Genomic DNA, 114,297 nt, shown 5'->3' with positions numbered 1-114,297 from the left:
GAGCGCCGGTTGCCCTTGATCGGGGCCTGGTCGACGACGACCACCCCGTCGCGGTCGGGCAGGCTGCCGTGGATGAGCGAGGACTTCCCCGACCCCGCGACCCCCGTGACGACGGTGAGGATACCGAGCGGGATGTCGACGTCCACGCCCCGGAGGTTGTGGCGCGTGGCCCCGCGGATCTCGATCGCGCCGGAGGGGGTTCGGACGGTGTCCTTCACCCGGGCACGGTCGTCGAGATGGCGCCCGGTGACCGTCCCCGAGGCGCGGAGCCCGGCCACGTCGCCGACGTACTGGACCTCGCCGCCCGCGCGCCCGGCGCCCGGGCCCAGGTCGACGATGTGATCGGCGATCTCGATGACCTCGGGCTTGTGCTCGACGACCAGCACCGTGTTGCCCTTGTCGCGCAGCTGGGTCAGAAGCCGGTTCATGCGGGCGATGTCGTGCGGATGCAGGCCCGCGGTGGGCTCGTCGAAGACGTAGGTGACGTCGGTGAGGGCCGAGCCCAAATGCCGGATCATCTTCGTCCGCTGCGACTCGCCGCCCGAGAGCGTCCCCGCCGAGCGGTCGAGGGAGAGGTAGCCGAGACCGATGTCGATGAACGACGCGATGGTGCGCCGCAGGGTCGCGAGGAGCGGGGCCACGGCGGGGTCGTCGATCGTGTCGAGCCACGCCGCGAGGTCGGTGATCTGCATGGCAGCGGCATCGGCGATGTTGACGTCGCCGATCTTCGAGGAGCGCGCGCCGTCGTTGAGGCGGGTGCCGCCGCAGTCGGGGCACGGCTGGAACTTCACGGCGCGGTCGACGAACGCGCGGATGTGCGGCTGCAACGCCTCCCGGTCCTTCTGCAGCATGCTCTTGGTGATCTTCGGGACGATGCCCTCGTAGGTCATCGACATGTTCTGCACCTTGACCTTCACCGGCTCCTTGTAGAAGAAGTCGTGGTGCTCGCTCTCGGTGAAGTCCTTCACGGGCTTGTGGGGATCGATGAAGCCGGATTCGGTGAAGATGCGTACGAGCCACCCGTCGACGCTGTAGCCGGGGATCGTGATCGCACCGTCGGCGAGCGACTTCTCGCGGTCGACCAGCTCGTCGAGGTCGATGTCGCTGACCTCGCCGAGACCTTCGCAGCGCGGGCACATCCCCCCGGTGATCTCGAACGACCGGCGTTCCTTGACGGTCTCCCCGTTCTTCTCGCGCGTCATCGCGCCGGCACCGGAGACGGAGGGGATGTTGAACGAGAAGGCCTGCGGCGATCCGACGTGCGGCTGCCCGAGGCGGCTGAACAGCATCCGGAGCATCGCGTGGGCATCGGTCGCGGTGCCCACGGTCGACCGGGCGTTCGCCCCCATGCGCTCCTGGTCGACGATGATCGCGGGGCTCACGTTCTCGAGACCGTCGACGTCGGGTCTGTTCAGCTGCGCCATGAACTGCTGGACGAAGGTCGGGTAAGTCTCGTTGATGAGGCGCTGGGACTCGCTCGCGATCGTGCCGAAGACGAGCGAGGACTTCCCCGACCCGCTGACTCCGGTGAACACCGTCAGCCGGCGTTTGGGGATCTCCACGTCGACGTTCTTCAGGTTGTTCTCGCGCGCCCCGATGACGCGGATCACGTCGTGCGCGTCGGCGATGTGCGTTCCGGTGTAGTCACTCATCGTGGGTCCCTCCGTCGATCGTCGACCGGCCCGGCCGCGGCGTCTAGGGGATGGCGAAGACGACCTCCGCGCCCGAGGGTACCGCCGCGGTGACGATCCGGGTATCGAACGTCGCGAGCCTCGCCTCGTACGACGCGGCCAGGTGCAGCAGATAGGTGTCGGTGACCTGCGAGCTCGCCAGCAGGCGCTCGGTGTGCACCGATGCGTCCAGCAGACTGACCGAGTCGGGGAGGAACTCGTGATCCGGCTGCGCGGCGAGGCTCGCGAGGCTCGCGATCACCGTGGGCGCGGGCTGGGTGTTCGGGTACTTCGGGTGGCTGACGACGCGGACGACACCATTCTGCACCGTCGGGCTGGTGCACCACGGCGCGTCGCGGGTGGCGAACCACGCGTGCGCTCGTTCGTGATGAACGTGCAGGGGATCGATCAGGGCGATGACGACGTTGACGTCGAGCAGATGACGCGTCACGCGAGGTCGTCTCGGAGGGCGTTGACGTCGTCGAGGCCGGCGCTCCCCGACGAGGCCTGGGTGGGCAGGAGCACGACGCCGTTGCGCGTACCGAATCGGCGCCGCTCGGTGAGCGTCGCGCGGGCGAGCTGCGAGATGGCTTCGCCGAGGGTGATGCCGCGGACGTCGGCGAACTGCTTCGCGGCGGCGAGGACGTCGTCATCGATCGTGAGGGTCGTGCGCATGCATCAAGCATCATGCATCACGCATCACTCGTCAACGGCTCGCCAGCACGCGACGACGTGGTCGTCGACCATGCCCGCCGACTGCATGAGGGCGTACATGGTCGTGGGCCCCACGAAGCGGAAGCCGCGTCTGCGGAGGGCCTTGCTCATCGCCTCGGACTCCGCCGTCACCGCCGGCACGTCCGCGAGGGTCGTCGGGCGCACCCCGGATGTCGGGGCGAACGACCACAGCAGGGCCTCGAACTCCCCCGGTTCCATCTGCGCGACCAGGTCCGCGTTGGAGATCGTGGCGAGGATCTTTGCGCGGTTGCGGATGATGCCGGCATCCGTCATCAGGCGCTCGACGTCCGCGTCGTCGAACGCCGCCACGACCTCCGGTTCGAAACCGGCGAAGACCTCGCGGAAACGCGGGCGCTTGCGGAGGATCGTGATCCACGACAGGCCCGCTTGAAAGCCCTCGAGGCTCACCTTCTCGAACAGCGCGCGATCACCGCGGAGCTCATGCCCCCACTCCTCATCGTGGTACCGCGCGTACTCGGCATCCGCCCCCACCCACGCGCACCGGCTGCGTCCGTCGTCGCCGACCACGACATCCCCGATCATCGCGCCAGCATAGGAGCCGCCACCGACGCGCGCACGCGGATGATGCCACGTCGCCGCGCGGTGTCAACCCCGCGCACGCCGGCACGCACCCTGCCTACCGTGAGGGCATGACAGATCTCACCGGAAAGCGCGTCGCCTTCCTCGCGACGGACGGATTCGAAGACAGCGAACTCACCTCCCCCTGGGAGGCGGTCACGGCCGCCGGAGCCACCGCGGTCATGGTCGCCCCCGCCGCCGGCTCCATCACCGGCAAGAACGGCCACTCCCAGAGCGTCGACATCGTGTCGTCGGATGCGGATGCCGCCGACTTCGACGCACTCGTCCTCCCGGGCGGCGTGGTCAACGCCGATGATCTGCGGATGGACGACGCATCCGTCGCCTTCTCCCGCGCGTTCTTCGCCCAGCACAAGCCCGTGGGCGCCATCTGCCACGCGGCGTGGACGCTCATCGAGGCCGACGTGGTCTCGGGCCGTACGCTCACGAGCTTCGCGAGCCTCAAGACCGACCTGCGCAACGCCGGTGCGACCTGGGTCGACGAGGAGGTCGTCGTCGACGCCGGGTTCGTCACCAGCCGCACGCCGGAGGACCTCCCCGCCTTCAACGCGAAGGTGATCGAGGAGATCGCCGAGGGCGCCCACGCCGAGCAGACCGCCTGACGGTCACTCTCCCTCACCGGAGCAGGAGATCCGGCGAGCGCAGGTCCGATTTCCCCGAATCGTCCTGTTCTCGCCGGATCTCCTGTTTTCCGTGCGGGTGCGACCTACTTCTTCTTCAGCGCCTTCTCGGACGTGGGCGCGTCGCCCGAGGCCTTCAGACGCGCGTAGTGCTCGCGGGCCTCATCCTGGCGCTCCTGCTCAGCGCCCGACGCGATGGGTGCACGGACGTGCTCCGGCGCGAGGCCGTAGGCGTCGACGAGATCCTGCGCGTGCGGACGGAGTCGGGTGCACAGCCGGCCGATGTAGCGCGAGACGGATGCCGCACGCTGGGCCGAGAGCCGCCCGTTGATGAGGTACCACGCGAGGTGCTTCTCGATGAGGTGGAGCCCGAACAGGTCGCGCAGCCAGGTGAGCACCTGACGGGTCCCCTCGTCCTGGATCGCCTTCACCCCGTCGGAGAACGCCTCCCACTGGAGCAGCTCCCCGTGCGCGCGGGCCGCCTCGATGAGTTCGGCCTGGTGCTGGTTGAACAGGTCGGCCGCCTCGGCCGGCGACAGCTTGGATGCCGGGCGGAGCGCCGTGGCGAGGTCGGCGACCATCTGCTCGACGCGGCCGGCGAGCAGCTCGTGCTGCTGCTCGGCACGCAGGCCGAGCTCGACCGAGCGGGCCGTGGAGCCGAAGTCGGCGACGGCCTGTCCGAGCTGACGGAGTCCGGCGCCGTGGAACACCTTCCCGGCGGTCTGGCCGACGGCGAACTTCGCCAGCGCCGCGGCATCCGCGCCCTTGAACTGGCGGGCGTAGTCGGCGAGCAGACGCTTGCCCACCAGCTGCAGCAGCACGTTGTTGTCGCCCTCGAAGGTGACGTAGACGTCGAGGTCGTGGTGCAGGCCCACGAGGCGGTTCTCGGCGAGGAAGCCCTGGCCGCCGCACGCTTCGCGTGCTTCCTGAATCGTGTTCAGGGCGTTCCACGTGGACAGCGGCTTCAGAGCGGCAGCGAGCGTCTCGAGGTTCTCCCGCTCGTCGGGGGTGTCATTGCGGCCCGAGAAGACACCGTCGAACGTCGTCAGCAGCTCGTCGTGCGCGAAGAACTGCGCGTAGTTCTGCGCAATGAGCGGAAGGAGACGGCGCTGGTGCTTGCCGTAGTCGAGCAGGGTGACCTCGTCGGTGCCGCTGCCCGAATCGAACTGACGACGCTGGTTGCCGTACGTCACGGCGATCTTCAGCGCGAGGGCGGATGCCGTCGTCGCCGCGCCGTCGAGCGAGACGCGACCCTGGACCAGCGCGCCGAGCATCGTGAAGAAGCGGCGACCGGGGCTGGCGATGTCGGAGGAGTAGCTGCCGTCGGGGGCGACGTCGCCGTAGCGGTTGAGGAGGTTCTCGCGCGGGACGCGGACGTGATCGAAGTGGAGGCGCCCGTTGTCGATACCGTTCAGGCCGCCCTTGACGCCGTCGTCCTCGCCGCCGATTCCCGGGAGGAAGGCGCCCTCGTCATCGCGCAGCGGCACGAAGAAGCAGTGCACGCCGTAGTTGACGCCGCCGGTGATCAGCTGGGCGAAGACGGTGGCCGCCTTGCCGTGGAGGGCGGCGTTGCCGAGGTAGTCCTTCCACGCGCCGCGGAACGGGGTGTTGATGACGAATTCTTCGGTGTCGGGGTCGTAGGTGGCGGTCGTGCCAATGGCCGCGACGTCCGATCCGTGACCGGTCTCGGTCATTGCGAAGGCACCGGGGAGCTCGAGCGAGATGACCGCGGGGAGCCAGCGGTCCCAGTGGGTCTTCGTGCCGAGCTGGTAGATCGCCGAGCCGAAGAGACCCCACTGCACGCCGGACTTGATCTGCAGGCTCGGGTCGGCGAGGACCAGCTCTTCGAATCCGGCGATGTTGGCGCCGTTGTTGTCTTGTCCGCCGTACTCGGCCGGGAACGCGCGACGCGACCCGTCGATGTCGACGAGCATGTGCAGCTGGGTGAGGACCCGCTCGCGGTGCTCCTCTTTCGTCTGGCCGGTGACCTGCCAGAAGGCGGAGTCCTTGATGGCCTCGCGCGTCTCGCGGCGGGTGTCGGCCCACGTGCCGAGGAGCATGTTCTCCACGGCGGCGATGTCGATGCGGGCCTCGGCGGCCTCGGCGGCGGAGTGGGGCGCCCGGGGAGCGCCGCCGGCGGGAGTGCGGCGGTTGGTGGCGGGCCTGGATGTGCGGACGGCGGCGTCAGCCATGTGCATCACCTTTCGAGGGATGGACAGGAGCAAGGTTGGCTCAACGGTAGGTCTCCCACAAGGCTGGGCAAACTCCGTTGGACTTAACCCACAAGGATGCCAGGGCTTCGCGCCGGGAGCGGTTGTGTCCGATCGACAGGCGGCCGCCGCCGCGGGCGGGCGACCCGCTCGGGCTACCTGCTCACGCGGCCTGTTCGGCCACGACCTCCAGGACCGCGTCGCCGTAGGCTTCACGCTTCTTCGCGCCGATGCCGGGAACCCCATCGAGATCGGCGAGCGAGGACGGACGCCGCTGCGCGAGGGCGCGGAGGGTGGCGTCGCCGAAGACGATGTACGCCGGGACGCCGAGCTCGCGCGCGACACCCGCCCGCCAGGCACGGAGCGCCTCGAACAGCGGGACATCTCCCGCCGCCACCCCGTCGGGCGCGGCGGCGCGTCGGACGCGCGGCGCCGACGTGCGACCGATGGTGTCGCGACGGAGAGGCACGGGGGTCTCGCCGCGGAGCACGCCCCCGGCACTCTCGCCCAGCGCGAGGGTGCCGTACTCGCCGCGGGCGACCAGGATCCCGCGGGCGAGGAGCTGACGGATGACGCTCCGCCAGTCCTGGTCCGACAGGTCGGCACCGAGCCCATAGGTCGACAGGGCATCGTGCCCCTGCTGACGGATGCGGTCGGTCGAGGCGCCGCGGAGGATGTCGATCAGGTGGCCCGCGCCGAATGCCTGGTTGCGCTCGCGCTGGAGGCGCACGATGGTCGACAGCAGCTTCTGCGCGGGGACGAGTCCGTCCCACGTGTCGGGGGCCTCGATGCACGTGTCGCAGTTGCCGCACGGGGTGGAGGCTTCTCCGAAGTAGCCGAGGAGGTTCTGGCGGCGGCATCCGACCGTCTCGCAGAGGGCCAGCATGGCGTCCAGGTGCTGGCCGAGTCGCATCTTGTAGGTGCGGTCGCCGGGCGACTGGTCGATCATGCGCCGCTGCTGCACGACGTCGCCGAGACCGTAGGCCATCCACGCGACGGCGGGCTGGCCGTCGCGGCCTGCGCGACCGGTCTCCTGGTAGTAGCCCTCCACGGACTTCGGCAGGTCGATGTGGGCGACGAAGCGGACGTCGGGCTTGTCGATGCCCATCCCGAACGCGATGGTGGCGACCATCACGACCCCGTCCTCGCGGAGGAAGCGGGACTGGTTGGCCGCGCGCGTCTCCGCGGGAAGACCCGCGTGGTAAGGCAGGGCGTCGATGCCCTGGGCGCTCAGGTACTCGGCGGTCTGTTCGACCGACTTCCGGCTCAGCGCGTAGACGATGCCTGCGGCTCCCTCGGGCTGCGAACGGATGAACGCGGTCAGCTGACGGCGCGGGTCGGACTTCGCCTCGATGCGGTACTGGATGTTCGGGCGGTCGAAGCTGGAGACGAAGTGGCGGGCACCCGGGAGCTGGAGCCGCTCGGAGATCTCCCGGTGGGTCGCGGGCGTCGCGGTCGCGGTCAGGGCGATCCGCGGGACGTCGGGGAAGCGCTCGGCGAGATCGCCGAGGCCGAGGTAGTCGGGGCGGAAGTCGTGCCCCCACTGCGAGACGCAGTGGGCCTCGTCGATGGCGATCACGCTGAGCCGGCCCTGCCCGAGGAGGCGGCGGGCCGAGTCGGTGTTCAGCCGCTCGGGGGCGACGTAGAGGAGGTCGAGCCCGCCGCTCACATACGCCTGCTCGACGCGGCGCCGCTCGGCGGCATCCTGCGTGGAGTTGAGGTACGCCGCCCGCACGCCGTTGGCCACGAGCGCGTCGACCTGATCGTGCATGAGGGCGATGAGGGGGCTGACCACGAGGCCGGTGCCGGGCCGGACGAGCGCGGGCACCTGGTAGCAGACGCTCTTACCGCCGCCGGTCGGCATGAGCACGACCGCGTCACCGCCGCCGGTCACCTGATCGATGATCGCGGCCTGATCGCCGCGGAACGCGTCGTACCCGTAGACCTCGCGGAGGACGTCGGCGGGCGCGGTGCCGGTGAAGTCGCGGACCGGGGGCGCAGCGGCGGCGGGCGACGCCGCGGCGGACGGGGCACCCGACCCTCCGTACGGCTCGGGGGGCGGCATCCAGCCGTCGTCCTCGGGCGGCGCCCACTCGTCCGGCGGGACGTCGTCGAACGGCGGGGCGTCGTCGAACGGCACCCCCGGGTCGGCGGGTTCGACAGGACGCGGCATTCCTCCAGCGTAACCGCCGACCCCGACACGACGTGGGGCGCGGGGGCACTTCTGTGGAGAACAGATGTTCGAGGAGAATGTCGGAAGCGTGTGCGATCTTCGAACATCGCGACACAGGGCGCGTGACGAAAGGAAGACCGATGTTCGACATCACCGACGCAGAACTCGCCTGGCTCGACCAGGAGGACGCGCACGTCGCCGAGATGATCCGGCGGCACGGCGTGTACATCACCTACGTGGGAGGGGCGTGCTCCATGCCGGGGTGCGCGTGCGCCGAGGCCGGCGAGAGCCCCGCGTTCGGATACACCGCCGGCCTGTTCGGCATCGGACACCCCGAGCTCGCGATCACCGGGGTGTCCATGAACACGGCCGGACAGGTGCTCAACGACGTGGCGGCGGCGGTGCTCGACGGCGCGCACCTCCTGCCGGGGATGACGTTGGATGCGGCGTCGATGCCCAGACGGATCTCGGTGCAGCGTGTCCCCAACCCCGCCGAGATCGCGTTCACCGCCAACCGGCGCTACCACCGTCCGGATCACGCCTCCGTGCCGCTGCTGCAGCTCGTCTACGCCGACGAGGAGGGCCGGTTCCCCTGGGACGACGGGTACGCCCTCACGCCCGACACGCAACCGCTCCCGGGGCAGTGGCGCGCCTGACGACGGCTGGATCCGCGCGCGGATCAACGGTCAGAGGCGGACGACCTCGTTCACGCGGAGCACGGCGGTGCCCTCCTCGACGGATGCCGCGAGGTCCACCTCGCCGCGGATGCGCCAGTCGTGATCCCCCGCAGGGTCGTCGAGGGTCTGCTCGACGACCCACCGGCCGGCGGCGGCATCCGTCTCGTCGATGCGCACGAGCGACGGCGAACGCGCGGGGCCGCCGGTGAGGATCTCTTCGTGCTCGTCGAAGTAGGCGTCGAGGGCGGCGGGCCAGTCGACGTCGGGGTCGAGCGCGACCAGCGCGTCGTCGTCCTGCAGCGCCGCCAGCTGCACACGGCGGAACAGCTCGTTGCGGACGAGGACCGTGAACGCACGGCGGTTGGTGAGCACCGACGGGGGTGCGGGCGGAACGACGGGCGCGTCATCCCCCTCGGCGGTCGGGTGGGTCAGCGACTCCCACTCGTCGACGAGGCTCGAGTCGACCTGACGGACGAGCTCTCCGAGCCACTCGATGACGTCCATGAGGTCGTCGGTGCGGGCCTCGGCGGGGACCGTCTGTCGGATCGCGCGATAGGCGTCCGACAGGTACCGCAGGACCAGACCTTCGCTGCGACCGAGTTGGTAGAAGGCGACGAACTCTCCGAACGACATCGCCCGCTCGAACATGTCGCGCACCACAGACTTGGGCGACAGCTCGAAGTCGCGGACCCACGGCTGGCTCGACGCGAAGACCTCGAACGACTGCGCGAGCAGGTCGGCGAGCGGCTTCGGGTAGGTGACCTCCTCGAGGAGCGCCATGCGCTCGTCGTACTCGATGCCGTCGCGCTTCATCGCCGCGACCGCTTCCCCACGCGCGCGGTACTCTTGCTGCGACAGGATCGCCCGCGGGTCGTCGAGCGTCGCCTCGATGACACTGACGACGTCGAGGGCGTAGTGGCCTGAGCCCGTACCGTCCTCCTGCGGTGCTCCGCTGTCGCGATCGAGGAGGTCGATCGCGGCGAGCGCGAACGGCGACAGCGGCTGGTTGAGCGCGAAGTTGGGCTGGAGGTCGACGGTGAGGCGCACCACGGGTTCCGCGCCCGAGCGGTCGACCTCGACGATGCCGGCCGCTCGGAGCGTCCGGAAGATCGCCAGCGCCCGTCGGGCGAGCTCGTAGCGGCCGGCGAGGGGTTCGTGGTTGTCGAACACGAGTGCGCGGACATTGCCGAAGACGTCCCCGCCGCGACCGATGACGTTGATGAGCATCGCGGCGGTCATCTGCATGTGCGGCGTCAGCGGCTCGGGCGTGGCCGCGACCAGGCGCTCGAACGATCCGAGCCCCCAGTTCACGACGCCCGTCGGCGCCTTCTTCCGGACGATCTTCTTCCGTTTCGCGGCGTCGTCGCCGGCCTTCCGGAGCGCGGCCTCGTTCTCGATCTCCCACTCCGGCGCCATCACGATGACGTTGCCGTAAGGGTCGTAGCCGGCGCGGCCCGCACGGCCGGCGACCTGATGGAACTCGCGCGCCGACAGCTGCCGCATCCGCGTTCCGTCGTACTTCGACAGCGCGGTGATCACGACCGTGCGGATGGGGACGTTGATCCCCACCCCGAGGGTGTCGGTGCCGCAGATGACCCGCAGGAGTCCGCGCTGCGCGAGCGTCTCGACGAGGCGTCGGTACCGCGGCAGCATGCCCGCGTGGTGGATGCCGATCCCCGCGCGGACGAGGCGCGACAGGGTCTTGCCGAAGGCGGTGGTGAAGCGGAATCCGCCGATCGCCTCCGCGATGGCGTCACGCTGCTCGCGCGTGGCGACCTTCGCCGACGACAGGGCCTGCGCGCGCTCGACCGCCTGCGCCTGGGAGAAGTGGACGATGTACACCGGCGTCTCGCCCTGATCCATGAGCCGCTGGACGACCTCGTGGACCGGCATCCGCTCGTAGTCGTGGTGCAGCGGCACCGGGCGCTCGACGCCGGTGACCTCCGCGACCGGGCGTCCGGTGCGCTCCCGCAGATCGTCCGCGATGGCGGTGACGTCGCCGAGCGTCGCCGACATCAGGAGGAACTGCGTGCCGGTGAGGGTCAGCAGCGGCACCTGCCACGCCCACCCGCGCTCGGGGTCGCCGTAGTAGTGGAACTCGTCCATGACGACCTGGTCGATCGCGGCATCCGTCCCCTGTCGGAGGGCGAGGTTCGCGAGGATCTCGGCCGTGCAGCAGACGATCGCCGCATCGGGGTTCACGGAGGAATCCCCCGTGACCATGCCGACCTTGTCGGCGCCGAAGATCTCCACGAGCGCGAAGAACTTCTCGCTCACCAGGGCCTTGATCGGCGCCGTGTAGTACGTGCGGCCGCCTCGGGCGAGCGAGGCGGCGTGCGCCGCGACGGCGACGAGCGACTTGCCGGTGCCGGTCGGGGTGGAGAGGATCACGTGCGCGCCCGAGACCAGCTCGATGACGGCCTCGTCCTGGGCCGGATAGAGGGTGAAACCCCGGTCGGTGGCCCATTCGACGAAGACGTCGTACACGGCATCCGGATCGCCGGCGGCCGACGCGAGGGTCTCGGTCAGGGTCGCGGGCATTCCCCCACTCTGCCAGTCGCTGGCGGAATCGGATGCCGCCCGCCTACGTTGAGGACCACGACGAGAGGACCACCGTGACCGATAACGACCACACGACCGTCACCCGCAACGACGAGGCCGGGCGCTACGAGATCCACGTCGACGGCGAGCTCGCCGGCTTCAGCGAGTTCAGCACCGACCCGCAGGGCCGCCTCCGGTTCACCCACACCCAGACCGATCCCGCCTTCCGCGGGCAGGGACTCGGCGGCACCCTCGTCGCCGGGGCCATGGCCGACGTCGCCCGCAGCGGCGAGACGGTCCGGCCCTACTGCCCGTTCGTGGCCAAATACCTGAGCGAGAACGACGTCGAAGGGCTGACGGTGGACTGGCCGACGCCGCGACCCGAGGCCTCCGAAGGCTGAGGTCCGAGATGACCCGACTCGACACCGACGACGCCGTCGCCACGGAGACCGCCTCCGAGTGCGACGGCCCCCGCGCCCTGCTGCTCGAAGCCCGCGAGGTGCCGCTCGGCGGCGTGCGGGCGATGTCGGTCCGCCGCGCGTTGCCGCAGCGCGACCTGCCGCTCGTCGGGGCGTGGTGCTTCCTCGACCGGTTCGGGCCGCAGGTCACGCGGATGCGCGTCGAACCGCACCCGCACATCGGGCTGCAGACGGTGACGTGGCCGTTCGTCGGCGACGTCCGTCATCGCGACTCGGTGGGCAGCGACGTGATCGTGCGACGCGGGGCGCTCAACCTCATGACGAGCGGCGCCGGCATCGCGCACTCGGAGTACTCCCTCGGCGAGGAGGCCACGCCGCTGGACGCCCTGCAGCTGTGGGTCGCGCTCCCGGAGTCGCGCCGTCACGGCGGACCCGCGTTCGAGCAGCACAGCGACCTCCCCTCGCTGACATTGGAGGCGACAGCGGGCGAGCCGGGTGCGGCAACCGTGGTCCTCGGCACCCTCGGCGGCGTCTCCTCCCCCGCCACGACCTACACCCCGATCGTCGGCGCAGAGATCGTCATGCCGCCCGCATCCCGTGTCCGCATCCCCCTCGATCCCGCGTGGGAGCACGCGCTGATGGGGGTCGAGGGGGACCTGCGGGTCGCGACGCGCGTCGACGGCGCCGACGACCCGGTCGACCTGGACGACGAGCATCTGCTGTACCTCGGGCTCACCCGCGATCACATCGAGATCGAGAGCACCGATGGGGCCCGGGTGTTCCTCCTCGGCGGTGAGCCGTTCGAGGACGACATCGTCATGTGGTGGAACTTCGTCGGCCGCAGCCACGACGAGATCGTCGAAGCGCGCGAGGCGTGGGAGGCCGGTGCCGATCGGTTCGGCGCGGTCGTCGACCACGGCGACGAGCGCATCCCCGCCCCGCCCATGCCGGCCGTCCGTCTCACGCGCCGCAAGCGCCGCGTCTGACCCGGGCCCAGTGCGGCGCTCTTCGCCCGCCGCGGTCGAAAACGCGGGACATCCCGACACCGATCGCCTCGACGCGCCGCAGCACCCCCGGCCGATCACGCGTTTTCGACGCGGACAGCTCCCGTCCGGTTTCTCCCGGCCGCCCGCGATCCGCGCCCCCGTCCACCGGCGATACGCTGAGGGACGTGGCCCCAACCTCCGTCCTCTCCACGCGCGTGCTGCTCACGAGCGCCGCGATCGGCGTGGCGACAGGTCTCCTCGGCGGCATCGCCGGATGGGTGACCCCGGTGGTGCTCCTGGCCGTGCCGATCCTGTACGGCATCGTGCTCGGCTCCCACGTGCTGCCGGGCATCATCGCGCAGGAGGTCATCCGACTCCCGTGGGTGGCGCTCCTCTCCCACGTCTTCGCCGCGCTCGTCGCCAGCGCGATGGCGCCGCAGTGGGCGCTGCGCTTCATCGGCACCGCGCTGCTGTTCGGGGGGATCCAGGAGCTCGTCGCCGCCCTCACCCGCTACCGGGTGTGGGATGCGTGGCGGTTCTTCATCTCGGCGATCGTCATCGGCATCCTGGTCGCCGTCGTCGTCGCCTTCGCCGCCGACCTCGCGTCGCTCCCGACCTGGGCACAGGTGATCTACCTCGTCGTCTCGCTGCTCGGCCCCGTCGCCTGGACGGCCCTCGGGCTCGGCATCGGCGTCGCCCTCCGCCGCGCCGGCGTCGCCCGTCGCTGACCCGGAGCAACACGGGCCCGCCGCGATAGGTTAGGTGAGACTCACCTACCGAGGCCCGCCGTGACTGCACACCCGCTTCCCGCGCCCGGTTCCGGCTCACCTTCCGGGCCCGGTCCGCTTGCGCGCCTGCGTGACGTCGCGATCACCCACGAGGGCGAGGATGCCGCGACACCGGCCCGGGTCTCGTTCGACGTCGCGCCCGGCGAGGTGGTGCTCGTCCTCGGGCCCAGCGGGTCGGGGAAGTCCACCCTCGCGCTCGCCTTCAACGGCCTCATCCCGCACGCCGTTCCGGCGACCCTCGACGGATCCGTCGTCATCGCCGGCCTCGACACCGCCGCCAGCTCCGTGGCGCGCCTCTCCCGTCACGTCGGGATGGTGTTCCAGGATCCCGACGCGCAGCTGGTGACGGGCACGCTCCTCGACGAGGTCGCGTTCGGGCCGGAGAACCTGCGCCTACCGGTCGGCGACGTCCTCGCCCGCGCCGAGGCGTCCCTGCGACGCGTCGGCCTCTGGGAGCGGCGCTCCGAGAACCCCGACCGCCTGTCCGGCGGCGGGCGCCAGCGTCTCGCCATCGCGTGCGCCCTCGCCATGGGGTCGCGCCTGATGGTGCTCGACGAGCCGACGGCGAACCTCGACCCGCGCGGCATCGACGAGGTCTACGAGGCGCTGGCCGAGGTCGCGGGCGATCCCGAACGGGCGATCGTGCTCATCGAGCACAACCTCGACGCCGCGGTCGCCCTCGTCACCCGCGTCGTGGTGCTCGGGGCCGACGGCGTCGTGCTCGTCGACGGACCGACCGACGCGGTCCTCCGCGGCGATGCCGGGCGACTGGCCACGCTGGGCGTCTGGCTCCCGACCTCCACGCTCGCCGCGCTGCGGCTGCGGGGGGCGGGCTACGCGTTCGACCCCCTCCCGCTCACACCGGATGAGCTCCGGGCGGCCCTCGAGGCGCAGCCGGCGCCGGATGCCGGGTCAGCCCTCGGCGCCGATTCCTCGACCCCCGGCCTCTCACCCGAGACCGCCGGCGCGGCGATCGAGGTGCGCGATCTGACCCTCCGACGGGGGAAGACGCCGGTCCTCCACGACGTGACCGTCGACATCCCCCGCGGCTCGTTCGTCGCCGTCGTCGGCGCCAACGGAGCGGGCAAGACCACGCTGGTCCAGGCGATGGCCGGAGTCCTCCCGTCACCGAAGGGGACCGTGCGCGTGGGCGGCCACGACATCGCCCGGCTCGACGAGCGCACGCGCGCCGAACGTGTCGGCTTCGTCTTCCAGAATCCCGAGCACCAGTTCATCACCGCATCCGTCTTCGAAGAGATCGCGCACGGTCTGCGCCGCACCGCCGCCTCGGAGGAGGAGGTGCGGGAACGCGCGACGGCGCTTCTTGAGCGCTTCGGCCTCGCCGAACGCGCGCACGTCCATCCATTCCTGCTCTCCGGCGGGCAGAAGCGACGCCTGTCCGTCGGCACCGCGCTGGTCGCGGGCGCCGGCGTCCTGGCGCTGGATGAGCCGACCTTCGGTCAGGACCGGGCGCGCGCCGAGGAGCTCCTGTCTCTCCTCCGCGACCTCCACGACGACGGCACGACCATCATCGTCGTCACCCACGACATGCAGCTCGTCGCCGACCATGCCGAGCGCGTCGTGGTCATGGCGGACGGCCGGATCCTCGCGGACGCCCCGACGGCGGAGGTGTTCGCCGACCCCGGTCTCATCGGCCGGGCGGGACTGCGCATGCCGCCACTCGCGCGCGCACTGCACGGGGTGGCGAGGCATCCGCACCTCGCGGAGGCGACCCGTGTCTCCGACCTCCCCGGGACCCCGGTCGGCGCCCGTGCCGGTGTCCGATCCCGCACGGACGGGATTCCGTCGTGAGCTTCCCCGCCACCGCCCCCACTGCGGTCGTCGATCCGTACCGCGAGATCACGGATGCCGCGCCCTGGCGGTTCCTGTACCGGCTGAACCCGCTCGCGAAGGTCGCCGCGGTCCTTCCCGCGATCGTCCTGCTGGTGTTCGTCCGCGACCTGCGGACGCCTCTCGTCTTCCTCGCCCTCGGATACCTCGTCCTCCTTGTGGGGGTCCGGATGTCGGTGCGGCTCGCGCTGATCCTCGGGCTCGCCGTCCCCGCGGTGGCACTGGCGATCGGCCTGGGGCTCTCGCTGTGGACGGATGCCGCGCTGGTCGATGACACCGCGCCGGTCCTGCAGATCGGGGCGTGGACCCTCTACGCGGGAGCGCTGGAGATCGGCTTCGCGACGGGGCTGAGACTGGCGGCGATCCTGGCCCTCTCGCTCATCCCGGGCCTGTCGACGACCGGGCCGGATCTCGTGCGGGCGAGCATCCAGCAGCTGCGGGTTCCGTATCGGATCGGGTACACGGCGTTGGCCGCGTTCCGGTTCGTCCCGCGCTTCGGGCACGAGCTCGAGGTCATCCGCCAAGCCCACCGGGTCCGCGGCGCGAACCGCGGGCGCGGACCGATCGCCGCCGTCCGACGCTGGACGAGCTACGTCGTCCCGCTCCTCGCCGGTGCAATCCGGCACGCCGAGCGCGTCGCGCTGGCGATGGATGCCCGCGCCTTCGGCGCCTATGCGGGCCGCACGGAACGACACCTGGTGCCGTTCCGCGCGCGCGATGTCGTCTTCGCGATCCTCTTCTGGGCGGCATCCGCCGCGGTGTTCACCACGACCTTCCCGTGGGCATCCGCCTGACCCGGAGCCCTGAGAACGGACCTCTCAGCGCTTGCCGGCGAGCTGTCGCCCGACGATCTCGCGCATGATCTCGTTCGTGCCCCCGTAGATGCGGTGGACGCGGGCGTCGAGGAAGGCGCGCGCGATCGGGTACTCCATGATGTAGCCGTAGCCGCCGTGGAGCTGGACGCACGCGTCGAGCACGTCCCACTCGCGCTCGGTCGCCCAGAACTTGACCTTCGCCGCCTCTTCGGCCGACAGCTTGCCGTCGCGGTACGCCAGGAGCGCGCGGTCGAGGTACGCCCACAGGGCGTCTACGGTGGTGGCGATGTCGGCCAGGGCGAAGCGGGAGTTCTGGAAGTCGATGATGCGCTGACCGAACGCCTCGCGCTCCTTCGTGTACGTGAGGGTCCAGTCGAGCCCCGCCTGCGCGGCGGCCGCGGCGGCGACGCCGATCGAGAGACGCTCCAGCGGCAGGTTCATCATGAGCTGCACGAACCCCTGACCCTCGCGCCCGCCGATGAGGTTCGCGTCGGGAACGAAGACGTCGCTGAAGCTGAGCTCCGCGGTGTCGTGCCCCTGGAAGCCCATCTTGTGGAGCTTCTTGCCGTGGTCGAAGCCCTCCGACGCCGTTTCGATGATGAGGAGGCTGAACGCGTCGGGGCGGTCGCCCTCGCCGGTCTTGACGAACGTGACGACGATGTCGGCGGTGGCGCCCGAGGAGATGAAGGTCTTCGCGCCGTTGACGATGTAGCCGCCGTCGACCTTCTTCGCGGTCGTCTTGATGCCGCGCAGGTCGCTCCCGGCGCCCGGCTCGGTCATCGCGAGCGCGCCGATGACCTCGCCCGTCGCCATGCGCGGAAGCCAGGTCTGCTTCTGCTCGTCGGTGCCCATGTGCACGAGGTAGGGGACGGCGAGGTCGTCCTGGATCCCGAAGGCCCCCGCGAGGCTCCCCGCACCCGCCGCGATGATCTCCTCGTTCACGACCGCGCGGAAGCGGTAGTCCTGCAGCATGCCCGCGCCGCCGAACTCCTCGGGGACAGAGAGCCCGATGAGACCGGACTCGCCCGCCGCGCGCATCGTGTCGCGATCGACCTCGCCGTCGGCATCCCACCGGGCGATGTCGGCGAGCGTGACGTACCGCTTGACGAACTCCTTCACGACGTCGCGGAACGCCTCGTGATCCTCGTCGTAGATGTCGCGCTCCATGGCGTGGTCCTCTCGTCCTCGAGCAAACGGATGCCGTGAAATCGCATCCCGGATGCCAGGGTACTCAGTTCCACCGACATCCGTGACTGCGAATCAGCCGATGTAGTCCGGAGCGGGCTGAAGGCCGAAGAACTCCTCGAGCGATTCCCACCCGCCGTCGTGATACTCCTGGGCGAGCGCGGGCCCGATGTAGCGCAGATGCCACGCCTCCGGAACGTAGCCCGTCACGTCCGTCATGCCTTCGCCGTACCGGACGACCCAGCCGTAGCGCCAGGCGTTGCCGTGCACCCATCGCCCCTGCGGCGTCGCCGCGAGGTCGTCGAGCGTGCCGCATCCGCCGTCGCACGCGACGACATCGGCGGCGAACCCCGATTGATGCTCGCTGAACCCCGGGCGGGCGCTCACCAGGTCGGCGCCCTCGACCCCGCGGCCGGCGACGTGGCTGCGGTAGGTGTCCGTCTGCGTCTCGTACGAGCGGAAGCCGCTGGCGAGGGCGATCTCGCCCACCCCGGCGTCGCGGGCGTCGGCGGCCATGGTCGCCAGCGCCGTCGCGGACTTCTCGTGCAGCGCACCACCGCTGAGCGAACGCACCCCGTCGGGCAGCGCGAGGGCCGTCGGCCGGAACGACATCGGCGCGTAGGGGCGGACCTTGTTCACGACCATCCAGGTGCGCGCCGGGTCGTCGAGGCTCACGCACGGCGCCCGGTCCTCCGTCACCGCGACCCGGAACGGCTCGGCGCCACCGAAGCCCGCGATGACCGCCTCGTCGTCTCCGGCGCCCAGCGCAGCGACGACCTCGGGCAGCGCGCACGGGTCGACCGCCGCGGCGAGCGCCGTCTGTTCGGGGACCGGAAGGGCCGCGATCGGCCCGGCGAACGCGGGCACCTCCGCCACCGAGAGCGCCGCGAACTCCACGACCTCGGCGGTCGAGCCTTCCGTCGTCGCCGGAGCCGGAGCCGGAGCCGTGAGGCTGGTCAGCGTCGCCGACGCCCCCACGAGGAGGGCCGCGACGGCCAGCACGGCCGCGCCCACACCGATCCGCGCGCCACGCGGCGCACCGGCGTGGCGGGCGGCGGGTTCGGGGGATCCGGCCTGGAGCACGTCGGCCATTGTGCCCTGCCCACGGGGTCTCGCACGACCCGGGACCCGATCTCATCGCGACTGTTCTAATTCGAATCGCACCCCCTTGACTTAACGTCGAATTTTTGTTCCCCTGAGACTATGCGATGGCAGGGACAGCGATTGGGCGAGACGGATGCCGGGGCCCTCCCCGGCATGGAGCATCTGGGCGGGTTCGTGCAATCCGTCACGACACCCGAGTTCGCCGGCGTGGTCTTCCACGAGGTGCTCGCCAAGAGCGCCTTGAACCACGTGCCGACGGCATCCGGGGTCCCGTTCGATTGGACCGTCAACCCGTACCGCGGGTGCAGCCATGCCTGCACCTACTGCTTCGCCCGGGGAACGCACGAGTATCTCGAGCTCGACGCCGGCCACGACTTCGACAGTCAGATCGTCGTGAAGGTCAACGTCGCCGAGGTGCTGCGGCGCGAGCTCGCGCGCCCGACGTGGCTGCACGACCCGGTGATGCTCGGGACGAACACGGATCCCTACCAGCGGGCAGAGGGACGGTACCGCCTGATGCCGGGGATCGTCTCCGCCCTGACCGACGCGGGCACGCCCTTCTCGATCCTGACGAAAGGGACGCTGCTCCGCCGCGATCTTCCGCTCCTCGTCGATGCCGCACGCGAGGTTCCCGTGACGATCGCCCTGTCGATCGCCGTCTTCGACGACGTTCTGCAACGGGCGATCGAGCCCGGGACGCCGTCCACCGCGGCGCGGCTCGACACCGTGCGCGCTGCCGCCGAGACAGGCTTCCGGGTGACGGTCTTCCTGATGCCGATCCTGCCGCACCTGACCGACTCGATCCCGGCGCTCGACGACGCGCTCCGCCGCATCGCCGACGCCGGCGCCACACGGGTGGTCTTCGGCGCCTTGCACCTTCGTCCGGGCGCGAAGGAGTGGTTCCTGCGATGGCTCGAGCGCGAGCATCCGGAACTGGTGTCGTCGTACCGCGGCCTCTACCCGGGCGCGGCGGCGTACGCGTCGAAGGCGTACCGCACCTGGCTCGCCAAACGGGTCCGACCGCTCTTACGCCGACATGGCCTCGGCGGACAGGCGGAGGACGACAGCCCTCGCGGCGAAAGGATGCCGGGGCTCGCGCAGCGGCGCTCGACCGCCGCGACGGTGGTCACCACCGCGCGGGGCCGCGCCGCGGCATCCGCCCCGGCCATGCTCTTCTGACTCAGGCGTCGACGTTCGATGCCTGACGGCCCGAGAGCTCCTCCAGCAGATCGTCGCCGGGCCGCGCGTCCTCGAAGGGCGCGTCGATCTCGGCGCGGTCCAGGAGTTCGCTCATGCGGCGGCGGCGCTGACGGGTGATCAGCGTCACGACCGTACCGGCGCGACCAGCACGTCCGGTGCGACCCGAGCGGTGGAGGTAGGTCTTGTACTCGTCGGGCGCATCGGCCTGCACCACGAGGTCGATGTCGTCGACGTGGATGCCGCGGGCGGCGACATCCGTCGCGACGAGCACCTGGACGCGACCGGACGTGAGGCGCTCGAGGTTGCGGGTGCGCTTGGCCTGGTTGAGATCGCCGTGCAGCGCGAGGGCGCGGATCCCGGCATCGTCGAATTGCTCGGCGAGCGTCTCGGCGTAGGCGCGCGTGCGGGCGAAGACCAATGTCTTGCCTTCCCGCTCGACCAAGGACGCGAGGATGTCGGCCTTGTCGCGGTGATCGATCACCAGGACGCGGTGGTCGATCGTGCCGGAGTCCTGGTCCTCACCGGCGACCTCGTAGACGGCCGGCTCGACGAGGAACTCGTCCACGAGCGCGGCGACCTCGCGGTCGAGCGTTGCGGAGAAGAGGAGCTTCTGGGATCCGTCCGCGGTGTGGCGGAGGATCCGCTGCACCGGCTCGAGGAACCCGAGTTCGCACATGTGGTCGGCCTCATCGAGGACCGCGATCTCGATGTCGGACAGGTCGAGCTTGCCCTGCTCGACGAGGTCCTCGATGCGGCCGGGGGTGCCGATGATGATGTCGACGCCCTTCTTCAGCGCACCGACCTGGCGCCCCTGGGGCACACCGCCGTAGATCTGCGTGGTGAAGAGGCCGACACTGCGCGCGATGGGCTGGATGGTGCGATCGATCTGCAGCGCCAGCTCACGGGTCGGCGCGAGGATCAGGGCGCGCGGGTTGCGGCCGAAAGCCCGGCGCTTGCCGGCCTGCGAGCGGAGGATGCTCTCGACGAGCGGCGCCCCGAACGCGATGGTCTTTCCGGAGCCGGTGCGGCCGCGGGCGAGCACATCGGTGCCGGCGAGGATCGGACCGATCGTGGCGGCCTGGATCGGGAAGGGCGACGCCGCGCCGAGGTCCGCGAGAACCCGCACGATGTTGTCGCCGAGACCGAGATCGGAGAAGGTCGCCCCCTCGACGATGGTGGCCTGGACGGCCTGCGCCTGGAGGCGATCGTGGACGACGTCGACGCGGTCATCCTGAGCGCGCGTGCGCACCGGGCGGGTCGACTGGTCGCGACGGGGACGCTCGTTGTCGAACGACTTCCGCGGACGGTCATTATCGAAGGAGCGACGGGGACGGTCGCTGTCGAACGAACGACGGGGACGGTCGCTGTCGAACGAACGACGCGGACGATCGTTGTCGAACGACTTCCGAGGACGATCGCTGTCGAAAGACTTCCGGGGACGGTCGCCCTCGAAGGAACGGCGCGGACGGTCCTCGTCGAACGAACGGCGCGGACGGTCGTTATCGAACGACTTGCGCGGACGGTCGTCATCGAACGAGCGACGCGGACGGTCATCGCGCGTCGACGGGCGCGCGTCGCCGAACGTGCGGCGGTCGTCGCGCGGCACCCGGTCCATCCGGTCCGTGCGGCCGCGCTCGGGGCGGGCGTCGGCCGGACGGCGTCCGGCACGATCCGCGCTCCCCTGCGTACGGATGCCGCGCGCTTCGTCGCGGCCGACCTTCTCCTGCGCGCTCCACCGACGCTTGGGGGCGGCGTCCTCGGTCTCGGGGCGGTATCCGCGGTGTCCGGGGCTGCGGCTGCCGGCGGGAGCGCCGGAGCGGCCGGGAGCGGACGACTCGGTGCGGCGCTTGCGATCCTGGTAGGACCCCTGCGAACGCTCGCCGTAGCGGGGCTCGAAGTTCTTGGCGGGGCGGCCGCCGGCGGGCTTCTTGTTCTTGGGCATGGTTGTTCCTTCGGTTCTCGCACGAGAACAGCGCCGCGCCCGACGACATCTCAGCCGGATCGCGGTCAAACCCGGGCGCTCGTGGGCCGGGGGCCATTCATGTGATGGTTCATGCGCGCCGATCGACGCTCACCATCGGCCCCAGGGACTCACAGAACTCGGAGCGCAGTACGCGCTTGTCCAGAGCCGACCGCACGAGCCTAGTCCACGCGCCTGAGAGGCCCATCCACGGATCGGAACCGTCAACGGAGGCGAAGATTCTCGCAGCTCGCAACATCGATGACACATACGCGCGCCAGAATGAACCCATGCCCGCGGACGCACGCACTCTTGGCGCTCACTGCGGTGCGCCGTCAAGGCGGCGGGGCACCATTTGGGAGAATGCGACAGCAGCGCGGTACTCTATACCACTTGAAGAGTGCCGGATGACGGAGGCGAGCGGAACAGCCGCCGGAGACGCGCTTCGCGGACGTGCCGATAGGGGGACGCGGCGCTCCTCGATCCCCCTGGCCGCTGACTCACGGTGAGCGAAGTGCACACGACGACCCAATCCGATGCTCCGCTCGAGACGCTCCCCCCTGTGGGTGCGCCCGGACGGATGCCGCGTCGATCCGTCGTCGCCGGCGCACCGATCAACCTCTCGCAGCGCATCTCCACCCTCGCCATCGCCGTCCTCGTGGCCGGTGTCGCACTGGCGATCCTGACCACCCGCGACCACCTGTGGTGGCAGCTGCACTTCTCGCAGCTCGGCACCTTCGGCGACTTCTCCAGCTCCTCCTTCAACGGGGCGGTCATCATCGCCGGAGCCCTCCTCGTGCTCTACGCGGTCTTCCTCGCCGCCGACCTCTCCCACGTCATGACCGTCCGCTCGTCACGGGGTCTCCGCTGGGCCATCGCGTCGGCGGGCCTGCACCTGACGGTCGTCGGTCTCATCCCGATCCCCGTCAGCATGGACATGCACGACCGCGCGGCGGCGGGTCTCGCCCTGTCGTTCCTCGCGATGTTCGCGTTCGCGCTCGGTCTTCGGAAGGTGAGCCTCCGCTTCCGGCTCGGCACCGCGGTCGGCGTGCTGATCATCGCTTCGGGAATGGTCCTGCTGATCCTTCAGGTCATCACCCTCGCCGCGTACGAGGCCATGGCCTTCGGCATCGTCGGTGCCTGGCTTCCGGCGTTGAACCGTGTCGTGCGCGGATGGATGCCGCACGCGAACCACAGCACGCCCGGCCGGCGCACGTCGCGTGTCGTCCCGGGCGCCGAGCCGTCGCGTCGGGCACCCCACCGACCCACCCGCTGCCGTGTGCGCCGCCCGCGGAACCGCGCCTCCATGCCGAACACGCCGCGCACCATCAGCGCCGCCCGGTCGCCCCGGGGCTCTACCCGCCCGACGGCCCCGGCCCGCGCAACGATGAGCGGAGCGCCTCGCCGCACCCGCGCTCGCGCGACGGGGATGACGACCGCCGGTCGCGACCGCAGCCACAGACCCTCGGCGTCGCGCCGACCCTGACGCGACGCCGACCCGGCCCGGTCCCCCGGTAGGTCAGTCCTGCCGCTGCCCATTCCGGTCGTCCTGGTCGTCCTGGTCGTTCTGGTCGCCCCGGTCGTCCTGGTGGTCGTGGTCGTCCTCGACCTCCGGGGCGTGGACGCCTCCCGTGAGGGCATCCTCGGCAGCGGCCTCGGCGGCTCCCGCCGGGGGCTCGGCATCCGTGGACGGCACCTCGACGTCCGGCGACTCCTCGATCACCGGATCGACCGCCGCGAGCGCGGACAGCGAGCCGGGGCCCTCGTCGACCGGGGACTCGAGCGCTCCACCGCTTTCGGCATCCTCGGCGGCGGCCTCGGCGGCTCCCGCCGGGGGCTCGGCATCCGTGGACGGCACCTCGACGTCCGGCGCCTCCTCGATGACCGGAACGGCGACGGTGGCCAGCGCGGTCGCGGTACCCGCCACCACCGGGACACCCGCCGTGTCGGCGACCCCGCGCTCGCGCGCGCGCAACTCGCGGCGGCTCATCGGAGCGACCGGCGCCTCGCTCGCATCCGCAGCGTCACCCTCGGCATCCGTGGAGGAGTCCGCACCGGCCGCGCGTCGCGCGAGACGACGCTCCTTGGCTCCCTCGACGAGGTTGTAGAGGGCCGGCAGTACGAGCAGCGTCAGCAGCGTGGAGGAGATGAGACCACCGATCACGACGATCGCGAGCGGCTGCGAGATGAACCCACCACTGCCGGTGATTCCGAGACCGAGCGGGGTCAGGGCGAGGATCGTCGCGAGCGCGGTCATGAGGATCGGGCGGAGTCGACGCACCGCACCGGCGACCGTCGCCTCGTACGCCGACAGCCCCTTCTCCCGGTACTGGTTGACGAGGTCGATGAGGACGATCGCGTTCGTCACCACGATGCCGATCAGCATCAGGACGCCGATGAGCGACGCGACGCCGAGCGGGATGCCGGTGATGACCTGCAGGATGATCGCTCCGGTCGCCGCGAACGGCACCGAGATCAGCAGCAGCAGCGGCTGGCGGAGCGACTTGAACGTCGCGACCATGACGACGTAGACGATGAGGATCGCCGCGAGCAGCGCGAGGCCGAGCTGAGTGAACGCCTCGTTCTGGTCGGACACCACGCCCCCGAGGGTCGCGTCGGCCGCCGACGGCAGGTCGGCGCCCTCCAGGGCCTCGGTCACCGACTGCGTCGCCTGAGCGAGGTTGTCGGTCGCCGGGGTCACCGTCACGGTCGAGGTGCGGACGCCGCGCTCGGTGGTGATCGAGGTCGGCCCCTGGCTCTCCTCCACCGTCGCGACGTCGGACAGCGGCAGCGGTCCCTGCGCGGTGAAGACCTCGAGGTCGCGGAGCTCGTCGATCGTCGTCGGCGGGTCGACGACCGCGAGGTAGACGGTCAGTCCCGCATCGTCGATCTCGACGCTGCCGATGCGCTGCGGCTGCATCGTGTTGGAGACCAGAGCGCCGACGGCCACCTCGGAGAGTCCGAGCTCGGCGGCGCGCTCCCGATCGACGACGACCGAGATGAACGGAAGGGATGCCGAGAGGTTGCTCGTGACCTGGCTGACGTCGTCGAGCCCGTCCAGGCTCGCGACGACCGCGTCGGTCGCCTCCTGCAGGGTGGTCGCGTCGGGAGCGGTGACGTCGATCTCGATGTCGGTCGATCCGAACCCGCCGTTGCCGCCCGCGATCGTCACGTCGCCGACGTCGTCGAGCCCGTCGATCGCACGCTGGACCTCTTCACGGAGCGCGACCTGGTCGACGCCCGTCTCGGTGGTGATCGAGTAGGTGACGCCGCTGCCCCCGCCGGCGAAGGCGTCACGCAGCGCGTTGCCGCTCGACCCGATCGACACCTGGACGGTCTCGATGCCCTCGATGTCGAGGATCGCGGCCTCGACGGGCTCGGCGGCCGCCGCCTCGGCCTCGAGGCTCGGGGCCTCGCCGATGGACTGGGTCATGGTGAACGTGTTCTGCCCCGAGTCTCCGAGGAAGTTGGTCTTCATCAGCGGCGCGAGGGCGACCGTGCCGGCCAGGACCAGGATCGCGATGCCGAGCGTGGCGAACGAGTGCCGGAGCGTCCAGCGCAGGACCGGGGCGTAGCCCTTCTGCAGACGATCCATCGGTGCCGTGGGGTTCTCGGGGTCGATCTCGCGACCCTGCGCGTCGAGCAGCGGCTTCCCCGGCTTCAGGAACCAGTACGCCAGCACCGGCACGATGGTGAGCGCCACGACGAGGGAGGCCAGCAGCGCGAGGCTCGCCGTCAGCGCGAACGGACGGAAGAGTTCGCCCGTGACGTCGCCGACGAAGGCGATCGGCAGGAAGACGGCGACGGTGGTGATGGTCGACGACGTGATCGCCGAGGCGACTTCGCGGACGGCGCGGACGATGCTCGGGAGCTTGGGGGCGTTTCCGACGTAGTGGCGGCGGATGTTCTCGATGACGACGATCGAGTCGTCCACAACCCGGCCGATCGAGATCGTGATCGCGCCGAGGGTCAGGATGTTCAGGGAGTATCCGAACGCCTGCAGGCCGATGAAGGTGACCAGGAGGCTCGTGGGGATCGAGATCGCCGTCACGAGCGTCGCACGCACCGACAGGAGGAAGACGAGGATCACCAGGACCGCGAAGAGCAGACCGAATCCTCCCTCGACCGCGAGGGTCTCGATCGACTTCTCGATATACGGGGCCTGGTCGAAGATGACGGAGAGCTCCACGCCCGACAGCTGATCCTCGAGCCCGGGGAGTGCGGCGACCACCGCCTGCGACACCTCGACGGTGTTCGCGGCGGGGAGCTTGGTGATGGCGATGGTCAGGGCCGGGTCGCCGTTCACCCGCGAGACCGTGGTGACCGGGTCCCGCTCCTGCACGACATCCGCGACGTCGCCGATCGTCTGCGGCCCCGCCTGGAACTGCGCCTCGTCGCTCGGGACCAGGGGAAGGTTCGCGACCTCCTCGAGGGACGTGATCTTCGATCCCGTCTGCACGGTGAGGGTCTGGGAATCCTCGGTGATCTCGCCGCCGGGGAACAGCACGCCGTTCTGCTCCAGCGCGTCGGTGATGGCCTGCTGGCTGAAGCCGGCCGCGGCGAGGGCTTCGGCATCCGGGGTGATGGTGATCCGCTGCCCCACGCCACCGACGACCTGCGCGGCGTTGACGCCGTCGATGTCCTCGAGCTCGGGGATGACCGTCGAATCGAGGGTGGACTGGATGGTCTCCTCGTCGTCGTAGCCGGTGACGGCGAGCTGGATGACGGGGAAGTCGTCGATGCTCGCGGAGATGACGTTCGGTTCGACGCCGTCCGGCAGCCCGCCCGGGATGCGGTTGATCGCCTGGGTGATCTTCTGCTCGGCCGTGCCGAGATCGGTGCCGTAGGTGAACGAGGCCTGGACGATCGAGGCGTTGGTCGTGCTCGTCGCCGTCGTCGACTCCAGGCCCGGGACCGCCTGGATCGCCGATTCGATCGGCGACGAGACGTCGTTGCTCACGACCTCGGGCGAAGCGCCCGGGTAGGTCGAGACGACGATGAGGGCGGGGAACTCGATCGAGGGGATGAGCTCCTGCTTCAGGGAGTTCAGCGCGATGCCACCGAAGATGGCGACGACGATCGTGACCAGGGCGATGAGCGCCCGGTTCTTGAGGCTGAGGACGGCGAGGTTCGACACGGGAGCCTTCGGGTACGTGTGCGGGTGGTGCGGGGGCGTTTCGATACGCGGATGTATCGAGGGTTCAGTATCCCACGGCGATTCCGGCACCGAGGGCGATTCCGCCCAGGGCGAGCGCGACGGAGAGGACGAGCGTCCCGAGCAGGTTCCCGGCGGTGACGACGAACTCCCGACGTTCGGCGGCGAGCACCGACTCGACCGCCACCGTGCTGAAGGTCGTGTACCCGCCGAGGAGGCCCACGCCGAGCACGAGGAGAAGATCGGGGGGCACGATCGCGGCGCCGAGGCCCGTGAGGAGACCCAGGAGGAACGATCCCGTCGCATTGACGACGAGGATGCCGACAGGGAACTCCGTGCGCGTGCGCGTCGTGATCAGCCGGTCGAGGACGTAGCGTGCGCCCGCGCCGAGTCCTCCGGCGAGGGCGGCGAGGAGGATGAGCCCGAGGTTCACCGCGCATCCTCCGGATCCTCGAGCTCGCCCGGCACGTCGGCGATGCGACGCCCGATGACGAGGCCGACGAACGCGGCGAGGATTCCCCCGAGGACGGATGCCGCGATCAGCAGCGCCGCGGGACCGAGCGCTCCGGGATCCGCGCCGATGAAGGCGGCGGAGGCCACCGCGAACGCGCTGTAGGTCGTGAACCCGCCCATCACGCCGGTGCCGAGGAACGCGCGGGCCTGCGGATGCCGGTCATCGAGCCAGCCCACGACGACGCCGAGGAGGAGGGACCCGGCGATGTTGACCGCAAGCGTCGCCCACGGCAGGGATCGGGCGTCGACCGGAACGAGGAGCATCTCGCGTGCCAGCACGCCGACCGCGCCGCCCGCGATCACGAGACCGAGGGTGCGCACGCTGACGACGGAGCTCACGCGCCCACGTTAGCCCCGCCCCGTCACCGCCCCGGACGCAGCAACGCCCGGATCGCGGACTCCGGCGAGACGGATGTGTCCAGCAGGTGCCCGTCCTTGTACCGCGACCACACCCGCGGGTCGATGTAGGAACTCCGCGCGACCGCGGGCGTGTTCCCGAGGGCGGTCGCGGTCGCCTTCACCGCGAGCACTTCGGCACGCTTGCGCTCGCGGGCGGTGGAGACCTCGCCGATGCGCGCGAGCGCGTCGGCCGCGAGGATCGTGCCGCGGAGAGTCCGGAAGTCCTTCGCCGTGAACGGTCCGCCGGTGAGGGTCCGGACGTAGGCGTTCACCTCGGTCGGCGTCACCGGCACCCGCCGCCGCCCGCGCTCCCATGCGAGCAGTGGGGACGACGGGCGACCCGCCGCCATCAGCGCCACGGCGAGCGCGAGGTCAGCGTCGTCGATCTCGATGTTCTGGCGCTGGCCGCTCTTCCCCGGAAAGCGCAGCGCGACGAGCGTCGCCTCGACCGCGGCGTCCCGACGCTGCAGGGTGGTGAGGCCGCGACTGCCGTGCTTGGTGAAGTACCGCGTGGATCCGATGCGCAGCGCCCCCTGATCGAGGAGGCGGAAGGATGCCGCGAGCACGCGTTCCCGGTCCAGCGCGTCCCGGCGGAGCGACGCGGTGACCCGCGCCCGCGCGCGGGGAAGCGTCTCGGCGAGCGCGAGGGCACGCGTGAACTTGCCCTTGTCACGGCCGGCGGTCCAGTCCGGGTGGTAGATGTATTGGCGCCGCCCGGCATCGTCGGTGCCGACCACCTGGATGTGGCCCCGAGCCTCGCAGCAGATCCACACTTCCTGCCAGGCCGGCGGGATCACGAGGGTCTGCAGACGGGCGCGGTCCCGCTCCGGGACGGCTTTCCCCGAGGCGTCGACGAACCGAAATCCTTCGCCGGCCTTCATGCGGCGGTATCCGGGATCGTCGAACGGACGCACCCGGACGAGCTTCGGCATCCGGATCCCGCTCAGTGATCGCGGAGCATGTCGATCAGCTCCGCCTTCTTCTTGCCCGAGTAGCCGGTGAGATCGAGTTCCTTCGCGCGGGCGCGGAGGTCCGACACCGTCCAGTCCTCGTACGAGCCGGCGGCGCCGCCGCGTTCGCCGACGGCGCCGCGTCCGTCGCGTGCGGCGGCGTTCGAGATGCGCGCGGCCTTCTCTTTCGAGGCTCCGTCCTTACGGAGCTCTTCGTAGAGCTCCGGATCCTTCAGACTGTTCGATCCGCGATCGTCGGGCACGATTCCGCTCCTTCCCGGGACGCACCCACGGCGTCCCGATGATCCACACGGTAGATCCGTCGACGCGAGCGGGGAGGGCCTTGACAAGCGCTCGGCCCTCACTCCTGGACCGGCATTATCGCGTGATATCACCGGCATGGATCCGTCGTCAAGCCCCTCCCGGCGCACTCACGGCGATGCCAGAGTCTTCTCAGTGCCCACGAGGCACGCCGGTACGCAACCCGCGTGCCTCCGCCGGAGAAGGAGAACTTCCATGAACCTCGCACTCATCATCATCATCGTGGTCGCGATCGTCCTTGCCATTGTCGGCGGGCTGAACAGCGCCCTCCAGTGGCTGCTGTGGGTCGCCCTCATCGTGGGCGTCATCGCGCTGATCGTCTTCCTGTTCCGAGTCATCCGCGGCGGCGCCCGCACCTGACCTCGGTCTCGAGACGACGGATGCCGTCCCCTTCGGGGGGCGGCATCCGTCGTTTGCGCGGAGCCCCTTGACCAACGCGATATATCGTGTTTTACTTCTCACACGCGATATATCGCGATGGATGCCGCTCCGATCGGACCGCGGCGCGACACATGGGAGAGAACATGACCCTGGAGAAGTGGCTCATCCACCCGGGCGAGACGCGCGTGATCGACATCGACGACGTGCGCACGCTGAAAGTCGGCCTCGTCGGCGGGCAGATCGATGTCATCGGCCACGACGAGCCCGGGATGCGCATCGAGGTGCACAACGTCACGGTGAAGGATCTGCGCATCGAGGCCACCGGCGACGCCGTCGAGATCGACCACCCGCAGCTGCGGTGGGACAACTTCCTCGAGGTGTTCCGCAACTTCGGCGCCGGCGGCCCGAAAGCCGAGATCAGCGTCGCCGTCCCCCGCTCGATCGCCCTCACCCTCGGCGTCGTCTCGGCCAGTGCCCTCGTCGCCGGCCTCCGCGAGGACGCGCGCCTGAACACCGTGTCCGGCGACATCATCGTCGACGGCCTCGACGGCGACCTCTCCGTCAACGCCGTCTCCGGCGACGTGCAGGTGCGGGAGCTCGTCGGCGCCCTCACCGCCAACAGCGTGTCGGGCGACGTCGCGGCCACTGGGATCCTGCGCTCCGCCACGATCGACACCGTGTCGGGCGCGATGCTCGTCGACACGAGCGGCCCCGTCCAGCGCATCAGCCTCAACACCGTCGGCGGCGAGTCGACCGTCCGCATGGACGAGGGGTACCCCGCCAACTACGTGGTGCGCAGCGTCAGCGGACGCGTGCAGATCGACGGCATCGTCCACTCCGGTCAGGGCTCGCTTCCGACCACCAGCTACGCCGGATCGGTGGGCGAGCTCAGCGGCTCGTTCGCCGACGTGCGGGCGAACTCCGTCGCGGGGGCCATCACGGTCCTGCGGCGTCCGCCCGTGACGGATCCGGTCGCGCCGGACATGCCGCACGACGTCGCCGACGGCGGAGCCGACGACGGAGGTCAGCCGTGAGCCCCGTGTTCTCGCACGGCGACCTACGGCTCTACCTGCTGAACCTCCTCGACGAGGGTCCTCGGCACGGCTACGACATCATGCAGGCCCTCGCCGATCGCACCGGCGGCACGTACACCCCGAGCGCGGGGACGATCTATCCGCGGCTGGCGAAGCTCGAGGAGGAGGGGCTCGTGACGAAGAGCGTCGACGGCCGCAAGACCGTCTATGCGATCACGGATGCCGGTCGCGCCGAGGTCGCCTCCCGCGCCCACGAGCTCGAGGGCATCGAGGCGGGCCTCGCCGACTCGGTCCGGCTGATCGCCGACGAGGTGCGCGGAAGCGTCCGCGAGGCGATGCGGAGCCTCCGCGCCGACCTCGCCGCCGCCGGTCGCGACCAGCAGACGCAGGAGACGCCGAGCGCCCGTGACGACGATCCGCGCTCCCGCAGCCGGGAACAGGTGAGCCGGGCGGATGCCGCGGTGAACGAGTTCCGGGCACGGGTGCGCAGCGACCTCCGGGCGCACGTCGCGCGCGGCGGAGACCTCGCCGCCGACGTCGTCGACGACCTGGCGGCTCAGCTCGACCGCATCGCACGCGACATCTCGCGGACGCTGCGGGGCTGAGCGTCCTCAGGCAGGCCAGAGATCCTCGTCGTCCCGCAACGGCTCACCGAGCGGGACGACGAGGATCGGCCGCTGCTGCCGATGCGCGAGCCGGGCGGCGACCGAGCCGGTGAAGAACTCGCGGATCGATTCGCCGAGACCGCGCCTGCGTGTGCCGACGACGAGCATCCGCGCCTGGATCCGGTCCGCGAACTGGCGCATCGCCATCGCCGGATCGCCGACGAGCTCATGCGCCGACCAGCGGATGCCGGCACCGACGAGGAGATCGGCCGCGGCCGCCTCGATCCGCATCAGGTCGTCGCCGTCGCCGGTGATGTTCAGGTCGATCGGGGCGGAGTGGACGTAACCGTCGGGGTCTTCATAGGTGACAAAACGGGTCACGTCGACGTACACGACCGCCAGCGGCGCACCGTGCAGACGGGCGTATCTCGCCGCTTCCTTGAGCACACGCGGCGGTTGATCGGGGATGACCCCCACGACCACCGCTCCCCGCAGCGCCTCGACGTCCAGGGTGTCTCCTCGATCGACGGATGCCTCGTCAGTCATGCGTCATCGCCCCATTCCGGTATGGTGTGCCCAGCCGCGGGTGACCCCGGGGCTCCGTGATATCCTGAACGCTACTCTTACCGGTCCAATCCGGATTCGTGAATACCCGGGTCAGCGGCTCTTCAGCCCGCGCCCGCGACTCAGATCGTGAGGGGGTCTCGCATGGGGCGTGGCCGTCAGAAGGCGAAGCACACAAAGATCGCCCGTGAACTGAAGTACGACACCTACAGCGTGAACTACGCTGCGCTGGAGCGTGAACTCGGTCACCCGTCGGACGACGACGCGTACGTCGACAAGTGGGCCGATCAGTACGAAGACGAAGACGAAGACGAGCTCGAGAAAGCCTGATCTTCGCGAGAAGCCGCCGTCACCACCGGTGAGGGCGGCTTTTCTCGTGCCCGCGTGGTGTCCGGACGGCGGGACTCGCTGTCAAGTGGTTGCCGCCACGGCGCCCGAACCTGTTCGATGGAGGCTCGGGCGAGGGGAGAGCCGTGCACGATCCTGACTTCACCATCGGCATCGAGGAGGAGTACCTCCTCGTGGACCGCGAGACGCGATCTCTGGCGGAGGCCCCCGAGGGCTTCCTCGACGGTCTGGTGGCCGAGCTCGGCGACCAGGTGAGTCCCGAGTACAAGCAGTGTCAGGTCGAGATCGGCACGCGGGTGTCGGCGACCATCGGCGACGCCCGCGACGATCTCCGCCGTCTCCGCTCCGCGGTCTCGACCCATGCCGAGAGGCACGGGCTCTCGCCGATCGCGGCGGCCTGCCATCCGTTCGCGGATTGGAAGCACGCGCACCACACCGACAAGGAGCGCTACCGCGGCCTCGAGCGCGACCTCGCCGGGGTCGCACGGCGCCTGCTGATCTGCGGCAACCACGTGCACGTCGGGATCGGCGACAACGCGCTGCGAGCCGACCTCATGAACCAGATGTCGTACTTCCTGCCGCATCTGCTCGCACTGTCGGCATCCTCGCCGTTCTGGCAGGGCCAGGACACCGGTCTCGCGTCTTATCGGATCTCGGTCTTCGACAACCTGCCGCGCACGGGATTGCCGCCCGAGTACGTCAGCTGGGTCGAGTACCAGCGATCGGTGGCGGTGCTCACCGATCTCGGTGTCATCGAGGACCCCACGAAGATCTGGTGGGACATCCGACCTTCCCACCGATACCCGACGCTGGAGACGCGAATCATGGACGTCTCACCGCGGATGGAAGACACCCTGGCCCTCGCCGCGCTCGATCAGGCACTTCTGCGGATGCTGTGGCGCCTGCGCACGAAGAACCAGCGGTGGCGGGTCTACGACCGCTTCCTCGTCGGAGAGAACCGGTGGCGCGCTCAGCGCTACGGCGTGACCGAAGGGCTGATCGACTTCGGCGCGGGAGAGATCATTCCCTTCCCGGAGCTCGCGACGCAGCTGATCGAACTCGTCGAAGAGGATGCCGAGGCGCTCGGGTGCACCGAGGAGGTGCGTCGCATTCAGCAGATCGCCGACACCGGCACCTCGGCGACCCGACAGCGCGCCGTCGCCGCGGGTGTGGAGACCGCCGGCTCCGATCCGGGCGCGGCGATGGCCGCGGTCGTCGACAGCCTCATCGCCGAGTTCCACGAGGACCTGTAGCGAGAGGCATACCGTCACGCGCCGTGCAGCGTCTCTCCCCGCTCGAGCATCCGCACGTACTCGGCGACGCGGGCCGCGCGCGTTTCGGGGCGCTTGAGGTTGCCGATGCGGAACGACATCGCGAATCGGTTCTGAGCCGACTGCGCCGCGAATGCCGCGGCGACCTTCGGGTCGGCATCCAGTGCAGCCTGCAGCTCGGGAGGGATGTCGCCATCGCGTTGCCGATACGCGGCATCCCACCGCCCGTCGGCTTTGGCGCGGTCGATCTCCGCCTGGCCCTGCGGCCGCATGCGCCCTTCCTCGATCAGTCGCGTGACGTGGCCGATGTTCACCTTCGACCACAGACTGCGGGGACGGCGCGGAGTGAAGGCCTGGAGGAAGTAGTCCGCGTCCAACGACTGCTTCTGCCCGTCGATCCACCCGAAGCACAGGGCGACGTCGAGGGCCTCGGCGTACGTGATGCCGGGCTTGCGTGTGGCCGTCTTGCGCAGACGCAGCCGCACACCGTCGGGGCCGGGGTCGCCCTCCAGCCACTGCTCCCACTCATCGACGGTGTCGACATGCAACTCGGGCTTGTCGTGGTGGGCGACCATCCTCGAACGGTACCCCCTCGCGCCGACACCGCTCGGCGCGACCGACGATTCCGAACGGGGTCAGGGGCAGTACATCAGCGGCTTCGGGCCCGAGCGGTCGAAGGTGTGGGCGCTCACGGGATGACCGCACAGCGGGCAGGCGCGCTCCGCCCGCACTTCCGCGGAGGGCGGCGGCGTGGTCTCGTACGGACCGACGGACGCCGGACCGGCGACCTGGATGAGCCGGGCGTTCACGTAGGCGTACCAGCCGCCGGCGGCCTTCACCCGCTCACGAAGGGAAAACTGCTCGCCCTCCTGCTTCTTGTCTCTGCGCATATCATTAGCGTACTAAACATCTACGGGCTTATAGGATCGTTCCATGAATCCCGCCCCTGCCGGTGCCGATACCGACGACCTGCTGCGGCTGGAGAACCAGCTCTGCTTCGCCATCGTCACCGCCGCGCGCAACGTCGTCGCGATCTACCGGCCGATCCTCGAACCGCTCGGCCTCACGCACCCGCAGTACCTGGTGATGCTGGCCCTCTGGGAGCAGTCGCCCCGATCGCTGGGAGACCTCGCCCTGGAACTGGCGATGGAGCCGGCGACCCTGTCACCGCTGGTGAAGCGGCTCGAAGCCCAGGGACTCGTCACCCGTGCGCGCCGACCCGCGGATGAACGCGTCCTGGACATCTCGCTCACCTCCGAGGGGCGCGAGCTCCGCCGCCGGGCCGTGCGGGTTCCCGCCCAGGTGCTCGAGGCCGTGGGGATGGATGCCGCGGAACTCGCCCCGCTGCGAGACGGACTGAGCGCTTTCGCCGGCCGCCGCCGCACCGGCGGCTGACCCGCCGATCCGCGACCTCCACGGCTACCGCTCGGCGGAGGCGATTCCGAGCCACGTGTGCCGGTTCCTCCACCAGCACCAGCCGAGCTTCGGCGCACCCCGGCGGTCCTTCCCGTCCCGACCGGTGCCCGACGCGTTCCACAGCGCGGGGGTCCGTGCGTCGTATGCGACACCGTCGCCGGCGCGCGCGAGCGGCTTCGCTCTCCTCGAGCCGATCGTCATGAAGCAGTGGTCGGCTTCGATGATCTCCGGGTGGGTGATGGCCCAGCTGAGGCCCTCGTGAAGCGCGAGCCCGCGTCGCCCCGCCGCCGTGATCCGAGGCAGCGCTTCCTCCGGTGAAACGTTCCGCAGGTCATCTCCCCGCTCGACGCCGTGCACGAGGTACAGCGGATGACCGGGGAGCTCGAACCCCGAGGGCAGGAAGTCGTCGACATCCGTCATGTCCTCCACGACGAAGCCGGGCTTTCCCTCCCGGGTCATCAGTGGCGCGAGTCCGGATGCCGGGAACCACGCCGGATGGAGCCCGACGAGCGACGTCTCGCCCCTCGGCGGCGCCGCGCGCAGGAGCGCGGCCGCCGCCGCGACCACCGCGTGGTCGCGGCGCGCCGCATCGAACAGTCCGAGTGACTCCAGGATGTCGAGCTGCTCGATCACCGCCTTCGTCACGTGCGCCATGCTCCCCCTCGATCGCCGGAATACGACCCGTTCCGCAACGCGTGCGTCGCACGCGCTATTCCCGGGCGGGGGTCAGGACTCCTGCGAGCCCTCGACCCAGGCGAGGTACTCGTCGCTGACGGTGCCGGTGATGTAGCGGCCGTCGAAGCAGCTCATGTCGAGGTCCTCGACGTCGGGCGATCCCTCGAGGATCGCCGCCTTCAGGTCTTCGACCTCTTGGTAGACCATGTAGTCCGCGCCGAGCTCCTCGGCGATCTCGGGGATCGTCCGGCCGTGGGCGACGAGCTCGTGACGGGAGGGCATGTTGATGCCGTACACGTGCGGGTACCGGACAGGAGGCGCCGCCGAGGCGAACGTGACGGTGGCGGCACCGGCATCCCTCGCCATCTGGATGATCTCCTTCGACGTCGTGCCGCGGACGATGGAGTCGTCGATGAGGAGGACGTTCTTGCCCTTGAACTCGCTCGACATCGCGTTGAGCTTCTGGCGCACGCTCTTCTTGCGCACGGCCTGCCCGGGCATGATGAACGTCCGGCCGACGTAGCGGTTCTTATAGAAGCCCTCGCGGTACTCGATGCCGAGCTTCCGAGCGACCTGCATCGCGGCCGGCCGCGCCGAGTCGGGGATCGGCATGACCACGTCGATCACTCCGGGAGGGGTGTACTTCGCGATCGTGTCCGCCAGGCGCTCCCCCATCCGCAGACGCGCCTCGTAGACCGAGATGCCGTTCATGATCGAGTCGGGACGGGCGAGGTAGACGTACTCGAACGAGCACGGAACGAGCTTCGGGTCGGTCGCGCACTGCCGGGTGTGCAGGTTGCCCTCGAGGTCGATGAAGACGGCCTCGCCCGGTTCGACGTCTCGGACGACCTCGAACTCGCCGTTCTCCAGCACCAGCGACTCGCTGGTGACGACCCATTCGTACGAGCCGTCGGCGTTGCGTCGCGTGCCGAGGATCAGCGGACGGATGCCGAACGGATCACGGAACGCCAGCAGACCGTATCCCGCGATGAGCGCGATCGCCGCATACGACCCCTCGGCACGCTCGTGGACGCGCGTGACGGCCTGGAAGACCTGCTCCGGATCGAGGTCCGGACCCGAGATCACGGTCTGCAGCTCGTTCGCGAGGACGTTCACGAGCAGCTCGGTGTCGGAGCTGGTGTTGAGGTGCCGTCGGTCCTTGCGGAACAGCTCCTCGGTCAGCTCACGCGTGTTGGTGAGGTTGCCGTTGTGCACCAGCACGATGCCGTACGGGGCGTTGACGTAGAAGGGCTGCGCCTCTTCTTCGCTGGATGCCGTGCCCTTGGTCGCGTAGCGGACGTGGCCGAGGCCGAGGTTGCCGAGGAGGGAGCGCATGTCGCGGGTGCGGAAGCCCTCACGCACCTGGCCCTTCGCCTTGTGGACGTGGAACACGCCGCTCGGCTCGGCCGTGGCGATCCCGGTGGAATCCTGGCCGCGATGCTGGAGGAGGAGCAGGGAGTCGTAGATCTCCTGGTTGACGGACCCACGGCCCACCATCCCGACAATTCCGCACATGGGTGTTGCTTCGCTCCGATGGTTGGGTCAGCGGGTGGCGCCGGCGGCGCCGTCCGAATACGTTCCGACGAGGCGCACCGCTCCGCCGTCGACGCCCTTGGCGCCCTGCTCGAAGTCGCCGTCGGGGAGGGCCCCGTCGCGGACGACACCGACCTGCCAGGCGTCGAGACCGGAGGTGGCCAGCTGCGCGATCGCGGCATCCGCCCGATCCGCGTCGACGACGGCGAGGAAGCCGATGCCGAGGTTCCAGGTGGCTTCCGTCGCGGCCAGGTCGAGCCCGCCGAGGTCGGCGAGCACGCGGAAGACCGGCGACGGCGACCAGGTCGACCGGTCGACGTCGACCCACGAGCCGCGGGGCAGCACGCGGGCGAGGTTGGCTGCGATGCCGCCTCCGGTGACGTGGCTGAGGGAGTGCACGGCGTCGCCGGTCTCGTCGAGGAGGCGCAGGAGCGGCGAGGTGTACAGACGGGTGGGCTCGAGGAGCGCCTCGCCCCACGTCATACCGAAGTCGGCGGCGTTGTCGCCGTACTGGATGCCGGCGCCGGCCACGATGTGACGCACGAGCGAGTAGCCGTTGGCGTGCAGGCCGCTGGAGGAGATGGCGAGGACCGCATCGCCGGTGCGCACGCGCTCGGCGCCGAGGACCTTGTCGGCCTCGACGACGCCGGTCGCCGCGCCCGCGACGTCGTAGTCGTTCACCCCGAGGAGGCCCGGGTGCTCGGCCGTCTCGCCGCCGACGAGGGCGGTGCCGGTCTCGGCGCAGCCCTCGGCGATGCCGCGGACGATGTCGGCGATGCGCTCCGGGAAGACCTTGCCGCACGCGATGTAGTCGGTCATGAAGAGCGGAGCGGCCCCCACCACGACGATGTCGTCGACGACCATGCCCACGAGGTCGCGCCCGATCGTGTCGTGCTTGTCGATCGCCTGGGCGATCGCGACCTTCGTGCCCACGCCGTCCGTGCTGGTGGCCAGCAACGGCTTGGTGTAGCCGCGGAGCGCCGAGGCGTCGAACAGGCCGGCGAAGCCGCCGACACCGCCGAGGACCTCGGGTCCGTGCGTCTGACGCACCGCGGACTTCATCAGTTCCACGGCGAGATCGCCCGCTGCCGTATCGACTCCGGCTCGGGCGTAAGGGTTTTCGGGGGTGTCTCGAGAGGGTGAGGCCACGGGCTACAGCCTAGCGGCGGCGCGGGGCCCTTGCCGTCCCGCTACCGTCCGCGAGCGGGAGGCGGGCCGCCTTCGCGGCTCATCCCGATCGGCTCTGATCGGGTCTGCTGACCTTCTCGACGAGAAGGCAGCGACATCACAGCCACCCAACCCCGACCGTCCGGGAAGCCGGGGCACGTCACATGGGCTGTGCTGCGGGCGTGTCGAGTGGGTAGTCCAGGGGCGACGCAGAAGCGTCGACGCGACGTGCAGAGAGGTGGTTCCAACCGAGCGCTAGGACACAAGCTACAGGCATGGCGATAGGTCAGGAACGGCGTCGCTGCCTGCGCAGGAGGGAGCGCAGAGTCTCGGCGTTCGCGTAGCCGACCCGTAGCGCGATCTCGGCGGAGGTGAGGTCCGTGGTTGCTGAGAGGTGCCGAGCTCGTTCGATGCGAAGCCGTTGGACGAAGCCGAGCGGAGTGAGGTTGAGCGCCGCACGGACTCGTCGTTCGAGGGTGCGCCGGCTGGTGCCGAGCGACTGCGCGACGAAGGCGACGTCGAACGGTTCGTCCAGGCGGGCGCGCACGAAGCGTTCGAACTCGACGACGATCGGGTCCTCGTGCCGGAGATGTTCGTAGGCGACGAAGGCCGCCTGCGACGGGCGCTCGTCGATGATGAGGAGCTTGGCGACATGTTGGGCCAGGTCGGGGCTGATCGATCGCACGAGTGAGAGCGCGAGGTCGATGTGGGCGAACGCGGCGCCGGCGGTGACGAGGTTCCCGTCGACCACGACCATGGTGTCGAGATCGAGGGCGACGGTCGGATAGCGCTTCAGGAACTCCGGCCCCAGGAACCAGCTGGTCGTCGCCCGCCGATGATGCATCCGTCCGGTCTCGGCGACAGCGAACACGCCGGTGCACGCCGCGGCGATCCGGGTGGTCGCCTCGTCGAGGCGCCCGAGCGAGGCGATGACCGAACGAGCATCTCGGCTCTGGAGGACGTCGTTGGTAGCGGCGGCCGTAAGGGTTCCAAGCGCAGGGACGACGACCACGTCGAACTCTCCGGACTCCGACAGCGGGTGGTCCACCGTCAGGGTCATCGATGCCGTCGTGGTCACTCGCCGTTTCGGCCCGAGGATGGCGAGTTCGATCGGGTCGATCCGCGGGTCGACATCGCCGCGGGCTCCGTCGGCCACCCGCACGATGTCGATGATCGACGCGACCGCCGAACCGAAGCAGCCGTCGATCGCGATCAGTCCGATACGCATGGCGTGAATGATAGCAATACTGCCGTATACGCCACTCCCCACCGGCCCTCGCTCGTCATACGCTGAACTCGCTTCACCAAGAAACCTCGACACCTAGGAGAGTCCCTCATGTCCACACCCGCATCACTTCCGTATGCCTTCGTCGCCAAGATCGTCGCGGCCGATGGACAGCACGACGCGCTCGCTGATCTGCTCTCCGGCGCTGTCGCACTCGCCAACGAAGAAGCAGGAACGATTGTCTGGTTCGCGGTCAGGACCCACGCCGACACCTTCTGGATCTTCGATGCATTCCCCGACGAGGCCGCTCGCGACGCCCATGCCAACGGCGCCATCGTCGCAGCCCTGATGGCCAACCAGCACCTCCTCGGCGCAGCACCCGAGATCCTGGCGGCCGACGTCCTCGCGTCCAAGCTCCCGTAGTCCGGGAACGCACGAGACAATCGCGCCCCGCCGAGTCGGTCCGCAGATAGACGTCGAGGTCTCCCGACGATGGAGGTTCCTACGCCATCCATCCGAAAGACCTCGACGTGTCCGACGCTACCCCGCCGGCCGGCTTCGGCCGCCCTGACCTGACCGCCTTCGCTCGACTCGACGGCCTCGGTCTGAGCGTGATCGGGCAACGACTTGAACCGGATCGTGCGGTCCTCGCGTGCCGCTGGGCTGGTGACCGACCGTGCTGGAAGTTGTAGTGCGCCGCTACCGCGGTGCCGACTGCGGACACGTGTGTCGACAAATACGTCACGGTGGTCATCGACCTCACCCCGGTCCGCGATGGCGCCGGCCCAGCAAGGCTGCTGCGCTCCGGCGCGGACCTGTTCACCGACAAGCAGAGCGACAGGCTACGCGCGCTGTTCGTTGATGACGCTACCGAGGCGCTCAACGGACGGCTCGAACACCTGCGCGGCTCCGCACTCGGGTTCCGCAACCTGACCAACGACATCGCCCGAAGCCTGCTCGAGACCGGCGGCTTCAGACCCCAACTCCTACACCCCCGATTGGGATGAGCCGGCAATACACTGGTGCGCATGGGCGCGGCCGGGGCTCCGGAGTGGCTGATCCGCGAAGATGCCGGTCAGCCGGTGCTCCTCGCCCTCTACCTGCGCCAGGTGCTCGGCATCCGCTCTCCGGACGAGCTTCCGCACCTGCGCGGGATCCCGCCGCGACCGGTCGAGCGCGACGAGGACGCGCAGGCGGTCCTCGAGCGTCAGTGGCGGGAGTACTGGGCGATGACGGTCGAGCCGCAGGCCCACCCCTCCCCCGTGCCCCTGGATCTGGTCGACGAGTACGACACCCTCCTCGCGCTGCCCGTCGAGGGGTTCGACGAGCTGCGCGCGGAGCTCAGCGGGCACGGATCCGAAGCCCTCGCGTTCGCGCAGTCGGCGCACGCGCGTTACCGGCGCGACGGCCACGTCGGCAGCGGAAGCGCCTACCGCGCCTACGCGAGCGCGATCGCCGAGTACGAGCGGCAGATCGGTCGCCGGGCGCACTCGTTCGAGTTGAACGTGCAGGTACTGCCCCTCGCGCAGCGCGGCGTGTGGTGGATCGGCTCACTCACGATCGCGGTGACCGACTCGCTGCGCGGTGACGTCGTCGCGTTCGACGCGGCGATCCACCCGATCATCGCCGAGCTGGCCTGACGGGAACGATCCGTCAGGCGCGGTCGTCGTCCGGGGCGATCTGGATCGCGTCGTGCTCGACGGTGACCTCCCGCGCGCGCCGGTTGGAGGCGCGGTCGAAGATCAGCGCCACGACGCCGCCGAGGGCGACACCGATCGGGATGCAGATGAGCGCGATGAAGCCGAAGACCTGGGTCTGCGAGTACTCGAATCCGGTGTTGCGACTCACGGCCTCCGTGCCGTTGAACGCGAAGGTCAGGATGAGGGCGGCGAGGATGCCGAGTCCGGCGCCGGCGATGAGGAACACCGAGATCTTCGGTGCGCGGCGGAGCTGGAGGGTCTCGGACCGCGCACGGTAGGGCTCGGGCGCGGAGTCGCGCGGGTGCATCGGGTCGTCGGCCATGCCTCCATTATCCCTTCGGGGCGTCGGGGGCCGGGCCGCCGGCGGGAGGGCCGTCAGGACGGGGCGCCCGTGGGGGACGCGGCGGGGGTGGCGCGAGGTCGGCGGCGTCGCGCACCCAGCGGGGTGGGTCGTCGCCGACGGGCGAGGTGAGATCGTCGTGCAGGGTCGTGGCGTGCTCGGCGATGACCGGCGAGGTGCGAAGACCCACGAAGCGGTCGAGCACGATCGCCAGGACGCTCGTGACGAGCAGCCCCAGCCCGATACAGAGGGCCGCGAGGACGCCGAAGACCCGGAGGTACCCCGACGGACCGTTCGAGAGCGGCCCCCCGGGAGGCGCGGTGAACCCCGCGACGACCGTGAGGATGATCGCCATCGCGAGGCCGCCAAAGAGTCCGATGAACAGGAACCGTCCGACCCGCGGCGCGCGCCTCACACCGAGCGAGACCCACTCCTCGTCGACGACGTGCTCGTGCCGGGAGCGGTCGTCATCGTCTGCTGCGCCTGTGCGCGCGCGTGCCATGGGTTCATTGTGGCACCGGGTGCACGGGCACGGGCCGGTCGCGCGGCATCCGTTCCGGCGCTGTTCACGGATGCCGCGCGCCCGGCCGGAGCCCGCTCAGGGCCGGAGCGGCAGCAGAGCGGAGAGGTCGGCGCGCACGCCGGAGGCGGCGATGCGTCCGGACGCGGCGGCGTCCGACCAGGATTCGGCGCCGGTGGCGAGGGCGACCCAGGTGTCGGCATCCGTCTCCACGACGTTCGGCGGCGTCCCGCGGGTATGCCGCGGACCCTCGAGCACCTGGACCGCACCGAACGGCGGCACGCGCACCTCGACGCTGTTGCCGGGCGCCTTCTCGGCGAGGAGCTGCAGGAGATAGCGGACCGCGGTCGCGCGCGTGGGCCGGTCGGTCGACCCCGAGGCGAGGGCGGCGAGCGCGGCACGTCCGTCGTCGGTGGTGATCTTCCGCGGAGGCATCTCTTCACCGTACTCGCGCCCGACGACCCCCTCGCTAGGCTGGCGGGGTGAGAATCCTGGTCCTCGGTTCGGGCGCGCGCGAGCACGCCATCGTCCTCGCACTGCGGGGGGAGGACGTCGCGCACGAGATCTATGCCGCTCCGGGCAACGCCGGAATCGCCCGGGATGCCGAGATCGTCGCACTCGATGCGAACGACCCGGTCGCGGTGACGGCGTTCGCGAATGAGCGTCACGTCGACCTCGTCGTCATCGGGCCCGAGGCTCCCCTCGTCGCGGGCGTCGCCGACGCGCTGCGGGAGCGGGGCATCCCCGTGTTCGGTCCGGGGCGCGCCGCCGCGCAGCTCGAGGGATCGAAGACCTTCGCCAAGCGCATCATGGATGCCGCGGGCGTGCCCACCGGCCGTGCCGTGCGCGCCGCCACCCTCGCCGAGGTCGAGAAAGCCCTTGACGACCTGGGCGCGCCGCACGTGGTCAAGGCCGACGGACTCGCGGCCGGCAAGGGCGTCATCGTCACCTCCGACCGCCAGGCCGCCCTCACCCACGCCGCCGAGTACCTCCCGTCAGGCGCCGTGCTCGTCGAGGAGTTCCTCTCCGGCCCCGAGGTGTCGCTCTTCTTCCTCAGCGACGGCGACCGCGTGCTCCCCCTCAGCCCCGCGCAGGACTTCAAGCGTCTCAGCGACGGCGACGCCGGCCCCAACACCGGGGGCATGGGCGCCTACTCGCCGCTCCCCTGGCTCGCCGAGCGCTTCGGCAGCGAGGCGGCCTTCGTCGACCTGGTCACGCACGACGTCGCCGAACCCGTCATCCGTCAGCTGGATGCCGAGGGCACGCCCTTCATCGGACTGCTCTACGCGGGCCTCATTCTCACCGACGCGGGCGTGAAGGTCATCGAGTTCAACGCCCGTTTCGGAGACCCCGAGACCCAGGTCGTGCTCCCCCGACTCGTCGATCCGCTGTCGCAGCTGCTGCTGTCGGCGGCATCCGGTCACCTCGAGGACGAGCGTCGCCCCGTCTTCTCCGATCGCGCCGCGGTCACCGTCGTGCTCGCGAGCGAGGGGTACCCCGTCGCCCCGCAGACGGGCCGCGAGATCACCGGAACGGATGCCGCGGCATCCGTCGACGGCGTGCACCTCGCCCACGCGGCCACGGCCGACGACGACGGCACGCTCCGCGCCACAGGCGGACGGGTGCTCAACGTCGTCGCCGTCGGCGAGACGTTCCGCGAGGCGCGGACCGCGGTGTACACCGCGGTCGAGCGCATCGGTCTCGAGGGCGGCCAGTACCGCCGAGACATCGCCGCCGCCGTCGCCGGCGGCTGACGGCTCGCGCTCCGGTCAGCGCCCGAGCGCGACGGCGATCACGACGCCGAGGGCGAGGAGACCCGCGGCGACGACGAAGCCGAGCAGCACCGCCAGCAGCGCACCGCCTGGGAGTGCCGCGCGGTCACCGTCGGCGGCCAAGACGCGGGCAGTGGCGCGGTAGCGCCGATCGGCGCGCCACCACAGCCAACCGGCGAACATCAGCCCCAGCACGGCCGGCGTCAGCCACACGAGCGAACCGAGGGCCTCCGGCAGCACCCGCACGGCGATCAGCGACCCGACCCCGATCGCGAGTGCCGTCCGCCGCCAGGCCAGGGCCGTGCGTTCGGGCTGCAGACCCGGATCGAACAGGGGCGTGCTCATCGCCACAGGATGCCGAGCAGCACGAGGAGCCCGACGACGACGACGACGATCGCGAGCGCGGCGCTGGTGTGCGCGCCGGGGAGCGGGTGACCGGCGCGGAGGGCGCGCTCGGTGCGCATCCACTCGACCCACGCCCAGATCGGCAGGGCGAGCCCCGCGACCACCAGCACGAGGGACGCCGCGAGGCGGAACCCCGCCTGCAGATCGAGCCCCAGCGCCTCGAGGGCGACGCCACCGGCGATGAGGGCGAGCGCAGTCCGGGTCCACGCGAGGAACGTGCGCTCGTTGGCGAGCGTGAACCGCGCATCCGGCTCGGTGCCCACGCGGAACACCGAACGGGGGAAGCGGGTGCGGGTCACGGAAGACACGCTAGCGCGGGCGGCATGCGCGCAATGGGAGGATGGGCGGGTGAGTGAAACCCTCGACCTCCCCGGCTGGCGTCACGTGTACTCGGGGAAGGTCCGCGACCTCTACGTCCCCGAAGACGCCGCCCGCGACGCGACCACCGCCGAGCGGATGCTCGTCGTCGCGAGCGACCGGGTGAGCGCCTTCGACCACGTGCTCTCCCCCGGCATCCCCGAGAAGGGTGTTCTGCTGACGACGCTGAGCCTGTGGTGGTTCGACCGCCTCGCGGGCGACGACGGCGGCCGCGACATCCCGAACCACCTTGCGGCGAGCCGGGTGCTCACCACCGCATCGACGACGGATGCCGACGCGGTGCGCGGCCTCATCCCGCCGGCCGTCGCCGGCCGGTCGATGATCGTGAAGGGCCTCGACATGCAGCCGGTCGAGTGCGTCGTCCGCGGCTACCTGACCGGGTCGGGCTGGGCGGAGTACCGCGCCAACGGCACCGTGTGCGGCATCCATCTCCCCGAGGGCCTCTCCAACGGCGACCGCCTCCCGGAGCCGATCTACACGCCCGCCTACAAGGCTCCGCTCGGCGAGCATGACGAGAACATCTCGTACGAGCAGACCGTCGAGCTCGTCGGCGCCGACCTCGCCGCCCAGCTGCGCGACCTGTCGCTGGAGATCTACGACCGCGCCGCCCGCACCGCCGAGGAGCGCGGGCTGATCCTCGCCGATACGAAGTTCGAGTTCGGCCTGGACGACGCGGGCGTCCTGACGCTCGCCGATGAGGTGCTCACGAGCGACTCGTCACGGTACTGGGACGCCGAAGCGTGGAAGACCGGCCACAGCGCCGCCGAGCGGATGGCGAGCTTCGACAAGCAGATCGTCCGCGACTGGCTCGCCGCCAATTGGGACCGCACCGGCGAACCGCCGACCCTGCCGCTCGAGATCGTCGAGCGTACGGCCGACCGCTACCGCGAACTGCTTCAGCGCCTCACCGGCTGGTGAGGACGCGCCCGGCAACGGTCGTCAGACCGAGTCGCGGGGGATGAGCTCGGTCTCGAGGATCGTCACGTGCGGCGCCTCGCGTCCGGCGAGGAGGTCGAGGAGGATCGAGGCCATCCGCTCCCCCTGCGCGAACGAGGGCTGACGCATCGTCGTCAGCGCCGGTGACACCGAGGTGGCGACCGGTGAATCGTCGAAGCCGACGATCGAGATGTCCTCGGGAACACGGATGCCGGCGGCGGTGAGCACGCTCATCGCGCCGCGCGCCATCAGGTCGCTGGCGATGAAGATCGCATCGGGGAGGTCGCCGCGCTCGAGCATGCGACGCATCGCCGCGGTACCGCCGTCGGAGGTGAACCGGCCGTCCTCGATCGGTCCTTCCAGGAGGCCGGCTTCCTGCAGCGCCTGGCGGTAGCCGCGGAGGCGGTCGACGCCGGCGGGCATGTTCAGCGGGCCGGTGATGGTCGCGATGCGGCGTCGCCCGTGGGCGATCAGGTGCGCCACGGCATCCCGTCCGCCCCGGACGTTGTCGACGTCGACGTAGTAGTCGCGCTCGCGCTCGCGCACGGGGCGACCGCCGTAGACGACCGGGACGACGGCGGCGATCCGGTCGATGAATGTGTCACTGGTGTGGTGCGACACGACGATTGCGCCGTCGACGGCACCACTGCGGACGTAGCTGGTGGTCTTGTCGCCGGGGTCGTCATTGGCGATGAAGAGGTTCAGCACGTAGTCCGAACGACTGAGTCGGGCGTTGATGCCCGACACGATCGCGGCGAAGAACGGGTCACCGAAGAACCGCGTCGTGTCTTCGGGCACGATCAGCGCGATGGCGTGCGTCTGACGGCTCGCGAGCGAACGAGCCGCACGGTTCGGCACGTAGTTCAGTTCGGCGATCGCACGGTTGACCGCGTCGAGCGCTTCCGGGCTCACGGCCGTCGAGCCGTTCACCACGCGCGACACCGTCGATCGGGAGACCCCGGCCGCCGCGGCGACCTCTTCGATCGTGACAGAACCTCGAACGGTGTCTGCGCTCATGTGGAACCTCCCTCGTGCGATCGCCAGTCTGTCAGGATGCCGGGACCGCGTGCGGCGCGAGTGCCCGCGCCGCGATGATACGGCTGTACTCCCGCCCGCTGTCCTTCACCGTTCGCACCTGCGTGTCGTAGTCCACGCGGACGATGCCGAAGCGCTTCTCGTAGCCCCACGCCCACTCGAAGTTGTCGAGCAGCGACCAGTAGAAGTATCCGCGGACGTCGACGCCGGCATCCTGGGCGTCCAGAATCGCCGCGAGGTGATCGCGGACGAACTCGACGCGCTCGGCGTCGTGGACCCGGGGCTCGCCGGCATCGACGACCAGCTCGTCGTCGTAGGCGGCGCCGTTCTCGGTGACGTAGAGGATCACGTCGGCGGGCTGGGCGTACTCGCGCCACACGCGCGTGAGCAGGCGGGTCAGACCCTCGGGCTGGACCTCCCAGTTCATGGGCGTGCGAGGCAGGCCTCGCTCGTGCCAGAAGATGCCGTCGGATGCCGGGAAGGGCGACCGGCCGGGACGATCCGTCGGCGCCTCGCCGACGGGCGGCGGGACGACCGGCGCGTGACCGCTGACGAGCTCGCCGTGGTAGTAGTTCACCCCGAGCGTGTCGATGGCCGTGGAGATGGCCTCGAGGTCTCCGGGGAGGATTGCGGCCTGCAGCGCGTCGGCGGCCGCGGCGTCCACCCGGCGGAAGTCCGCCATGATGTCGGACGGGTACGCCCCGCGGAAGATCGGGTCGAGGAACCACCGGTTGAACTGTCCGTCGATACGGCGCGCGGCGTCGATGTCGGCGGGGTCGTTCGCGTCGGCCGGATCGGCGACGGTGAGGTTCAGCGTGATGCCGAGGTTGAGCGAGGAGTCGCGGGCGCGCAGCTCGCGCACCGTCTGCCCGTGCCCGAGCAGCAGGTGGTGCGCGGCCAGCATGCCCTCGGCGTCGCTGTAGTGCCCGGGTGCGTGGATGCCGGCGGCGTAGCTGAGGAACGACGAGCACCAGGGTTCGTTCAGCGTCGTCCAGACGTTCACCCGGTCGCCGAGGGCGTCGTGCATGTCGAGCGCGTACTCGGTGAAGCGGTCCGCCGTCTCGCGCACGGTCCAGCCGCCGCGCTCCTGGAGCGCCTGCGGGAGGTCCCAGTGGTAGAGCGTCAGCCACGGCAGGATGTCGGCCTCGAGCAGTTCGTCGACGAGACGGCTGTAGAAGTCGACACCCTTCGGGTTCAGGTCTCCCCCATCGGGCCGCACGCGCGACCACGAGGTGGAGAAGCGGTAGGTCTGCAGCCCCATGCGCTTCATCAGCGCCACGTCGTCGCGGTACAGGTGGTAGTGATCGCACGCGACGTCGCCGTTGTCGGCGTGGATGACCGCGCCGGGCTCACGGCTGAACGCGTCCCAGATCGACGCCCGACGCCCGTCCTCGAAGGCGGCGCCCTCGATCTGGAAGGCGGCGGTGGCGGCACCGAAAAGGAAGTTCGCGGGGAAGGCGCGCTCGGAGTTCTCGCTCATGCGGGCGGCATCCTCTCTGGATATGGGGGGGGACGGACGAGGGTGTGTGCGGGTGACGGATGCCGGGGCTCAGCCCTTGACGGCGCCCGCCATGATGCCGCTCACCAGCTGCTTACCGGCGAAGATGAACAGCAGCAGCAGCGGGATCGTGGCGAGGATGACGCCCGCGAGGACGATGGAGTAGTCGACGAAGTAGTTCGACTGCAGCAGCGACAGCGCGACCGGCAGGGTCGGGTTCTGGCGGTCCAGCACGATGAAGGGCCAGAAGAAGTTGTTCCAGGCGCCCACGAACGTGAACAGGAACAGCATGGCCGCGGCGGGGCGGGCGGCGGTGACGCCGACGGTCCAGAAGGTGCGGATCATGGATGCCCCGTCCATGCGGGCCGCCTCGATGAGCTCATCGGGCACCGCCTGACGGAGGTACTGCGTCATCCAGAACACACCGAAAGCGCTGGTGAGGGCCGGGATGATGATCGCCCCGATCTGACCGGTCCAGCCGAGCTCGGAGAACAGGATGTACAGCGGCACGACGCCGAGCTGCTGCGGGACGGCCATCGTCGCCACGACGAAGACCAGCAGAGCCGGGCCCCCGAGGAACTTCAGCTTCGCGAACGCCCAGCCCGCGAGCGTGGAGGTGATGACCACCGCGGCCGCGATGAGGAACGAGCTGTAGATGGAGTTCCACAGCGCCGTCCAGAAGTTCACCGCGGGGTTGTTGACGACCGCGGCGGCGTTGTCGAAGAAGTTGCCGGCCGGGACCCACGGGAACGGTCCGCGCAGGGTCGAGGAATCACCGGAACCGATGATGAACGACCAGTACAGCGGGAAGACGGCCGAGATGATGATGACGACCAGCGTCCCGTAGGCCCAGAAACCCGGACGCGATCCGCGGATGCGGGTCGTACGCGCACCGCGCTTGCGCGCCTTGCGGCTGGGGATGTTCTCCTCGACGACGGCGAGGGGAGTGGGGTATCCGATGCTCATCGCTTCGCCTCCACGTCCTTCTTTGCGGCCCGGGCGAGCTCTTTCGCCTGCCGTTTGCTGATCTCGGATCTGAGGCCCTCATCTCGCACGAGGGTGCGTGTGATGAGCAGGTTGAGCAACCCGATCCCGAGGATGATGATGAAGAGGATCCAGGCCATCGCCGCGGCCCGGCCGAAGTTCCACTGGCCCCAGCCGATCTGGTAGAGGTACAGCGTGATCGTGAGCCACTGCTGAGCCGCTCCACCGCGACCGAACTGGTCGAACACGCGCGGCTCGTCGAAGATCTGCAGGCCGCCGATCGTGGCGGTGATGATGACGAAGATCAGGGTCGGCTTCAGCGACGGCAGCGTGATGCTGAAGAACTGGCGGATCGGACCCGCACCGTCGACGGTGGCGGCTTCGTAGTAATCCCGGTTCACGGCCTGCATCGCGGCCAGCAGGATCAGGGCGTTGTAGCCGGTCCAGCGGTAGTTGACCATGGTCGCGATGGCGACGTGGCTCCAGAAGGGGTCGACGTGCCACGGGATGGCCGAGAGGCCGAAGGCCTGGAGCCAGGCGTTCGCCAGACCCGACTGGTCGGCGAAGATCGCGTTGAAGATGAGGCCGACGGCGACCGGTGCGACCACGAAGGGCACCAGGACGCTCATGCGCCAGAAGGTCTTGGCGCGGAGGTTGCGGTCGAGGACCGAGGCGATGAAGATCGCGAGGACGATCTGCGGGATCGTCGACAGCAGGAAGATCGAGAACGTGTTGCGCAGCGCGGTCCAGAAGTGGGGCTGCGTGAGGATCCAGATGTACTGGTCGAATCCGACGAAGGTGCCGGAGCCTCGGATGAGGTCCCAGTCCATGAACGAGATGATCGCCGTGTACACGATGGGGAACAGACCCACCACCGCGAAGGTGATGAAGAACGGCGAGATGTAGAGGTAGGGCGAGACCTTCAGGTCCCACTTGCTCAGCCGCTGCGAGAAAGACAGCACGCGGGGCTGGCGCGGGGGTGGCGTCGAGGCGCCGGCGCGCGTCTTCGGGCGCGGTTCTGTGACAGTCACGATCGTCCTTCGAAAGTGGGTGGCTCGACGCGGGCGACCAGGGGCGCTGGCCGCCCGCGTCGAAGAGGAATCAGATCAGAAGCCCGAGACCTGGGTGACCCAGGTCTCCCAGCTGGTCTCCGGGTCCTCAAGGCCGTCGAAGACGCGGGTCACCGCATCCTGGAGGGCGTTGTGGTACTGGAAGTACTGCGGTCCCTTGAACGGCGTCACGGTGATCGCGTCCGCACGGTCGGTGAGGATCTGGCCGGTCGGGGCGTCGTTGAAGTACTCGTTGGTCGAGTCGAGCAGGATCGGGCTCTCGAGCGCCTCGCTCTGGCTGGGGAACGTGCCCGCGTTCTCGAACGCCTTCAGCTGCTGCTCGGGAGCGGTCAGCCAGTCGGCGAGCTGCTGCGCGGCCTCGACGTTGGCGCCGTTGGCCGGGACGACGAGGTACGAGCCGCCCCAGTTTCCGCCGCCGCCCGGGAAGGCGTTGGCGATGTTCCAGCCCTCGGTCTCAGGGGCGTTGCCCTCGATGATGCCGAGCATCCAGCCCGGGCAGAGCATCGTGGCGAACTCGCCACCGGCGAGCGAGGCGAACCAGTCGTCGCTCCACTGTCCGGCATAGGCCGAAATCGGCACCGCGCGCTCGACGACGGTGTCGTACGACTCGCGGACGTCGGGGTTCTCGGTGGCGATGATCGCGCCGTCGGGCTCTTCGTAGGTGTACTCGAGCTGGTTCATGATGCCCTGGAGCACCGCGTTCGCCGAGTCGACGAAGGGCTGACCGGTGGCTTCGGTGTAGTCGTCGGCCACGTCGAAGAAGGCGTCCCAGGTCGGGAAGAGCGCCTCGACGGACTCACGGTCGGTCGGAAGCCCCGCGGCCTCGTACAGGTCTTCGCGGTAGCAGATGCCCTGGGGTCCGATGTCGGTGCCGTAGGCGACGAGGTTGCCCTCGGCGTCCGTCGCGGCGGCTTCCTTGAAGTCGATCCAGCGGCCCTTGACGTCGTCCGGCACCGGGGTGAGCAGGTCCGAGTACTGCATCATCTCAGCGAACCAGTCGATCTCCACGCCCTCGACATCGGCGAGACCGGTGTTGCCGAGCTTCTGGAAGAAATTCGCGCGGGCGTCGTCGGACGTCGACGCCTTGTTGTGGACGACCTCGATGCCGGTCTCTGCGGTGAACTCCGCGAGCAGCTCGTCGGTGTAGCCGAAGTCGTTGAAGGTGGCGAGGGTCAGGGTGTCGCTGCCCGCGTCGCCACCGGCGTCGCCGCCACCGGTGTCGCCACCGCTGGTGCAGCCGGCGAGGACGATGGCGGTCGCCGAGAACGCGGCGACCGCGGCAGCGCTTCTGCGCATGGCTCGTGAGTTCACTGTCACTCCTTTGTGTGTTCAGGTCGATCGGTGTTGCAGAGTATTCGGCCTCAGACTGGTGCGGGAGACCTCGGTGTCGTGGGAGCGTTCCCACCGAACGTGATCACACGCTATGAGATCGCTCCCACGATGTCAAGAGAGCGCTCCCACGTTTTTGGTCACGGTGCGATCACAGCCCGGGCACGATCGTGATTCGACCAGGCTCGTCGCACGATCGCGGTCGGGAGGGCGGCGGCCGTAGACTGGGCCCACCCCTGCCCGCGACATCCGGAGCCTTCATCATGCCCACCATCGTCGTCGACGTCATGCCCAAGGCCGAACTTCTGGACCCGCAGGGGAAGGCCGTGTCGGGCGCACTGTCGCGACTCGGCAAAGACGCCTTCACCGATGTGCGCATCGGCAAGCGCTTCGAACTGACCGTCGAGGGCGAGGTCACCGACGAGATCCTCGCCGAGGCACGGCGCATCGCCGACGACATCCTCTCCAACTCCGTCATCGAGGACGTGGTCGGCATCGAGGTCGTCGAATGACCGCGCGCATCGGCGTCATCACCTTCCCCGGATCGCTCGACGACCGCGACGCGCAGCGCGCGATCCGCATCGCCGGCGCCGAGCCCGTCGCCCTGTGGCACGGTTCGCACGACCTCGAGGGCGTCGACGCCCTCGTCCTCCCCGGCGGCTTCAGCTACGGCGACTACCTCCGCGCCGGGGCCATCGCCGCCCTCGCGCCGATCATGGCCGAGGTGAAGGATGCCGCCGCGAAGGGGATGCCGATCCTCGGCATCTGCAACGGCTTCCAGATGCTCGTCGAGGCGCACCTCCTCCCCGGCGGCCTCATCCGCAACGCGCACCAGCAGTTCATCCGGCGCGACCAGCGCCTGCGGGTCGAGAACGCCGACACCGCCTGGACGTCGGACTTCACCGACGGCCAGGAGATCGTCATCCCGCTGAAGAACGCCGACGGCGGCTACATCGCGTCGGAGGACGAACTGGACCGCCTGGAGGGCGAAGGACGCGTCGCGTTCCGCTACCTCGGCGTGAACCCGAACGGGTCGCTCCGCGATATCGCCGGGATCGCCAACGACCGCGGCAACGTCGTCGGCCTCATGCCGCACCCCGAGCACGCCGTCGAAGAGGGCTTCGGCCCGAACACCCCGGCCGCTATGCGCTCGGGCGTGGACGGCCTGCCGTTCTTCACCTCCGCGATCTCGGCTCTCGCCGCCGCGGCGGTCTAAGCGGGGCGCGCGGCCGACCGGGCGAACGGCCGCGGGTAGCGTGGAGCGGGTGACTTCCCGCCGCATCGTCGTGACCGTGCCCACCGACCGCCTCGCCGCCGACCTGGGCGAGCTGCCCGACGACGTCGAGCTGCTGGTATGGCCGATGGACGGGCCCGCCCCGCGTGAGGCGATCGACATGGTCGTGCCCCCGTACATGTCGATGAAGACCGTCCTGTCGCGCCTCGAGGGCGTGGAGACGGGGCTCATCCAGAGCCAGTCGATCGGCTACGAGGGCGTCGAGGACCTGCTGCCCGCCGGGCACCTCTTCGCGAACGCCGCGAGCGTCCATGAGACCTCGACCGCCGAGCTGGCGGTCGGGCTCGCCATCGCGGCGCAGCGCCGCATCGATCAATTCGCCGTCGACACCGCCGCCGGGCGCTGGGAGTCGGTGTTCACCGAGAGCCTCGCCGACCGGCGCGTGCTGCTCCTCGGCTGGGGCGGGGTCGGTAAGGCCGTCGCCGCCCGGCTCGCCGGGTTCGAGGTCGACCTCACGGTCGTCGCCTCCCGCGCGCGCGTCGAAGACGGGATGCCGGTGCACGGGGTGGACGAGCTGCCGGCGCTCCTCGGCGACGCCGAGATCGTCATCCTCACCCTCCCCGGAGGCGACAGTACCCACCGTCTCGTCGACGACGCGTTCCTCTCGGCGCTCCCCGACGGCGCGCTCATCGTCAACGTGGGGCGCGGCTCGCTTGTCGACACCGATGCCCTCGTCGCGCACGTGGAGCGCGGTCGGGTGCGCGCGGCGCTCGACGTCACCGACCCCGAGCCGCTGCCGGAGGGGCATCCTCTCTGGTCGCTCCCGGGCGTGCTCGTCACCCCGCACGTCGGCGGTGCCTCGTCGGCGATGACCCCGCGGATCGCGCGCCTGGTGCGGAAGCAGATCGACCGCCTGCGTGCGGGCGAAGAGCCGCTGAACGTGGTGCTGCGCGGCTGAGCTCCTCGCCGCGGTGCCGGCGTCAGGGGCGGTGGTCGATGTCGGCGCCGTCCCACAGGTCGCCGCACTCGATCTCGATGGCGCCGTGGGCGCGGAAGTAGGGGCCGGCACCGCGGTCGCCGCGGGCGGTTGCGGCGAGCTCGGGCCAGTGCGCGCGGCCGAGCACGACCGGATGCCCGGGGCGGCCGGCGTAGGTCGCTCGCGCGAGCGTCTGCGCGCCGGTGATGACGGATGCCGCGAGGACGCGCCTGACGGCGGCGACCGGGAGGTCGGGGGTGTCGACCGGGACGATGACCGCACGATCCGCCGGGCGATCCGTCGGGCGCTCGCCGACGGATCGCAGGGCCGCGCGGAGGGAGGCGGAGAGCCCCTCCGCCCAGTCCGCGGCGACGACGACGGTCGCCGTGTCGGGAACGAGCGGCCGCGCCTCGTCGGCGCGTGCGCCGAGGATGACGACGACCTCCCGGCATCCGCTCTCCGTGAGCGTCGCGACGGCGCGCGCGATCCAGGGCTCGCCGTCGGGCGTCCGGGCGAGGGCCTTGGGTCCGCCGAAGCGCGCCCCCGCGCCCGCCGCGAGCACCACCCCCACCACGCCCCGCTCATCCACCCCTCGACGCTACCCCCGCCCCCGGGTCCCCCGATTGGCCGCGAGACTGCATCCTCCGGTCGAGACTGCGTGCGCGGCGTGCTGTCTCGACCGGAGGATGCAGTCTCGGCGTCAAGGAGCGGGGGCGGGCGGGGCGCGGGGTCAGGCGAGGTGGGCGTCGGTCCAGATGCGGATCGCGTCGCGGATCGTCGCGGCGTTCGCCTCACCGCCGTAGACCGCGGCGAAGCGCTCGTCGGCGACGTACATCTCCGCCAGGCCGGTGTACGCCGCGCGGTTCGGGGCCTTCCCGTCCCACTGCTCGGTCACCCAGCGGTGATGGACGGCGATCAGCTCCTGGAATCGTGAGCTGTCGGGAGCCTCACCGTCCTCGGCCGCCGCCCGCAGGGCGGCGTTGACGTCGAGGCTTCGCCTGTCGTCGTCGGCGCGCTGCTCATCCGTCATCCCGGCGCGCCGCCTGGCGGAGCGTTCCCACGCTGCGTCACCCCACCGGGTGCGCACCTCCTCCTCATAGCGGCTGTCGTCAACACCGGAGAACACGTCGCCGATGGGCATCTCTCGTCCTTTCCTCACCGCGTCCCGCACGCGGCGGACGTCGGCGATCTGTTCCATGATTCGTTCTCGCCGCTCCTCGAGGAGAGCGAGGTGACCCTCGATCGCGTCGGCGAGGGTCGTCTGGTCATCGAGCGCACGCCGGATCGTCGGCAGTGGGAGGTCCAGCGCACGAAGCGACAGGATCCGGTACAGCCGCGCGACCTCGGCGTCGCCGTAGAAGCGGTACCCGTTGCTCGCGACACGCGACGGATGCAGCAGTCCGATGTGCTCGTAGTGCCGCAGCGCGCGGCTGGTGAGGCCGGTCGCCTTGGCGAGGTCCTTGATCGCCCACTCCGTCACGGTCTCCTCCTCAGCGTGCGTTCGATACCCTCACTCTGCCGTTTGACGCAGCGGCAGAGTCAAGCGGACGTCGCAGCTCTTTCGAGAAGGCTGGCGTCGCGGCATACGCGTCGCTCCCGACGGAGGGCTCGAGGATATGGGCGGCCGGTGTCCGACATCCGTCGCAGGCGAGACTCGGAGACTGCGCGGTGACCGCCGCCGGGCGCGCCGGGAGAATGGCTGGAACACGTCCGTAACACGGCGGCGGTAGCGTCGGCATCCGCGCGTCCTATCAACCATGGCCGCCGGTCGGGATTCCCCCGGCGGGCAGGGCGGGGACTGCGACGATTCCGTCGTCTCAGACCCTCAGGAGAAACCATGGCCACCGTCGACAAGTCCACCGCTGGCGTCAACACCCGCCAGTACCACGTCGCCCTCGCACCCGGAGAGGTCTCGTCGGTCGCGCTGCTGCCGGGGGACCCGTTCCGCGTGCCGCTCGTCGCGGAGTTCCTCACCGATGTCAAGGAAGTCGCCCACAACCGCGAGCACCGCACCATGACCGGCTGGTACAAAGGCCGCCACATCACCGCGACATCCACCGGAATGGGGTGCCCCTCCACGGCGATCGCGGTCGAAGAGCTCGCGCGCGTGGGCGTGACCTCGTTCATCCGTGTCGGCAGCTCGGCGGCGGTCCAGCCCGGGATCGTCCCCGGCGATCTGCTGGTGAGCGAGGGCAGCTTCCGCAACGACGGCACCACCGACGCCTACCTCCCGAAGGGCTTCCCCGCCGTCCCCGACCTCGAGCTGACGACGGCGCTCGCGCGGCACTCGGAACGGATCGCGACGGATGCCGGAACCACCTCGCACCGCGGCATCAGCGTCAGCGACGACGCGTTCTACGCCGAGACGCCGGAGTGGATCGAGCAGCTCAACCGCATGGGCATCCTGAACGTCGAGATGGAGGCGTCGGCCCTGTTCATCGTCGCGCGTCTGCGGGGCCTCCGCGCCGCAATGGTCTGCGCGTGCTCGAGCAACCTCATCGACGGTGCGTCGCTCTATTCGGGAGTCAAGCCGGCCCTGTCCGACGGTTGGATGCGGTCGATCGAAGCGGCACTGGAGACGGCGGTCGAGCTGGAGCTCTGAGGGTGGGGAAGTTTTCTCGGATTTTTTTCCACATCGGTGAGATCTTCGTCTTGAATGTCGGAGGCTATCGCTAGTCTTCGAACATGAATACGAGCCGGTTGATCGAGTTCAGCGACGAAGACCTCGCCGAACTCGACGAGGTCGCATGCGCCGCCGAGCGGATCACCCCCGCATTGGGGGCGATGGAGGTCGAGAACGTCCGCAACCAAGCGCGCGCGGGCGCGATCGCCGAACGCGTGTCGCGGCGCCAGTCGGCGTCGGTGCGGTCGCAGGAGATGGTCTACCGGTCCGTCGCCGCGGAACTTGCCGGGGTGACGTTCACCACCGACCGTTCCATGCAGGCGCAGATCACCCAGGCAGTGGAGTGGGTCGAGTGCTACCCCGCCACGTTGGCCGCGTGGGAAGCGGGGCGCATCACCCGTGGCCACGCCACCGCGGTGTTGCGGTGCGGGACGGTGCTGCCCCGCGATGGGCGGGCGGAGTTCGACGCGGCCGCCGCGGAGCTGTGTGTCGGCCAATCGGTCGGTCGGGTCAAGGATCGCCTCGATCACCTCGCGCAGGAGCTGCATCCGCGGACGTTGGCGGAGCGGCATGCGAAGGCCCGCGAGGAACGGCGGGTGAGTGTCACGCCGCTGCGGGATGGGATGTCGGAGCTCGTCGCGACCCTTCCCACGCTTCTGGCGGAAGGGATCAGCGACCGACTCAACGAGCAGGCGTCGTCGATCATCGACGCCCGCAACGCCCCCCGCGACGACGGGGCCGACGCGGACGCCGGCGACGCGGAGCCGGATTGCCGCACGCGGGATCAGATCCGCGCGGACATCCTCTGCGACATGCTCCTCACCGCCTCCCCGCTGGTCGACCCGACCATCGATGGTGACGGGAACGGCACGCTGGGGATGATCCGCGCGAAGGTTCAGGTCGTCGTGCCGGCATTGACACTTCTCGGGAAAGACGACGACCCCGCGAACGACACCACCACCGCCGACCTCGTCGGATCCGCCCCCATCGACCCGTCCACCGCCCGGGCACTCGCCGGAGTCACTGCATCATGGGAGCGTCTCGTGGTGCACCCGGTGTCGGGGCAGGTGCTGTGCACCGACTCGTACCGGCGGACGGCGTCGATGGCGCGGTTCCTGAAGGCACGGGACCGGCACTGCCGATTTCCCGGATGCCGCCGGCCCGCGATCCGCTGCGAACTCGACCACACGATCGACTTCGCGTTGGGCGGCCCCACCGACATCCGGAATCTCTGTCACTTATGTCAACGACACCACTCGATGAAGCAATTCACCTCCTGGGGCGTCCGACAACTCGGCGGCGGAGTCCTCGAATGGACCTCACCCACCGGACGCATCTACATCGACCACCCACCGGCACCACTGGTGCGATTCATGCCCTCCGGAGGTGGGGCACCACCCCCGGACGAGGGTGGCGGCGCACCGCCGCCCAAACCCGCGCCCTTCTGACCGAGCGATCGTCGTTTCGACCGAGCGATCGTCGTTTCGACCGAGCGGTCGTCGTTTCGACCGAGTGATCACCCTCGAACCGGGCGATCAATGCGTGACCGGATGACGGAAGCGCCTGCCCCCGCACCTCTTCAAGGCAGTGGGGGTCATGTGACAAGAGCACGCGTCAGGGCGAATCCCGACGCTGCCGACCCGACCACCAGACGTACACCGCGGCGAGGACGAACGATCCGGCGAGGATCACGATCCACCACGGGAACGTCGGGATCTCCGGACGCGCACCGGCGCCGTCGAGATCGCCCTGGGGAGTCGGAATGATCCGCTCGCCGGTGACCAGGATGCGGTGACTGTTCACGCCCAACGGCGTGCAGGTCACGAGCGTGACCAGATCCTCACCGACGACGGGAACGAGGGACTCGGTGTCCTCGGGCTCGACCACCTGGGTGTTGATCACACGATAGGAGAGGACCTCGCCGAACACCTCGATAGTGAAGGTGTCCTCCACCTCGACCTGATCCAGGTTCGTGAACAGCTCCGCCGTCGCAAGACCGCGATGAGCGGTGAGGACGGAATGCGTCGTGGCCCCACCCACCGGCAAGGCGGTTCCTTCCAGATGCCCCACGCCCTCATACAGGACCTGCTCGCTGGTCCCGTGATAGACCGGCAGATCGACGCGGATCGCCGGAATCTTCAGCCGCGCCATGATGCCGGTCGCATCCGAACGCAGCTGCTCGGCATACACGCTCGACTGGTCCGGAACATTGGCCAACGGCAACCGCTCGTTCGAGGCGATCTCCGCGCCCCCGTCGACGAGACCCGCGTTGTACTCCCGAGCCGCCTCGAGCTGCGCCGCGAGACTGTCCGCTCCGAGATCACGAACCTGCTCGGAGTACGAGTCGATCTCCTGCGATTGCACGTACTGGGCGAACCACGCGGCGACCGTCGGATACATCAGGAGCCCCACACCGAGGAGCGCTCCGAGCGCGAAAAAGAGAGGAAGACGAGGAAGCCGCCACCTCCCCCGTCGACGATCCCTGCGCAGCGGAAGCACGGAAGGGGTCGACGACACGGGAGAATCCCGCATCGTCGACCCCTTCCTCACGGTGCGACGGTACCTCAGACGGCAGCGGTCTCGGCACGCGCCGTGCGCGCGTTGCGACGCGCCACGAAGAGCGCCGACCCCAGCATCACCGTCAGGAGCGCCGCGCCACCCGCGGCGAACCAGACTCCGCCGTCACCACCGGTGATCGGCAACACGAACGCCGGCACCTGGTTGTGCGCGAACTCGACGTAGTTGCGCACGGGCGCCACGGTCGACGTCGGTCCCGGAACGACCGCGGTGAGGATGCGATCCGGCGAGGGCAGCTGGTACCCGGCCGGGGGCGTGATCTCGCGCACCCAGTAGTTGCCCGGAGTGACGATCGGGATGACGACATTGCCGTCCGGACCGGTGGTCCAGGTCGTCTCGCCGTCGATCGAGATCGGGTTCGCCCCGTTGATCGCGTCCTGCTCGGTGAGGAACACCTGGTACACCGCACCCGCCAGCGGAGTGCGCGCACCCTCGCTGGTGGCGTACGCGTTGATCGTCAGCTGACCGATCGGGGTGCTGCCGACGGCCGTCTCGGTGGACCCGTTGACGTTGGCGGAGGCGTTGTTGACGATGACGCCCGAGCCGGGGATCGAGGTCGCCCGCGTAAGCACCTCGAAGGTGACCGTCCCACCCTGGAGAGCCGTCAGACGCCCCAGACCCAAGGGGGTGAAGTTCACCGTGACCGTGCCGCCCACCTCGGTGATGGTGTAGTCGGTGTTCTCTGCGAAGGACTGCGGAACGCCGGCTGCATTCGTCACGACAACGTTCGACGGCGTCACACCCGCGGGGGTGGTCACGGCATCGAGGTAGGTCAGCTCGCTGGGGAGCTGGTCGGTGAGGGTGAAGACATCGATCGTGTCTCCGGCTGCGAGCGTCGGAATCGTCGAGGCCACGGCCCAGCGGACCAGGTCGGGGTTACGACGCTCCACCGAGCCCGCCGGCGCCGGAACGCGCGTCTTCGTCAGCTGCGTCACCGCGTTCTTGGGGTAGACATGGACGTCGTAGATCCACTGGTTCGCGGGGGCTCCCGCAACGCCGGTGGGCAGCGGCAGCGTGACCAGGAACGGAGCCGCCGGGTTGGTGGCACCCGGGGGCAGCTGCGTCTCGGTGACGAGGTACAGACCGATAGGCAGTCCGTCAGGGTAGGTCCCGGCGTCCACGGGGAACGTCGCGATGCCCGCAGTGTTGGTCACGGTGGAGGTGAAGACCACAGTGTTCGGGCGCTGCGCCGCCTGTGCGGGCGTCAGCTGAGCGGCCGTGGTCCACCCCTCAGGGGTCGTCAGGTCGACACCCGAGACCAGCGTTGCCGTGAACTGCGCACCGGGGAGCGGGTCCGCGGGCGGGTTCGCCAGCTCCTGGCCCGTGGAGAACGGGTTCAGCGGAGTCGACGGGCCCAGTGCGTGCTTGTGGATCGTCAGCGAACGGTCGACCTCGGAATCGATGTTGCCGGGGAGAGTCACGGCCGAAGCCGGCGCGACCGCACCGACGGCCGCGATGACCCCGAATGTGAGCACACTGAAGACAGCGGCTGCTTTTCTGCGGATGGACATTGTGTTCCTTTCAGGGAGTTGCACTGCGATGAGGAGGGAGGGAGGGAGGAGGTTCAGAGGGGCGCGAGAAAGAGGAAGGGAACCCGAGTCGACGTCGCATCGTCCGTCGCTTCCCGTTCATCAGCGCACCGGCGAGCATCACGGCGAGCAGCAGACCCCCGGCGATGGCGAACGCATCCGCCCCGAGGCCGCCGGTCAGCGGGAGGACGGGTCCCGCGACGGGAGCGTTCACGAATCGGTAGACCACGTTCGATCCCGCGGGAGGCGCGGTGATGGTCCTGCTGGGGACCGGCGTCCAGGAGGTTCCGTCGAGGCGCTCGAGCCGGAGGGTCTGATAAGCCAACCGCGTCCCCGGCACCGTGGGCGCCTCGGAGAGGGTGTACTCGTGTCCCGGGCGCACCTCGAAGGTGCTCGCCGGGTTCCCGGCGGCGTTGTAGGTCGCACCGACGCGGTTCTGCACCGGAAGGGTGCCGCCCGGAAGAACGGCGGGCGTCGCGGTGATCGTCCACGTCGACGCCTCGAAACCGGGGCTCGGCGTGACGACATCCTTGAGCAGCGTCATCGTCGCCGTCGCGTTGGTCACCGTGCACGTGACAGCCGCGCCGGTACGCACGGTTACATCCCCCGCGGGAGTGACGGCAACCTCCGCGCCGGTGGACTCGACGCAGCGCCACGCTCCCACCTGGACGTACGCGGCGGTTCCGCCGGTTTCGCTCAGGCGGTACGGGCGCCCCGGGCTGACCGGAACGTTGGTCGTGGCCGCGACACCGGTGGTGCCGCTCGGCCCCGGGAGGGCACCCTGAGGCGCCTGCGCGGATAGGAGCCAGGCCGTCGGCGCCGCAGTCCCGAAAGACACCGACTTCACGAGGGTGAGCGTGGTGATCGGCTGATTGGTCAGCGTGCAGGCCACGGTGGCCGACGGCGCGATGCCCGGCAGAGATGCGGAGACGAGACCTCCGACCGTGGTGAAGGATGCCGCGACCGCACTGCCGTTGACCGTGCACGTGCCGCTCACGAAGGTGAACCCCGTCTGCTGCACCTCCGAGACGACGAGGGTCGCGCGGGAGGCGGCGGAGCCGAACAGCACGGTCCACGCCGCGTTGCCGGACGCGTCACTGTTCTGTCGCGGCGCCTCGCTCGGCAGCACCGTGACGGTCCCCGTCGTCGCCGTCCCCGCCACGCCGAGACTCCATCCGGCCGCGGGCGCGCTCTGCCCGGTCGCCGGGTCGAGCACCCGTTTGGTCACGGTCACCGTCGCGACCGGACTCGGGGAGTTGAAGAACGTGCAGACGACGTTCGCTCCGAGGCGATCGGGCATCGTGACGCTCGCGGAGATCGTCGTGGTGTTGACGATGCGCACCCCGTCCGTCCAGCACTCCAGCCGCACGGTATAGGCGCCGATCGCCGACGTGGAGCCGGCCGCCATCGCCTCCGAGACCGTCAGAACCGTGTTGACACGTGCCGGGAACGGCCCGACCTGAGCCGTCTGCCGCCCCGTCGTCGATCCTGTGCTCGTGGCCGTGCCGACGGTTCCGCTTTCACCCGCGAGGGTGAGCGTGAACTGGTCGGCGGCAGCGGCACGCCCGACCACGTTCTTCTGCACCGTCACGGTGCCCGGAGACGTGCAGGTGGCCAGGTCGGTGGAGGCGAAATCCAGCCTGGACGACCCCGCGATGCGGACCCAGGAGCTCGGATCGAACTCGTACGTGCTGGTGTTGCTGGACACGTAGACGGTGCCCCGCGGCGAGAAGGCCAACCCGTTGGCGCTGCCGAACGTCGGTGAGCCGTCGAGGCCCGTCAGCGCGCGCGGCGTCGACGTGCTGACGGCAAGGGTGCCGCCGCTCGCGGCGGCGAGCGTCTGCGCCGTCACCGTGAAGATCGCGACGCTGCTGGCGTTGTTCACCGTCGCCGCACCGAGGACGTACAGGTTGCCGCGAGAGTCGAAGGCCATGTCGCCGTTGCCGTTCGGTGCAGCGCCGGCGTTGAACGAGCCCACATACGCGAAGCGATTCGCGGCGGGGGCGGACTCCGTGAAGCTCCACAGGTGGAAGACCCCGCCGTTGAACTTGCCGAAGAGGTAGCGCCCCGTGGTCAGATCGACGGCGCCGGCGACCAGACTGCCCGGCACCGCCGCGCCGCCGGCACCGACCGTGGTGTACCCGGTACCCGGAAGCGTCTCGAACCCGCCGGTCGTGGACCACTTGAGGATCGACAGCACGTTGGCGGCATCGCCCGATCTGTTCAGCGCGTAGGCGAGCGTCCCTCCGGCTCCGATGCCCAGCGAGTTGGCGCCCGTCACGTTCGACCACGAGCCGACCGTCGCCTGCCCACCTCCGACGATGTCGCCCTGGATCAGGGCTCCGTTGGTGGTCACTCCGTAGAAGAGTCCGCTGTCGCACGCCAGACGCTGCTGCTGCAGGGTGTTCCGGAACGTGCAGACGATCTCGGCACCGTCCTCCTCGGGCATCGTGATCGACCCGGAGCGGGACGTGCCCGTCGCGACGACCGTGCCGTCCCGCACGCAGTCGTAGGAGCTGGCGTAGCCAATCGCGGACCCGGAAGTGGGCGTCTCGTTGATCGTGTAGGTCTGCCCGGCGGTGACGATCAGCCGGGACACCTGCGCGGGCTGGATACCCGTCGCCGTCCCCGTCGTCGTCGCCGACGCGAGGACCGTCGAGCCGCTGCGCACCGACAGCGTGAACTGATCGGTCGAGGACGCGCGGGCGGGGAGGTCTTTCCGCACCGTCAGACGCGACGCGGGAGTCGCGGTCAGCGAGGCCGCCTCCGGCGGATCCAGGACCGTGACCACATCCTCCGGCGCGTTGGTGAAGGAGCCTTCCGCCGTCGCGACCACATCGACGGTGACCGTGCACGAGGCCGCCCCGGTCGCCAGGTCGCCGCCCACCGCGGCGATGCTCGACCCGCCCGCGGCCGCGGTGACCGCGAACGCGGTTCCGGCGACCTGCGTGCAGGTCCCGCCGACGGCCGGGGTCGGCGCCACGACGAGACCGGCGGGAAGGGTGTTCGTGAAAGACCAGTCGTTCTTCGCGATCAGGTCCGTCGTGTTGGTGACGGTGTAGGTGAGCGTGCTGGGTGTTCCCTCGGGGACGCTGTCCGGGCTGAAGCCCCAGTCGAGGCTCGGAGTCACGTCCAGCACCCGCAGATTGTCGACGCCGAACCCGCTGCCCGTGGCCCTGGCGGTGTTGGTCAGCCGGATCTGCGCCGCCGCGATCTGGGCGGGCGTGAGCACCGCCGCGGCTGTTCCGGTGTACGTCGCCGCTCGCGCGGACGTCGTGATGCCCGGGTCGGTTCCGCCGCCGGACGCGGCCAGAACGGGGGTGGAGGTGTAGAACACCGCGCCCGTCGCGGCACAGGGGTTCACGGCGGTGGGAAACGCGTTGAGCAATGTCGTCCCGCCGGAGAACAGGCTGAGGGCGAGCGCCGGTGTCCCGGTTCCGCACGGAGCGGCCGCCGCGTCGAAGCGCAGCGAGTAGTACCGCGATGCGCTCGCCGTCAGTCCGAGCGCAGACGCACTCTGTGCAACGGTCGTCTGCCCGGCGCTGATCGTCGCGTAGGGACGCGCGACGAGCGCGTGGTTACCCCGCGTCACGTCGCTCGAGGCGCTCGCGGGCGCGGACGCAGACGTGGAACCTGGGGTATCCGCGCCCAGCTGACCAAGGACGTCGGCGAGCCGGCGGACCTCGCGGGCTGCCGAGGTGTTCGCGCCCGAGGCCTGGCTGGGGCAGAACTGCGCGTTCGGATAAGTGGCGGTGTAGTTCACCAGGACTCCGGTGCAGTTCGTTCCGGCAGCCCATCCCGAGGACGCCGTATACCGCCCACCGGCGTAGGTCGCGATCCCGGAGGGCGCGGTGGTGTTGAGGCCCTGCTCGAACGTCTCGATCCACACTTCGCCGGGGTCGGCGGGGACACCGGCGGCGAAGATCGACACCGCGGATCGACTCTCCGGACCCGACATCGACTCCTCGTCGGGTGCCTCGTTCAGAGCCTTCGTCCGAGGTTCCTCCGGCGCGGTGGTCACGGGAGCCGTCGGCGTCGGCGTCGGCGTCGGCGACGCGGTCGGGGATGCCGTCGGACTCTCGAGCGGCACGGGGGACGCGCTGGGCGCCACGGTCTCCTCGGGAGTCGGTGTCTGAGTGGACGGAGGCGACTCCGTCGCAGACGCCGTCGGAGACGGCAGCGGTTCCTCCGTGGGACCCGGACTCGGCGATGGGGAGGCAGTGCCGTCCTCCGCTTCACCAACGGTGCTCGTCTCCGCCGCACGGGCGATACCCATTCCGTGCCCGTTCAGCAGACCCAGGAGGAGCACGGCGATCGCGATCGCTGCAATCCACGAGCGACGCCCCCCTGAGTGGGGGCGGGAGGGCGAGTTCTGCGCAATCATGAGAGTCCAGGAAGGGGGGAAGCAGAGCGCTTCTCCCGAGGCGGGCACCATGTGCACGTGTTCTCAGCATTTACACATGTGATCTTGGGCTCAAAGTAAATGAATGCCCAGTCCAAGTGCAACCCCTCGATGGAAATCCCGGGGTTAGCCTGAGCATTCCGCGCTTAACACCCGCGAAATCCGGGCCTGATTCACTCGGGGAGTCCCCGATCCGGCATCCGTGGAAGGAAGGCGCATGGACATCACCTCCGTCACCTCCTACCGCTTCGCGCGCACGCGGGCCGACCTCGCGCTCGCGCCCGGCGAGCGCGTCCTCGCAGGCGGCACGTGGCTCATGAGCGAACCCCAGCCGGACATCACCGGGTTCGTCGACATCACCCGCATGGACTGGCCCGACCTCGAGGTGCATCCGGGCGGTCTGCGGATCGCCGCGACCTGCACCATCCGCCGATTCGTCGATTTCTCCCGCGCGACGCACACTCCGCCGTGGCCCGCTCTGGCCGCTGTGACGGATGCCGCACACGCCCTCCTGATGTCGTTCAAGGTGTGGAACACCGCCACCGTCGGCGGCAACGTCTGCCAGTCCTTCACTGCCGCCGCGATGGTGTCCCTCCTCGCCGCCCTCGATGCCGAGGCGATCGTCTGGACCCCGGACGGCGGGGAGCGCCACCAGCCCGTCGCGAGCTTCGTGACCGGACAGATGACGAACACCCTCGCGTTCGGCGAGGTTCTCCGCGCCATCGAGATCCCGGCATCTGCGCTCACGGCGACGGTGTCGTTCCACAAGATGGCCCTGGCCGAACTCGGCCGCTCGGGCGTCGTCGTGGTCGGGCGTCGCGACATCGACGATGCCGTCACCGTCGCCGTGACGGCATCCACCCTCACGCCGCACGTTTTCGTCTACGACGCCTTCCCCGATCCCGCGCTCCTCGCAGCGGACGTCCGCAGTCCCGCCGACTTTTTCACCGACGCCCTGGGCGACGCCGACTGGCGGCGCGAGATCACCGTCGTCCTCGCCGAACGCGTCCGCCGCGATCTGGAGGGAGGCCGATGAGGCTCACCGTCGACGGCCGCGAATGGGAGGGCGACGCCGCACCCGGCCAGTGCCTGCGCACCCTCCTCCGCTCCACCGGCACCATCTCGGTCAAGAAGGGCTGCGACGCCGGCGACTGCGGCGCCTGCGCGGTCATCCTCGACGGCGAACCCGTCCACTCGTGCATCATCCCCGCCGCACGCGTCGACGGTTCGGTCGTCACCACCGCAGCCGGCCTCGCCCCCGAGGGCGACCTGCATCCGGTCCAGGAAGAACTCGTCGCACGCTTCGGCTTCCAGTGCGGCTTCTGCACCCCGGGCATGGCCGTCACCGCCTCGACTCTGACCCCCGACGACCTCCGCGAGCTCGACCGTCGCATGAAGGGAAGCCTCTGCCGCTGCACGGGATACCGCCCCATCCGCGACGCCATCGAGGCCTCCGTCGGCGCCCCCCCGGACGGCTGCGCATCGACGCTCGGCGCCGTCCGCGAGACCGGAAGCACCAGCGGCGGCATCGGGACCTCGGTCATCCCGGAGGCGGCCCGCCGCATCGTCCAGGGCCTCGAGCCCTTCACCCTCGACACCGGCGGAGACCACGACACCGGCCTCGCCCAGCCTCCCGTCGACACCCTCGTCCTGCGCGTCGTCGGCTCCCCGCACGCCCACGCCCGCATCCTCTCCATCGACACCACCGCCGCCCTCGCCGTTCCCGGCGTGATCGCCGTGCTCACCCACGAGGACGCCCCCACCGTTCGGTTCTCGACCGGTCGCCACGAACACCGCGAAGACGACCCCGATGACACCCGCGTCCTCGACGACGTCGTCCGCCACATCGGACAGCGCGTCGCCGCCGTCGTCGCCGAGACCGCCGCGGCAGCGGATGCCGCAGTCCGCCTCGTCCGCATCGAGTACGACGTACTCCCGGCGGTGTTCGATCCCGAACTGGCCCGCACGCCCGGCGCTCCGCTCCTCCACCCCGAGCGCACCCCCGAGGACCGCGTGTCCGAGGCGGACCGCAACGTCATCGCCTCGATGCACGACACCACCGGCGACGTCGACGCCGCCTTCGCCGCGAGTGCCGCCGTCGTCTCCGGCGAATGGCAGACCTCGCGCGTGACGCACGCGCAGCTCGAGACCCACGCGAGCGTCGGCTGGCTCGACGGCGACGGACGTGTCGTCATCCGCTCCTCCACCCAGGTGCCCTTCCTCACGCGCGACGAACTCGCCCACGTCTTCGACATGCCGCGGGAGCGCGTGCGCGTCTTCGCCGCGCGCGTCGGCGGCGGCTTCGGCGGGAAGCAGGAGGTCTTCACCGAAGACCTCGTCATGCTCGCCGTCCTCCGCACCGGCCGACCCGTGACCTACGAGTTCTCGCGCACCGAGCAGTTCACGCGCGCCTCGCTCCGGCATCCGATGCGCGTGCGGGTCACCCTCGGCGCGGACGCCGACGGCACGCTCACCGCGATGAGCCTCGATGTCCTGAGCGACACCGGCGCGTACGGCAACCACGCCATCGGCGTCATGTTCCACGGCGTGGCCGAGTCGACCACGGTGTACCGCGTGCCGCATCGCCGCATCGACGCCGAGGTCGTCTACACCAACAACGTCCCCTCGGGTGCGTTCCGCGGGTACGGGCTCGGTCAGGTCATGCTCGGCGTCGAATCGGCCATGGACATGCTCGCCGAGCGCCTCGACATCGACCCGTTCGAGCTCCGCCGTCGCAACGTCATCCGTGCCGACGACCGCCTGCACCCCGACGATGACCCGTACGAAGAAGACCTGATCATCGGCAGTTACGGCCTCGACCAGTGCCTCGACCTCGCGCAAGACGCCCTTCGCCGCGGCAACGGCGTCACCGCTCCCGACGGCTGGCGCGTCGGTGAGGGCATGGCGCTGGCGATGATCGCCACGATGGCTCCGCGCGGACACTTCTCCCGCGCCCGCGTTTCGCTCCGCTCCGACGGCGACTACGTCGTGCGCGTCGGCACGGCCGAGTTCGGCAACGGCACCACGACCGTCCTGCGACAGATCGCGGCATCCGTTCTGCACGCCCCGTTCTCGCGGCTGCGGCTGTGGAACGCCGACACGGATGCCGTGGAGCACGACACCGGCGCTTTCGCGTCGACCGGCATCACCGTGGCCGGAAAGGCCCTCACCGCCGCCTGCCACGCCCTCGCCGAACGGATGCGCACCCTCGCCGCGGAGATCGCGGGCGTCGATGTCGCCGACGCGACCCTCACCGACGCGGGCGTCTCGACCCCGGCGGGCGTCGTGTCGTTCGCCGACGTCGTCGCCCGTGCCGGCGACGACGAGCGCGACGAGAACGGCCTGTTCGCGCTCGGCGGCGAGGACGGCGACCTCCGCTCGGTCGCCTTCAACGTCCACGCGGTCCGCGTCGCGGTCGAGCCGGAGACCGGCTCGGTGCGGATCCTGCAGTCGGTGCAGTCGGCGGATGCCGGCACCGTCATGAACCCCGCCCAGCTGCGCGGCCAGATCGAGGGCGGTGTGGCGCAGGGCGTCGGCAGTGCGCTCTACGAGGAGGTCCTCGTCGAGGACGGGCGCGTGCAGAACCCGATGTTCCGGCTGTATCGCGTGCCGCAGTTCGCCGACGTCCCCGAGACGGAGATCCTCCTCGCCGACACCTCGGACCGGGTCGGTCCGTTCGGGGCGAAGTCGATGAGCGAGTCGCCCTACAACCCCGTCGCCCCCGCGATCGGCAACGCCATCTCGCGCGCCCTCGGCGCCCGGGTCTTCCACCAGCCCTTCACCCGGCAGCGCGTCTGGCGCACCGCGCAGGGCGTCCCGACCCCCACCCGCACCCCCTCGGAGTAGCCATGTCGCTTGCCACCACCTTCACAATGAGCCTTCCCGACTGGCTCGTCGCCGAGACCGACGATCTGCCCGAGACCCTCCCGACCCTCGAAGACCGGATGGCGCTGGTCAACCGCCTCGCCGACCGCAACTGGCGCGAGGGCAACGGCGGACCCTTCGCCGCGATCGTCGTGGACGAGGCGACCGGCGCCCTCGTCTCCGTCGGGGTCAACGTCGTGCTGTCGACCGGGGTCACCTCCGGCCATGCCGAGGTGATGGCGCTCGGGCTCGCCCAGGCCGCTCTCGGCCGCTGGGACCTCGGCGCCGGCGCCGAACTGTCGCTCGTGGTCAACTGGCGCCCCTGTGTGCAGTGCTACGGCGCGACGATGTGGAGCGGCATCCGTCACCTGGTCATCGCCGGATCCGGACCCGAGCTCGAGGAGCTCAGCGGCTTCGACGAGGGCCCGATGGTCGCCGATTGGGCCGCCCAGTTCGCCGCGCGCGGCATCCGCGTCACCGAGGACATCCTCCGCGACGAAGCGCTCGAGGTGTATCGCGCATACGGCGCGAGCGACGCGGTCGTCTACAACGCCCGCGGCGAGAGCTGAGGCCAGGTCCCGCGCCAGAGGTCCCGCGTCACCACGCCTGCTTGACCACGAGCAGCCGGAAGGGCGCACCGTCCGCCGACCACCAGCGGTGCAACGTCCCTCCGGGCGAGGAGACCGACGCCCCGGGCTCGAGGTCGTGCACGCGCCCGTCGAGCTCGATGCGTACGCGGCCGGCGAGGACGTAGACGAACTCGTCCTCCGCGTGCACGAAGTGCTCCCCCGGTTCGATCGCGTCGCCGGAGATCTCCATCGGCCGGAACGTGCCGGGGCGGTGCGCGAGCATCCGTGCGGTGCCGGAGGCGAATCCCTCGGGCACCGCACCGGAATCCGGGCCTACCACCTGCACGGCGGGAGTCGTGTCGGCATCCTCGTCCGCGGCGGCGATGATCTCGATCGGGCTGGTCTCGAGCGCGACGGCGAGCCTCCGGAGCGACCCGAGGCTCGGCTGCGCGAGCCCGCGCTCGAGCTGACTCAGGAACGGATGCGACAGGTCGATCCGTTCGGCCAGCTGCACGAGCGTGAGCCCGCGCGCGTGGCGCAGCCGCCGCACGTGAGCACCGAGCCGTCGCGCGGCGGCGGCGTCGTCGGTGATCGTGGAATCGCTCATCGACGCGCGGTTCCCGGCCTCAGTCGGGGAGCGGAACGTCGTGGGCGGCGGCGTACTCCTCGACGGCGGCGACGTACGCCGCGCGCCGGGCCGGCGTGATCCACGACACCTCGAACGAGTTGATCGCGAGCTGCACGAGGTCGGTGTGCGACAGGCCCGCCTGCTCGGCGAGCGCGACGTAGTTGTCGCCGACGTACGCCCCGAAGTACGCGGGGTCGTCGGAGTTGATCGTGACACGCACGCCCTCGCGGAGGAGCCCGACGATCTCGTCGGACTTCATCTGCTCCGTCACGAACGAGTTCGACACGGGGCACGTCGTGAACCCGAGACCGCGTTCCTTCGCGATGGCCACGAGTGCGGGGTCCTCGACGATGTTGGTGCCGTGGTCGATGCGATCGACCCCGACCTCGTCGATGACGGCGCGGATGTTGTCGATCGATCCGACCTGGTCGATGTCGCAGTGCATCGTGAGGAAGAACCCCTCGGCCTTGGCGCGTGCGAAGACCGCCGCGAACTTCCCGGGCGGGTTGTCGCGCTCGTCCGAATCGAGACCGACGCCGACGATCCACCGACGATAGGGCAGCGCCTCCATGAGGGTGGCCATGGCGTATTCGGCCGAGAAGTCGCGCAGGAAGCACAGGATGAGCTCCGCCGTGATCCCCAGCTCGTCCGCCGCACGAACGGCCGCTCGACGATATCCGCCGATGACGTTCTCGAACGGCACGCCGCGGCTCGTGTGCGCCTGGGGGTCGAAGAACATCTCCGCGTGCACGACGCCCTGCGCCTTCGCCCGGACGAGGTACTCCCACGCGAGGTCGTGGAAGTCGTCAGCGGTCTGCAGCACCTCCATGGCGGGGTAGTAGATCGCGAGGAAGCTCGTGAGGTCGGTGAAGTCGTAGCTCGCGCGGATCTCCTCCACGCTCGTGTGCGGCAGAGTGATGCCGTTCCGCTCGGCGAGGGCGAACTTCAGCTCGGGCTCGAGTGTGCCCTCGAGGTGCAGGTGGAGTTCGGCCTTGGGGAGACCGAGGGCGAAGTCGCGGAGCGAAACGGTCATGTGAGGTCCTTTCGGGGAGCTCGGGCGGGGGCGGAGAGAACCGTCAGGCCCGGTCGGCCATGCCCATGCGGGCGAGGGCGACCGACTCGACGATCTGCACGAGGTTGTAGAGGATCAGAGCGGATGCCGTCACGAGGACCACCGCGGTCCAGACGGCGGAGAACTGGGCCTGCGCGACATAGCCTCCCACAGCGCCCCCGATCCCGCCGCCGACGGCGAGCCACTCCGCGAGCAGCGCACCGGTGATCGCACCCGGAACGGAGATGCGGACCGCGGCGAAGAACTCCGGGAGCGAGCTCGGCAGGGCGATCTTGTGCAGACGTGTCCAGGAGGTGCCGCCGTAGACGGTGACGAGGTCGTTCATCTGCGGGGATGCCGACTTCAGGCCGAAGACGATCGTCACAAGCGCCGGGAAGAAGACCACGATGCCGCCGATGACGGCGATCGAGGCGAAGTCGCGCCCGAAGATGAGGATGATCACCGGAGCCATCGCGACCAGCGGCACCGACCGCAGCAGCATCGCCAGCGGCATGAGGGCGTGCTCGACGCCCTTGCTGAGCTGGAAGAGGATCGCCACGACCAGCGCCGCCACGAGCCCCGCGGCGAAGCCGACGGTGGCGTGACCGAGGGTCACGGCGAGCTGACCGAACAGGCGCTCCCTGTTCTCGTCCGCGGCGGGGACCGTGAAGAGGAACTCGAACACCTCCACCGGACCCTTGCCGACGTAGGGCGAGATGCCGAAGAGCCAGAGCGAGCCGACCCAGATCACCACGACCGCGACGATGGTCAGGACGAAGGTGAGGACGCTCCGGCCGAGCGCACGCAGCGTCGAGCGCCGCACCTCCCGGCGGACGTCGGCGTTGAGCTTCGCGAACTGTTCGCCGCCTCCGGGGACGGACAGCGCGGGAAGGGTCTCCATGCTCATCGCGCACCTCCTCGCGACCAGGGCGCCACCGCGCGGGCGACGAGACCGAGCAGCGCATACCCCGCGAGCGCCACCGCGCCGGAGACGAGGGCGATGTCCCACACCCGCGGCGCGTTCAGCGCCTGCTGGGCCGCGATCATCGCCGGGCCGACCCCGACGGTGATCTTTCCGAAGAACTCCCCCAGCACCGCGCCGAGGAAGGCGGCGGGCACGGCGATCTGCAGGGCGTTGAGCGTCGCGGGGAGGGCGGCGATGAGCCGCACCTTCCGCAGCTGCGTGAACTTCGACCCGCCGTACACGGTGATGACGTCGAGGCTGGCCTTGTCGGCGGCCTTGAGCCCCAGGAGCGCCCCGACCACCGTCGTGAAGAAGCAGCTGAGGGCGGCGAGGAAGATCGCGGTGACCGACGGCTCGCCCGCGCCCGGGATCGGCGCGATGACGACGAGGAGGAGGCCGAGGGCGACGATCGGCACGCAGTAGGTGATGATCGCGATCTGCATCACCACGCCCTCCAGGCGCGGGACGACCAGGACGAGCGCGGCGAGGACGAGGGCGAGCCCGTTGCCCCACAGGTACCCGATGCCGGCCTCAGTCAGGGTGACGGAGAAGTTCCGGACGTAGAACTCCCACCCCGTGGCGAAGAACTCCGCGATCACCTGCGGGGGCGTGGGGATCGCCTGCACACCGCCAGGCCCGACGTTCGAGAACACGGTGGCGGCGAGGATCCACCACAGCGCGATGATCCCGACGCCGCCGATGAGCCCGGTGACCCACGCGGGAAGACGCACATCCTCCCACTGGATCGTGCGGGAGCGGGCGGGGGTCTCAGTGGTCATCCGCCGCGGCCCCTCCGACGCCGAAGAGGAGCTCCTGCGCCTCGTCGACGTACGCATGGAACTCGGGGCTCCGCATGAGATCGGGCGTCCGCGGGCGCGGCAGATCGATCGTCATGACGTGCTTCACCCGGCCCGGGCGCGGACTCATCACCGCGACCTGGTCGGAGAGGAAGATCGCCTCGCTGATGCCGTGGGTGACCAGCAGCGTCGTGGCGGGCTTCTCGGTCCAGATCCGCAGGAGCTCGAGGTTCAGCTTCTGCCGGGTCATGTCGTCGAGCGCGCCGAAAGGCTCGTCGAAGAGCAGGACCGAGGGCTTCATGATGAGCGAGCGGGCGATCGACACTCGCTGGCGCATCCCGCCCGACAGCTGCGCGGGCTTGGCCTTCTCGAAGCCCTTCAAACCCACCAGCGCGATCATCTCGGAGACGTAGGCCTTGTCGACCGGCTTCCCCGCCACCTCGAAGGGCAGCTGGATGTTGGACTGCACGCTCCGCCACGGCAGGAGCGCGGCATCCTGGAAGGCGATCCCCAACTCGTTGCCGCGGCGGAGCTCCTTCGGGCTCTTGCCGTCGACACGGGTGGTGCCGCTGGTGGGATCCTCGAGCCCGGCGAGGATGCGGAGGATCGTGGACTTGCCGCATCCGGACGGCCCCAGCAGCGCCAGGAACGTGCCCTGGTCGGTGTGGAGGTTCGCGTCCTGCAGCGCCACGACGCTCTTGCGCCCGACGGTGAAGACCTTGTTCAGCTCGGTGATCTGCAGGCCGGTGCCCAGGGTCGTCCCCTGGGCACCGGCCTGGGTGGCCGTTTCGGTCACGGTATCGACTCCAGAATGGATCTTTGCTGGATGGAGAGCGCTCGATGGTGAAGCGCTCGAGGGAGCGGGCTCAGCCCGCGTAGTCGAGGAGGTCCGGGTTCTCCTCGTAGACCTCGGCCAGGAGGCTGAGGTCGAACAGGTCGGCGGCCTCGAGCTCGATGCCGGCGCCGGCGAGGCTCTCGATCGTGAGGGCCTGCAGCTCCTCCGAGATCGTGAACAGGCCGTTGGCCTCGGTCTCCTCGGAGACGACCAGCTCGTTCTGCGCGAGCGAGCCCGCGAGCGTCTTCTCGGGGTCGAGGTCGAGGTCGGCACCGTAGACCTCGAGGGCGAGGTCCGCGCCGCCCTGCGGGTCGGCGAGCGCGTCGGTCCAGCCGCGGAGCTCGGCGACGAGGAAGGCCTTCAGCATCTCGCGGTTGCTCGCGATCTGCTCGTCGGTGACGGTGAAGGTCTCGGCGACGAACGGCAGGCCGTTCTGGGCGAAGGGGAGGTTGGTGGTCTCCAGGCCCATCATCTCGACCGTGATCGCCTCGTTGGTGATGTACGAGACGAAGCCGTCGACCTCGCCGTTCACGAGCGGCGCCGGGTCGTACTGGACCGGGACGACGGTGAGCTCGGACGGGTCGATGTCGTTCGCGGCGAGCAGCGCGTTGAACAGCGAGGTATTGGAGTCCTGGACGCCGATCCGCTTACCGATCAGGTCCTCGGGGGTGGCGATGTCGCCGCCGTCCGCGAGGGAGAGGATCGTGAAGGGGTTGGCCTGGAACGTCGCACCGATGATCTTCAGCGGGGCGCCCTCGCTCGCGACGGCGGAGCCGATGGAGACCGAGTCGCTGAGGGCGATGTCGGCGGTTCCGCCGAGAAGCTCGGCGACGCCGGTCGAGGGGCCGGGGACGAGGTTCACCGAGCTGAAGCCGGCCTCCTCGAAGTACCCGTTGGTGTCGGCGAAGTACTCACCGGCGAACTCCTCGTTGAGGATCCAGCTGAGCTGCAGCGTCAGGTCGCCGAAGCCTTCGGCGGCGGCATCCGTGGAGTCCGCAGCGGGCTCGGCGGCGGTCCCGGACCCGCCGGCGCAGGCGGTGAGGGCGAGAGCGCTGACGGCGATGCCGGCGAGCGCGGCGGCGACGCGCGAGACACGGCGCGAGGAAAGGGATGTCATGGGAACTCCAGTCAGAGGGGGTGTGCTCGGGTGACGCACCCGCCCTGGGCCTCGACGGGGTGCGTGAGAGCGACGCTAGGCGATGTAGATTTCACCAACACTGGCCGGAGTGTTTCGGCGGGATTACGTCTTCCGAGCCGCCCGGACGAACTTCACAGACGGATGCCGCCGCCATCCCACCGCGCGACGACGGCGTCGACCGCATCGGCGCAGACGGCCGCGGGCGCGTCCGTCTGCCGTCTGCCGTCCGGGACGACCGCGTCGGGGTGGATCGGTCCGCGCGTCTCGCGGAGCGGTTCGCCGGATCCGCCGGAGCGCACGAGGACGATCTCCGCGAGGATCGACAGCGCCGTCTCCTCCGGGGTGCGACCCCCGAGGGCGAGACCGATCGGGGAGCGCAGGCGCGCGAGCGCGGCATCCGTCACGCCGGCGGCGCGAAGCCGGGCCACGCGGTCGTCGTGGGTGCGGCGGCTGCCCATCGCGCCCACGTAAGCCGCGGGTGAGGCGAGGGCCGCGGCGACCGCCTCGATGTCGAAGCGGTCGTCGTGGGTCAGGACGCAGACCGCCGTCCGCACATCGATCGGCGTCTCGGCGAGGTACCGACCCGGCTGGTCGTGGACGACGGTGGCGCCCGGGAACCGATCGGGGCGCGCAAAGACCTCCCGCGGGTCGCACACGGTCACCTCGAATCCGGCTGCCGCACCGAGCCGCGCCAGGGCGACGGAGAACTCCACCGCACCGACCACGATGAGCCGCGGCGCGTGCGGGAAGGGCACCGCGAGCACCTCGGTGGCCCCGCTCTCCTCGACGGAGTCACCCGGAACATCCGCGTACCGAAGGGTGACGGGAGCAGCGGCCGACGCGGCGCGGCGGAGGTCCGCCAACGCCGCCGCGAGCATGCGCGAATCACCCACGGCGCGGTCACGGCTGTCATCATCCGTGACCGCGAGCAGCGCGCCACCGCCGGACGCGGCATCCGTCACGATCCCGAGGGCTACCGCCTCGCGACGCTCGACGGCGTCGATCACCGCGCGAAGCGCGTCGGCGGCGCGCGAGCCGGGGAGGACGGGCACCACCAGCACGTCGATCACACCGCCGCACGTGAGCGCCGCGGCGAACGCGCGCTCGTCCGAGATGCCGTAGCGCGAGCGGGTGCTCTCGCCAGATGAGAGCGCCTGGAGGCACAGCTCGTAGACAGCGCCGTCGACGCAGCCCGCCGAGACGTTGCCGAACACCTGACCGGCCGCGTCGACGAGCATCGCCGTGCCGATCTCTCGCGGCGCACTGGCGTAGGCGTCCACGAGCACCGCGAGCGCGAACGGCTCCCCCCGGTCCAGCCGGCTGCTGGCGGGCTCGAGGACGTCGCGCATCAGCGGGGGTGGCCGAACCGGGCCGCCTGCGGAGGAAGGTCGGCGTGCAGGCGCGCGCTCGCCTCGGCGGCGAGGGGGTTGGTGCTGACCCCGTCCTCGCTCACGAGCACTCCGCCGACGTACACCTTCTTGAGGTTACGCAGGCTCATCGACAGGACGTAGGAGCGGACGGGATGCCAGAGCGGTCCGACATCCGGCATCCGCGGGTCGACGACGACGAAGTCGGCGAACTTCCCGACCTCGAGGCTGCCGACCCGGTCGTCGACGCCGAGGATCTCGGCGCTGCCGAGGGTGTGCAGGCGCAGCACCGTCTCGGGCGTCATCGACAGCGGCTCCTTCGTGCGGGCGCGCTGCAGGAAGACGCCCGCGCGCATGTTGCCCCACGGGTCGGAGATGTCGGTGCACGCCTGATCGTCGAGGCCCATGCCGACGCGGATGCCGAGCTCGAGCATCTCGGGAACGAGCGCCACCCCGGACGCGAGGCGCCCGTTCGAGGCCGGCTGCCACGACATCGACGCGCCACCCGCGGCGGTGGCCTCGATGATCTCGGGGGTGGTCTGGATGAAGTGGCCGAACATCATGTCCGGCCCGAGCGCCCCGGCATCCCGGTAGAGGGCGAACTTCGCCTGCTGCAACGGCACCGCCTCGGGCGACTCGAGGAAGTGGGCCTGATTGGTCACGCCGAACCGGCGCATCGCCTCGACCTCGAACTCTGCCGCCTCAGGCCGCGGCGACCACTGCACCTGCCCCATGATCGACGCGCCGAGCGCGAGGGAGGGATCCATCGACCGGGTGTGGGCGACCTCCGCGGCGAAGCGGTCGAAGATCTCGTCGTCGGTGCCGGCGGTGACGTCCATGCCGATGGCGTCGACGAAGCGGAGGCCCGCGTCGCGGCATCCGTCGGCTTGGCGCGTGTGGTACTCGAGATCGCGGAGCGGCGCGTTGCCGACGCGCTTGCCGTCGACCATCGACTCCCACGCCTGCAGCGGGTCGGTGAAGTTGTATGCGGTGGTCACGCCGTTGCCGAGGAAGTCGAGGGCGCCGTGCAGCGTCGACCAGTAGATGTCGTCGGCCGACATGTGCGAGGTGAACCCGAGCATCGAGTCGCACCACCCGTAGAGGGTCTCGCTGACGCCGAGTCCGCGAAGTCCCGACGTGAACAGGTGGGAGTGGCTCGAGACGAAACCGGGGGCCACGAACGCGCCGGCGACGTCGAGGGTCTCGTCCGCCGTCGTGCCCGCGGGCGGGGAACCCGCGCCGAGGGCGGCGATGCGGCCGTCCTCGACCAGCATCCACCCTTCGTCGATGTGGCCGAGGTCGGGGGCGCCGTCGGCGACGGTGAGGAGGCGGGCGCGGGTGACGAGAAGGGACGACATGAGGAACTCCGGATCGTGCGGGGGCGTTCACGCTACCCGCGGTGTGTTTCCAGCCTGCTACGGCTGCGCGTGGGCGGGGTCGTGGGCGAGGTGGAGGACCGCTTCGGCGAGGGCACGGATGCCGCGGGCGACGTCGCCCCCGGACACGGTCTCGTCGGGGTGGTGGCTGATGCCGTCGGGGTTCCGCAAGAACAGCATCCCGACCCCGGTCACCGCGCCGATCGCCATCGCGTCATGACCGGCGCGGGAGAAGAGCGTCGCGGGTTCGGCGGTCGTGTCCTCGCGGGTGTCGCCCGCGCGAGTCGCGAGAATGCCCTCGCGCACGACGTCCTGCAGGAGCGGACGGCAGAACACCGCGGGCGCCCGGTGGATCTCCCGCGCGCGCCAGCGGAGACCGCGTCGTCCCATCGACGCGTCGAGGTCGCGCGCGAGGGCGTCCCACACGCGGTCACGGGCATCGTCGAACTCGCCGCGCAGGTCGAGACTCATGTGCACCTCGCCGGGGACGATGTTGACCGCGCCGGGGAAGGTCTCGAGCTGACCGACGGTGCCGATGATGTGATGCTCCGCGCGGCATATGCGCTCGACGGCGAGGGCCGCCTCGCTCGCACCGAGGAGCGCGTCGCGGCGCCGGTCGTACGGCGTGCCGCCCGCGTGGCGGGCCTCCCCCTCGACGACGAGCTGGAAACGGCGGGCGCTGGCGATCGACGAGACGACGGCGAGCGACTCGCCGCGCTCATCGAGCTCGGGTCCCTGCTCGATATGCGCCTCGAGGTATCCGACGAGCTCATCCGGACGCCGGGCGGCCTCGCCGACGCGGCCGGGGTCGAGACCGAACTCGAGGAAGGCCTCCCGGAGCGTCGTGCCGTCGGCATCCGTCAGCGTCCACCACGACTCGTCCCACGTGCCCGCGACGGCGGAGGAGCCGAGCAGCGCCTTGCCGAACCGGGTGCCCTCCTCATCGGAGAACGCCATCACCTCGAGCGCGAACGGGAGGTCGACCCGGCGCGCATCCGCGTCCGGTGAGCGGAGCAGCCGGACGACCTCGAGCGCCATCAGCACCCCGACGATGCCGTCGAACCGCCCGGCGTCCGGCACCGTGTCCAGGTGCGACCCGAGCATCAGCGCGGGCGTCTCGGCGCCGCGCGCGCCGTCGATGCGGCCGTACTGGTTGCCCGCGGCATCCTGTCGCGCGGTCATGCCGACCTCGCGCATCCACTCGGCGGCGAGCCGGTTCACTCGCGCGTGCTCGGGCGAGAGGTACACCCGCTCGATCGCGCCGGGCGTGGCCGTGACGCGCGCGAGCTCCTCGCAGCGGGCCATCACCCGACGGGCGGCCGCCGCGATGCGGTCGCGATCGACGGCGAGGAGGGGTGTCGTCACGTCACGCGCCCCGATAGATGTCTGCGGCGGCATCCACTCCGCCGCCGGCGGTGAACGCGGTGTGGCCGAAGCGGCGGAGCACTGCTTCGAGGGCGGCGAGGGTGACCATCACGGCGTCTTCGCGGGCGTTGTAGCCCATCGTCCCGATGCGCCACACCTTGCCGTGCAGCGGACCGAACGACGTGCCGATCTCGATGCCGAAGTCCTCGAGCATCGCCGCGCGGGCGGCGTCACCGGGGACGCCCTCGGGGATGTACACCGCGACGATGTTCGTCATCTTGTGGGAGAGGTCGCCGAAGGTGGTGAGCCCGAGCGCGCGGACCCCGGCGAGCATCGCCTCGCCCGCGCGGACGTGGCGGGCGATGACGGCCTCGCGCCCCTCGACCAGGACGAGACGGGCGCACTCGCGGGCGGCGTAGAGCATCGACGCCGCCTCGGTGTGGTGGTTTAGGCGACGCGGGCCCCAGTAGTCGAGGATCATGCCGAGGTCGAAGTAGTTCGACCGGACGAAGTCCGCCGCCTGCGGATCACCCTCTTCGCGGATGCCGGCCTCGACGCGCTTCCGGGCCGTCACGACCTCGACCGCGCGCGGGCTGAGGGTGAGGGGCGCTGCGCCTGAGGGTCCGCCCAGGCACTTCTGGAGACCTGCGGTGGCGGCATCCAGCCCCCAGGCGTCCGCCTCGAACGGGTTGCCGGCGAGCGAAGCGGTCGCGTCGGAGTAGAACAGGGCGCCGTAGCGACGGCAGACCTCGCCGATCTCGTCGAGCGGCTGGAGCATCGTGGTGGAGGTGTCGCCCTGCACCATCGCGACCAGCGTCGGGCGCACGCGCGCGATCGCCTCCTCGACGACGGAGACGGGGAACACCTGTCCCCACTCGGCGTGGATCGTGTGCACCTCGGCCATCGCGCGCTCCGCGATCTCGGCGAGGAGGTGCCCGAAGCGGCCGAACACCGGAACGAGCACGCGGTCGCCGGGTCGGATCAGCGAGACCATCGCCGCCTCGATCCCGGCGCGCGAGGTGCCGTCGACGATGACCGTCGCCTCGTTCTCGGTGCCCCAGACCTGCCGGTAGAGGACTTGCGTCTCGGTCATCGTCGCGGTCATGAACGGGTCGTACTGCCCCGTGAGCGGCGCCGACAGCGCGCGCAGCACGCTCGGGTACGCGTCGATCGGCCCCGGCCCCATGAGGAGGCGCCGGGGCGGAGCGATCTCTCCGGGAAGGTCGGCGGGGGAAGCAGTGGCGAGGGCGGCGTCGGTCACGGGGACTCCTGCGGGGATCGGGGTGCCGCCGTCGCGCCGAGAGGCGCGAGACGGCGGGCGAGACGGACGAGGGCGATGTCGGTGTTCTCCCGCGAGACGACCGAGACCCCGACGGGGGCCACGCCCGTCGCCGACGGGACCCGCAGGAGCGGCGCCGACAGCGCGGGGAGCCCGCCGACCGCGGCGGGGGTGGTGAGGCGGAGGGTCGCCGCGCGCACCGCGTCGAGGTGGGCGGAATCGTGGGTGCGCAGCGGCGCCGGGCCCGGCACGGTCGGCAGGAGAAGGGTCGTCTCGGCGACGGCATCCGCCAGGCGTGCGCGCAGGTCCGCGACGCGTCGGCGCGCGTACCGCTCGTCATCGGCGGTGAGGACGGATGCCGCGCGGAAGCGCTCCGCGACCGCCGCGCCGACCGCCCCCGGGTGCTCGCGCAGCCACTCGCCGTTGTTCCGCCATGCCTCGGCGCCCTGCACCGTCCGGAACGGGACGAGGTACTCGTCGAGATCGCCGATCGAGACCTCGACCACCTCGGCACCGGCATCCCGGACCCCCGCGACGAAGGCCTCGAACGCCGCGCGCGTGGCGTCCTCAACCGCCGCGAGGGCTTCGGTCGGCACCGCGAACCGCCACGGGAGGTCGACGCCCGAGGGACCGTAGACGCTCTCGGTCGAGTCGGACCCGTCGTAGCTCAGGCACCAGTCGGCCACGCGCTCGAGGGTCGCACCGTCGCGGGTGAGCCAGCCGACGGTGTCGAAGCTCTGCGCGAGGGGAAGGAGTCCCTGCCGGGGCACGAGTCCGTGGGTGGTGCGCAGCCCCCAGAGCCCCTGGTACGACGCGGGCACGCGGATCGAGCCCGCGGTGTCGGTGGCGAGACCGATGTCGGCCTGGCCGGTCGCCACGGCGGTCGCCGGTCCGCTCGACGAGCCACCCGGCAGCGTGCCGGGAACCGCGCCGTTCGGGGGCGTGCCGTAGTGGACGTTGTCGCCCGCGATCGAATAGGCGAACTCATCGGTGCGCGCGATGCCGCGCAGCGACGCGCCCGCCCGCAGGAGGTCGCTCACCGCCGGCGCCGTCGTCGTCTCGGGGCGCGCGCTGTCGAGGAAGACCGGGTTCCCCGCGCCGATGCGGTAGCCCTTGATCGCGAAGAGGTCCTTCACCGCGACCGTGAGGCCCTGGAGCGGCCCGTCCCACGCACCCTGGAAGAGCGGGTCGCCGACCGTCCGCCACACCGAGCGGTCGAGAGCTGCCGCGCGGGGCGTGACGTGGGCGGCGCCGATCTTCCACGCGCCGTCCTGCTTCTGCCAGAGCTGTGTCTGCAGTCCCGTCCCGCCGCCGGCGTACCGCGAGACGGAGACGAGGAGTGCGGCATCCGGCGCCAGCGGGCGGTACTCGATGCGCTCGATCACGCGCGTCGGCACTCCGCCGCGGGTGCCGCGGAAGGCCGAGATCGCATCGTGGCCGACGAGGAGACCTGCCGCATCGCCGCGGAGGGCGTCGGGGCCGTCGATGAACGCCGCATCGAGAGCGTCGAGGTCGTTCGCCATGATCGCGCGCTCGTACGCGTGGAATGCCTCCGCCAGGTCGGCGGGGATCTCGCGGGGAGTCTCGGCGCTCGAGCCGTCCGGCGGGATCTCAGCGTCCGTCACGGGGGACCCCCTCGAAGTCGGCCTCGCGGATGCGGGCGTGCACACCGCAGACGATGTCGACGACCTGCGAAATGTCGAAGTCCGTCGCGGCACTGAGGTACGCGTAGGCGAGGTGCTCCTCGACGCCCCAGCGCCCCTCGATGAGGTCGAGTGCCGAGCGGACGCACGCGCGCATCGCCTCGTTCAGGTCGGGATCCAGGCCCGTGGGCACGAGGTACTCGGGGGTGCGGACGAGCGGTCCCGTGACCTCGCCGAATTCGGCGAGCGCCTCCGCGCGGGGGATCACGTCGAAGCGGAGCGTCGCGCGCAGCGACGCCTCCAGCGCCGTCAGCGCGACCTCGCCGTCGCCCTGCGCGAAATGCGGATCGCCGACGTAGGCGAGGGCGCCGGCGACCTGCACCGGGAGATAGAGCGCCGTCCCCTCGACCAGCAGGTTGATGTCGATGTTGCCGCCGTGCGACCCGGGCGGGACCGAGTGCGGCCGCTCGTCACCCGAGACGGCCACCCCCATCGTCCCGAGGAAGGGCGCGAGCGGGAACGTGATGACCCGCTCGCCGCCGTCGACGATCGGGAGGAGGCCGACGAGCCCGCCGTCGCGCTCCTCCACGGGAGTGAAGACGCTGACGTGGAAATCCCCGCGGGGGAGCTGGCCGACGAGGGCGCCTTTGCCGTGCCGGTTGGAGATGACGCCGTACGGCACGCGCGGGGCGAGGGCCTCCACCGTGATCCGCAGGAGGTCGCCGGGCTCGGCGCCCTCGACGAAGATCGGTCCGGTCACGACGTGCGGGCCGTCGCGCTCGGGGTCGCGCGCGCACTCCGCGGCGATCGTCACGGCATCCTCCAGCACGGATGCCGCGTCCACCCCCTGTCCGGTGAAGTAGGTCATCGGGTCCTTGCCGTGGTCCTCGAGGATGCCCTCGTGGCTGACGGTGTCGACCGTGACCGTCGCGCCGTCAGCGATGCGGAGGACCGGGGCATCCGCCGCGCACGGGAGCCGCCCCCACAGGATCGTCTCGGGCGTCGCGCGCAGATAGTGCTCGCCGGGGATGGCGCCGGTCCCGGGCTGCAGGACGGGGAAAGGGGGAACGTTCATCGGTCTCCTCCGCCGGCGGGCAGTGCTGTCAGTGCCGTCGGCTCCGCCAGGATCTCACGTCCCGCCCGGGCGAGGACGCCCTCGCCGTCACGCCAGACCGGCACGCCGTGCACGAGGGTCTCGGCGACGACGCCGAAGAGGCGCTGCCCGTGCCACGGCGAGAGCTTGTTGCGGTACTCCAGGCGCTCGGCATCCACCGTCCATCCCGCGTCGGGGCGGAAGACGACGAGGTGCGCCGGGGCGCCGGGGCGGATCGCGCCGAGTCCGTCGACCCCGGCGATGCGCGCGGGCCCGGTGGTCATGAGCGGAAGGAGATCCTCGAGACGGATGCCGCGCCCCCGCGCCGCGGTCCACACCCCCGAAAGCCCCGTCTGCAGACCCGCGATGCCGCCCCACGCGAGGCCGAAATCGCCGCCGCCCTGCTCCTTGAGCGCGCGGGTGGAGGGCGAGTGGTCGCTCACGACGGCGTCGATCGTGCCGTCGAGGAGGCCCGCCCAGAGGAGGTCCTGGTTCGCGGCGTCGCGGATCGGCGGGCAGCACTTGAACGCTCCCGCCCCGTCGGGGACGTCCTCGGCGCGGAGGGTGAGGTAGTGCGGGCACGTCTCGACCGTCAGCCGCACGCCCTCTGCCTTCGCGGCGCGGACGGCGTCGAGCGCGGTGCCGTCCGAGACGTGCACGATGTGCGCGCGGGCACCGGTCCGGCGGGCGGCGTCGATGACCGCGATGATGGCGGCCTCCTCGCTCGCGGGCGGGCGGGAGGCGAGGAAGTCGGCGTAGTGCGGGCCGAGCGGGCCGTCTGCGTGCAGGTGCGCCGGGTCTTCGGCGTGGACGATCAGCAGCCCGTCGAACACGGCGAGCTCGGCCAGGGCGGCCTCCAGCTGCGCCGCGTCGAGGTGCCCGAATTCGTCGATGCCCGACGGTGAGAGGAAGCACTTGACCCCCACGACGCCGGCGTCGGCGAGCTCGACGAGCGTCCCGAGGTTCTCGGGCACCGCGCCGCCCCAGTACCCGACATCCACGGCGAGCTTGCCCTGTGCGGCGGCGCGCTTGTCGGCGAGCGCCTCCACGGTCGTGGTGACCGGGACGCTGTTCAGCGGCATGTCGAACAGCGTCGTCACGCCGCCCGCGGCGGCAGCGGCGGTGCCGGTGAGGAACCCTTCCCACTCCGTCCGGCCCGGTTCATCCAGGTGAACGTGCGAGTCGACGAGGCCCGGAATGAGCACGGCGTCGTCCGCGACGACGACGTCGGCATCCGCATCGAACGGACGGATGCCGATCACGACGCCGCCGTCGACATCGACCGTCGCGGGCGCGAACTCCCCGTCGAGGAAGACGCGGCGGGCGGCGATGGACATCTCGGGGTCCTGGGTCATGCCGCCCACGCTAGGCCGCGCGGATTTCCCGCGTGTTACCCACACCAACATTCTGTTCACTTGTCTCTTCTCGCGGGTTGCGCGCCCGCGCACCCGCGAGAAGAGACAAGTGAACGGAGAACGGGACCTGGCCGCGTAATGCGATCGAAACGCGGCGGGGCCTAACGTCGGGGCATGCTCCTGCACGACTTCAACGCGGCGGATGCCGAGACCGCGGCATCCGTCGTCTCGGTGTGGGCGGCGATCCCCCGCTGGGTGGACGACGTCGTCGCCGGGCGTCCATACGCGTCGGTCGATGTCCTCGCCGAGCGCGCGGCGGCCCTCGCCGCGACCTGGACCCGGGACGACCTCGACATCGCCCTCGCGCACCACCCCCGGATCGGGGAACGCGTCACCGGCGAGGGGGCGGAGGCGGCGGCATCCGCCCGAGAGCAGTCGACGATGCGCACCGCCGAGAGCGACGTCGCCGCCGCGATCGCCGCGGGCAACGCCGCCTACGAGCAGCGCTTCGGACGCGTCTTCCTCATCCGCGCCGCCGGCCGCTCCCCCGACGAGATGCGGGCCGAGCTCGAGCGCCGATTCGCGAACGACGATGACGCCGAAGTGCGCGAGGCGCTCGGCCAGCTCGCCGAGATCGCGATCCTGCGCCTGCGGGGCATGATCGAGCCATGAGCCACCTCACCACCCACGTCCTCGACGCCGCGACCGGTCGCCCCGCCACCGGCGTCGGCGTCACCCTGGCCCGCGTCGCCGACTCCGGCGGGGTCGCTCCGATCGCCGAGGGCGTGACGGATGCCGATGGACGCCTCGCCCTCGGACCCGACCGACTCGACGACGGCGTGCACACCCTGACCTTCGCCACCGGCGCCTACTTCGCCGCGCGCGAGGTCGAGACGTTCTACCCCGCGGCGATCGTCACCTTCACCGTCGCGGGCGACGGGCACCTGCACGTGCCGCTGCTCCTGAGCCCGTTCGCCTACTCCACCTACCGAGGGAGCTGACATGACCGATGTGACCGTGAGCCTCGGCGCCAACAAGTACGGCAAGGCCGAGAACCGGGTCGTGCGCATCTACCGGGACACCCCCCGCCACGAGATCGTCGACCTCAACGTCACGTCCCAGCTGCGCGGCCAGGCGTTCTCGGACTCGTTCCTCACCGGCGACAACTCCCTGATCGTGGCCACCGACACCCAGAAGAACACCGCGTTCGCGTTCGCGAAGGAGGTCGGCATCCCGTCGCCCGAGGAGTACCTCCTTGCCCTGGGGAACCACTTCGTCTCGGAGTTCGACTGGGTCGAGGGCGGGCTCTGGCAGGCCGAGCAGTACGAGTGGGAGCGCATCACCGCCGGCGGGCGCCCGCACGATCACTCCTTCGTCCGGCGCGGGCAAGCCACCCGTCTCGCCGCGGTGCAGAAGGCCGACGGCGCCACCCACGTCATCGGCGGCATCCGCGATCTGACGGTGCTGAAGTCCAGCGGCTCGGCCTTCACCGGCTTCCCGCGCGACAAGTACACGACCCTCGCCGAGACCGACGACCGCATCATGGCCACCTCCGTCACGGGACGCTGGCGCTTCCTCCCCGACGCGGTGGCGGCCGGCTTCGACTACAACGCCCTCTACACCGAGGTCGTCGACGTCATGCTCGAGGTCTTCGCGTCGGTGCATTCGCTCGCCCTGCAGCAGACCCTGTTCGCGATGGGCAAGGCGGTCATCGAGGCGCGCCCCGAGATCGCCGAGGTCCGCTTCGCGATGCCGAACAAGCACCACTTCGCGTACGACCTGTCCCCGTTCGGCCTCGACAACCCCAACGAGGTCTTCTACGCCGCCGACCGCCCGTACGGACTCATCGAGGGGACGATCGCCCGCGACGGCGCCGCGCCCGCCCCCGAGGCGTGGCTCGACATCCCGCAGTTCGTCTGAACGGCGGTCGGGCGCGGGGCCGGCGTGCCTGTCGGTACGCCGGTCGGCTCAGCGCACCGGCTGTTGCAGGTCGACCTCCCACGCCGCTCCCGGCGTGTCCATCGGCGTCGACAGGTACACCTCGCGGCACGTGCCGATGGCGGTAAGGCCGCGGTGCTCCACCTCCGTCACGAGCTCCTGCCACGCCTGCTGGATGCCGGAGAGGTCGGCACCCCGGTACCGCGTCGTCAGTGCCCGCGGCGCGGCGGCGACGGTCACCGCTTCCAGCCCGGCCGGGGTCGGGGTCTCTCCGATCTGCTCCGCCGCCGCGGCGATCATCCCGTCGCCCTCGACCGTGTAGGTCGCCACTCCCGGCCCGACGCGCGCGGCGCCCGCGGCGTCCAGCGCCGCGCCGACGCGCTGGAACATCGGTCCGATCTCGTCCTCGATCTCGGCCAGCTCCGTGACCCGGGCCGACAGCTGCACCAGGTGCAGCTCGGGCAGGGCGGTCTCGACGAATTCCGACATGGGGTTCTCCTTCTCGATACTCCGGAGCCTCGCCTCGACCGAGCGCAGCCGATCCCGGTCCGCGTCGATCTGCGCGTGCAGCGCGTCCCGACGCGTGCGCAGCAGCTGCGTCAGCGCCGCAGCATCCAGCCCGTCGTCCAGCAGCACGCCCACCTGCTCGAGCGTGAACCCGAGGTCCTTCAGGGCGACGAGCTGATTGGCGCGTTCGAGCTGGGCTGCGGCGTACCGCCGATAGCCGCTGTGCGGATCGACCCGTTCCGGGCGCAGCAGGCCGAGCTGGTCGTAATGACGCAGCATGCGCACCGATACGCCGGCCAGCCGGGCGAACTCTCCGATACTCAACATGGTGATCCCAGGAAAGAGCCTGACACCGTGTGAGGGTCAAGAACACCCTCGCGGGCGCCTCAGACGGTGAAGACCGCGTGCACGTCGCCGGTGGCGGCGCGGCCGCCGAGCGCGGCGATCTCCAGGAGCACCGCCGATCCGACGACCTCGCCGCCGAGGGAGCGGACGATCTGGTGGCCGGCCACGAGCGTCCCGCCGGTGGCGAGCACGTCGTCCACGAGCAGCACGCGCGCGTCCTCCGGCAGGTCGTCGTGCGCCTCGATCGTCGCGGTGGCGTACTCGAGGGCGTAGGAGACGGATGCCGCGGGCCGGGGCAGCTTCCCGGCTTTGCGGATCGGCACGAGACCGACCTCCGCGCGCGTCGCGATGGCGCCGGCGAGGAGGAATCCGCGCGCCTCGATCCCGGCGACCACGTCGAAGCGCCCGGCGAACGGGGCGATGAGCGCATCGATGACCTCGCCGAGGGCCGCGGCATCCGCGAGGAGCGGGGTGATGTCGCGGAAGACGATGCCCGGCTCGGGATAGTCGGGGATCGAGCGGATCAGCGATTCGGCGCGTGCGAGAGGGGCGGCATCCACTCGCCCACCGTAGCCCGAGGTGATCCTGGGGAACTCCTCAGCCCCGTGCCTCACGGGATGTAAGCGCTTGCAGTACTCTGGGCGAATGACTTTTCCCCAGTCCGCCGTCCTCACCGAGACCGCCGCCTCGCGCCCCGGCGCCGAGTGGTGGCGCACCGCTGTCATCTACCAGATCTACCCCCGCTCGTTCGCCGACAGCTCCGGCGACGGCATCGGCGACCTCCGCGGCGTCACCGCCCACCTCGCCGATCTCGAAGACCTCGGCATCGACGCGATCTGGCTGAGCCCGTTCCAGCGCTCACCGCAGAAGGATGCCGGCTACGACGTCTCCGACTACTGCGACGTCGACCCGATCTTCGGCACGCTCGACGACTTCGACGCGATGCTCGCCGAGGCGCACGCCCGCGACATCCGGATCATCGTCGACCTCGTCCCCAACCACTCCTCGGACCAGCACGAGTGGTTCCAGCAGGCCCTCGCCGCCGCTCCCGGCAGCCGCGAGCGCGCGCGCTACATGTTCCGCGACGGCCGCGGCGAGAACGGCGAGCTCCCCCCGAACAACTGGGACTCCGTCTTCGGCGGCCCCGCGTGGACGCGTGTCACCGAAGCCGACGGCTCACCCGGCCAGTGGTACCTGCACCTCTTCGACACCTCGCAGCCCGACTTCGACTGGACCAACGAGGAGGTCCGCGAAGAGTTCCGCCGCATCCTGCGGTTCTGGCTCGACCGCGGGGTCGACGGCTTCCGCGTCGACGTCGCGCACGGCCTCATCAAGGCCGACGGCCTCCCCGACTACACCCCGTCCCCCGAGGGCGGATCCATGGGCGGCGACGAGGCGAACGTGCCGTACTGGGGCCAGGACGGCGTGCACGAGGTCTACCGCGACTGGCACCTCCTCCTCGCCGAGTACGACGGCGACCGAGCGCTCTGCGCCGAGGCGTGGCTGCCCACCCCCGAGCGCACCGCCGAGTGGGTCCGTCCCGATGAGATGCACCAGGCGTTCAACTTCGCCTACCTCGAGACCGGCTGGGATGCCGCGGCCCTCCGCGCCGTCGTCGACCGCTCGATCGCGGCGTACTCCGCGGTCGGCGCCCCGAGCACGTGGGTGCTGTCGAACCACGACGTCGTCCGCCACGCCTCGCGTCTCGCGCTGAGCTCCGAGAACCCGCAGGGTCACGGCATCGGACCCGACTCCCCCGGTCAGCCGATCCCCGAGGTGGGCCTCGCCCGTGCGCGCGCGGCGACCACGGTGATGCTCGCCCTCCCCGGCTCTGCCTACCTCTATCAGGGCGAGGAGCTCGGCCTCCCCGAGGTCATCGACATCCCCGGCGACGCACGTCAGGACCCCACCTGGTTCCGCACGAACGGCGAGCGCTACGGCCGCGACGGCTGCCGCGTGCCCATCCCGTGGACCTCCGACGGCGCCGCGTACGGCTTCAGCCCGTCGGGTGAGAGCTGGCTCCCGCAGCCCGCCGAGTGGGCGACGCTCGCCCGCGACGTGCAGACGACGGATGCCGACTCCACCCTGTCGCTCTACCGGACGCTGATCGCGCAGCGCGCGGCCTACGGGCTCGGCGCCAACGACCTCGAGTGGATCGACGTCCCGGGCGGCGCGGACGTCCTCGCCTTCCGCACCGGTGACCTCACGGTCGTCGCCAACACTGGGAGCACCGCCGTCCCCCTCCCGGCGGGACGTGTGGTCGTGGCCTCCGGTCCGCTCGGCGACGGGACGCTCCCCGGCGACACGGCGGTGTGGCTGGCGCAGGACTGACCTGGGCCCCGGTCGGATCGGGGCGCAGGACGATCGGGGCGCAGAGCCCTGGAAAAAGGTGACGACGTGGTCAGCATCGATGAGGTAGCCCGGCTCGCCGGGGTCTCCACCGCGACGGTCTCGCGCGCGTTGAGCGGGCGCGGGAACGTCTCCCTCCCCACGCGCGGGCGCGTGGAGGACGCGGCGAAGAGCCTCGGCTACGTCGTCTCGGCCTCCGCGTCGAGCCTGGCCTCCGGGCGCACCCGCAACATCGGCGTGCTCATGCCCTACCTCGACCGGTGGTTCTTCAGCACGGTGCTGGCGGGGATCGCCTCGGCGCTCATGCGCCGCGGCTACGACATCACGCTGTACAGCCTCACCGACGACCGCGCCGAGCGTCGCGACATCTTCGACACGTTCCTGCGCCGCCAGCGGGTCGACGGGGTGATCGCCATCTCCATCGAGCTCGGCGAGGAGGAGACCGAGCACCTCCGCGAACTCGACCTCCCGGTCATCGCGATCGGCGGTCCGAGTTCCCGCCTTCCCACCCTCACCGTCGACGACGTCGCCGTCGCGCGGCTCGCGACCGAGCACCTGCTCTCGCTCGGTCACCGCGAGATCGCCCATATCGGCGCGAACCCGCAGTTCGACGTCGACTTCCACATCCCCACGCGGCGACGCCAGGGCTTCGAGCTGGCGCTGGCGGATGCCGGCATCCCCGCCTCTCCGCACCTCTACGAAGCCGCCGACTTCACCATCGAGGGCGGTTTCCGCGCCGCCAAGCAGCTCCTCGGGCGCCCGGGGAACCGGCCCACGGCGGTGTTCGCCGCGTCCGACGAGATGGCGATCGGCGCGATCCTCGCCGCGCGCGAACTGGGCTACCGCGTCCCCGAAGACCTGTCGATCAGCGGCATCGACGGCCACGAGCTGGGTGAGTTCTTCCGCCTCACCACCGTCGACCAGTTCCCCCGGCAGCAAGGGGAACGCGCGGTGGCCGCCCTGCTGGAGGACATCGACGACCCCGCGGCCCCGACCCCGCAGCACGAGCCGGGCGCCCTGCCGTTCGAACTGATCGTCCGCGGATCCACCGCCCGGCCCTCGGAGTCGCGCGGATAGGCTCGAGGTCATGACGATCGACCTCGAAGCGCTCTACACCGACCTGCACCGGCATCCGGAACTGTCCTTCCAGGAGACCCGCACCGCGGGGGTCGTCACCGGCCTTCTCGCCCAGCTCGGCATCGAGTACGAAGAGGGAATCGGCCGCACCGGCATCGCCGCGATCATCCGCAACGGCGACGGCCCCATCGTGTGGCTGCGCGCCGACATGGACGGCCTTCCGGTCGAGGAGCGCACGGGCCTCGCCTACGCCAGCACGGCGCGCGGCGTCGACCCGACGGGACTCGACGTCCCCGTGATGCACGCGTGCGGGCACGACATGCACGTCGCATCCCTCATCGGCGCCCTCGAGCGCCTCGTGGCGACGAAGGACGAGTGGTCCGGCACGATCGTCGCCGTCTTCCAGCCCGCCGAGGAGTACGGCGCGGGGTCGCAGGCGATGATCGCCGACGGCGTCTTCGACCGCTTCCCCCGCCCCGACATCGTGCTCGGGCAGCACGTCACGCCGCTCCCCGCCGGCACCATCGGGGTGCGCAGCGGCACCCAGATGGCCGCCTCCGACGGCCTCACCGTCACCCTCCACGGTCGCGGCGGCCACGGATCGCGCCCGCACGCCACGATCGACCCGGTCGTGATGGCGGCCGCGACCGTCATGCGCCTGCAGACGATCGTGTCCCGCGAGGTCGATCCGCGCGACGTCGCCGTCGTCACGGTCGGTTCGATCCACGCGGGCCTGAAGAACAACATCATCCCCGCCGAGGCGAAGCTCGAGTTGAGCCTGCGCTACCCCGACGACGAGGCGCGCGCGAAGGTCATGCAGAAGGTCGAGCGGATCGTCCGCGCCGAGGCGCAGGCATCCGGAGCCGAGCAGGAGCCGGTGATCGCCGTCGACCACTCCCTCCCGCCGACGATCAACGACGACGAGGCGACCACGCGTCTCTCCCGCGCTTTCGACACCGCCTTCGGGGCGGGCACCGTCATCGACCCGGGCATGTTCACCGGCAGCGAGGACGTGTCGTGGTTCGCCCGCGAGGCCGGCGTTCCGCTGGTGTTCTGGTTCTGGGGCGGCGTCGACGCGGCGGCGTTCCGCGCGGCGACCGAGGCGGGCACGATCGAGCGCGACATCCCCACCAACCACTCGCCGTTCTTCGCCCCGGTGCTGCAGCCGACCCTCAGTCGGGGTGTCGAGAACCTCGTCGTGGCGGCGCGGGAGTTCCTGGGCGAGCGGGGCTGACGCCCTCTTTCCGGGCGGACGCCCCCGGAGAACAGGCGATCAGCTGAGAACAGGACGTTTCGAGCGGGAACGTCCTGTTCTGGTCGGGTCTCCTGTCTTCGTGTCAGGCCCAGCCCGACAGGAGGTCGTGGCGCGTGGCTTTGCAGCTCACCCGGGACGACGCGGGGAAGCGTAGCCTGGGAGGATGACTTCCCCCGCGTCCGTGCTCGATCTCGCCGCCATCCGGGCGGACTTCCCGATCCTCGACGAGACGCTCAACGGGCAGCCCCTCATCTACCTCGATTCCGGTGCGACCGCGCAGAAGCCGCGCGTGGTGCTGGATGCCGAGATCGACTTCCTCACCCGGAACAACTCCGCCGTGCACCGCGGGGCCCACACCCTCGCCGCCGAGGCCACCGAGCTGTTCGAGGACGCGCGGGCGACCGTCGCCGGCTTCGTCGGCGCGGCACCCGACGACCTCGTCTGGACCAGCGGAGCGACGGCGGCGATCAACCTCGTCGCCTACGCGATCGGCAACGCCACGGCCGGCCGCGGTGCCCCCGCGAGCGCCCGGTTCGCCCTCGCCCCGGGCGACGAGATCGTCGTCACCGAGGCCGAGCACCACGCGAACCTCATCCCGTGGCAGGAGCTCGCCGCCCGCACCGGTGCGGTCATCCGCGCGATCCGCGTGCACGACGATGCGACCCTCGACCTCGCGCAGGCGGCATCCGTCATCTCCGAACGCACCCGGGTCGTGGCGTTCACGCACGTCTCGAACGTCTCGGGGATCGTCTCGCCGGTCGCCGAGCTCGTCGCCCTCGCACGCGCGGTGGGCGCGCTCACCGTGCTCGATGCCTGCCAGTCGGCGCCGCACCTGCCGGTGGACTTCGCCGAGCTCGGCGTCGACCTCGCGGCCTTCTCGGGGCACAAGCTGCTCGGCCCCTACGGGATCGGCGCGCTCTACGGGCGGAGCGAGATCCTCGAGGCCCTCCCGCCCTTCCTCACCGGCGGGTCGATGATCACCGACGTCACGATCGACTCGGCCGAGTACCTGCCCGCCCCGCTGAAGTTCGAAGCCGGCACGCAGCCGGTGTCGCAGGCGGTCGGGCTCGCCGCGGCGGTCCGCTACCTCGAGGGGCTCGACATGCAGGCGGTGCACGCGCGCGAGCAGGACCTCGGGAACCGGATGATCGCGGGGCTCCGCGAGATCCCCGGAGTGCGGGTCCTCGGCGACGCCGAGGGCGTCGAGCGGGTGGGACTCGCCTCCTTCGACGTCACCGGCGTCCACGCGCACGACGTGGGGCAGTTCCTCGACGCGCGCGGCATCGCCGTCCGTGTCGGGCACCACTGCGCCAAACCCCTGCACCGCCGACTCGGCCTGACCGCCTCGGTGCGGGCATCCGCGTCGGTCTTCACCACCGACGACGACATCGCGGCGCTGCTCGAGGGCGTCGCCGCGGTGCGCGACTACTTCGGAGCGGACGCATGAACGGCCTCGAATCCCTGTACCAGGAGCTCATCCTCGACCACTCCAAGCGCCCGCACGGCAAGGAGCTGGCCGAAGAGACCGGACGCACCGCCACGTCCCTGCAGCGGAACCCCGTCTGCGGCGACGAGATCACCCTCCGCGTCCGCGTGAGCGACGACGGCGAGCGCGTGCTCGATGTCACATGGGACGGCGCCGGCTGCTCGATCTCACAGGCCTCGGCATCCATGCTGTCCGCCCTCGTGGACGAGCTCGGCGAAGAGGCCGACGGCGACGGGATGCTGCGCGCCGACGTCGACGCCCGCATCGAGGGGTTCCGCACCGCGCTCCGCTCGCGCGGCACCGTGCCCCTCGACGAGGACACCTTCGCCGACGCCGCCGCCCTCTCGGGGGTGTCGAAGTTCACCGCGCGCGTGAAGTGCGCGATGCTCGCGTGGGTCGCGCTCGAGGACGCCCTCGAGCGCGCCTGAATCCGTCAGACAGCGATCACCTCGCGCTCCAGGCGGGCGTACGAGGACTCCATGCCGTCGGCCATGCCTGTGGCGAGCACCATGTCGCGGGTCTCGCGGTCGGGATACTCGATGAGCACCGTCACGAGCGTCGCGCCGTCCTCCTCGTAGAGCGTGAGGTCGTTGAGGGTGGGCGGGTAGTCGGTGCCGGTCATGTGCTCGGTCGTCACCGCGCGGCGCGGCGGTTCGGAGACGAGAGTCTCGCCGTCGAATCCGAACGCCTCGCCCTCCGTGCCCTCGATCGGCTCCCACTCGTAGCGGTAGCGCCCGCCGGGGGTCGGGTCCACCTCGCACACCGACATCCGCCAGCCGTCAGGGCCCAGCATCCACTTCCGAGTGAGCTCGGGCTCGGTGTGGGCGCGCCACACCAGGTCGATCGGCCCCTCGATGAGGCGGGTGATGCGCACGTGGGTGTCGTCCAGCAGCTCGACCTGCGTGCCCTTCCCCTGCGCGAAGGCACGGAGGCCGGCGAGCACCAGGTCGAGCTGGTTGATCGCGAGGCGCGAGCCCTCGACGGCGCCGAACTCGACGACCTGCTCGAGGGCTTCGAGCGAGTCGAAGTGGGTGATGTTGGTGAGCGTCGACCCCGCGTCGGTGGCGGCGAAATGGAACTCCACGCGCATCGTGGGCGTCCCCTCGAGCACCTCTCCGTCGCCGTTGAGGAACGAGTCGAGCACGTCGAAGCGGTGCGGGGCGTCGATGGTGAGGAACTCCCAGCCGCCGCGTGACACCTCGCCCTGCGGACTCGTCATCTGGTACGCCGCACGACCGCCGACGCTCAGGTCGAAGGCGGTGAACGTGGCCGGCCACCCGGGAGGGCCCCAGAAGCGGTCGAGCTGGCGTGGGTCGGTGAACACCGCCCACAGGCGTTCGACGGGCGCGGCGAACTCCGCGGTCAGGGTCATCGTGAGGGCGTCGGGGTCGGTGGTGATGTCGGTGACGGGCATGTCACCCTCCTTCGGTCGGTTCTTCGTCGGATGCCGAGGCCAGCAGCGCATCGAGCCGATCGATGCGCGCGCGCCACAGCGCTTCGTAGCGGTCGAGCAGCGCTCGGGCGCGGGCGATCATCGCCGGATCGGCGCGCACGAGCCGCTCGCGCCCCTCCGCCCTCTTGATGACCAGGCCCGCCGCCTCGAGCACGGCGATGTGCTTCTGCACGGCCGCGAACGACATGTCGTAGTCGCGGGCGAGCACGGAGACGGAGCACTCGTCCGCGATCGTCCGCCGCAGGATGTCGCGGCGCGTGGCCGCGGCCAGGGCCTGGAACACACGGTCGATCTCGGCATCGGTCAGCTCACTTTGTACAACCATTTGGTTGCACGTTACGCCCGGGCGGGCGGAGCGTCAAGAGGCTTCTGTCGGGAACGTCTTCTCGTTGCACTTATCGCCCTTTCGTTGCACTGGTGCGACTTGTCATTGCACTAGATGCAGTGAAAGAGCGGCAGCGATCGCTACGGCAAAGACGTTAGATGTCTGGTCGGCGGAATTGAGGTCGTGGTCACCGCCGCGGTGTCCACGCTGATCATCGCCTGTCCTGCGCTTCGTCTACGAGCTGGCGATGCGTTATCCACACCCCTGCTCATCAACGTTCATACACAGATATCACCAGTCTGACGCGTCTCTGCGTGGCCTTAGCGCGATCCAGAGGCCGCACCGCCGGCATAGGAAACCTGCTTGGCGGCTCAGTGCGTGGACTTTTCTTCTGGAGAGGCTCCTGCCGCAGCAGGAGCACTCGACGAGTGCATCACCGTCCATGGGGGGCCAACGCCTCAATGAACTGCGAGTTCGACGGCATCCCAGCGAGGCCCCTCTCGGTGGTGTAGACCCGGCACGCGAGGTCGGGGGTGCGTGCGCTGCCCGGGAACAGATCCTCGCCGTCTAGAAGGATTGTGGGCGATCCCGCAAACGGAACCCCCGCAACCTCGTCGGTCGTCCTCAGGACTCGATAGTTGATCTTTGCGTCACCGAACCCCGTGGCGTCCAACGCCGCCCGCAGCCGGTTGCCCGCCTCGCCCCAACTCGGGCAGTCGTCGATATGAAGCACTTCGATGATCATCCATCAATGATCCTCCTGCCCGTGCGCGAGTGCCCGACATCTACGTGTCGGAGGAATCTCCAAGAGCCTATGAGCCCGAAACGTTCCGTTGAGGGTGACCTTTCTGGCAGCGGCTATCTGGCCCAGCACGAGTGGACTGTGCCGGTCGTGGCCTGGGCGACAGTCGGAATAGTCTCCAGAAACGCTCGCGTCACCGACTCCGACGCGGGGTATTCCACGACTCGCCAACCCACGACGCCGAAGTCTTCGTCCAGGGCTTTGATGGCGCAGGCGAAGGCTGTGTTCGAAGGTGGGGTGACTTGGAACGACACGGTCACAGTGCGTGCGTCGACCAGCTCGAAACCGGTCTCGTCGTATCCGACATCGTCATCGGAGTTCGAGACGGTCAACCATGAGAGCGCCACGACTGCCGCGGCGGCCGCAACCGTGAGGATGATCCACCGCGCGCGGCGGCGGGCGGGGTGCGAAGCGCGGCCGTAGCGTTCGTCGAGCTGTTCCCTTGTTGTCATGCAGCGCCTCCTGCGCGGATCTCAATAGATCCTTCCGATGAGGCGATCATTTGCGGTCGCGGGTGTCGCGCATGGCGAGCTCGCGCAGGCGTGCGTTGTACGCATCCAGTTCGGCTTCGCCGGTGCGGTCATCGTGCCGGTCGCGGCGCTTCGTCTCGCGTGCGTCGCTACGGCTCCACTGGATCGCGACGGTGATCGCGAGGATGAGGGTCGGGATCTCGCCGATCGACCAGGCGATGCCGCCGCCGATGTACTGGTCTTCCAGCGGTGTGGCTCCCCAGGTGCGGCCCATCGCTCCGAACCACTCGGCGACCATCAGCCCCGATTGCATCATGATGGCGATGCCGAAGAAGGCGTGCATCGCCATGATTCCGATCAGCAGCAGTAGCCGACCGGCGTATGGCAGCCGCCACGGCACCGGGTCTATGCCGATCAATGATTGGACGAACAGGTAGCCGGTGATGAGGAAGTGGGCGATCATCCATTGGTGGCCGAGGTGGTCGTACAGCGATCACCGGAAGAGATCGGTGTAATAGAAGATCCACAGCGACCCGATGAACAGGCCGGCCGCGACAAATGGGTTCGTCAACACGCGCGCGGCTGGGGAGTGCACGGCCCACAGGATCCACTCACGGCCGCCGCGGGTGCCGTCGTCACGCTCGCGGATCGCTCGGGCTGCGAGCGTCACCGGAGCTCCAGCCACCAGCAGCACCGGGATCGCCATCGTGAGCAGCATGTGCCCGACCATGTGCATGCTGAACAGGTAGTCCTGGTAGACGTTGATTACACCACCGGTGACCCACACCAGCAGTGCCATCCCCGCGATCCAGAGGATCGTGCGGTAGACCGGCCACGCGTCGCCACGGCGCCGCAACCGCCACACCCCGGCGAGGTAGAAGAAGACCGCGAAGCCAGCGACCACCGCCCACAACAGGTCAACGTTCCATGCGGTGACCCACCGTTCGATCGTGAGCTCCGGGGGCAACGGTGCACCGGTGAGGCGTTCTGCCGGTGTCGGGATCTCGGGAAGTGGGGCTGGGTTCGGAGGCGGGGTGCGTGCCAGCGCTGCCGCGGCGCCGCTGGCCGCACCCATCAGCGCTAGCTCGAAGGCGATCAGTGTCCAGAAGGCGCGGGATGCTGCGCCAGATTCGCGCATCCTGCCGACTAGGCGAGCGCGGTACCACACACCGAGGAGGCCGAGCCCAATGAGCGCGATGACTTTGACGCCCAAGATCGCGCCATAGGGAGAGAGTAGGGCAGACCACTCCTGCAGTCCTATAGCCGCACGAACGGTGCCGGACACGGCGACGAGCACGAACGCGGCAAGGGCGATGCTCGAGTATCGGGCGACGACATCGGGGATGCGGCGCTGATCAAGGACGGGACGGACGGCGATGAGCAGGAGCAGCCCGCCGAGCCACACCGCGGCGCCGATGATGTGCAGAATGAGCGCCATCATCGCCTCGTGGTGGAAGGCGTCATCGCCAGAGTGTCCCTGTGTGCCCATCGGCACAAGCGAGGCGACCGCGAGCAGCGCAACGACGAACGTGCTGACCCAGGACCGGACGGCGAAGGTGAGCACGGTCAGTGCTGCGCCTGCAACCGTCGTAATCAGCCAGGTGCGGCCCACCTCGAGCTCAACGAGGAACCGACCGAGCTGCGCACCGAACTGCGGTCCTGCGTCGAGCGCGGGGTTGAACACGCTGAGAAACGTGAGGAACCCGGTCGCGCCCGCCGCGACGGTGAACACGGCGGCGGAAATCGAGGCGGTATCGAGGGCGACGTCGAACTCGCGCTCACCGGGGCGGAGCGTGAAAAGCGCGGTCACGAGAACGCCGACCATACCCGCGGCAGCGAGGTTCACGATCAGCTTTGCGACGGGAAGTCCCCAGCGTGCGATCGGGCCGGCGTCGTCTAACGACAGTTCCGCGGCACCGCCGCCGAACCCCAACGCCCAGACTATGACGACCAGTGCGACTGTGCCGAGGATCGCCGGTCCGACTGCCCGTAATGTGCGGGCCTTCATCCCGGTGATGGTCGGCACGTTCTGCGCCTGAGAACAGGGTTGAGACTTGTATGTGCGGCGCCGGGAGTCGGAGGCCTCGGGGGCATGTCGGTGCCTTCAGTGTGGGAGCGCATGTCAGCTGAGCCCGGAGTAGGCGTGCAGTCCTTTGAAGAACATGTTGACGATCGTGAAGTTGAACAGCACCGCGACGAACCCGATGATGGACAGCCAGGCGGAGCGGCTGCCCCGCCAGCCCCTGGTCGCGCGGGCGTGGATGTAGCCGGCGTAGAGCACCCAGATCACGAACGTCCACACTTCCTTGGTGTCAAAGCCCCAGTAGCGGCCCCAGGAGTCGTTCGCCCAGATCGAGCCTGCGATGAGAGTGAATGTCCAGAACACGAATCCCACGATCGCGAACCGGTAGGCGAGTGATTCGAGCGCGTCGGCAGGGGGCAGCGTGCGCAGGAACCCGGGGCCGACGGTTTCCGAGGATGCCTGAGCGCGGCGTTCACGGCGTGCTTGCATGAGCTGGGTGATGGAGAGGCCGCATGCGATTGCGAACAGGGCGGTGGCGAGCGAGGCGACGAAGACGTGGATGATCAGCCACACGCTCTTGAGTGGGTCCATCAGCGGGACGACGTCGACGTAGAACGTGATCGTCGCCCCGCCAAGGAGCAGCACCACCATACCGATGAGGAAGGCGCCCAGGAACCGGAGGTCGAAGCGGCGGAGCACCACCAGGTACACCGCGACGATCAGGACAGTGCCCGTCAGCGCGAATTCATACATGTTCGCCCACGGCACCCGTTCGGCGGCGATTCCGCGCAGGATGGTGCCAGCGAGGTGGAACAGGAACGCGAGGACCGTCAGCGACGTCCCGATCCGCGCCCATATCAGCCGCTGCCGCTGCGAGGGAGGCGTGTGCATGCTGTCGAGCGGCTCAGCCGGAGTGGTCCCCGTCTGTGAGCTCGCGGCTGCGGCGGCGCCGACCAGGAGCGGCTCCCGCTGAGGGATGCTGGCGGGGACGGAGCGTTGGGCGAGGTCGATGGTGTAGGCGATGAACGCAAGTACGTAGGTGGCGATCGCCGTCCATACCAGCAGCAACGAGATGCCGTCGAGGGAGAGCGCGTCGGGTCCGGTCATGGCAGGGTCGTCCTCTTCTTCGTTGCGGTCACGGGCTGGGGAGGAGCGTGGAGGGTGGAAGATACGTGGGCATGGGTCAGCCTGCGTTCGCTTCCAGCCAGGCCAGCGAATCGACAGCGGTTCCGTCGAGGTAGACCTCGAAGTGCAGATGGTTCGCGGTGGAGCGCCCGGTGCTGCCGACGAGACCGACCAGCTGGCCGGCGGAGACCGACTGGCCGGTGGTGACCTGTCGGCTTCCGGTCTGCATGTGCGGGTACACCGTGCTGATCTGCTGCCCGTTCAGAACGGATTCCAGCACGACGGTGACGCCGTAGGCGTTGTAGCTGTCTTGCGAGATCCGCACGACGCCGTCGACGGAGGCGTAGACGGGGGTACCGCCGGCGGCGACCATGTCGGTGCCCATGTGCGCGCCGCCTCGAGCGCCGAACCTGTCGGTCACGGTGAAGGGACCGCCCACCGGCCAGCGCACGGTCCCGCTGCCGGGGCTCACCATGGTGTAGTCGAACGGCACCGAGGCGACGCGGGCTGAGTCGCGGGCACGGGCTGCGGCTGCTTCTGCCGCCTTCTTCTGGTCGATCTCTGCCTGTGTGGTTGCGGCGTAGCTTTCTCGGGAGAGCTGTCCTGCGGCTGAGTCGGAGGCCACGACGAGGGATTGCGCGTCGTCCGAGGCAACTTGCTGCAGTGTCGAGATCTCTGCGTCCGCAGGCTGCCAGGCAGCGTATGCGGGTAGCGCGACGGTTGCGACCAGGCCGGTGACCATCGTGAGGACCGCCAGGGACCGCATCGGGCGGAGCACATTGGACCCGCGGGGAGCGGACCTACTTGCGGTCGTGCGCCGTAGGAGCGGTGGCGTCAGGATGCTGGTGTGTGGCAGGGGTGCAGCGTGGCGCAGGCTGCGCCTGGTGGGGGCACTCTGAGGGTGATCGCCGCCTGGTGATGTGGGCTGGTCAGTCATGATGTCCTCCTTCGTTTCGGGTTAGATGGAGACGCCGCGGTCGGCGAGGAAGTTGATGGGGTTGACGGGTGACCCGTTGACGTAGGCCTCGAAGTGCAGGTTGCAGCCGAACGCGTTTCCGGTGTTGCCTTCGCTGCCGATCAGGTCGCCGGCGTTCACGCGCTGGCCGTATCCCACGTTGAACCCGCCGTTGCGGATGTGGGCGTATCCGGTGCCGATCCCGCCGCCGTGGTCGATTTTGATGTAGTTGCCGTAGCCGCCGTTGTATCCGGCGTAGACGACGGTGCCGGCCGCGGCGGCGTAGATCCCGGCGCTGCAGCCACCGCTCAGGTCGACGCCGTAGTGGTAGCTGGTCGAGCAGTATCCGTTTCCGCATTGCGAGCTGCGTGGCCCGAAATCCGAAGTGCGGCGCCCGGATGTGGGCCGTGCCCACCCGGAACTGACCACTCCCCCTCCGTTGCCTGCGGCGGCGAGACGTTCAGCCTCTGCTCGTTCCGCCGCTCGGCGTTGCTCCTCGGCGATGCGGGCAGCTTCGACGCCGGCCTGATAATCGGCGATAGTCTTCGCCGTGGTGTCTTGGAGAGCGGCGAGTTGGGCTTGCAGTTGACCAAGGTTGAGTGTCTGGGCGTCGAGGGCTGCTTGGGCGGCATCGGCGGCCTGCTGCGATTCGGACATCTTCTGCTCCGCGACCGCCTGCAGCCGGTCGCGCTCATCTCTGGCCACGACCGCCTGATCGGTCAAACTCTGCGCAGCGTCGCGCGCGGTGATCGCGGTGGCATACACCCTCTGGTTGCGTTCCAGCAGTTTGTCCATCACGCCCAGCCGCGTGAGCAGGTCGTCCGCGGTGGCGGCGGAGCCCGAGAAGAACAGCTCGAGAGAGGTCTGGTCGCCGCCGTCTCGATACAGCTGTGCGGCAACGCGGCCGGCTTTGTTCGCCGCGTCGGTCGCGTTGGCTGCTTCCGCGTCGGCCTGGGACTGCAGCGTGTCCGCTCGCACGGCCGCCTCGAAGTACTCCTGCTGGGCGGTGTAGAACGCACCCGCGGCCTGCTCAGCGGCGGTGCGGGTGCGCGCCACCTCGCCGGTGAGGCTTTGGATGAAACCCTGGATCCGCTGCACCTCGGCAGCCTTGGTCGCTTCGTTCGCTTTGGCTGCCTGCACGTCGTCCCAGGACGGATAGGTGGCCGCGAACGCTGAGGGCAGCAACGGGCCAGCCACGATCGGGGCGACCAGGCCAGCGGTCCCCGCGCCCAGCAGGGTGTCGGCTGACACCTGCCCGCAGCTCTCGGCTCTCGGCGGGAGTAGGTGCGCACCCGCATTCCTCTGCCCTCCGCGGATCTTCCCGCGCGGCCTTGGTGGGGACCACTTGTGGCGTTGCGCGCCCGTGGTCGTGTTCGTATCCGGCATGTCCCGTCCGCGCCGCGTTCATCGAAGACTCCTTCGGCCGGTCGGATGATTCGTGTCGCCCGACCGCGTGCGGGCACGGTGGGAGAAGCCGGCCGCCGCGAGAGCAACACCGGAGGCGAGGACGATGAAACCGGTGAGCCAGGGGCCGAGCACGATTGACGGGGTGAGCCCCGTGCGCAGCGGGACAGTGCTGACCGCGGCGCCAGCGGTGTCGACGCCGATGCTGTCGAGGGTGGTGCCGTCTGGGGCGATCACCTGACTGGTGCCCACCGTCGAGACGTTAACGACGGCGCGACCCGTTTCGATGGCGCGCATGCGGGCGAACGCGAGTTGCTGCAGGTTCTCGTCGGTGCCGCGGAAGTCGGCGTTGTTGGTCTGAAACACGAACATTTGCGCACCCTGCTGGGCGCCGTCCCAGATGACGGTGTCGTAGATCACGTCGAAGCAGATCGCCAACCCGACACCGACGTCTCCGACCTGCACGAGCGGGGGGTTGTTGCCGGGGGTGTATTCGCGTTGGATCAGACCGACCAGGTCAGGGACGATCAGTTCGTAGAACCACCGGTCGGGCACGTATTCTCCGAACGGGACCGGGTTGACCTTGTCATGCCACTGCCGGTCCGCGGGATCTGCGGTCCACAGCAGCGAGGTGTTGAAGACATCGCCGCCGCGGGTTGTGGCGGCGTTCATCAGCAGCGGTGCTCGCGCTGCCTTCACGACACGGTCCAGTGCGGCCGCGGCGGCGGGGTCGCTGAGCGGGTCGGCGTCGACGCCGCCTTCCGGCCAGGCCAGCAGATCCATCGGCTGCCCGTACAAGGGGCTTGTCGCTGATGTCTGAGCGGCGAGGACGTCGCCAGGCGCTTTTACGTCGAAGTACCCGGTCGGGCCGTTGCCCTGCACCCATCCGACTCGGAATGCCCCGGCCGCGGTGGTGGGGAACTGCGGCATCACAGCCAGGAGAACCGCGACGACGCCGACGGGGAGCAGGCCGCGGGCGAATCGGAACCCGCCCGCACGCAGCCACTGCACCACGGCGGCGCATACCATCACGATCAGGAACGACAACCCGGTCACGCCCGTCCACGACGCGACCTCGACGAACGGCCCGCCGACCTGCGTCATCCCGACCCGCGCCCACGGGAACCCGGAGTACGGCCACGCTCCCATCACCACCTCGCGTACCGCCCACAGCCCCCCGACCAGCAGCGGCACCGCGAGCAGCTGCACGGCGCCGCGTGGCCGGTGACGTGCGGTCCACCGGTAGGCGAGGGCGATCGGCACCGCGCCTACGCCGAACAAGATCGCTTCCAGCCCGGCGAGGGCAAGCCACGGCACCGGGCCGAGGAACTCCCCCACCCATACCAAGTGGGCGGTGTAGAACACGGTCCCGAAGACGGTGCCGACCAGCAGTGCACCGCCGATGCTGCGGCCGATCAGGCTCAGCAGGGCGACCGTGACGCTCACGAAAGCCAGTGGCCACCACCCGACCGGCGCGGACGCCACATCCAGGAAGACCCCGGCAGCGGCGGCCGCCGCTACCGCCGCCCAGAGCGGCATCGACCATGACGGCGCACGCTGTGGCGTCCCGCGCTCCGGCGCAGCAGCCGGGGCAGGAGGGGGCAGGGTCGTGGGCATCGGTCAGGTGTCTTTCTGGTGCAGTCGGGTCAGGTAGTCGTTGTATGCATCGAGTTCGGGGTCACCGTGAGCGTCGGCGCGGCGGTCGGCGGCGACGGCCTGGGCGGTGTCCTCGCGGAACCAGCGGTGCATCACGTAGATGAGCATCAGCAGGGTGGGAGCTTCGCCGTAGGACCAGGCCAGGCCACCGGCGAGGCGTTGGTCTTCGATCGGGTCCATTCCCAGCGCGCTCGTCGGCCCGGCGAACCCTTGCACGAGGGTGCTGGTGGCCATCATCAGGAACACGCCGAAGAACGCGTGCAGGGCGGCTTCGGCGAACACATCCAGAGCGCGTCCACCGTGGCTCATCCGCACCGGGAGCGGGTCTGAGGACAGAATCGGGATCGTGAACAGCATCCCGGCAACCAGGAACCCGACCTCGAGGAGAGTGTGGCCCGTGACGGTGGCAAGGATCGGGTCGGCGAAGTTCGCCAGGTAGAGACCGTAGAACGCGGCCAGGTACAACGGGACCGCCAGCCACGGGCTGAGCAGCCACCGGGCGGTCCGGCTGCGCAGCCCCGCATGTGCCGCACGGAGGATCAGGAGGCCGGCGCCGTGGTGGGGCGTGGCGCGCAGCAACAGCGTGCCGGGAGAGCCGAGAACCAGCAGCGGAGGGATTGCCATCATCAGGGTGAGCTGCTGGAACATAAACACCGAGAACAGCGCGTACCCGTACCCCTCGACTCCGAGCCCGGTAACCGCGGCGAGGACGATGCAGCCGAGCAGGAAGCTGACCGTGCGCCACACCGGCCACTGACGCCCCAGCGACCACAGCCGCACCGCGCCGGCCAGGTAGGCGACGGCGAGCAGGCCTGCCACTACTGGCAGCAGTGGCAGCGGCAACGGCCCAGGGCTGAGGAAGCCGAGCAGTGTCGGCGGTGCCCCGGGGATCCAGTCGTTCACGGTCTCATCTCGGTTGAGTGATCAGAAGTCGAAGAGGTCGCCGAGGAAACCCTCTCGACGGCGCTTCTCTCCTCGGTCGTGACGGGAATCGCCTCGGTTCGGTTGAGAGTCGCTGCGGCCGTGGGGGGAGTCGCGTGATGGTGGTGCGGGGTATTCGGGCGCGCGGGAGTCGGAGGTGCGGTCGATGATCTTGTCCAGTTCGCCGCGGTCCAGCCAGACGCCACGGCATTGCGGGCAGTAGTCAATCTCGACACCGGAACGCTCGGTCACCACGAGCAGGGCATCGTCAATGGGACATTTCATCGGTTTTCTCCTTCGGGAGGGATGTGGCTTGTGGTGCCGGTCAGCGCGGCGGCATGAGTGTCCGCGATGTCGCGGACGGCTTTGTGGAGGGTCGGGTCTTCACCGCGCGCGAGGCCGGCGTATTCGACACGGACGCCCGCAGGGGTGGTGTGGGCTTTGATCCACACGCGGCGGCGGGGTACGAACATCCCGGCGATCAGTCCCAGGGTGGCGAGGGTGGCGAAGGCGAGCACCCAGGTGCCGGAGGGGTCGTTTTGGATCTGCAGCGACGCGAACCGTTTCACCGGTTCACCGACCACCGCGGTGTCGTCCTCCCAGGTGATCGTCCCCCACCCGTTGGGAAGGTCAGCGGTCGCGCCGGGGGTGAGCTCGAGCGACGCGGCGCCGGTGTCGGCGCCGGTGTGCTGGGTGAGCCCGTCGACATCGAGGGTGTAGACGGACCGGGGGGTGCCGTCATCGATCCCGAGGTCACCGCTGAACACATTGAGAGTGAGCACCGGGTTGATCGCATCCGGGTACACCGACGTGTACGCACCGGACGGCAGCACACCCTGGGTGGGGTAGAAGAATCCGACCAGACCGAGCTGCTCAGGCATCCCGTCCGGGACCTTGATGACCCCCAAGGAGGTCATGAACGAGTCCTGCGGCAAGAACGGCTGCGATTCGCTGAATACGACTTCCCCCGCCGGGTTCCGGATGGTGAGGGTGGGCGCGTACCCGTTTCCGAGCAGGTAGATCCGGTCACCTTCGACGGTGATCGGATAGTTGACGATGACGCTCTCGCTGCGGTCGTCCTGCCCGGGTTGGCGGATGGTCACGTTGGCGGAGAAGTCCCCTGCTTGCCCCGCGCCGGGGGCTCCGGGGAGCTGATACGTGACTTCGAACTCGTCGAGGGTCATCGAGTACGGGGCGAGGCCGGTTCCGTCGATGAACCGGCCCGGGTCAAAAGAGGAGTAGTCGCTCAGGGCGTTGACAAACGTGGTGCCCTCCACCACGACCCGCTGTCCGGTGTATGCGAACCCGCCGCCGATGCCAGCAGAGACCAACACCCCAATCAAGGCAACATGGAAGACCAGGTTCCCGGTCTCCCGCAGATACCCGCGCTCCGCCGAGACCGAAGCCCACCCGCGGCCGTCGTACCTGTGCACCCGGTACCCGGCGCGGCGCAGTTGCCGCTCCGCGAGCTCAATCGCCTCTTCCGCCCCGTTCTTGGTCGGACCCCCTGCCGATACGGTGACCTCCCGGTAGTCGGAGAGTCTGGAGAGGCGGGCGGGGGTGCGGGGCGGCTGGGATCTGAGGGCTTTGTAGTGGTGCTTTGCGCGGGGTATCACACAGCCGATGAGGGAGGTGAACAGCAGCAGGTAGATCGCGGAGAACCAGGGCGACTGGTACACGTCGAACAGGCCGATCGCGTCGGCGAGAGGGAACACCTCCGGATTGTCGCGTTCCCATTTGATGACGCCGTTGGGGTCGGCGGTGCGCTGTGGGAACAGAGACCCCGGTACGGCGGCGATCGCGAGAAAACAGCAGCAGCACCAGGGCGGTACGCATACTAGTCAGCTGCCGCCACGCCCACCTCGCCCAGCCCACGATGCCGAGCGCGGGCGAGGTCACGTCCGCGGCATTGTCACCGTCGTCGCTGTCGGCGTGGTCGCGAGGTCGGAGCGGGTCGACAGCCTCGTTCGTCGTATCGGTCTCAGAGTGGGAGGGGGACATTGATCACCACCTGTTGCAGTGCCGACATCAGCGCCGTCCACGCTCCGGTGACCATCAGCAGCCCGAGGAGGATGAGCATCACTCCGCCGATGATGTTCAGCGCGCGGATGTGGCGGCGCAGGAATGTCACGGACCGGGATGCCCATCCCCACCCGGCCGCAAGGATCAGGAACGGGATCCCCAAGCCGAGGGAGTAGGCCAGGCCGAGCAGTCCGGCGCGAGCCGGGTCGCCCAGGTTCCATGACATCGAGATGATCGCGGCGAGGGTGGGACCGATACAGGGCGTCCAGCCGACGCCGAGCGCGAAGCCGAGCAATGGGGCGCCGATCAACCCGGCGCGGCCTCGGGCGCGGGGGCGAAGGGTGCGTTGGGCGAACCCGAACAGGCCGAGGAACACCAGCCCGAGGAAGAGGATGATGACCCCGAAGACCCGGGTGAGGATGTTCGCGTACTGCAGCAGCAAGTATCCGAACGCGCCCCCAAGGATGGTGACGGCCACGAACACCACGGTGAAACCGGCGATGAACAGGGCCACCCCCAGCAGGAGTCGTGCACGCTCTGTCCGCACCGTCGTTCCTGACCCTGTTGAGGTGGTTAGGGTGTCGGTGGTGGTGCTGCCGAGGTAGCCGAGGTAGCCGGGCACGAGCGGCAACACGCACGGGGACAGGAACGACACCAGCCCGGCGAGCACCGCGACCGGGACAGCCACCCAGAGGGCACCGTCGACGATCGCCACCCCCGGGTTCACGGGGCATCCTCCGCGAGAGCATCGGCGACGAGTGTGGAGAGGATGGACGCGGAGGCCAGCTGTCCGATGATCCGCGCGGCGACTCTCCCGTCACGGTCGATGACGAGGGTGGTGGGGGTGGCTTGGATGGGGGTGAGCTGCGCGAATGCGAGTTTGACCTGCCCGTCGTTCACATCGATCACGCTCGGGTAGGTGATGTTGTTATCGCGGGCGAAAGAGAGCGCGGTGGCCGGCTGATCGTAGGTGTTCACGCCGAGGAACGCGACACCCTGGTCCTGGTACTCCTGCCACACCTCTTCCAGGAGCGGCGCTTCGACGATGCACGGCCCACACGCGGCGTACCAGAAGTTCACCACCAACACCTCACCCCGATAGTCGTCACTGGTCACCGGGTCACCGGTCTCGGTAACACCCTCGAACACGACCGGATCCCCCCGTTCCGGCTCCGGAATCTCCACGACCTGGAAATCGCCGGAGATGTAACCCTTCTCATTGCCGTCCCGGTACTGCTGCGCGAGGGAGTCATCCGCCGCACATCCGGTCAGTAACGTCGCCGCGAGGAGCAGGGCGACAGCAGTCCGGGTCCGGCCTCTGTGCGTGGTCATGGGCGGCGCACTTTGATCAGCGCACCGGCGACGAGGAATACCACGGCTGCGACCGGTTGTGCCGCCGTCCACACGGGCCCGGTGAACGGGAACGGGAAGACCGGGTTCCAGATCACCACCATCACCGCGAACACGGGCACCCACCACCACTGCCGCGCCTGCACCGCGAACCACGCGACAATCACGCCCAGGATGGAGGTGAGAAACAGCACCGCCAGGAACCAGTCGTTGCCCATCAGCACCGGTGCGAGGAATAGGGCTGCCGCGGCGAGCAGGCTCGGTGCGAACGCGTTGCGCTGGTAGGTCGAAGGGTTTCGCTGTTTCGTCGTCATCGTCCTGCCTCCAGGGTGGGAGCCGTGACCGGGGGTTCATCCGTGGCTGTTGTGGGGGTGCGGCGGTGACGGATCCAGAGACTTCCGGCCAGGACGATCACGCCGGCACCGAGAGCAACGTCGGCGAGGTTGCCGATAAACCAGTTGCCGTACGCGAGGAAGTCGGTGACATGGCCGCGGCCGAACGCGGGTGGCGCGAAGAGCCGGTCGATGAGGTTGCCGATCGCGCCGCCCAGGATCAGCCCGATCCCGACCGCCCAGCCGGTGGTGCGGGCGCGAGCTGCGGCGACGATGAGAACGACGGTCGCGGCCACCCCCAGCAGGGTCAGCAGCCATGTCGCCCCGGACCCTAAGGAGAGGAGGGCTCCAGGGTTGAAAGCGAGTTGCAGACCGAGCAGTTCACCCAGCAGTGGGATCCGCTCGTCCTCTCTTAGCGTGGACAAGGCGGCCGCCTTGCTGGCCTGATCGATCAGCACCACGCCTGCTGCGGCGATGCATGCGAGAGCGAACCTGCGTGCTTGGTTACGACTCATTTGTAGAGTCCTTCTCTGCGGGAGCATCCCGGGCGGCTCGCGCGGCGGCGGCACGGTCGAGTTGTCGACGTTCCCTGCCGACCATCAACACGATGACGAGGGTCGCCCCGAGGACGACCACTCCCCCGAGCACAGCGAGGATCGCGAAGGTATCGCCGCCTCCGGAGGTCTCGCCCCCGTATCCGTTGTCAGCGGGCGCTTCGGTCGCGGTCGGTGCGGGGGTCTGCGGAGCCGTGCTCGGTGTGGCGGCGGGTCTACTCGCGACGGCGTCGGTGGGTGCGACGGTGTAGGTGTATTCGCCGCTGATCGGATGGCCATCACTGGAGACGACTTTCCACCGGACGGTGAACAGCCCGGCCGGCGGGTTCGGGGCGAGCTGCTGAGTGATGGAGGTGCCATCCTCTGCCGGTGCATCGGTGGCGATGTTCTTCCCATCTGGGGCGATCACGTCGACGGCGGCGGATTGCATTCCCGCGATGAGTTCACCACTGAAGGACAGGGTGATTTCTGTCGGTGATCCGGTGATTGTGGATTCCGCTGCCGGAGAGGAGGAGACCAGTTCGTCGTGCGCTTGGGCGGGGGTCGCAACAGCCAACGTCAGTCCGGCTCCGAGGAGAAGGGTGGCCAGGCTGGTGATGAGTGAGCGGCGGTGGTTACGCATGGGTGGTGTGTTCTCCGGGGTGGGATTGCGGTTCGATCTGGAACGTGGCGTGCTCGATGCTCACCGGAAAGTGTTCGGAGACACACTCCTGGAGCTCTTGCAGCAGCCGAGCGGACTGTTCCGGGGTGAGGGTGTCGTCGACGACGACGTGCGCGGTCAGAGTGGGCAGGTCCGTGGAGACTTGGGAGGCGTGCAGGTCGTGCACAGCGACCACCGGCGGGAGCTCGAGGATGTGTCGGCGTACCTCCGCGAGATCAAGGCCGGGAGGGGTGGATTCGAGGAGGACGCTGCCGGACGCGCGGAGCAGGATGAAGGTGCGCGGGATGATCAGGAGAGCGATCAGGATGCCGGCGACCGCGTCTGCCTGGTACCAGCCGAGGGTGGCGATCAGGATGGCGCTGACGATGACACCGACGGAGCCGAGTGCATCATTGAGGACCTCGAGGAATGCGGCGCGCATGTTCAGGTTGCGTGTGCGACCGCTCATCAGCACAAGCAGGGATGCGATGTTCGCGACCAGGCCGACGATCCCGAAGAACAATAGGCTGCCCGACGCGATCTCGGGCGGCTCGAACAGTCGCCGTACGCCCTCAACCAGCGCGAAGATCCCCACACCGAGGAGCAGTGCGGCCTGGGCGAGGGCGGCGAGCACTTCCGCACGCCGCAGCCCGAACGTGTACCGGTCAGACGGGGGCCGGTTCATCAGATGCGCGGCGGTGACCGCCATCGCGAGGCCGATCACGTCGGTCAGCATGTGCGCGGCGTCCACGAGCAGGGCGAGGCTGCCGGTGATGATCGCGCCGATGACTTCGATCACGAACACGGACGCGGTGATCGAGAACGCGATCAGTAATCTGTTCCGAGGGGTCGCCTCCCCCGTGTCGTGGCTATGGCCAGCGCCCATGATGGTCCCTCTCTTACGGCCGGTTGATGATGTGGTGCGCGATCGCTGCCGCGTCCGCGGAGACCCCGGCGATGGTGTCGACGCCGCGGCGGCTGTACTGCGGGAATCCAGCGACGAACAGGCCAGGTAAAGGGGTCGTTGTGCGCCGCGGCCCACGGATGCGTGCCTCATCGGGAAACCAATCGTCTCCGGGGAGGTAGCCGGTCGCGAAGATCACAGAACCCGGTGATGCCGTCGTCCCGTCCGCGAAGGTCACCGCCCCACCCCGCGCGTGTGTCACCGCCGGGGCCATGCGCACACCGGCCTGTTGCAGCCGTTCGTAGCTGTCACCGAACACCGGCTCCGGACGAAGTTCTCCGCCGAACAATGGCCGATGCCGCCCCGCTGCCGACGGGTAGCTCACCAACGGGCGGTGCGCACGGCGCGTACGCGCCGCCAGGGTCACCGCATGGGATCCGGCAAGCTCCCGCGCGATCTGCAGACCGCTGTTGCCGCCGCCGATGACAAGCACATCGCGGGTGGGAATCTGGCGGGGATACTGGTAGCTGCTGCTGTGGATCGCGACACCGGGCACGCTCAGTGCGGTAGACCATTTGGGAAGTCGGGGGTAGGCGGCAGCACCCGTGGCGCAGACAATGTTGCGGGTCTGCACCTCACCGACAGAAGTGGATAGATGCAGCGTCGATCCATCGCCACGCCGCTCGACCCCGGTGACGTGGACACCCCAGGCTGTTTCGACACCGATCGCGGCCTCGACCACCTTGAGGTAACCGACCATCTCATCCACCCTGGGGTGCAGCCGTTGATCCCCCGGATGCCGGCGAGCCGGGAGAGCGCTGTGTCGGGCGTCACTGAGCAGCACCATCGAGTGCCACCGTGACGACCAACTACGCTGACCCGGAGCTGCCGCATCGATCACGACGAAATCCTGTTGGGGTTGCAGCCCTTCCGCGCTGAGCGCCGCAGCGACAGCAAGGCCCGACTGACCGGCGCCAACGATGATCGCCCGACGGCGCGCAAGACTGGCAGGCATCACGGGCCCGTGCTCAACGCTTGCGTGATGGCCTCCTCGAGATCGTCCCACTGCTGCAACTCGAGCGGTTCCCCGTCGACGAAGAACGTCGGGGTGCTGGAAACACCCAGCGCCTGACCCTCGTTGAGGTCCATCTCCACCCGGGCCAGCGTTTCCGGGTCCGCGATCGCCGCGTCGTAGGCGGCCATATCTAACCCGAGCTCTTCCGCGAATCCGCGGAAGAGGTCTGCGCGGGATTCCTGCGACTCCCCCCACTCGGCCTGCGTCTCGAACAGCCGGTGATACATATCCTCGAACCGGTCCTGCCCGGCAGCGGCCTCCGCAGCCAGAGCCGCGTTGGTGGAGTTGGTGTGACCGGGGAGCGGGAAGTAGCGGACGACATAGGTGATCTCACCGGCGAACTTCTCCCGAATGTCTTCGACGATCGGGTAGAACGCCCCGCACGCCTCACATTCGAAGTCAAGGAACTCCACCACCGTGACCGCACCCTCACCCCCGTCGTCCAGAACATGCGAGTTCGGTCGCACCACCGATGCCGGCTCCCCCTCCCCGCCCGGGGAAGGCGTCGAGCGTTCGTTGACAAGGACATAGATGACCGCCGCCAGGATCATGGCGACGACGACAGCGACAGTGATCAGCGTCGCTTTTACAGGGGTTTTCATGGGGGTACTCCGAACGGTCGCGACACGTGGGCATGAGAGAGATATCCCCGGCAGGTACGCCGGAGAAGGGTCACCACCACAGACGGGTGGCGTGCCAGGTGTCAGGTTCGGGAAATGCTCAACTGTGTCAGCGTGAACGCGGCGGCGCGGGGCGGTGCCGGCGTGGGCAACAGTGCTCTCAGCAACGGCAAGAGTTTTCGTTCAGGCTGCGGACGCCGGGTGCGATGCACCCACCGGGTCACCACGACCAGCAGCAGCCCACACAACACCCCGAGCACACACACCGCGACGCCCAGCAGTGCGGGACTCGTCGTTCCCTGATCGATCACCGGTGCACCAGCGGCGATGGGCGCGATGTGCGCGTCCACATGCTCCGTGACAGACGAGACGGTCGGTGCGGCCGCCTCGGGCTCGGTGTGGGTAGCCATCCACGCCCCGACGACAAGCAACAGCGCCAGAGCCACGCTCGTAATGATCCTCGTTATCAGCAGGCGCTCACTCAGAATCACAGCATCCTGTGTTCGAGTGGCCAAGATCATCCCGAGCAGTCTACCTTCCACGAATCAGCCGGTTGCGGTGCCGAGATTCAAGCAACCGTCAGCGCGGGCTCTGGTGCGACTGTCGTGGACATGCTGCGGGCAAGGGCGGGGCGGCGGGCAGCGCGGACACCGTTGGCGATGACGATCAATTCGGCGATCTCGTGAACCAAGACCACCCCGGCCAGGCCCAGCACCCCAAACAACGCGAGAGGGAACAGGACGACGATGATCGCCAACGCGAGGGCGATGTTGGTGGTCATGATCCGTCGGCCGCGTCTGGCATGAGCAAGCGCGGCGGGGATGAGTCGGAGGTCGTGGCCGGTGAAGGCGACGTCGGCGGATTCGATCGCCGCCGCGGACCCTTTCACGCCCATCGCGATTCCAACCGTGGCCGTGACCAAAGCGGGCGCGTCGTTGATGCCATCGCCGACCATTGCCGTGGGCCGGGTGGCGACCAGGGCGGTGATCGCGTCGGCCTTGTCTCCCGGCAGCTGTTCGGCTTGCACGTCGGTGATTCCGGCCTCGCGGGCGATCGCGCGGGCGGTGCGGCCGTTGTCGCCAGTGAGCATGACCGTGTCAATGCCCTGCGCGTGCAGCATCCGCACGGTCTCCGCCGATTCCGGGCGCAACTCGTCGCGCACTCCGACCAGGCCGGCGAACCTCCCGTCAACCTCCACGACCACAACCGTCATTCCCTGCCCGGCCATCTGCTCCGCGATGTCGCTCTGCTCGCTGACGTCCAACCAACGTGCGTTGCCGACACGCACGGTGCGGCCACCGACTCGGCCCGTAATACCATGCCCCGCGTCCTCCAGCACATCCACCGCGGCCGGTGCATTGGGCGCGGCCGCCGTGATGGCCGTGGCGAGGGGGTGCGTGCTGGTCGCTTCGACTGCCGCCGCCCAGGCCAGCAATCCCTCGCGGGTGACGCCCGGCGCCGGGTGTACCTCGACGACGACGGGCTGGTTTCGGGTGAGGGTGCCGGTCTTGTCCAAAGCGATGGCGCGGATAGTGCCGAGTTGCTCGAACGCCTCGCCCGACTTGATGATGACACCGAACTTGGACGCGGCACCGATGGCGCTGATCACCGTCACCGGGACAGCGATCGCCAGAGCGCAGGGGGACGCGGCGACCAGGACGACGAGCGCACGTTCCGTCCACGTTCCGGGATCCCCGATCAAGAAGCCGAACAACACAATCGCAGCGGCCGCAATCAGCACGGCAGGAACGAGAGGCCTCGCGATCCGGTCAGCAAGCCGCGCCCGATCGCCTTTTCGTGCGTGTGCCTGCTCCACGAGCGCGACAATCTGCGTCAAGGAATTGTCACGGCCGTCGGCGGTCGCCTCGATCCGCAAGGTCGCTGCCCCGTTCACGGAGCCCGCTGCCACCAGGTCTCCCGAGGCGACGTCGACGGGGATGGATTCGCCCGTGACCGCCGACGTGTCCAGACTCGACCGTCCCTCCACGACCACACCGTCGGTGGCGACGCGTTCGCCCGCGCCGACCACGAGGATGTCAAGCTCCCGAACATCCGCAGCAGCGATCGTGACATCGCCGTTCAACCGTGACACTCGTACCGTCTCGGGGATCAGCGACAGAAGCGCGCGCAGACCTTCTCTCGCACGATCCATAGCTCGATCCTCGAGGGCCTCGGCGAGGGAGAACAGGAACGCGAGCGTCGCGGCCTCACCGACGTGACCGAGCAGCACCGCTCCTATCGCGGCGATCATCATCAACAACCCGACACCGAGGCGACCGCGCAGCAGCCGGCGGACGGCGCCAGGAACGAACGTGCAGGCACCCGCCAGGAGCGCCACCCACTGCAACAACAGCGCGGGAACAGAGAGCCCGGACCACTCGAAAACGTACCCGGCAAGAAGGAAAACACCGGAAAGGACCGAGGGGAGCAGCGCAGGATCCCGCCACCACGGCGACCGCACCTCCGGCTCCTCCCCCGCGGTACCGGTCACCGCCGCCGAGACACTCGGACCGCAGCACGCGTCCCCGTTTTCGACGTGCAAGGGTGTTGCGTCAACGGCCAGTGCGGCGGGCTCGCCCGGCGAGCAGCAAGAATCCGCGGCCACCCGAGGTGCAGACAACTCGATTCGCCGTACCGTGCCGGCCTTACGGGGCTCGTCCGGACCGCAGCACTCCTCGCTCATCCCGCCCACCCCGTCCGCTCGAAGACCGATGCCCCGTCGGTCATGCGCAGCACTCGCACGCGTCGTCAACGCAGGGGACACCCTGATCGACAGCAACCACAGCCTCCAGTAGATCGCGCATCCCTCGGGTCAGATGAGGATCGGAGATCTCGTATCGCGTGCGGCGCCCCTCGGGTGTTGCCACCACCAGGCCACACCCTCGAAGGCAGGTCAAGTGATTGGAAACGTTGGTGCGAGTCAACTCCAAGTCCCGAGAAAGCTCTGCCGGATACCCAGGCCCGTCCAGTAAAGAGGCTCTTCGGACAT

Annotated in this window: 109 protein-coding genes and 3 pseudogenes (1 of these 112 only partly in view); 37 read left to right on the top strand and 75 right to left on the bottom strand. The window is 69.8% G+C overall.

All coding sequences use genetic code 11. The features are described from left to right. The 4 genes in view from LTL01_RS06000 to LTL01_RS05985 are tightly spaced (at most 43 nt apart) and all read right to left on the bottom strand, a layout consistent with a single transcriptional unit that may run on beyond the window. Nucleotides 1-1,652 carry the 5' portion of an ATP-binding cassette domain-containing protein gene (locus LTL01_RS06000; protein WP_236967812.1) on the bottom strand. 703 nt of this gene lie to the left of the window's left edge, so 1,652 of the gene's 2,355 nt are visible here — the first part of the coding sequence; the start codon lies at nt 1,650-1,652; its stop codon lies beyond the left edge, outside the window. Between the two features lie 43 nt (nt 1,653-1,695). Further along, on the bottom strand, nt 1,696-2,121 hold the full coding sequence (locus LTL01_RS05995) for a TA system VapC family ribonuclease toxin (protein ID WP_053546558.1): 426 nt from the start codon (nt 2,119-2,121) through the stop codon (nt 1,696-1,698). Further along, entirely contained in the window at nt 2,118-2,345 is a 228-nt protein-coding gene (locus LTL01_RS05990; RefSeq protein WP_053546559.1) for a hypothetical protein, read from the bottom strand. Before LTL01_RS05990 ends, LTL01_RS05995 begins: the two co-directional genes overlap by 4 nt. A 24-nt stretch (nt 2,346-2,369) precedes the next feature. Further along, nucleotides 2,370-2,948, bottom strand: coding sequence for a DNA-3-methyladenine glycosylase I (locus LTL01_RS05985; protein ID WP_236967811.1), 579 nt, complete (start codon nt 2,946-2,948; stop codon nt 2,370-2,372). Between the two features lie 107 nt (nt 2,949-3,055). Between LTL01_RS05985 and LTL01_RS05980 the strand changes: the two genes are divergently transcribed. Continuing rightward, nucleotides 3,056-3,604, top strand: a complete 549-nt coding sequence (locus LTL01_RS05980) for a type 1 glutamine amidotransferase domain-containing protein (RefSeq protein WP_236967810.1) — start codon at nt 3,056-3,058, stop codon at nt 3,602-3,604. A gap of 104 nt (nt 3,605-3,708) precedes the next feature. Here the strand turns inward: LTL01_RS05980 and LTL01_RS05975 are convergent, their stop codons facing one another. Both LTL01_RS05975 and recQ read right to left on the bottom strand, forming a co-directional pair. Beyond that, the gene (locus LTL01_RS05975) at nt 3,709-5,814 is read right to left on the bottom strand and encodes an acyl-CoA dehydrogenase family protein (RefSeq protein ID WP_236967808.1); all 2,106 of its coding nucleotides are present in this window, start codon (nt 5,812-5,814) and stop codon (nt 3,709-3,711) included. 181 nt (nt 5,815-5,995) lie between these two features. After that, nucleotides 5,996-8,005 (bottom strand): DNA helicase RecQ, encoded by a 2,010-nt coding sequence (gene recQ, locus LTL01_RS05970; protein WP_236967807.1) that lies wholly within the window; start codon nt 8,003-8,005, stop codon nt 5,996-5,998. A gap of 140 nt (nt 8,006-8,145) precedes the next feature. Here recQ and LTL01_RS05965 point away from each other — a divergent pair, with 140 nt between their 5' ends. Continuing rightward, nucleotides 8,146-8,661, top strand: a complete 516-nt coding sequence (locus LTL01_RS05965) for a DUF4262 domain-containing protein (protein WP_236967806.1) — start codon at nt 8,146-8,148, stop codon at nt 8,659-8,661. Between the two features lie 30 nt (nt 8,662-8,691). Here LTL01_RS05965 and LTL01_RS05960 read toward each other — a convergent pair whose 3' ends face one another. Further along, nucleotides 8,692-11,223, bottom strand: a complete 2,532-nt coding sequence (locus LTL01_RS05960) for a DEAD/DEAH box helicase (RefSeq protein ID WP_236967805.1) — start codon at nt 11,221-11,223, stop codon at nt 8,692-8,694. A 74-nt stretch (nt 11,224-11,297) separates the two neighbouring features. On the opposite strand from LTL01_RS05960, the gene LTL01_RS05955 reads away from it, so the two are divergent. From LTL01_RS05955 to LTL01_RS05935, 5 genes are all read left to right on the top strand, one after another. Next, on the top strand, nt 11,298-11,624 hold the full coding sequence (locus tag LTL01_RS05955) for a GNAT family N-acetyltransferase (protein WP_236967804.1): 327 nt from the start codon (nt 11,298-11,300) through the stop codon (nt 11,622-11,624). 8 nt (nt 11,625-11,632) lie between these two features. Continuing rightward, nucleotides 11,633-12,628 (top strand): pirin family protein, encoded by a 996-nt coding sequence (locus tag LTL01_RS05950; RefSeq protein ID WP_236967803.1) that lies wholly within the window; start codon nt 11,633-11,635, stop codon nt 12,626-12,628. Nucleotides 12,629-12,813: 185 nt separating this feature from the next. Beyond that, nucleotides 12,814-13,356, top strand: a complete 543-nt coding sequence (locus LTL01_RS05945; RefSeq protein WP_236967802.1) for an ECF transporter S component — start codon at nt 12,814-12,816, stop codon at nt 13,354-13,356. 60 nt (nt 13,357-13,416) lie between these two features. After that, the gene (locus LTL01_RS05940; protein WP_236967801.1) at nt 13,417-15,228 is read left to right on the top strand and encodes an ABC transporter ATP-binding protein; all 1,812 of its coding nucleotides are present in this window, start codon (nt 13,417-13,419) and stop codon (nt 15,226-15,228) included. Further along, on the top strand, nt 15,225-16,061 hold the full coding sequence (locus LTL01_RS05935; RefSeq protein WP_372461302.1) for an energy-coupling factor transporter transmembrane component T: 837 nt from the start codon (nt 15,225-15,227) through the stop codon (nt 16,059-16,061). Before LTL01_RS05940 ends, LTL01_RS05935 begins: the two co-directional genes overlap by 4 nt. Nucleotides 16,062-16,085: 24 nt before the next feature. Here LTL01_RS05935 and LTL01_RS05930 read toward each other — a convergent pair whose 3' ends face one another. Together LTL01_RS05930 and LTL01_RS05925 are read right to left on the bottom strand one after the other, a co-directional pair. Further along, complete coding sequence (locus LTL01_RS05930) at nt 16,086-17,249, bottom strand: acyl-CoA dehydrogenase family protein (RefSeq protein ID WP_053546568.1); 1,164 nt, start codon at nt 17,247-17,249, stop codon at nt 16,086-16,088. A 93-nt stretch (nt 17,250-17,342) separates the two neighbouring features. Continuing rightward, a complete protein-coding gene (locus tag LTL01_RS05925; RefSeq protein ID WP_236967800.1) occupies nt 17,343-18,359 on the bottom strand; it encodes a M15 family metallopeptidase in 1,017 nt (338 codons plus the stop codon). A gap of 111 nt (nt 18,360-18,470) precedes the next feature. On the opposite strand from LTL01_RS05925, the gene LTL01_RS05920 reads away from it, so the two are divergent. After that, a complete protein-coding gene (locus LTL01_RS05920) occupies nt 18,471-19,550 on the top strand; it encodes an Rv2578c family radical SAM protein (RefSeq protein ID WP_053546570.1) in 1,080 nt (359 codons plus the stop codon). 1 nt (nt 19,551) lies between these two features. Here LTL01_RS05920 and LTL01_RS05915 read toward each other — a convergent pair whose 3' ends face one another. Then, nucleotides 19,552-21,513: a DEAD/DEAH box helicase gene (locus tag LTL01_RS05915; RefSeq protein WP_236967799.1), complete on the bottom strand. Its 1,962-nt coding sequence runs from the start codon at nt 21,511-21,513 to the stop codon at nt 19,552-19,554. Nucleotides 21,514-22,045: 532 nt separating this feature from the next. Between LTL01_RS05915 and LTL01_RS05910 the strand changes: the two genes are divergently transcribed. Continuing rightward, entirely contained in the window at nt 22,046-23,017 is a 972-nt protein-coding gene (locus LTL01_RS05910) for a DUF998 domain-containing protein (RefSeq protein ID WP_236967798.1), read from the top strand. A gap of 33 nt (nt 23,018-23,050) precedes the next feature. On the opposite strand, the gene LTL01_RS05905 is transcribed toward LTL01_RS05910, so the two are convergent. From LTL01_RS05905 to LTL01_RS05885, 5 genes are all read right to left on the bottom strand, one after another. Next, complete coding sequence (locus LTL01_RS05905; RefSeq protein ID WP_236967797.1) at nt 23,051-26,668, bottom strand: efflux RND transporter permease subunit; 3,618 nt, start codon at nt 26,666-26,668, stop codon at nt 23,051-23,053. Nucleotides 26,669-26,732: 64 nt separating this feature from the next. Continuing rightward, on the bottom strand, nt 26,733-27,119 hold the full coding sequence (locus tag LTL01_RS05900) for a fluoride efflux transporter FluC (protein WP_236967796.1): 387 nt from the start codon (nt 27,117-27,119) through the stop codon (nt 26,733-26,735). Further along, a complete protein-coding gene (locus LTL01_RS05895; protein ID WP_231717884.1) occupies nt 27,116-27,538 on the bottom strand; it encodes a fluoride efflux transporter FluC in 423 nt (140 codons plus the stop codon). Before LTL01_RS05895 ends, LTL01_RS05900 begins: the two co-directional genes overlap by 4 nt. 23 nt (nt 27,539-27,561) lie before the next feature. Then, nucleotides 27,562-28,530, bottom strand: coding sequence for a DNA topoisomerase IB (locus LTL01_RS05890; protein WP_236967794.1), 969 nt, complete (start codon nt 28,528-28,530; stop codon nt 27,562-27,564). Between the two features lie 11 nt (nt 28,531-28,541). Further along, nucleotides 28,542-28,811 (bottom strand): DUF7218 family protein, encoded by a 270-nt coding sequence (locus LTL01_RS05885; protein ID WP_236967793.1) that lies wholly within the window; start codon nt 28,809-28,811, stop codon nt 28,542-28,544. Between the two features lie 253 nt (nt 28,812-29,064). Between LTL01_RS05885 and LTL01_RS05880 the strand changes: the two genes are divergently transcribed. From LTL01_RS05880 to LTL01_RS05870, 3 genes are all read left to right on the top strand, one after another. Beyond that, complete coding sequence (locus tag LTL01_RS05880; protein ID WP_236967792.1) at nt 29,065-29,229, top strand: hypothetical protein; 165 nt, start codon at nt 29,065-29,067, stop codon at nt 29,227-29,229. Between the two features lie 164 nt (nt 29,230-29,393). Beyond that, a complete protein-coding gene (locus tag LTL01_RS05875) occupies nt 29,394-30,284 on the top strand; it encodes a DUF4097 family beta strand repeat-containing protein (RefSeq protein WP_053546818.1) in 891 nt (296 codons plus the stop codon). After that, the gene (locus LTL01_RS05870; RefSeq protein WP_053546578.1) at nt 30,281-30,889 is read left to right on the top strand and encodes a helix-turn-helix transcriptional regulator; all 609 of its coding nucleotides are present in this window, start codon (nt 30,281-30,283) and stop codon (nt 30,887-30,889) included. The genes LTL01_RS05875 and LTL01_RS05870 overlap by 4 nt, the downstream gene beginning before the upstream one ends. 6 nt (nt 30,890-30,895) lie before the next feature. Here the strand turns inward: LTL01_RS05870 and LTL01_RS05865 are convergent, their stop codons facing one another. Beyond that, nucleotides 30,896-31,435 carry a universal stress protein gene (locus tag LTL01_RS05865; RefSeq protein ID WP_082334529.1) on the bottom strand — a complete coding sequence of 180 codons (540 nt, stop codon included), beginning with the start codon at nt 31,433-31,435 and terminating at the stop codon, nt 30,896-30,898. A 162-nt stretch (nt 31,436-31,597) separates the two neighbouring features. Between LTL01_RS05865 and LTL01_RS05860 the strand changes: the two genes are divergently transcribed. Further along, the gene (locus LTL01_RS05860; RefSeq protein ID WP_053546579.1) at nt 31,598-31,783 is read left to right on the top strand and encodes a DUF3073 family protein; all 186 of its coding nucleotides are present in this window, start codon (nt 31,598-31,600) and stop codon (nt 31,781-31,783) included. Nucleotides 31,784-31,926: 143 nt separating this feature from the next. Then, a complete protein-coding gene (locus LTL01_RS05855) occupies nt 31,927-33,054 on the top strand; it encodes a carboxylate-amine ligase (protein WP_236967791.1) in 1,128 nt (375 codons plus the stop codon). Nucleotides 33,055-33,068: 14 nt separating this feature from the next. Here LTL01_RS05855 and LTL01_RS05850 read toward each other — a convergent pair whose 3' ends face one another. Further along, nucleotides 33,069-33,647, bottom strand: a complete 579-nt coding sequence (locus LTL01_RS05850) for a YdeI/OmpD-associated family protein (protein ID WP_236967789.1) — start codon at nt 33,645-33,647, stop codon at nt 33,069-33,071. Nucleotides 33,648-33,707: 60 nt separating this feature from the next. Next, a complete protein-coding gene (locus LTL01_RS05845; protein WP_236967788.1) occupies nt 33,708-33,962 on the bottom strand; it encodes a hypothetical protein in 255 nt (84 codons plus the stop codon). 43 nt (nt 33,963-34,005) lie between these two features. On the opposite strand from LTL01_RS05845, the gene LTL01_RS05840 reads away from it, so the two are divergent. Continuing rightward, nucleotides 34,006-34,467, top strand: a complete 462-nt coding sequence (locus tag LTL01_RS05840) for a MarR family winged helix-turn-helix transcriptional regulator (protein ID WP_236967787.1) — start codon at nt 34,006-34,008, stop codon at nt 34,465-34,467. Between the two features lie 24 nt (nt 34,468-34,491). On the opposite strand, the gene LTL01_RS05835 is transcribed toward LTL01_RS05840, so the two are convergent. The 4 genes from LTL01_RS05835 to LTL01_RS05820 all read right to left on the bottom strand — a co-directional run bounded on the left by LTL01_RS05835 (nt 34,492) and on the right by LTL01_RS05820 (nt 39,091). Further along, complete coding sequence (locus tag LTL01_RS05835) at nt 34,492-35,142, bottom strand: DUF5701 family protein (protein WP_236967786.1); 651 nt, start codon at nt 35,140-35,142, stop codon at nt 34,492-34,494. Between the two features lie 72 nt (nt 35,143-35,214). Continuing rightward, complete coding sequence (gene purF / locus LTL01_RS05830; protein WP_236967785.1) at nt 35,215-36,678, bottom strand: amidophosphoribosyltransferase; 1,464 nt, start codon at nt 36,676-36,678, stop codon at nt 35,215-35,217. Between the two features lie 27 nt (nt 36,679-36,705). Continuing rightward, nucleotides 36,706-37,845, bottom strand: coding sequence for a phosphoribosylformylglycinamidine cyclo-ligase (gene purM, locus LTL01_RS05825; RefSeq protein ID WP_308195173.1), 1,140 nt, complete (start codon nt 37,843-37,845; stop codon nt 36,706-36,708). A gap of 304 nt (nt 37,846-38,149) precedes the next feature. Beyond that, nucleotides 38,150-39,091 carry a GlxA family transcriptional regulator gene (locus LTL01_RS05820; protein WP_236967784.1) on the bottom strand — a complete coding sequence of 314 codons (942 nt, stop codon included), beginning with the start codon at nt 39,089-39,091 and terminating at the stop codon, nt 38,150-38,152. Between the two features lie 108 nt (nt 39,092-39,199). Between LTL01_RS05820 and LTL01_RS05815 the strand changes: the two genes are divergently transcribed. The 3 genes and pseudogenes from LTL01_RS05815 (at nt 39,200) to LTL01_RS05805 (ending at nt 40,728) form a co-directional block, all read left to right on the top strand. Further along, a complete protein-coding gene (locus LTL01_RS05815; protein ID WP_236967783.1) occupies nt 39,200-39,511 on the top strand; it encodes a putative quinol monooxygenase in 312 nt (103 codons plus the stop codon). Nucleotides 39,512-39,957: 446 nt separating this feature from the next. Further along, a pseudogene (locus LTL01_RS05810) lies at nt 39,958-40,095 on the top strand (ISL3 family transposase); the annotation flags it as partial. Nucleotides 40,096-40,116: 21 nt separating this feature from the next. After that, on the top strand, nt 40,117-40,728 hold the full coding sequence (locus tag LTL01_RS05805) for a hypothetical protein (protein ID WP_053546586.1): 612 nt from the start codon (nt 40,117-40,119) through the stop codon (nt 40,726-40,728). Nucleotides 40,729-40,741: 13 nt separating this feature from the next. Here the strand turns inward: LTL01_RS05805 and LTL01_RS05800 are convergent, their stop codons facing one another. The 3 genes from LTL01_RS05800 to LTL01_RS05790 all read right to left on the bottom strand — a co-directional run bounded on the left by LTL01_RS05800 (nt 40,742) and on the right by LTL01_RS05790 (nt 42,083). Next, nucleotides 40,742-41,110: a hypothetical protein gene (locus LTL01_RS05800; protein ID WP_053546587.1), complete on the bottom strand. Its 369-nt coding sequence runs from the start codon at nt 41,108-41,110 to the stop codon at nt 40,742-40,744. 7 nt (nt 41,111-41,117) lie between these two features. Beyond that, a complete protein-coding gene (locus tag LTL01_RS05795; protein ID WP_236967782.1) occupies nt 41,118-41,630 on the bottom strand; it encodes a hypothetical protein in 513 nt (170 codons plus the stop codon). A 96-nt stretch (nt 41,631-41,726) separates the two neighbouring features. After that, nucleotides 41,727-42,083, bottom strand: coding sequence for a sterol carrier family protein (locus LTL01_RS05790; protein WP_236967781.1), 357 nt, complete (start codon nt 42,081-42,083; stop codon nt 41,727-41,729). A gap of 47 nt (nt 42,084-42,130) precedes the next feature. On the opposite strand from LTL01_RS05790, the gene purD reads away from it, so the two are divergent. Next, the gene (gene purD, locus LTL01_RS05785) at nt 42,131-43,402 is read left to right on the top strand and encodes a phosphoribosylamine--glycine ligase (protein ID WP_236967780.1); all 1,272 of its coding nucleotides are present in this window, start codon (nt 42,131-42,133) and stop codon (nt 43,400-43,402) included. Nucleotides 43,403-43,417: 15 nt separating this feature from the next. Here the strand turns inward: purD and LTL01_RS05780 are convergent, their stop codons facing one another. Both LTL01_RS05780 and LTL01_RS05775 read right to left on the bottom strand, forming a co-directional pair. Continuing rightward, on the bottom strand, nt 43,418-43,765 hold the full coding sequence (locus LTL01_RS05780; RefSeq protein ID WP_236967779.1) for a DUF202 domain-containing protein: 348 nt from the start codon (nt 43,763-43,765) through the stop codon (nt 43,418-43,420). Then, on the bottom strand, nt 43,762-44,124 hold the full coding sequence (locus LTL01_RS05775; protein ID WP_236967778.1) for a YidH family protein: 363 nt from the start codon (nt 44,122-44,124) through the stop codon (nt 43,762-43,764). Before LTL01_RS05775 ends, LTL01_RS05780 begins: the two co-directional genes overlap by 4 nt. Before the next feature lie 49 nt (nt 44,125-44,173). Between LTL01_RS05775 and LTL01_RS05770 the strand changes: the two genes are divergently transcribed. Next, complete coding sequence (locus LTL01_RS05770) at nt 44,174-45,121, top strand: phosphoribosylaminoimidazolesuccinocarboxamide synthase (protein WP_236967777.1); 948 nt, start codon at nt 44,174-44,176, stop codon at nt 45,119-45,121. 21 nt (nt 45,122-45,142) lie between these two features. Here LTL01_RS05770 and LTL01_RS05765 read toward each other — a convergent pair whose 3' ends face one another. The 5 genes from LTL01_RS05765 to LTL01_RS05745 all read right to left on the bottom strand — a co-directional run bounded on the left by LTL01_RS05765 (nt 45,143) and on the right by LTL01_RS05745 (nt 51,037). Then, nucleotides 45,143-46,156 (bottom strand): LacI family DNA-binding transcriptional regulator, encoded by a 1,014-nt coding sequence (locus LTL01_RS05765; protein WP_236967776.1) that lies wholly within the window; start codon nt 46,154-46,156, stop codon nt 45,143-45,145. 31 nt (nt 46,157-46,187) lie between these two features. Then, complete coding sequence (locus LTL01_RS05760; RefSeq protein WP_236967775.1) at nt 46,188-47,654, bottom strand: glycoside hydrolase family 1 protein; 1,467 nt, start codon at nt 47,652-47,654, stop codon at nt 46,188-46,190. A 69-nt stretch (nt 47,655-47,723) separates the two neighbouring features. Further along, nucleotides 47,724-48,638, bottom strand: a complete 915-nt coding sequence (locus tag LTL01_RS05755; protein WP_236967774.1) for a carbohydrate ABC transporter permease — start codon at nt 48,636-48,638, stop codon at nt 47,724-47,726. Beyond that, nucleotides 48,635-49,687, bottom strand: a complete 1,053-nt coding sequence (locus LTL01_RS05750; protein ID WP_053546602.1) for a carbohydrate ABC transporter permease — start codon at nt 49,685-49,687, stop codon at nt 48,635-48,637. Before LTL01_RS05750 ends, LTL01_RS05755 begins: the two co-directional genes overlap by 4 nt. Nucleotides 49,688-49,762: 75 nt before the next feature. Next, nucleotides 49,763-51,037 (bottom strand): ABC transporter substrate-binding protein, encoded by a 1,275-nt coding sequence (locus tag LTL01_RS05745; RefSeq protein WP_310890646.1) that lies wholly within the window; start codon nt 51,035-51,037, stop codon nt 49,763-49,765. A gap of 281 nt (nt 51,038-51,318) precedes the next feature. Between LTL01_RS05745 and purS the strand changes: the two genes are divergently transcribed. From purS to LTL01_RS05730, 3 genes are read left to right on the top strand one after another with little or no spacing between them, the layout of a single operon-like run. Beyond that, nucleotides 51,319-51,567 (top strand): phosphoribosylformylglycinamidine synthase subunit PurS, encoded by a 249-nt coding sequence (gene purS / locus LTL01_RS05740; RefSeq protein ID WP_236967772.1) that lies wholly within the window; start codon nt 51,319-51,321, stop codon nt 51,565-51,567. Continuing rightward, nucleotides 51,564-52,271 carry a phosphoribosylformylglycinamidine synthase subunit PurQ gene (gene purQ, locus LTL01_RS05735; protein ID WP_236967771.1) on the top strand — a complete coding sequence of 236 codons (708 nt, stop codon included), beginning with the start codon at nt 51,564-51,566 and terminating at the stop codon, nt 52,269-52,271. Before purS ends, purQ begins: the two co-directional genes overlap by 4 nt. A 49-nt stretch (nt 52,272-52,320) precedes the next feature. Continuing rightward, nucleotides 52,321-53,247, top strand: a complete 927-nt coding sequence (locus LTL01_RS05730; RefSeq protein ID WP_236967770.1) for a 2-hydroxyacid dehydrogenase — start codon at nt 52,321-52,323, stop codon at nt 53,245-53,247. 22 nt (nt 53,248-53,269) lie between these two features. Here the strand turns inward: LTL01_RS05730 and LTL01_RS05725 are convergent, their stop codons facing one another. Both LTL01_RS05725 and LTL01_RS14835 read right to left on the bottom strand, forming a co-directional pair. Beyond that, entirely contained in the window at nt 53,270-53,854 is a 585-nt protein-coding gene (locus LTL01_RS05725; protein ID WP_236967769.1) for a nucleotidyltransferase family protein, read from the bottom strand. 141 nt (nt 53,855-53,995) lie between these two features. After that, nucleotides 53,996-54,745, bottom strand: a complete 750-nt coding sequence (locus LTL01_RS14835) for a MerR family transcriptional regulator (RefSeq protein ID WP_236967768.1) — start codon at nt 54,743-54,745, stop codon at nt 53,996-53,998. A 357-nt stretch (nt 54,746-55,102) separates the two neighbouring features. On the opposite strand from LTL01_RS14835, the gene LTL01_RS05715 reads away from it, so the two are divergent. Together LTL01_RS05715 and LTL01_RS05710 are read left to right on the top strand one after the other, a co-directional pair. Then, entirely contained in the window at nt 55,103-55,867 is a 765-nt protein-coding gene (locus tag LTL01_RS05715; RefSeq protein WP_053546609.1) for a nucleoside phosphorylase, read from the top strand. Between the two features lie 83 nt (nt 55,868-55,950). Continuing rightward, the gene (locus LTL01_RS05710) at nt 55,951-57,336 is read left to right on the top strand and encodes an HNH endonuclease signature motif containing protein (protein ID WP_236967767.1); all 1,386 of its coding nucleotides are present in this window, start codon (nt 55,951-55,953) and stop codon (nt 57,334-57,336) included. A 166-nt stretch (nt 57,337-57,502) separates the two neighbouring features. On the opposite strand, the gene LTL01_RS05705 is transcribed toward LTL01_RS05710, so the two are convergent. Genes LTL01_RS05705 through LTL01_RS14830 form a run of 3 tightly spaced genes read right to left on the bottom strand, consistent with a single transcriptional unit; the run spans nt 57,503 to nt 64,015 of the window. After that, nucleotides 57,503-58,420 carry a class C sortase gene (locus LTL01_RS05705; protein ID WP_272877811.1) on the bottom strand — a complete coding sequence of 306 codons (918 nt, stop codon included), beginning with the start codon at nt 58,418-58,420 and terminating at the stop codon, nt 57,503-57,505. Nucleotides 58,421-58,452: 32 nt separating this feature from the next. Beyond that, entirely contained in the window at nt 58,453-59,976 is a 1,524-nt protein-coding gene (locus LTL01_RS05700) for a SpaH/EbpB family LPXTG-anchored major pilin (protein WP_236967765.1), read from the bottom strand. A 10-nt stretch (nt 59,977-59,986) separates the two neighbouring features. Then, nucleotides 59,987-64,015, bottom strand: a complete 4,029-nt coding sequence (locus tag LTL01_RS14830; RefSeq protein WP_236967764.1) for a DUF7933 domain-containing protein — start codon at nt 64,013-64,015, stop codon at nt 59,987-59,989. Between LTL01_RS14830 and LTL01_RS14640 the strand changes: the two genes are divergently transcribed. From LTL01_RS14640 to LTL01_RS05680, 4 genes are all read left to right on the top strand, one after another. Then, nucleotides 64,008-64,130, top strand: a complete 123-nt coding sequence (locus LTL01_RS14640) for a hypothetical protein (protein ID WP_272877810.1) — start codon at nt 64,008-64,010, stop codon at nt 64,128-64,130. The genes LTL01_RS14830 and LTL01_RS14640 overlap by 8 nt on opposite strands. Before the next feature lie 483 nt (nt 64,131-64,613). After that, nucleotides 64,614-65,432, top strand: a complete 819-nt coding sequence (locus tag LTL01_RS05690; protein ID WP_236967763.1) for an FAD binding domain-containing protein — start codon at nt 64,614-64,616, stop codon at nt 65,430-65,432. Then, nucleotides 65,429-68,242: a molybdopterin-dependent oxidoreductase gene (locus tag LTL01_RS05685; RefSeq protein ID WP_236967762.1), complete on the top strand. Its 2,814-nt coding sequence runs from the start codon at nt 65,429-65,431 to the stop codon at nt 68,240-68,242. Before LTL01_RS05690 ends, LTL01_RS05685 begins: the two co-directional genes overlap by 4 nt. A 2-nt stretch (nt 68,243-68,244) precedes the next feature. Then, the gene (locus LTL01_RS05680) at nt 68,245-68,829 is read left to right on the top strand and encodes a nucleoside deaminase (RefSeq protein WP_053546612.1); all 585 of its coding nucleotides are present in this window, start codon (nt 68,245-68,247) and stop codon (nt 68,827-68,829) included. A gap of 28 nt (nt 68,830-68,857) precedes the next feature. On the opposite strand, the gene LTL01_RS05675 is transcribed toward LTL01_RS05680, so the two are convergent. The 13 genes from LTL01_RS05675 to allB all read right to left on the bottom strand — a co-directional run bounded on the left by LTL01_RS05675 (nt 68,858) and on the right by allB (nt 83,720). Next, nucleotides 68,858-69,436: a helix-turn-helix domain-containing protein gene (locus LTL01_RS05675; protein WP_053546613.1), complete on the bottom strand. Its 579-nt coding sequence runs from the start codon at nt 69,434-69,436 to the stop codon at nt 68,858-68,860. A 19-nt stretch (nt 69,437-69,455) separates the two neighbouring features. Further along, nucleotides 69,456-70,490: an adenosine deaminase gene (add, locus tag LTL01_RS05670; RefSeq protein ID WP_236967761.1), complete on the bottom strand. Its 1,035-nt coding sequence runs from the start codon at nt 70,488-70,490 to the stop codon at nt 69,456-69,458. A 43-nt stretch (nt 70,491-70,533) separates the two neighbouring features. After that, complete coding sequence (locus LTL01_RS05665) at nt 70,534-71,415, bottom strand: ABC transporter permease (RefSeq protein WP_236967760.1); 882 nt, start codon at nt 71,413-71,415, stop codon at nt 70,534-70,536. Then, nucleotides 71,412-72,251 carry an ABC transporter permease gene (locus LTL01_RS05660; protein ID WP_236967759.1) on the bottom strand — a complete coding sequence of 280 codons (840 nt, stop codon included), beginning with the start codon at nt 72,249-72,251 and terminating at the stop codon, nt 71,412-71,414. The genes LTL01_RS05665 and LTL01_RS05660 overlap by 4 nt, the downstream gene beginning before the upstream one ends. Next, nucleotides 72,241-73,065 (bottom strand): ABC transporter ATP-binding protein, encoded by an 825-nt coding sequence (locus tag LTL01_RS05655; protein WP_236967758.1) that lies wholly within the window; start codon nt 73,063-73,065, stop codon nt 72,241-72,243. Before LTL01_RS05655 ends, LTL01_RS05660 begins: the two co-directional genes overlap by 11 nt. A gap of 70 nt (nt 73,066-73,135) precedes the next feature. Beyond that, nucleotides 73,136-74,221 carry an ABC transporter substrate-binding protein gene (locus LTL01_RS05650; protein WP_236967757.1) on the bottom strand — a complete coding sequence of 362 codons (1,086 nt, stop codon included), beginning with the start codon at nt 74,219-74,221 and terminating at the stop codon, nt 73,136-73,138. 152 nt (nt 74,222-74,373) lie between these two features. Continuing rightward, entirely contained in the window at nt 74,374-75,591 is a 1,218-nt protein-coding gene (locus LTL01_RS05645) for an XdhC family protein (RefSeq protein ID WP_236967756.1), read from the bottom strand. Next, nucleotides 75,591-76,967 (bottom strand): amidohydrolase family protein, encoded by a 1,377-nt coding sequence (locus LTL01_RS05640; RefSeq protein ID WP_236967755.1) that lies wholly within the window; start codon nt 76,965-76,967, stop codon nt 75,591-75,593. Before LTL01_RS05640 ends, LTL01_RS05645 begins: the two co-directional genes overlap by 1 nt. Before the next feature lie 57 nt (nt 76,968-77,024). Further along, nucleotides 77,025-78,350, bottom strand: coding sequence for a Zn-dependent hydrolase (locus LTL01_RS05635; RefSeq protein WP_236967754.1), 1,326 nt, complete (start codon nt 78,348-78,350; stop codon nt 77,025-77,027). 1 nt (nt 78,351) lies between these two features. Next, on the bottom strand, nt 78,352-79,536 hold the full coding sequence (locus LTL01_RS05630) for a pyridoxal-phosphate-dependent aminotransferase family protein (RefSeq protein ID WP_082334569.1): 1,185 nt from the start codon (nt 79,534-79,536) through the stop codon (nt 78,352-78,354). A gap of 71 nt (nt 79,537-79,607) precedes the next feature. Continuing rightward, a complete protein-coding gene (locus LTL01_RS05625) occupies nt 79,608-81,254 on the bottom strand; it encodes an AtzH-like domain-containing protein (protein WP_236967753.1) in 1,647 nt (548 codons plus the stop codon). After that, nucleotides 81,241-82,347: an acetamidase/formamidase family protein gene (locus LTL01_RS05620; RefSeq protein WP_236967752.1), complete on the bottom strand. Its 1,107-nt coding sequence runs from the start codon at nt 82,345-82,347 to the stop codon at nt 81,241-81,243. The genes LTL01_RS05625 and LTL01_RS05620 overlap by 14 nt, the downstream gene beginning before the upstream one ends. After that, nucleotides 82,344-83,720 carry an allantoinase AllB gene (gene allB, locus LTL01_RS05615; RefSeq protein WP_236967751.1) on the bottom strand — a complete coding sequence of 459 codons (1,377 nt, stop codon included), beginning with the start codon at nt 83,718-83,720 and terminating at the stop codon, nt 82,344-82,346. The genes LTL01_RS05620 and allB overlap by 4 nt, the downstream gene beginning before the upstream one ends. A gap of 174 nt (nt 83,721-83,894) precedes the next feature. Between allB and uraD the strand changes: the two genes are divergently transcribed. From uraD to pucL, 3 genes are read left to right on the top strand one after another with little or no spacing between them, the layout of a single operon-like run. Next, complete coding sequence (gene uraD, locus LTL01_RS05610) at nt 83,895-84,392, top strand: 2-oxo-4-hydroxy-4-carboxy-5-ureidoimidazoline decarboxylase (RefSeq protein WP_236967750.1); 498 nt, start codon at nt 83,895-83,897, stop codon at nt 84,390-84,392. After that, entirely contained in the window at nt 84,389-84,721 is a 333-nt protein-coding gene (uraH, locus tag LTL01_RS05605) for a hydroxyisourate hydrolase (RefSeq protein ID WP_236967749.1), read from the top strand. Before uraD ends, uraH begins: the two co-directional genes overlap by 4 nt. Before the next feature lies 1 nt (nt 84,722). Further along, entirely contained in the window at nt 84,723-85,640 is a 918-nt protein-coding gene (pucL, locus tag LTL01_RS05600) for a factor-independent urate hydroxylase (protein ID WP_236967748.1), read from the top strand. A gap of 48 nt (nt 85,641-85,688) precedes the next feature. On the opposite strand, the gene LTL01_RS05595 is transcribed toward pucL, so the two are convergent. Continuing rightward, complete coding sequence (locus tag LTL01_RS05595; protein ID WP_053546626.1) at nt 85,689-86,492, bottom strand: MerR family transcriptional regulator; 804 nt, start codon at nt 86,490-86,492, stop codon at nt 85,689-85,691. 59 nt (nt 86,493-86,551) lie between these two features. Then, nucleotides 86,552-87,070, bottom strand: coding sequence for an adenine phosphoribosyltransferase (locus LTL01_RS05590; RefSeq protein ID WP_236967747.1), 519 nt, complete (start codon nt 87,068-87,070; stop codon nt 86,552-86,554). 85 nt (nt 87,071-87,155) lie between these two features. On the opposite strand from LTL01_RS05590, the gene LTL01_RS05585 reads away from it, so the two are divergent. From LTL01_RS05585 to sufU, 5 genes are all read left to right on the top strand, one after another. Beyond that, nucleotides 87,156-88,841 carry a glycoside hydrolase family 13 protein gene (locus tag LTL01_RS05585; protein ID WP_236967746.1) on the top strand — a complete coding sequence of 562 codons (1,686 nt, stop codon included), beginning with the start codon at nt 87,156-87,158 and terminating at the stop codon, nt 88,839-88,841. A 66-nt stretch (nt 88,842-88,907) separates the two neighbouring features. Continuing rightward, the gene (locus tag LTL01_RS05580; RefSeq protein ID WP_236967745.1) at nt 88,908-89,936 is read left to right on the top strand and encodes a LacI family DNA-binding transcriptional regulator; all 1,029 of its coding nucleotides are present in this window, start codon (nt 88,908-88,910) and stop codon (nt 89,934-89,936) included. 10 nt (nt 89,937-89,946) lie between these two features. Continuing rightward, complete coding sequence (locus LTL01_RS05575) at nt 89,947-91,170, top strand: amidohydrolase (protein ID WP_236967744.1); 1,224 nt, start codon at nt 89,947-89,949, stop codon at nt 91,168-91,170. A 184-nt stretch (nt 91,171-91,354) separates the two neighbouring features. Continuing rightward, on the top strand, nt 91,355-92,638 hold the full coding sequence (locus LTL01_RS05570; protein ID WP_236967743.1) for an aminotransferase class V-fold PLP-dependent enzyme: 1,284 nt from the start codon (nt 91,355-91,357) through the stop codon (nt 92,636-92,638). Continuing rightward, nucleotides 92,635-93,105: a Fe-S cluster assembly sulfur transfer protein SufU gene (sufU, locus tag LTL01_RS05565; protein WP_236967742.1), complete on the top strand. Its 471-nt coding sequence runs from the start codon at nt 92,635-92,637 to the stop codon at nt 93,103-93,105. The genes LTL01_RS05570 and sufU overlap by 4 nt, the downstream gene beginning before the upstream one ends. A gap of 5 nt (nt 93,106-93,110) precedes the next feature. Here sufU and LTL01_RS05560 read toward each other — a convergent pair whose 3' ends face one another. The 23 genes and pseudogenes from LTL01_RS05560 to LTL01_RS05450 form a co-directional block, all read right to left on the bottom strand. After that, the gene (locus LTL01_RS05560) at nt 93,111-94,091 is read right to left on the bottom strand and encodes an SRPBCC family protein (RefSeq protein WP_236967741.1); all 981 of its coding nucleotides are present in this window, start codon (nt 94,089-94,091) and stop codon (nt 93,111-93,113) included. A gap of 1 nt (nt 94,092) precedes the next feature. Continuing rightward, nucleotides 94,093-94,455, bottom strand: coding sequence for an ArsR/SmtB family transcription factor (locus tag LTL01_RS05555; protein ID WP_236967740.1), 363 nt, complete (start codon nt 94,453-94,455; stop codon nt 94,093-94,095). A 433-nt stretch (nt 94,456-94,888) separates the two neighbouring features. Then, nucleotides 94,889-95,200, bottom strand: coding sequence for a hypothetical protein (locus LTL01_RS05550; RefSeq protein WP_053549032.1), 312 nt, complete (start codon nt 95,198-95,200; stop codon nt 94,889-94,891). Nucleotides 95,201-95,313: 113 nt separating this feature from the next. Further along, complete coding sequence (locus LTL01_RS05545; protein ID WP_053549031.1) at nt 95,314-95,709, bottom strand: DUF4307 domain-containing protein; 396 nt, start codon at nt 95,707-95,709, stop codon at nt 95,314-95,316. Nucleotides 95,710-95,755: 46 nt separating this feature from the next. Next, nucleotides 95,756-97,735: pseudogene (locus tag LTL01_RS05540) on the bottom strand (bifunctional copper resistance protein CopD/cytochrome c oxidase assembly protein). A 114-nt stretch (nt 97,736-97,849) separates the two neighbouring features. After that, nucleotides 97,850-98,857, bottom strand: a complete 1,008-nt coding sequence (gene ccsB, locus LTL01_RS05535) for a c-type cytochrome biogenesis protein CcsB (RefSeq protein WP_053549028.1) — start codon at nt 98,855-98,857, stop codon at nt 97,850-97,852. 76 nt (nt 98,858-98,933) lie between these two features. After that, complete coding sequence (locus LTL01_RS05530) at nt 98,934-99,641, bottom strand: M23 family metallopeptidase (RefSeq protein ID WP_053549030.1); 708 nt, start codon at nt 99,639-99,641, stop codon at nt 98,934-98,936. A 192-nt stretch (nt 99,642-99,833) separates the two neighbouring features. Further along, nucleotides 99,834-101,081 (bottom strand): peptidoglycan DD-metalloendopeptidase family protein, encoded by a 1,248-nt coding sequence (locus tag LTL01_RS05525; protein WP_308195172.1) that lies wholly within the window; start codon nt 101,079-101,081, stop codon nt 99,834-99,836. A gap of 153 nt (nt 101,082-101,234) precedes the next feature. Continuing rightward, on the bottom strand, nt 101,235-102,851 hold the full coding sequence (lnt, locus tag LTL01_RS05520) for an apolipoprotein N-acyltransferase (protein ID WP_082334823.1): 1,617 nt from the start codon (nt 102,849-102,851) through the stop codon (nt 101,235-101,237). Nucleotides 102,852-102,854: 3 nt separating this feature from the next. Then, nucleotides 102,855-103,793 (bottom strand): cytochrome c oxidase assembly protein, encoded by a 939-nt coding sequence (locus LTL01_RS05515; RefSeq protein WP_231718064.1) that lies wholly within the window; start codon nt 103,791-103,793, stop codon nt 102,855-102,857. A 21-nt stretch (nt 103,794-103,814) separates the two neighbouring features. Beyond that, nucleotides 103,815-104,096 carry a TFIIB-type zinc ribbon-containing protein gene (locus LTL01_RS05510; RefSeq protein WP_053549025.1) on the bottom strand — a complete coding sequence of 94 codons (282 nt, stop codon included), beginning with the start codon at nt 104,094-104,096 and terminating at the stop codon, nt 103,815-103,817. Next, nucleotides 104,093-105,812, bottom strand: a pseudogene (gene resB / locus LTL01_RS05505) (cytochrome c biogenesis protein ResB). Before resB ends, LTL01_RS05510 begins: the two are co-directional and overlap by 4 nt. Then, nucleotides 105,793-106,560, bottom strand: coding sequence for a cytochrome c biogenesis CcdA family protein (locus LTL01_RS05500; protein WP_053549023.1), 768 nt, complete (start codon nt 106,558-106,560; stop codon nt 105,793-105,795). The pseudogene resB and the gene LTL01_RS05500 overlap by 20 nt, the downstream one beginning before the upstream one ends. After that, nucleotides 106,557-107,165, bottom strand: coding sequence for a TlpA family protein disulfide reductase (locus LTL01_RS05495; protein ID WP_053549022.1), 609 nt, complete (start codon nt 107,163-107,165; stop codon nt 106,557-106,559). Before LTL01_RS05495 ends, LTL01_RS05500 begins: the two co-directional genes overlap by 4 nt. Beyond that, nucleotides 107,162-107,497: a DUF6804 family protein gene (locus LTL01_RS05490; RefSeq protein ID WP_053549021.1), complete on the bottom strand. Its 336-nt coding sequence runs from the start codon at nt 107,495-107,497 to the stop codon at nt 107,162-107,164. The genes LTL01_RS05495 and LTL01_RS05490 overlap by 4 nt, the downstream gene beginning before the upstream one ends. After that, nucleotides 107,494-108,030 carry a signal peptidase II gene (locus LTL01_RS05485; protein ID WP_053549020.1) on the bottom strand — a complete coding sequence of 179 codons (537 nt, stop codon included), beginning with the start codon at nt 108,028-108,030 and terminating at the stop codon, nt 107,494-107,496. Before LTL01_RS05485 ends, LTL01_RS05490 begins: the two co-directional genes overlap by 4 nt. Then, entirely contained in the window at nt 108,020-108,691 is a 672-nt protein-coding gene (locus tag LTL01_RS05480) for a copper resistance CopC family protein (RefSeq protein ID WP_082334822.1), read from the bottom strand. The genes LTL01_RS05485 and LTL01_RS05480 overlap by 11 nt, the downstream gene beginning before the upstream one ends. Beyond that, entirely contained in the window at nt 108,684-109,595 is a 912-nt protein-coding gene (locus tag LTL01_RS05475) for a cation diffusion facilitator family transporter (protein WP_053549018.1), read from the bottom strand. The genes LTL01_RS05480 and LTL01_RS05475 overlap by 8 nt, the downstream gene beginning before the upstream one ends. A 13-nt stretch (nt 109,596-109,608) precedes the next feature. Beyond that, nucleotides 109,609-110,628, bottom strand: a complete 1,020-nt coding sequence (locus LTL01_RS05470) for a flavin-containing monooxygenase (protein WP_053549017.1) — start codon at nt 110,626-110,628, stop codon at nt 109,609-109,611. Then, entirely contained in the window at nt 110,628-111,290 is a 663-nt protein-coding gene (locus LTL01_RS05465) for a DsbA family protein (protein WP_053549016.1), read from the bottom strand. Before LTL01_RS05465 ends, LTL01_RS05470 begins: the two co-directional genes overlap by 1 nt. 101 nt (nt 111,291-111,391) lie before the next feature. Beyond that, the gene (locus LTL01_RS05460) at nt 111,392-111,829 is read right to left on the bottom strand and encodes a hypothetical protein (RefSeq protein ID WP_053549015.1); all 438 of its coding nucleotides are present in this window, start codon (nt 111,827-111,829) and stop codon (nt 111,392-111,394) included. Between the two features lie 47 nt (nt 111,830-111,876). Further along, the gene (locus tag LTL01_RS05455; protein ID WP_236968178.1) at nt 111,877-113,769 is read right to left on the bottom strand and encodes a heavy metal translocating P-type ATPase; all 1,893 of its coding nucleotides are present in this window, start codon (nt 113,767-113,769) and stop codon (nt 111,877-111,879) included. 262 nt (nt 113,770-114,031) lie between these two features. Then, nucleotides 114,032-114,297, bottom strand: a 266-nt coding sequence (locus LTL01_RS05450; RefSeq protein WP_236967739.1) for a helix-turn-helix domain-containing protein, incomplete at its 5' end; no start/stop codon positions are given.

It is taken from the genome of Microbacterium aurantiacum, from assembly GCF_021654035.1.
Taxonomy (GTDB): domain Bacteria; phylum Actinomycetota; class Actinomycetes; order Actinomycetales; family Microbacteriaceae; genus Microbacterium; species Microbacterium aurantiacum.
The sequence above is the reverse complement of the archived record's forward strand: the minus strand, read 5'-3'. Positions and strand labels throughout refer to the sequence as shown.

Coding starts and splice junctions, on each gene's coding strand:
- LTL01_RS05480 (WP_082334822.1), bottom strand. CDS start 108,691: ATGCGTAACCACCGCCGCTCACTCATCACCAGCCTGGCCACCCTTCTC.
- LTL01_RS05710 (WP_236967767.1), top strand. CDS start 55,951: ATGAATACGAGCCGGTTGATCGAGTTCAGCGACGAAGACCTCGCCGAA.
- LTL01_RS05920 (WP_053546570.1), top strand. CDS start 18,471: ATGCGATGGCAGGGACAGCGATTGGGCGAGACGGATGCCGGGGCCCTC.
- LTL01_RS05650 (WP_236967757.1), bottom strand. CDS start 74,221: ATGACATCCCTTTCCTCGCGCCGTGTCTCGCGCGTCGCCGCCGCGCTC.
- LTL01_RS05645 (WP_236967756.1), bottom strand. CDS start 75,591: ATGCGCGACGTCCTCGAGCCCGCCAGCAGCCGGCTGGACCGGGGGGAG.
- LTL01_RS05915 (WP_236967799.1), bottom strand. CDS start 21,513: ATGCCCAAGAACAAGAAGCCCGCCGGCGGCCGCCCCGCCAAGAACTTC.
- LTL01_RS05470 (WP_053549017.1), bottom strand. CDS start 110,628: ATGCCTGCCAGTCTTGCGCGCCGTCGGGCGATCATCGTTGGCGCCGGT.
- LTL01_RS05835 (WP_236967786.1), bottom strand. CDS start 35,142: ATGGCGCACGTGACGAAGGCGGTGATCGAGCAGCTCGACATCCTGGAG.
- LTL01_RS05765 (WP_236967776.1), bottom strand. CDS start 46,156: ATGAGCGCAGACACCGTTCGAGGTTCTGTCACGATCGAAGAGGTCGCC.
- LTL01_RS05875 (WP_053546818.1), top strand. CDS start 29,394: ATGACCCTGGAGAAGTGGCTCATCCACCCGGGCGAGACGCGCGTGATC.
- LTL01_RS05510 (WP_053549025.1), bottom strand. CDS start 104,096: ATGAAATGTCCCATTGACGATGCCCTGCTCGTGGTGACCGAGCGTTCC.
- LTL01_RS05560 (WP_236967741.1), bottom strand. CDS start 94,091: ATGCCCGTCACCGACATCACCACCGACCCCGACGCCCTCACGATGACC.
- LTL01_RS05630 (WP_082334569.1), bottom strand. CDS start 79,536: ATGGGGCCGGGGCCGATCGACGCGTACCCGAGCGTGCTGCGCGCGCTG.
- LTL01_RS05680 (WP_053546612.1), top strand. CDS start 68,245: ATGTCGCTTGCCACCACCTTCACAATGAGCCTTCCCGACTGGCTCGTC.
- LTL01_RS05845 (WP_236967788.1), bottom strand. CDS start 33,962: ATGCGCAGAGACAAGAAGCAGGAGGGCGAGCAGTTTTCCCTTCGTGAG.
- LTL01_RS05960 (WP_236967805.1), bottom strand. CDS start 11,223: ATGCCCGCGACCCTGACCGAGACCCTCGCGTCGGCCGCCGGCGATCCG.
- LTL01_RS05685 (WP_236967762.1), top strand. CDS start 65,429: ATGAGGCTCACCGTCGACGGCCGCGAATGGGAGGGCGACGCCGCACCC.
- allB (WP_236967751.1), bottom strand. CDS start 83,720: ATGACCCAGGACCCCGAGATGTCCATCGCCGCCCGCCGCGTCTTCCTC.
- ccsB (WP_053549028.1), bottom strand. CDS start 98,857: ATGACCGGACCCGACGCGCTCTCCCTCGACGGCATCTCGTTGCTGCTG.
- LTL01_RS05555 (WP_236967740.1), bottom strand. CDS start 94,455: ATGGTTGTACAAAGTGAGCTGACCGATGCCGAGATCGACCGTGTGTTC.
- purS (WP_236967772.1), top strand. CDS start 51,319: ATGCCCACCATCGTCGTCGACGTCATGCCCAAGGCCGAACTTCTGGAC.
- lnt (WP_082334823.1), bottom strand. CDS start 102,851: ATGCCCACGACCCTGCCCCCTCCTGCCCCGGCTGCTGCGCCGGAGCGC.
- LTL01_RS05715 (WP_053546609.1), top strand. CDS start 55,103: ATGGCCACCGTCGACAAGTCCACCGCTGGCGTCAACACCCGCCAGTAC.
- LTL01_RS05640 (WP_236967755.1), bottom strand. CDS start 76,967: ATGTCGTCCCTTCTCGTCACCCGCGCCCGCCTCCTCACCGTCGCCGAC.
- LTL01_RS05795 (WP_236967782.1), bottom strand. CDS start 41,630: ATGGCACGCGCGCGCACAGGCGCAGCAGACGATGACGACCGCTCCCGG.
- LTL01_RS05755 (WP_236967774.1), bottom strand. CDS start 48,638: ATGAGCATCGGATACCCCACTCCCCTCGCCGTCGTCGAGGAGAACATC.
- sufU (WP_236967742.1), top strand. CDS start 92,635: ATGAACGGCCTCGAATCCCTGTACCAGGAGCTCATCCTCGACCACTCC.
- LTL01_RS05585 (WP_236967746.1), top strand. CDS start 87,156: ATGACTTTTCCCCAGTCCGCCGTCCTCACCGAGACCGCCGCCTCGCGC.
- LTL01_RS05570 (WP_236967743.1), top strand. CDS start 91,355: ATGACTTCCCCCGCGTCCGTGCTCGATCTCGCCGCCATCCGGGCGGAC.
- purQ (WP_236967771.1), top strand. CDS start 51,564: ATGACCGCGCGCATCGGCGTCATCACCTTCCCCGGATCGCTCGACGAC.
- uraH (WP_236967749.1), top strand. CDS start 84,389: ATGAGCCACCTCACCACCCACGTCCTCGACGCCGCGACCGGTCGCCCC.
- LTL01_RS05820 (WP_236967784.1), bottom strand. CDS start 39,091: ATGCGTATCGGACTGATCGCGATCGACGGCTGCTTCGGTTCGGCGGTC.
- LTL01_RS05705 (WP_272877811.1), bottom strand. CDS start 58,420: ATGCGGGATTCTCCCGTGTCGTCGACCCCTTCCGTGCTTCCGCTGCGC.
- LTL01_RS05965 (WP_236967806.1), top strand. CDS start 8,146: ATGTTCGACATCACCGACGCAGAACTCGCCTGGCTCGACCAGGAGGAC.
- LTL01_RS05660 (WP_236967759.1), bottom strand. CDS start 72,251: ATGACCACTGAGACCCCCGCCCGCTCCCGCACGATCCAGTGGGAGGAT.
- LTL01_RS05490 (WP_053549021.1), bottom strand. CDS start 107,497: ATGACGACGAAACAGCGAAACCCTTCGACCTACCAGCGCAACGCGTTC.
- LTL01_RS05575 (WP_236967744.1), top strand. CDS start 89,947: ATGACGATCGACCTCGAAGCGCTCTACACCGACCTGCACCGGCATCCG.
- LTL01_RS05975 (WP_236967808.1), bottom strand. CDS start 5,814: ATGGCTGACGCCGCCGTCCGCACATCCAGGCCCGCCACCAACCGCCGC.
- LTL01_RS05815 (WP_236967783.1), top strand. CDS start 39,200: ATGTCCACACCCGCATCACTTCCGTATGCCTTCGTCGCCAAGATCGTC.
- LTL01_RS05850 (WP_236967789.1), bottom strand. CDS start 33,647: ATGGTCGCCCACCACGACAAGCCCGAGTTGCATGTCGACACCGTCGAT.
- LTL01_RS05675 (WP_053546613.1), bottom strand. CDS start 69,436: ATGAGCGATTCCACGATCACCGACGACGCCGCCGCCGCGCGACGGCTC.
- LTL01_RS05930 (WP_053546568.1), bottom strand. CDS start 17,249: ATGGAGCGCGACATCTACGACGAGGATCACGAGGCGTTCCGCGACGTC.
- LTL01_RS05805 (WP_053546586.1), top strand. CDS start 40,117: ATGGGCGCGGCCGGGGCTCCGGAGTGGCTGATCCGCGAAGATGCCGGT.
- LTL01_RS05530 (WP_053549030.1), bottom strand. CDS start 99,641: ATGCGGTCCCTGGCGGTCCTCACGATGGTCACCGGCCTGGTCGCAACC.
- LTL01_RS05780 (WP_236967779.1), bottom strand. CDS start 43,765: ATGAGCACGCCCCTGTTCGATCCGGGTCTGCAGCCCGAACGCACGGCC.
- LTL01_RS05790 (WP_236967781.1), bottom strand. CDS start 42,083: ATGCCTCCGCGGAAGATCACCACCGACGACGGACGTGCCGCGCTCGCC.
- LTL01_RS05465 (WP_053549016.1), bottom strand. CDS start 111,290: ATGAAAACCCCTGTAAAAGCGACGCTGATCACTGTCGCTGTCGTCGTC.
- LTL01_RS05890 (WP_236967794.1), bottom strand. CDS start 28,530: ATGCCGAAGCTCGTCCGGGTGCGTCCGTTCGACGATCCCGGATACCGC.
- LTL01_RS05880 (WP_236967792.1), top strand. CDS start 29,065: ATGAACCTCGCACTCATCATCATCATCGTGGTCGCGATCGTCCTTGCC.
- LTL01_RS05495 (WP_053549022.1), bottom strand. CDS start 107,165: ATGACCACGCACAGAGGCCGGACCCGGACTGCTGTCGCCCTGCTCCTC.
- add (WP_236967761.1), bottom strand. CDS start 70,490: ATGACCGTTTCGCTCCGCGACTTCGCCCTCGGTCTCCCCAAGGCCGAA.
- LTL01_RS05925 (WP_236967800.1), bottom strand. CDS start 18,359: ATGGCCGACGTGCTCCAGGCCGGATCCCCCGAACCCGCCGCCCGCCAC.
- LTL01_RS05460 (WP_053549015.1), bottom strand. CDS start 111,829: ATGATCTTGGCCACTCGAACACAGGATGCTGTGATTCTGAGTGAGCGC.
- LTL01_RS05840 (WP_236967787.1), top strand. CDS start 34,006: ATGAATCCCGCCCCTGCCGGTGCCGATACCGACGACCTGCTGCGGCTG.
- pucL (WP_236967748.1), top strand. CDS start 84,723: ATGACCGATGTGACCGTGAGCCTCGGCGCCAACAAGTACGGCAAGGCC.
- LTL01_RS05950 (WP_236967803.1), top strand. CDS start 11,633: ATGACCCGACTCGACACCGACGACGCCGTCGCCACGGAGACCGCCTCC.
- LTL01_RS05485 (WP_053549020.1), bottom strand. CDS start 108,030: ATGAGTCGTAACCAAGCACGCAGGTTCGCTCTCGCATGCATCGCCGCA.
- LTL01_RS05985 (WP_236967811.1), bottom strand. CDS start 2,948: ATGATCGGGGATGTCGTGGTCGGCGACGACGGACGCAGCCGGTGCGCG.
- LTL01_RS05545 (WP_053549031.1), bottom strand. CDS start 95,709: ATGACAACAAGGGAACAGCTCGACGAACGCTACGGCCGCGCTTCGCAC.
- LTL01_RS05550 (WP_053549032.1), bottom strand. CDS start 95,200: ATGATCATCGAAGTGCTTCATATCGACGACTGCCCGAGTTGGGGCGAG.
- uraD (WP_236967750.1), top strand. CDS start 83,895: ATGCTCCTGCACGACTTCAACGCGGCGGATGCCGAGACCGCGGCATCC.
- LTL01_RS05620 (WP_236967752.1), bottom strand. CDS start 82,347: ATGAACGTTCCCCCTTTCCCCGTCCTGCAGCCCGGGACCGGCGCCATC.
- LTL01_RS05760 (WP_236967775.1), bottom strand. CDS start 47,654: ATGAGCGAGAACTCCGAGCGCGCCTTCCCCGCGAACTTCCTTTTCGGT.
- LTL01_RS05595 (WP_053546626.1), bottom strand. CDS start 86,492: ATGTTGAGTATCGGAGAGTTCGCCCGGCTGGCCGGCGTATCGGTGCGC.
- LTL01_RS05800 (WP_053546587.1), bottom strand. CDS start 41,110: ATGGCCGACGACCCGATGCACCCGCGCGACTCCGCGCCCGAGCCCTAC.
- LTL01_RS05700 (WP_236967765.1), bottom strand. CDS start 59,976: ATGTCCATCCGCAGAAAAGCAGCCGCTGTCTTCAGTGTGCTCACATTC.
- LTL01_RS05665 (WP_236967760.1), bottom strand. CDS start 71,415: ATGAGCATGGAGACCCTTCCCGCGCTGTCCGTCCCCGGAGGCGGCGAA.
- LTL01_RS05990 (WP_053546559.1), bottom strand. CDS start 2,345: ATGCGCACGACCCTCACGATCGATGACGACGTCCTCGCCGCCGCGAAG.
- recQ (WP_236967807.1), bottom strand. CDS start 8,005: ATGCCGCGTCCTGTCGAACCCGCCGACCCGGGGGTGCCGTTCGACGAC.
- LTL01_RS05860 (WP_053546579.1), top strand. CDS start 31,598: ATGGGGCGTGGCCGTCAGAAGGCGAAGCACACAAAGATCGCCCGTGAA.
- LTL01_RS05980 (WP_236967810.1), top strand. CDS start 3,056: ATGACAGATCTCACCGGAAAGCGCGTCGCCTTCCTCGCGACGGACGGA.
- LTL01_RS05475 (WP_053549018.1), bottom strand. CDS start 109,595: ATGGGCGCTGGCCATAGCCACGACACGGGGGAGGCGACCCCTCGGAAC.
- LTL01_RS05690 (WP_236967763.1), top strand. CDS start 64,614: ATGGACATCACCTCCGTCACCTCCTACCGCTTCGCGCGCACGCGGGCC.
- LTL01_RS05865 (WP_082334529.1), bottom strand. CDS start 31,435: ATGACTGACGAGGCATCCGTCGATCGAGGAGACACCCTGGACGTCGAG.
- purF (WP_236967785.1), bottom strand. CDS start 36,678: ATGTGCGGAATTGTCGGGATGGTGGGCCGTGGGTCCGTCAACCAGGAG.